Genomic DNA, 110,939 nt, shown 5'->3' on the forward strand with positions numbered 1-110,939 from the left:
CCGGTGCTGGTCTACGCCACGGCCGAGGGCTTCTACGGCGACGCCCGCTTCGACGTCACGGTCGAGTATGGCCGCATCGTCTTCCCCTACATCTTCTTCATCTCGCTGGCCGCCCTCCTGTCGGGCGTGCTCAACGCCACCGGCCGCTTCGCGGCGGCGGCGGCGGCGCCGGTCGTGCTGAACGTGCTGCTGGTCACGGCCATGACCGTGGCCTGGATCATGGGCGGGCCGGTGGCCCAGGCCCTGATCTGGACCATTCCCTTCGCCGGCATCGCCCAGCTTGCCCTCGTCTGGGCCGCGGCCGACCGGGCGGGCATCCGCGTCCGGCCCGTGCGGCCCCGCTGGACGCCCGAGATGAAGCACCTCGTCAGCGTCGCGGTGCCCGCCGCGCTCGCGGGCGGCGTCGTTCAGATCAACCTGCTGGTGGGCCAGCTCGTCGCCTCGAACTACGAAAAGGCCGTCAGCTGGCTCTACTCCGCCGACCGGCTCTACCAACTCCCCCTCGGCGTGGTCGGCATCGCGGTGGGTATCGTGCTGCTCCCCGACCTCTCCCGCCGCCTCAAGGCGGGCGACGACACCGGCGCCCGCAATGCGCTTTCCCGCGCGGGCGAGCTGTCTCTCGCACTCACCATCCCCTGTGCCATCGCGCTGATGATCATCCCCCTGCCGCTCGTCTCGGTGCTCTTCGAACGCGGCGCCTTCGGCCCCGACGACACCGCCGCCACGGCGCTGGCCGTCGCCATCTACGGCCTCGGCCTGCCCGCCTTCGTCCTGCAGAAAATCCTGCAACCGGTCTTCTTCGCCCGCGAAGACACCAAGAGCCCCTTCCGCTTCGCCCTCGTCGCCATGGTGGTGAACGCCGTCCTCGCGGTCGGCCTCTCCTTCGCCATCGGCTGGCTCGCGGCCGCCATCGCCACCACGGCGGCGGCCTGGGTCATGGTCTGGCAACTCGCCCGCGGCGGCCGCGCCTTCGGCAAGGTCGCCCGGTTCGACGACCGCTTCCGCCGCCGCATCTGGCGCATCATCGCCGCCTCGGTGCTGATGGGGGTCGTGCTCTGGGCGGTCTCGGCCCTGCTCACCCCGCTTTTCGGGCTGGGCGGCTGGCGCTGGCTGGCGCTGCTGGCCCTGCTCGCCGCCGGCACCGTGGCCTATGCCCTCTCGGGCCAGCTCCTCGGCGCCTTCCGCCTGTCGGAGTTCAAGGAGGCCATGCGCCGCTGAGCCTCACGAATGCCTGAGCTTCTCGCGCAGCCGCCGCAACCCGCCGGGCACCAGCAGGAAGGTCAGGAAGAAGCCCACCACGAACCCCGCCACCTCGGCAATCCACATCGGCCCGCCCCCGAACAGCACGCCGAAGACAAGCTGCAACCCCAGCAGGATACCGATCAGCGTGAAGGCCCGCCATTGCTGCGCCCCCACCTGCCCCAGCTGCAACCACAGCAGACAGGTGAACCCGCCAATCAGCCCGTACACCCCCGGGAAGGCCCCGATCAGCCCCGGCCCGTCGGGCATCACCAGCCCGAACACCACCGCCCCCAGCGCCGAGGACAGCAGGAACAGCACCAGCACCGACCACTGGCTGATCCGCTCGCCCACGAACTTGCCCAGCGCCAGCACCATCACGGCGGCAAACAGCATATGGGTGAAACTGCCATGCACGAAGGGGTACGTGACGACCCCCAGCGCATAGTCGGGCCGAACGATCCCGTTCTCCAGCATCCACGCGAAAGCCCGGTTCGAAAACCCGAAATCCTGGATCGCCTGCGCCCGCCAGCCCACGGCCTGCGCCCCGCCGATGATCCCCCGCGACCCAAGCGAAAACGCCGCCTCAACCAGCGCCATGATCAGCACCAGCAGCATCACCATGGGCGGCAAGGGGTTCACGGGGCTCTGGGGGTCGGTGTGGCGCATGTCTGCTCTCCTTGACGCGATGCGCGCCCAGAAGTAAGCGAGGCGGACACGGAATTCCAGACGGAGCCATCCCATGACCGAGCCCACGACCGAGGTGCTCCACACACCGCGCGTATTCTCGGGCATCCAGCCCACCGGCAACCTGCATCTTGGCAACTACCTCGGCGCCCTCAAGCGCTTCGTGGACAGCCAGGAGGAAGGGATCAGCTCGATCTTCTGCATGGTCGACCTCCACGCCATCACCGTCTGGCAGGAGCCCGAAGACCTGCGCCACGCCACCCGCGAGCTGGCGGCGGGCTTCATCGCGTCGGGCATCGACCCGACGAAGTCGATCCTCTTCAACCAGAGCCAGGTGCCCGAGCACACCCAGATGGCCTGGGTCTTCAACTGCGTCGCCCGCATGGGCTGGATGAAGCGGATGACCCAGTTCAAGGACAAGGCCGGCAAGAACGCCGAGAACGCCTCACTCGGCCTCTTCGGCTACCCGGCGCTGATGGCGGCCGACATCCTCGTCTACCACGCCACCCACGTGCCGGTGGGCGAAGACCAGAAACAGCACCTCGAGCTGACCCAGGAAATCGCCCGCAAGTTCAACCACGACTACGCGACCGAGTTCTTCCCCGTCACCAAGCCGGTCATCGAAGGCGCGGCCACCCGGGTGATGAGCCTGCGCGACGGGTCGAAGAAAATGTCGAAATCCGACCCCTCCGACATGTCCCGCATCAACCTCACCGACGATGCCGACACCATCGCCAGGAAGATCCGCAAGGCCAAGACCGACCCCGAGCCGCTGCCCTCCGAGAAAGGCCCGCTCGACGACCGGCCCGAGGCCCGCAACCTCGTCAACATCTACGCGGCGCTGGCCGACATGAGCATCGACCAGGTGCTCGCCGATCACGGCGGCAAACCCTTCTCCGAGTTCAAGCCGGCGCTGGCCGACCTCGCCGTCGACCGCCTCGCGCCCATCTCGACCGAGATGTCGCGCCTGATGGAAGACGTCTCCGAGATCGACCGCATCCTCGCCGACGGCGCCGCCCGCGCCCGCCAGATCGCCGCGCCGATCCTGCAGAAGACCTACCAGATCATCGGGATGGTCGGGGCCTGAAGGGCCCCGACCGGGGTCCGTTTTCCGCACAGAAAACGGGATAGAAAATGCGCATTTTCTATCCCGGAATTTTCGAAAATTCCGGATCCGCCCCACCCGACCCGGCATGAAAATCCTGACCGTCACCCACGCCCCTTGCTGGCCATGAAACCGGTTGCCGGTCAGGCACGGCCTGACAGCCGCCGGACGGCTCCGACAGCCACGTCATCCTTCAACTTGCCAATCACGGCGGCAAACCGTTCTCCAAGTTCAAGCCGGCGCTCGCAGACCTCACCGTCGACCGGGATGTCCCGCGCGATGGAAGACGTCACCGAAATCGACCACATCCTCGCCAATGGCGCCGCCCGCGCCCGTCAGCTCGCCTCGCCGATCCTCCAGAAGACGTAATCCAGCAGATGGTCGGGGCCTGACCAGGCCCCGACCGGGGTCCGTTTTCCGCGCGGAAAACGGAATAGAAAATGCGCATTTTCTATCCCGGAATTTTCGAAAATTCCGGGCACCTCCCCTCAGCTGGTCGATGCGGAAGACGACCGGGACAAGGCGCTGGGCCTCGCCCGAATTCACCCCGGGATCGACGGTCAGGCCCATGGCGGCTGGGGCCGCGGCCCCTTTGCCAGGTCCATCTCGGAGACATACGCGTCATGCCCGATGGCGATCCGGTCCGGCGGGCCCCGCTTGCCGCGGTGTCGTCCCTCGCACCCATGGCATCGATCCAGACCGCCCCGACACAGGCTCACCGCCATCGCCAGGGCCGCCTCGGGTCCGGTCACTCATCGCCCAGATCCAAGCGCCGCGCTCCCTACTCCTGTCCGGTCTCGGCGCCCGGGTCCGCCTCATCTTCCAACGCCGCAATCGCCAGCGCATAAATCTTCCACGCCCCTTCGGCATATTGAAAATACAGCTCGAAAGAGATCCCCTCCGGCCGCCCCGGAAAACGGCCTTTCACCTCGTAGAGCCCGGTCTCCGTCAGCCCTGGCTCCTCCGAATACACCGGGTTCGACAGCACCACCCTTGCGAGCCCCAGATCCCTTGCCCGGATCGAGGCAAAGACCACGGCCAGCTTCGCCGGGTCATTCGCACTCCGGAAATCCGGCGCGCCCAGATCCCGAAGCACCGCGTAATTGCCCGTCCGGTTCGCATGGTCCACCGCGATCAGCGTCGACCACACCAACCTGGCCGTCTCTGCCCGGCCCGGCGGCGACGGCGCCTCCTCCTGCGCCACCGCCACCTGCGCCAGCAGGAACGCCACCAGCGCCACCAACCACGGCGCCCGCGCTCTCCGGCGCATCTCCGTCACCAGCTGAACGTCATGCCAAGCCGCCCGCCCACGGTGTCCCTGTCGAACCCGTAGGCCAGCCCGGCATCGAACTGCGCGCTCGGGCTGATCCTGAAAGCGCCCGACAGTGCAAAGGCCGACGACCCGTCGAAGAAGCCCAAGCCCCCGCCCAGCGCAAAGGTCTCCGACGGCGGCACGTAAGGCACGTCGAGCGCCATCGCCATCGCCACGCCCTCGCGGTTCCGGTCCACGTCCCGCCGCAGACCCGGTAACGCCGCGGCGGCCGAGAACAACGCGCCCCCGTCGGTGGCAAGGTTGCCCGCCGCGTCGCTCGTCACCACCTGCACCGGGCCCGTCTGTGCCGCGGCACTGGCGGCCGAGGTGATCCCGGGCGCGGTATAGGTATGCGCCGCCGTCCCGAACATCACCTGGTTGTCCCGCGTGGTCGCGGCATCGGCACCGAGGGCGACAGAGTTGGCATGACCCGCCACCGCCTGCCGCCCGATCGCCACCGAGTCCGTCGCCGAGGCCGAGGCGCTCGACCCGACCGCCACCGAATCCTCGCCGATGGCCAGCGCGCCGATGCCGCTGCCCGGGGCAGTGCCGCCAATCGCGATGGCCCCGGCCGCGCCGGCATTGGCAACGCCGCCCACCGCGACGGACCGGGGCGAATTGGCCGCCGCGTCGCCGCCGATCGCCACGGCATAATCGGCAGCAGCCCGCGTGCCAAACCCGTTACCGTTGGGATCCCCGCCGATGGCGACCGACGCCACCCCGTTCGCTTCCACGTTGTTGCCGATGGCCACGGCGTCATTGCTCGTGGCAAAGGCCTCCGCGCCCACGGCCACCGCGCCCGGCCCCGATGTCAGGCTGTCCGCACCAATCGCCACCGACCGCGCCCCGCCGGCCCGCGCGCCAAGGCCGTTGCCGTCCACGTCGCTGCCCATGGCCACCGCGCCTGTGGCCACGGCCTCTGCCTCGAAGCCGACGGCAACGGTCTGCCCCGCGGCCGCCTGCGCTTCGCTGCCGACCGCCACGGCATAATCGCTCAGGGCCTGGGCCCCGATCGTATTGCCATCGGGATCGCCCCCGACGGCCACAGAGCCCAAACCGCGCGCCTCCGACCGGTTGCCGACCGCCACCGCCTCCGAAGCCCCGGTGAACGCCCGCGGGCCACAGGCCGTCGCCGTGACCAGGCCGCTGTCATTGGCCAACCCCGTCGTGTCGACGCCCGTGTCAGCCAGGTTGTTGTTGTTCGTGTCCAACAGGCATTCCAGCGCATCCGCCGGCCCGCCCGACACGCCCAGCGCCAGCACCGCCAGCGCCGTAAACCCCATACCACCGCCTTTACCGAAACCCCGAACCCATCCGATCATGGTCCATTCCCTCCCTGAACCCGATATCCGACAACCCGCCCGGCCCAAGGGGCGCCGGTACGCCCCCGCAACACCGGCCCCCGCAACCACGGGTTGATAGACTCACGTTAGCGTGGTCCCGGCTTTACCCTACGAAAACTTCTCCGTCCCGAACCAACCGGCAAGACTTTGCCGGCGCCGGCCCGTCCCGCCTGCGTGCCGCCCCGACGGGAGCGCTTGAACCCCCGACGGTCCCGGCGGATACTTCCCCGAAACACCTTTCCCGCCAGCGCGGCCCCGCACGAACAGGAGCATCGACAGTGCGCGCCTACATCCTCTGCGGCACGCCCCGCACCGGCAGCACCCTTCTCTGCGGCCTGCTCACCGATCACGGGCTCGGCGCGCCGCACTCCTTCTACCGCCGCCAGAACATCACCGAATGGGCCGAAGATTGGGGCCTGCCCCCGCGCGACACGATGGGCGAAACCGCTTTCCAGCGCGCCTATCTCGCCGCCGCCATCGCCGAGGGAAAAGGCGGCACCCCCATCTTCGGCTTCCGCCTGATGAAGGAAAACCTGTCCGAACTCTCGGCCATCCTCGACACGCTCTACCCCGGCCTGCCGTCAGACCGGGCCCGCCTCGAACACGCCTTCGGCCCGGTCCTCTACCTGCACGTCTCGCGGGATGACAAGCTGGCCCAGGCCATCTCCCTCGTCCGCGCCCGGCAATCCGGCCTCTGGCACCGCGCCCCCGACGGCACCGAGATCGAACGCCTCGCCCCGCCCCGGCCGCCCGTCTACGATTTCGACCGTCTCTCCGCCACGCTGGCCGAGCTCGAAGCGCATGACGCCGACTGGCACCGCTGGTTCGCCGCGGAAGGGATCGACCCCCTGTCACTCACCTACGAAACCCTCGTGGAGAACCCCGCCGCCGCCCTCGCCCGCATCTGCGACGCGCTCGGCCAGCCCGCACCCGACCCGGCCACCGTTATACCGGCCACCGCCCGCCTCTCCGATGCCGTGAACGAAAGCTGGGCAGCCCGGTTCAGACAGGACGTCGCAGAACGCTAGGATGGTCAGTCAATTTCCCCGCGCGGAACCAAGGGCTTCAGCCCGGCGCGCATCGCAGGGCCGCCCCGCCGATCCGGCGATTTGGCAAGTGGCCGCCACGCTCGCTGGTGTCATCCTGACGTGGCCGCCATAAAGCGCCAGGCCAATTCCGTCGGATCGCCGCACCACGGCCCAGCGATGCGCGGCGCCTCACCCCTTCCGCAGCCACCAGACATGCTCCGCCGGGAAATCCCGCGACCACTCCGCCGGTATCCCGAACTCCTCGCCCGACGCCCCTTCGGGCGCATAGACCTCCCGCAAGCCCTCGACGACAAACCCGATCTCCAGGAACAGCGTGATCCAGTCCGAAAAACTCAGGGAATACTCGATCCCGCCCGGGTCGATCTCCACCTGCGTCCAGTCCACCCGCCCCATGCCGCGATACGGCCGATGCAGCACCCGCTCGCACGCCGCCCCGTTCAACGGCGTCGTCAGGTAGACGAAGGGATGATGCCCCAGGAACACCAACTGCCCCCCGGGGCGCAGCACCCGCCACGCCTCGCGCAGCCACACCTGCGGATCGCACCAGATCGCGGCGCCATATTCCGAAATGGCAAAATCGAACGCCCCGTCGGCAAAGGGCAGCGCCTCGGCGTTGCCCTCCTCGAAGCGGATATCGACGCCATGCTCCCCCGCCAGCCGCCGTGCCGTGGCCAGTTGCCCCGCCGACACGTCGATCGCCGAAACCCTTGCTCCGCGCCGCGCCATCCAGGCCGAGACATAGCCCGTCCCACAGCCCAGCTCGACGGCCTCCATGCCCGCCATATCCCCGGGCAGCATTCCAAGCTCGCGCTCGGGCACGCCCCAGATCCCCCAGTAGGGCGCATCGCTGGCCCAGGCCTCTTCGCCCATCGTGACCCACTCGTCCGCCATGGCGTTCCAGTGGTCGCGGTTGAGTTCCACATGCTTTTCCATGGCCCGAACCCTACCCCCGCCGCGCCCCTTGGCAAGCGCAATCGCCAGCCACCTTCGCACCCGCGCACCATCCCCCCTTGACCGGCGCAGACACCCACCCCTTGCCGCACAGCCCACAGGCGCCATACTTGACCCCAAGCCACAGGAGGAGCCAGCCATGCACAAACTTCAGGTCCAGGGCGTACACCACATCACGCTCACCGGCGCCGATCGCCAGACATCCATCGACTTCTGGGAAGGCGTGCTCGGCATGCCCTTCATCTTCGATCAGCCCAACCTCGACGACCCCGACGAAGGCCATCTCTATTTCGACCCGGGCGACGGGCGGCTCATCACCGTCTTCACCAACGAGAAACGCAAGCCCGTCCACAAGCGCACCCCCACCGATCCTGGCTGCGTCCACCACCTCGCCCTCAATGTCAGCCACGCGACCTTCTCGCAGGTGGCCGAGCGGCTCGACGCCCGCGGCATCCCCCATTCCGGGCCAAAGGACCGCGGCTTCATGGATTCGATCTATTTCAAGGATCCGCTCGGCTTCCTGATCGAACTCGCCTGCTACCGGTTCGAACCGCCCCGCGGCTGCTCCCATGCCGACGTGATGATCGAAGCCCACCGCGACCGCGTCGCCCTTGGCGATTACAACATCCAGGAAAAACACCTCGCCCACGCCATCGAGCGGCTTGTCCACCGCACGCAAGCCAGCCTCTCAGGCGACCGCGAACCGAAGAACCCGTACTGAGCGTGAAGGCCGGAATTTTCGAAAATTCCGGCCAATCTTCTTCACAGAAGATTGGAGGCACTCCGCCCCCAACCCCGTGCCACCCGGAATCTTCCAAGATTCCGGGTAATTTTCTTCGAAGAAAATTACGCGCCCAGCATGACCCGGGTGACAAGTCCTTCGCCCGGCGCGATGGGCTTACTCGTAGGGTGGGTGCCAACCCACCACACCCCACGCAAAGATCACCCCATCTGGTACCCCGGCGTCGACTTGGAAATCGCCTCTTCCTCCTCGCTCATATCCTCCGGGATATCCTCGAACAAAGGCGTCGTCATGTACCGCTCCCCGGTATCCGGCAGCATCGCCAAAATCACCGTCCCGGGCTCGGCCGTCTCGGCCAGCTTCATGGCAATCGCAAAGGTCGACCCGCCGGACACGCCGGTAAAGATCCCCTCCTTCGCCGCCAGCTTCTTCGCCCAGGCAATCCCTTCCGGCCCCGGCACCGGGATCAGGTCGTCGTAAAGACCGTTGTCGATCGCCTCCTGCAACACCAGCGGGATGAAATCCGGCGTCCAGCCCTGGATGGGGTGCGGCTCGAATGCCGGGTGGCTCACCGCCGGCTGGCCCTTGTCGTCGCGCTCCTGCGCCGTCCCGCTGCCCACAAGCGCGGCATTCGCCGGCTCCGACAGCACGATCTTCGTCTCCGGCCGTTCTTTTTTCAGCACCCGGCCCAGGCCCGTCACCGTGCCGCCCGTGCCATAGCCCGTCACCACGTAATCCAGCCGGTGCCCGTCGAAATCCGCCATGATCTCGCGCGCCGTGGTCATCTCGTGGATGTCGGCATTGGCCTCGGTCTCGAACTGGTGCGCCAGGAACCAGCCATTCGCCTCGGCCAGCTCCACCGCCTTCTGGTACATGCCAAAGCCCTTCTGCGCCCGCGGCGTCAGAACCACCTTCGCGCCCAGCATCCGCATCAGCCGCCGCCGCTCGATCGAGAAACTGTCGGCCATCGTCACCACCAGCGGATAGCCCTTCGCGGCACAGACCATCGCCAGCCCGATGCCGGTGTTCCCGCTCGTGGCCTCGACCACGGTCTGCCCGGGCTTGAGCGATCCGTCCCGCTCCGCCGCCTCGATGATGCTCACCGCCAGCCGGTCCTTGACCGACGCGGCCGGGTTGAACGCCTCGGCCTTCACGTAAACCTCCACCCCCTCGGGCGCGAGGTTGTTCACCCGGATCACCGGCGTATCGCCGATCGTCTCGATCACGCTGTCGTAAAGCTTGCCACGCCCTTGCGTGCTGCGGGTTCCGTCCTTGGCCATGAATCCTCTCCCTTGAAATCTCCTGACACTGTCCGCCACAGCCTAGCACGGCCCACCCCATCCATGCTGCCTTTTCTCGTCGCCGGACACGGAACACCGTTCCGTGCAACGGCGCACAGCGGTGGATCGTATTCCGGCAATTGCGCGGGCCGGCCCCCCGCGCCTATCTTCCCTGCCAACAGATCACCGAAAGGCCCGACGCCATGACAGCCCCCGTCCACCCCGCCGCCCGCATCGGCCACGTTCACCTCAAGGTCGCCGACCTCGACCGTGCCATCGCCTTCTATTCCGGCGTCCTCGGCTTCGAGCTGCAACAGCGCTACGGCCGCGGCGCCGCCTTCCTGTCGGCCGGCGGCTACCACCACCATATCGGCCTCAACACCTGGGAATCGCTGGGCGCCACACCCCCACCACCGGGCCATACCGGCCTCTACCACACCGCCTTCCTCTACCCCGACCGCGCCCAGCTGGCCGATGCGCTCCGCCGCGTGGTCGATGCCGGCATTCCGCTTGACGGTGCCGCCGATCACGGCGTGAGCGAGGCGCTCTACCTCACCGATCCCGACGGCAACGGCGTCGAGCTCTACCGCGACCGGCCCGAGGCGGAATGGCCCCGCGACGCAGACGGCACCCTCGCCATGACAAACGCCCCGCTCGACCTCGACGCGCTCCTGGCCGAGGCGCCCTGATCCCCGGCGCCCGGCCCGGGTCATTGCCCCAAGGCCCCGCCGTCCCTATCTCAGGGGGTATGAGCGACACAGCCCCAGACGACACAGCCTCGGGCACGGCGGCAGATCAGCCCCGGCCCGACCTGACCGTACCGCCGAAAGCAGACCGCACGGCCCGGATTGCCGAAGCCGTCTCTGCCGCCGGGGATGCCACCCATTTCGTGCCCGCCGAAACCGGCTATCTCGAGGTGCCGGTGATCGAGCTCGACCACGGCAACCTCGTCTACCGGGCCGACAACGGCCGCGTGCTGTCCGAGCTGACCAATGCCGCCCTGGCACAGAACGTCTCCCTCGACGACCTCAAGGCCCGCGCCGAAAACGCCGAGGTGCAGCACCTCCTGCACGATCTGCTGATCGACAAGGCCCGCGACCCCAAGGGCCCGATATACGAGGAACTGGAACGCTACGGCCGCCAGACCGACCCGCTGCTGATCCGCGAAGACGGCGTCGTGCTCAACGGCAACCGGCGGCTGGCCTCCATGCGCCAACTGCAGGCGGCCAACCCCGACGGCTACGCCCGCTTTGCCCATGTCCGCGCCGCGGTCCTGCCCGAGGGCCTCACCGAACAGGAGGTCGAATTCATCGAGGCCGCGCTGCAGATGGCCCCCGACCTCAAGCTCGATTACGGCTGGATCAACCGCCGCCTGAAGCTCCGCCAGCACGTCGCCGACATGGGCGCCGACCGCGTGCTCGAGGCCTACCGTTTCTCCGACCCCGCCGAGATCGACCGCGAACTGGCCGAGCTGGCCCTGGCCGAAGATTACCTCGACTGGGCCGGCCAGCCCGGCCATTTCCAGCTTGTCGACGATCACGAAGACGCCTTCACCGCGCTTCAGGCCCAGATGGAGACGTTCAAGCCGCCCCACCTCGCCCTCCTGTGGCATCGCGTCGGCTTTTCCATGATCCGCGCCCGCGACGCGCTCGACCGCAAGATCCTGCACTACTTCCCCTTCACCGACCCGCTCCCGCCGGTCACCCGCAACTGGGTGCCCCGCTCGCTGGCCGAGGATCACGGCATCGTCGAACGCCAGAACGAGGGCGAGAACCGCCCGCTCGACAAATCCGGCGCCGACCGCCTCCTGCCGCTGGTCAGCGACCCGGCCCAGGCAGCCGCCACGGCCAAGGCCGCCATGGCGCTTATGGACACGCTCAAGGGCAACCAGGATCGCCTGCTGGGCTTCGCCCGCCTCATGTCCCTCCTGCGCAACGCCGGCAAGACCTTCGAGGAGATGAAGGTCGAGGACCTGACCGAGGAGCAGATGCGGTCGATCCGGGCCCAGCTCGCGGCGCTCCAGCAATATACCGGCCCTGTCACCCCCGCCGACGCGGCACATGACCACGAGGCCGGCGACGGCGTCCGCTCGACCGTGCGCAGGACATGGAACAAGGCCAGACGCCTGATCGACTAGCACCGCCCCCCGGGGGCCATGGCCAAGCCCGCGAAGCCCGGCTACTCTTCGGCCCGAAAGGCCAGAGGACGACCCGGATGACCACCCGACAAACCCCGCGCGCCGCGGGCTTCACCATGCCCGCCGAATGGGCGCCCCACGCCCGCACCTGGATGATGTGGCCCTGCCGCGCCGAGGTGTGGGAGGACATGGACGCCACCCGCCGCAACTATGCCGACGTGGCCCATGCCATCCGCGAGTTCGAACCCGTCACCATGCTCGTCCGGCCGCAGGACGAACCGGGCGCCCGCGCCCTCCTCGGGTCCGACATCGACCTCCTGCCGCACCCCATCGACGACAGCTGGGCCCGCGACGCCGGCCCCTGCTTCCTCACCGATGCGACAGGAAACCGCGCCGGCACCAGCTTCCGCTTTAACGCCTGGGGCGGCAAGTATACGCCTTACGACGGCGACGACAGCGCCGCCGACGCCATCCTCTCCGCCGCCGGCGTCCGCGCCTTCGCCTCAAACCTCATCGCCGAAGGCGGCGGCATCACCACAGACGGCGAAGGCACGATCATCACCACGCGCAGTTGCTTCCCCAACGCCAACCGCAACCCCGGCTGGACGCTCGACCAGATCGAAACCGAACTGAAGGACATGCTGGGCGCCGAAAAGGTCATCTGGCTCCCCGGCAACGTGGAAGAAACCGAAACCGACGGCCATGTCGACGGCATCGCCATGTTCCTCGCGCCCGGCCTCCTGATGGTGCAGGGCAATGACCGGCCCGACCACCCCTGGCGCCACATCCACGCCGCCAACCTCGCCGCCCTCGCCGGCCAGACCGACGCGCGCGGCCGCCCCCTCAAACTCGTCCACTGCCCAGACGCGTTCGACTACGTTACCGACAGCGACAATTTCTGCGATTCCTACGTCAACGCCTATATCTGCAATGGCGCCGTCATCGTCCCGCGATACAACCTCCCCGAAGACGGGCGCGTTCGCGAACTCTTCGAGGAACACCTGCCAAACCACCACGTCCGCATGGTCGACATCACCACGCTCGCCACCGGCGGCGGCGGCATCCACTGCATCACCCAGCAGGAACCGGCCTGAGCCTCACACCACGATCTCGCCCACGGGCCGCCTCAACGACATCGGCAACGCCGCCGCCCGCCCGAACCTGACAACCAGGTCCGGCCGCTGGCCCGGTATCCCCAGCCACCCGGCAAACTCCTCCCGAACGGAAGGCACCTCCACCGGCTGATTGACATGCGCCGTCTTCAGCCCCAGCGCCGTCGCCTGCAACGCAAACCGCTGAAACGCCCGCCCGACCCTGATCCAATGCGCCGGGTCGGCCTTGTCGCCGACGAACACCGCCACCCCCGAAGACGTGCGCACATGGCCGCGGTACTTGTCGTTCTCGCTCCCCTTCCGGAAGACCAGCCCGAACATCGCCCGCGTCAGCCACCCCGGCATCACCGGGTTGCCCGACGCGGCGGTGAACAGCCCGTCGCCCCGCGCCAGCGCCTCATCGGGCGAAAACCGGATCCACTCCTTCAGCTCCTCGACAAAGGCCGGGTCATCCATCTGGGCGGAATTTCCCTCCACGACCGCTTCGAGGATCGTCTCGAGATCCACCACGTCGGTGAAGATCAGAAGCTCGACGCCCTCTTCCCGCGCGGCCTCCTGCAAACGGCGGATATCCTCCGCCGACACCGGCGCCCCGTCATAATCCGACCGCGTCGACTGCCGATAGGGGATCGCCTCGTAAAGCGGGCTCTCCGCCGCCGCCCCCTGCTCCAGCGCAATCCCGACCCCGTCCTTCCCGGCGGCGCTCACCGCGGCCCTCCGCCCCGACGCCCCGGCAGCAATCACCAGGTTCTCCGCCGCACAGCCAAGGCTCACGTAAAGATGGTGATCATCCGGGTCGACAACCTCCGTCCGCCGGTCGAAATCCGGCAGGATATCCACCGCCCCCTCGCTCACCCGAAACCGCCAGGGCTGCGTGTTATGCCCGTTCGCCGCCAGCGACGCCATCCTGACCAGCTCGCCAAGCTCCGGCTCGGCCGCCAGCAACTGCCGCTGCCGCGCCGCCTCCTCGGCATAGGCCCCCATCCTCGGCCACGTCCCATAGCCCACCGCGGCCAGCGCGGTGACAGACAGACCAGATACCAACAGGGCACGACGGGACAGCATGGCGCATCCTTTCCTTGTCCTTCCCACTCCCCGGGAAAAACCTACACCAGCACCGCATTTTCCGAATTGATCCGCGTCAAGGGAAAGGCCCGCCTACCCCGGCAGGGTCAAGACCCGCGGGCAGGCCCGCCGCTCACCCGTAGCGCTTCCACGTCTCCATCTCGACGGCCTTGCGCATTTCCAGCTCCGAAATCTCCGCCTGGATCTTCCGCTTCGCCTCGGGGTCCGTCGCCCCGGCAAGCCTTTGCTTCGCCGCCTCGATCTTCCGCTGCATCTCTCCCAGCGGCGTCATCGTCCCGCTCTCGGCATAGACATGCGCGAACGGGTCGCTTGTCAGGCTGCTCTCGGCAATCGGCTTCCCGGCCCCCGGCAGGTTGTCGAGGTCGCCATTCTCCTGCGCCTGCCTGAAGGCATTCTCGATCAGTGAACTGAACATCTCGTCCAACCTTCCGTTCTGCCGGGTTCCGCCAAAAGATGGGGTGCCCGCCCGCCCCGCTCAAGCCCCTGCGGCAATCCCCCGCCTAGCCGCGCGGACCCAGCCGGAAATCCACCCAGACCGGGTAATGATCCGACGGCCATACCCCCCCGATCTTCGCCGTCGCCATCCCCGCCCGGCCCACGGGCACGGCGCCCTCGTCATGCAGCAGGTGATCGATCGCCCCGAACAAATGCATCCCGGTGTTGAAATGAAACGTCGCCCCCCTCTGCGCCGCCCGCGCAAATCCCCCCTCGTAGAAGATCCGCAACGCCCGCGAATTCCGTCGCGCGTTGAAATCTCCCGCCACCAGCACCCGATCCCCCCGCGCCTGCGCCGCCTCCGCCAGCTCCACCACCCGCCGCGCCGACCGCAGCCGCTGCGTCGTGTCGATGAAATGCAGATGCACGTTGAACACGCTCACCACCTCGCCGCTCTCCCGGTGCTCCAGCCGCGCCCATGTCACGGCATCCGGATACCCGGCAATCGCCCGGATCGACCGGAAATTCGCATCCGGCCGGGTGAAGAAGACAAACCCGTCATCCAGCAGCCGGAACGCCCCCGGCCGATAGAAAATCGGCTGCCCCACCGACACGCCCCGCCCGAACCCCGACGCGGCCGAGCGATACTCCGGCAAGGCATCCAGCAGCCATCGCTCCCACACATCCGCACCACCGCCCTGCCCGCGCGTCTCCAGCTCCTGGAAGGCCACGATATCCGCCCCCATCCGCCTGACCTGCGCCACCACCGGCCCGCGCCGCGCCTGCCAGGCCGGCAGACCCCACTCATCCTCCGCCCCGGCGGCAAGGTCGAGGTAATGTACGTTATAGGTCGCCATCCGGAAATCCGCCGTCGCGGCCTGCCCGCGGCTATGGGTCTCCGGCGGCGGCTCGGCACAGCCCGCCAGCCACGTCGCGACAAGCGCAAGAACCCACCGTCCGGGCCAAGCCCGGCCACTCTCTGCCAATCCCATGAAACAACCCGTCGCGCGCCCGGCCACGTGCCGGTGCCGCACCCTAGCGCGACACCGCCACCCTGTCACCCATCGCCGCAGCCCGCATTTCCCGGCCCCCGGCCTCTGGACGCCACCGCGCGCCCGGCCTAACCTGCGCCCGAATTGACGAGGGGAGGGCGACCCATGCCGACCGGAACGAACATCAAGACCTATTTCAACGGAACCTGGCACGACGCCGACATCGCCGTGATGAACGCGGCCGATCATGGCATGTGGCTCGGCTCCAACGTGTTCGACGGCGCCCGCCTCGCCCACGGCCTCACCCCCGATCTCGACAAGCACTGCGCCCGCGTCAACGCCTCGGCCGAGGCCCTGATGGTCACCCCCACCGTCACGGCCTCCGAAATGGTCGAGATCGTCCACGAGGGGCTGAAAATGTACCCCAAGGATGCGGCCATCTACATCCGCCCGATGTACTGGGCCATCGACGGCGGCATGTCCGCCATCGTCCCGAAAGACGACAGCCGCACCGGCTTCGCCATCTCGCTCGAGGAAATCCCCATGGCCGCCCCCGACGCCTCCGCCACCCTCACCCGCACCCGCTTCCGCCGCCCGGTGCTGGAAGACGCCGTGGTGAACGCCAAGGCCGCCTGCCTCTACCCCAACAACGCCCGCATGCTGGCCGAGGCCCGCGACAAGGGCTTCACCAACGCGCTCGTCGCCGACGCCCTCGGCAACGTCGCCGAGGCCGCCACCGCCAATGTCTTCGCCGTCAAGGATGGCGAGGTCTTCACCCCCGTCCCCAACGGCACGTTCCTCTCCGGCATCACCCGTGCGCGGCACATCACCAACCTCCGTGCCGATGGCGTCACCGTCCACGAAACCGTCATGTCCTTCGAAGACTTCCACGATGCCGACGAGATCTTCCTCTCCGGCAACATGATGAAGGTCACCCCCATCACGGCCTTCGACGACACCAGCTACCAGGTCGGCCCGGTCACGCGCCGCGTCCGCGACATGTACTGGGACTGGGCCGCCTCGGCCTGACATCCATGAGCACCGATCCCCTCCTCCAGCCCTACACGCTCAAACACCTGACGCTGAAGAACCGGTTGATGGTCTCCAGCCACGAGCCCGCCTATACCGAGGACGGGATGCCCAAGGACCGCTACCGCGCCTACCACGTGGAACGGGCGAAAGGCGGGCTGGCCCTCACCATGACGGCCGGCTCGGCGGTGGTCTCCCCCGACAGCCCCCCGGCCTTCGGCAACATCCTCGCCTATGACGACGCGGTCGTCGGCTGGATGCGGAAACTCACCGACGAATGTCACGACCACGGCTGCGCGGTGATGATCCAGCTCACCCATCTCGGCCGCCGCGCCCGGTGGGACACCGGCGACTGGCTTCCCACAATCGGCGCCGGCCCCTCCCGCGAACCGGCCCACCGCGCCTTTCCCAAGGTGGCCGAAGACTGGGATATCGCCCGCATCGTAGACGACTACGCCGACGCCACCGAACGGATGAAGGCCGCCGGGCTGGATGGCGTCGAATACGAATGCTACGGCCACCTGCCCGACCAGTTCCTCAGCCCGCTGACCAACGCCCTCTCCGGCCCCTATGGCGGCGAGTTCGACAACCGCCTGCGCTTCGCCACCGAAATGCTCACCGCCTGCCGCAAGCGCGTGGGCGACGATTTCATCCTCGGCATCCGCTACGTCGCCGACGAAAGCGAACCCGGCGGCATCCCGGTCGAGGAAGGCGTCACCTTCGCCCGCCGCCTAAAGGACGCGGGCCTCATCGACTTCATCAACATCATCAAGGGCCGCATCCACACCGACGCGGCCTTGGCCGACGTCATCCCCGTGCAGGGCATGCGCTCCGCCCCGCATCTCGATTTCGCCGGCCGCATCCGGCACGACGTGGGCCTGCCCGCCTTCCACGCCGCCAAGATCGCCGATGTCGCCACCGCCCGCCACGCCGTCGCCACCGGCCAGCTCGACATGGTCGGCATGACCCGCGCCCACATGGCCGACCCGCATATCGTCCGCAAGATCACCGAGAACCGCGAAGACGACATCCGCCCCTGCGTCGGCGCCACCTACTGCCTCGGCCGCGCCTATTACGGCGAGGCGGCGCTCTGCGTCCACAACCCGTCCACGGGCCGCGAAACCTTCCTCCCGCACGAGATCGCCAAGACCGACACGCCCAAGACCATCGCCATCGTCGGCGCCGGCCCCGGCGGGCTGGAAGCCGCCCGCGTCGCCGCCGAACGCGGCCACCGCGTCACCGTCTTCGAGGCCGCCGATCAGCCCGGCGGACAGGTCCGCCTCACCGCCCAGACCAAAAGCCGCGCCGACATGATCGGCCTGATCGACTGGCGCGTCGCCCAGTGCGAGAAACTGGGCGTCACCTTCCGCTACAACACCTATGCCGAGGCTGACGACATCCTCGCCCTCTCTCCCGATATCGTCGTCCTCGCCACCGGCGGCCTCGCCAACACCGATATCGTCAAGCACGGCCAGGATCTCGCGGTCACCACATGGGATATCCTCTCGGGCGACGCCAAACCGGGCGAGACCGTCCTGATCTACGACGAGGTCGGCGACTACGCCGCGCTGCAAGCCGCCGAAAAACTCGCCGATGCCGGTGCGACAGTCGAGGTCGTCAGCCCCTACCAGGGCGCCTCTGTCGACGTCTCCGGCATCACCTTCGTCCCGTTCATCCGCAAGCTGCAGCACAAGGACGTGACCTTCACCGTCACCTGGCGCCTTACCGGTATCGACCGCGACGGCAACCGCCTGAAGGCCACGCTCGGCTCCGACTATTCCGACGCGACGCGTGAACGCTCCGTCGATCAGGTCGTCGTCAACCATGGCATCACGCCCATGGACGAGCTCTATTTCGAACTGAAGCCGCTCTCCGAAAACTTCGGCGCCGTCGATTACGACGCACTCGTCGCGGGCAAACCCCAAACCCTCACCGGCGGGCCTTCAGGCTTCCAGCTCTTCCGCATCGGCGACGCCGTCGCCTCCCGCAACACCCACGCGGCAATCTACGACGCCCTCCGACTGATGAAGGACGCCTGATCCCCCGCGAGGCAGCCCGCAAGGGCTGACGAGCACCGCCGCCCGTTAACCTTTTCCCGCACCGACGCAATACCGACAAAATACCGACGTTATACCGACGTCGCATTCGGCCTCTTTCCCCCCAATCTTTAACGCAGCGTTCCGGGGTGACATTCCGCCCGCCCCGCGCCATGTTGCTTCCAATGACGGGAGGCCGCACATGACCCAATATCCCCACCTTCTCGCCCCGCTCGACCTCGGGCACGTGACCTTGAAAAACAGGGTCCTGATGGGCTCGATGCACACCGGGCTGGAAGAGACGAAAGACTGGAACCGCGTCGCCGAATTCTACGCCACCCGCGCCCGCGGCGAGGTCGGCCTGATGGTCACCGGCGGCATGGCCCCCAACCGCGAAGGCGGGGTTTTCCCAGGCGCCGCAGGGCTTTACACCGAAGACGACATCACCAACCACCGCATCGTCACCGACCGGGTGCATGACGCCGGCGGTCTCATCGCCATGCAGATCCTGCACGCCGGCCGCTACGCCTATGGCAAGGAATGCGTGGCCCCCTCGCCGGTCAAATCCCCCATCTCCCCTTTCCCCCCGAACGAGCTCGACGAAGAGGGGATCGAGAAGCAGATCGCCGACATCGCCACCGCCGCCATCCGCGCCCGGCAGGCCGGTTACGACGGGGTCGAGATCATGGGCTCCGAGGGCTACCTCATCAACCAGTTCCTCGTCCGCCACACCAACAAACGCGAAGACCGCTGGGGCGGCTCCTACGAGAACCGCATGCGCCTCGCGCTCGAGGTCGTCCGCCGCGTCCGCGAGGCTGTCGGCCCCGATTTCATCCTTATTTATCGGCTGTCCATGATCGACCTCGTCCCCGACGGCTCGACCTTCGACGAGGTGATACAACTGGCGCAGGAGGTCGAGAAAGCCGGCGCCTCGATCATCAATACCGGCATCGGCTGGCACGAGGCGCGCATCCCCACCATCGCCACCTCCGTCCCCCGCGCGGCCTTCACCTGGGTCACGAAAAAGCTGATGGGCAAGGTCGGCATCCCGGTCATCACCTCCAACCGCATCAATACGCCGCAAGTGGCCGAAGACGTCCTCTCCGGCGGCGCCGCCGACATGGTCAGCATGGCCCGCCCCTTCCTCGCCGACCCGGATTTCGTGAAAAAGGCCATGGAAAACAAGGCCGCCACCATCGCCCCCTGCATCGCCTGCAACCAGGCCTGCCTCGACCACACGTTCAGCGGCAAGATCTCCACCTGCCTCGTCAACCCCCGCGCCTGCTACGAGACCGAGCTGCCCATCGAACCGGCCAGCCGGCCCAAGTCCATCGCCGTCGTCGGCGCCGGCCCCGCGGGCCTCTCGGCGGCCATGACCGCCGCCCAGCGCGGCCACGCCGTCACCCTCTTCGACCGCGACGACCGCCTCGGCGGCCAGCTCAACATGGCCCGCGAAATCCCCGGCAAGGAGGAATTCCACGGCTTCGTTTCATGGTTCGAAACGATGGTCGAAGAGCTTGGAATCACGGTCAAACTCGGCACCGACGTCACCGCCGATACGCTCGACGGCTTCGACGAAACCATCATCGCGACCGGCGTCATTCCCCGCGACCCCGAGATCCCAGGACAGGATGGCGACAACGTCCTGAACTACATCGACGTCCTGCGCGGCAAGGCCAAGGTGGGCAAGCGCGTCGCCATCGTCGGCGCCGGCGGGATCGGCTTCGACGTGGCCGAATTCCTCGTCCATGACGGCGAGAGCCCCACCGAGAACCTGTCCGAGTGGAAAGAGGAATGGGGCGTCGGCGACCCGGCAGACTACCGCGGCGGCCTCGCCCCGGAAGGCCCCCAACCCGACCCCGCCGCGCGCAAGGTCACGCTCCTGCAGCGCAAATCCGAACGCCCCGGCAAGCGCCTCGGCAAGACCACCGGCTGGATCCACCGCGCGACGCTACGGATGAAGGGCGTCGAGATGGTCGCGGGCGTCAACTACGAACGCATCGACGCCGACGGCCTGCATATCAGTTTCGGCGAGGCCCGCGAGAAGCCCACCCTGATCGAGGCCGACACCATCGTCCTCTGCGCCGGCCAGCTCAGCCAACGCAGTCTGGCCGACGCGCTGGAGGAAAAGGGCCGCACCGTCCACGTGATCGGCGGCGCCGATGTCGCCGCCGAGCTTGATGCCAAACGCGCCATAGATCAGGGCACGCGGCTGGCCGCCACGCTCTGATCCGGCGTTATTCCACCGTGATGGTGATCTGCTCCGAGGTCACTGGCGGATCATGCGGCACGTGGTTCTGGTCTCCCAGCACCAGTTGCAGCGTGTGCTCACCCGGCTCGAGCTCGAGCGACACCTCGGTCTGACCGCCGCCGAAATGGCGGTGGTTGTCATCCGAGAAAAGCCCGCTCTCCGACATCTCCTCGTCCTCCGGCCCCTCGCCGAAGGGCGGCCGGTCGACAAGTACGTGGTGGTGACCGGTATTCTCCTTCTCGGTTCCGGCCGGCGCCACCCCCATGCCGCTCAACCCGAAGATCACCGTGACCGGTGAGGTCACCGTCGCCCCGTCCTCGATATTCACGAAGTAAACCGCGGCGCCCTCCGGTGCCGGCGTGTCCCCCGCAAGGGCCGGGCCCGCCGCCAAACCGATAGTCATCGCAACGCTCAAGAGCAGAGTTCTCATCGTTTCCTCCATAATTGCCCCGACGTCATCATAGCGCGACCGCGATTCATTTCCACAGATAGGAAACGGCTGTTTCCCTGTTTCCCTGTCACGAACGATGCAAAGGAAAACCTAGATATTGTCGGCCACGCGCCGCAGTTGTGCCCGATTTTGAAAAGATAAGGCTTCAAGGAAAAACGCATAGAGGTACCGAGTATGGATCGCCTTACCGAAATGGAGGCTTTCGCGACCGTGGTGGACCAAGGGGGGTTCACCGACGCAGCGCGCAAGATGGGGATTTCGAAATCCGCCGTATCGAAACATGTCTCGTCGCTCGAGGCACGGCTGGGCGCCCGCCTTCTGAACCGGACAACCCGCCGCGTCAGCCCGACCGAGATCGGTCTCGCCTATTACGACCGCGCCCTGCGCGTGCTGAACGACGCCGGAGAGGCCGACGCCCTGGTCAGCTCGATGCAATCCGACCCGTCGGGCCTGCTGCGCATCTCGGTCGCCACCGATTTCGGGGTCAATCATCTGAGCCCGGTGCTCGGCCAGTTCCTCGAGGAATTCCCCGATATCACCGTCAACATGGTGCTGAACAACCGTTACGTCGAGCTGATCTCCGAGGGCTTCGACATGGCCATCCGCATCGGCGAGCTGGAAGACAGCACGCTGCGGGCGCGCAAGCTGACGGAAACCACCAAGCGCATGATCGCCAGCCCCGGCTATCTCGACAAGTACGGCCGACCCACCAAGATCGACGACCTGAACGAGCACAAGCTGCTGCACTATTCCAGCCAGGCCAACGGCTCTGTCTGGAAGCTGACCGCACCGTCGGGCGAAAAGCGCCAGGTGCGCACCGCCGGCGGGCTGTCGGTCAATGACGGCCAGTCGCTTCTGAACGCCGCGATCTCGGGCCTCGGCATCGCCTACCTGCCCAGCTTCCTCTACGCCAACGCCATGAAGGCCGGCCAGGTGGTCGACGTGATCCCCGACCTGCCCTACGAAACCCAAGGCATCTACGCGGTCTATCCGCCGGGCCGGTTCACCCAGCCCAAGGTGCGCGCCTTCATCGACTTCCTGGTCAACGCCTTTGCCGACAAGGGCCCGACCGACTGGTAAGCCGCGTCCAAGTTTCCAACCTGACAAACTTTTCCGCCCCCGGTGCAGCCTGCATCCGGGGGTCCTTTTATCGTGGCCGCCACCATCCTTGCCGCGCCCTCACACACAGGCTGTGCACCGCCGCCGGTTGCCTTTGCGGCACCTCGTGACAGATAAGCGAGGAACGGGACATTGACCAAGGGGAACAACACGCATGACCGACCTCAAGCTTCTCACCATTTCCGGCTCACTCCGGAAAGGCTCCTACAACCGCAAGCTTCTGGCCGAGGCCGTGCGCGCCTTCGGCCAGGCCGAAGTGATCGAGGCCGACCTGAACCTGCCGCTTTATGACGGCGACCTCGAAGACGCGGAAGGCATTCCCGAAAGCGTTCAGACACTGGTCGATCAGATCAAGGCGGCCGATGCCGTGGTGATCTCCTCGCCCGAATACAACAAGGGCATCAGCGGCGTCCTGAAGAACGCCCTCGACTGGATCAGCCGCGTGCCGGGCAGCGCCTTCAAGAACAAGCCCACGGTGGTGATGTCGGCCAATGCCGGGCGCACCGGCGGCGAGACGGGGCAATACATGGTCATCCACTGCCTCGTGCCGCATCAGGCCGAAATGCTGCCCGGGCCCACGCTCTGCGTGGCCACCGCCGGCGACGAATTCGACGAGAACGACCGGCTGCTCAACGAACGCTACCTCAAGGTGCTGAACACCCGGATGACCGCCCTGCGCGACCGGGTCTCCTAAACCTCCTGCATCAGCACAGGCTCCCGCCGGCGCCCCCAGCGGCCCGGCGGCCCTTCGATCACCCCCGGAAACACCGTGCCGCAGGCCGTGCAGTGGCCGGTGTCATCCAGCCGCCATTCCGACAGCTCGTGCCAGTCCCGGCCAATCACCTTCTCGCCGCAACCGCTGCAATAGCTCGACTGTGCAGGCTCATGGTGCACGTTGCCGATATAGACATGCCGCAGCCCGGCCGCCTGTGCGACCTGCCGCGCCCGTAGCAACGTTTCCAACGGCGTGCGCTGGTGGCTGAGCATCCGGTGATCGGGGTGGAAGGCGGTGAAATGCACCGGCACATCCGGCCCGCAGCGGTCGACCACCCACTGAGACATCTCCTCCAGTTCGCCTTGGCTGTCATTCTCGCCGGGGATCAGCAACGTCGTCAGTTCCACCCAGCAATCGGTTTCGTTCACCGCGTATTCGATCGCCTCCAGCACCGGCCCGATCTGAGCGCCGGTCAGCTTGCGATAGAAGCCTTCCGAAAACCCCTTCAGGTCGATATTCGCGGCATCCATCGCCGGGAAGAACTCCGCCCGCGGTTCCTTGCAGATGTACCCGGCGGTAACCGCCACGCTGCGCACCCCCGCCTCGCGACAGGCGGCAGCCGTATCTAGCGCGTATTCGTGAAAGATAACCGGATCGTTGTAGGTGAACGCAACCGAGGCACAGCCCTTCTCCCGCGCCACCCGGGCAATCGCCTCGGGGCTGGCACTATGGGCCAGGCTGTCGACCTCGCGACTCTTCGAAATCTCGTGGTTCTGGCAGAACTTACAGGCCAGGTTGCACCCCGCCGTCCCGAAAGACAGCACCGGCGATCCCGGCAGGAAATGGTTCAGCGGCTTCTTCTCGATCGGGTCGATGCAGAACCCGGTCGACCGCCCATAGGTGTCCAGCACCATCCGGTCGCCCTCGCGCATCCGCACGAAGCACATGCCCCTTTGCCCCTCCCGCAAGGTGCAAAACCGCGGGCAGAGCGTGCATTTCAGCCGGCCATCGTCTTCTTCGGTCCAGTGCCGTGCGGGGTGCATGGGGCGTGGTCTTTCCTTCCTTGGGTTTGGTTCATATGTATGTATCAAAGGGCCAAGATGAACAGGCAGACACAGATATCGACGCGACATTCGGCCGTGGCCGGTCGCTTTTTCCCGGGCGAGGCGGAAGACCTGGCCCGAACCGTCGCAGACTGCCTGGACAACGGCACAGCCGCTCTGTCCCCGCCCAAGGCCATCATTTCCCCGCACGCGGGCTACCCCTTCTCCGGCCATCTCGCCGGCATGGCGTGGCGCGCCACCGAAACCGCCCGACCGGCCCGTATCGCCATCCTCTCCCCCTCGCACCAGCACGCCTTCAACGGCATCGCCCTGCCCTCGCAAGACAGCTACGCTCTGCCCGGCTTCGACCTGCCCATCGACACCGAGGCGCGCGACATGCTGGTCGACCAGACCCTCGCCCATATCGAAGACGCCGCCCATGACCGCGAGCATGGCGTCGAAACGCAACTGCCCTTCCAGCACCAGATGCACCCCGGCACGCTCGTCGTACCACTGGTCATTGGCCGCGCGCCCGATGATCAGGTGGGCAAGGTCATCGACACGCTGGCGGCGATGGGCGACACGCTCTTCGTCCTGTCCAGCGACCTCAGTCACTTCCTCACCCTCGACGAAGCGCAAAAACACGACGCCGAAACCGCCAAACTGATCGAGACAGCCAAACCGGAGGGCATCACCGGCGCCCACGCCTGCGGCGCCGCCGCCATCCGTGGCTTCATGATGTCCGGCTACGGACAGGGCAACCGCATCCAGCGCCTCGGCATGGCCAACAGCGCCGCCGTGACGAAAGACACCTCCCGCACGGTGGGCTACGGCGCCTGGGCCCTCTTCGACGTCACAGACGAGACATTCCTGCCCGACCACCGCACCGCCCTCCTCAAGGCCGCGCGGCAAACGCTCGTCTCGCGCGTCACCAAGGGCAAACCCCCGCAGGTCAATGTCGACAGCTTCGCCCCACCCCTGCGCGGCTACGGCGCCGCCTTTGTCACGCTCCAGAAAGACGGGCAGCTTCGCGGCTGCATCGGCTCTCTCACCGCGCACCAGCCGCTGATCACCGACGTGGTCGAGAACACCGTGAAATCCGCCTTCGACGACCCGCGGTTCGACCCTGTCACCGAGGACGAGCTTGACCGGATCACCATAAAGATCGCCGTCCTCTCCCCTTCCGCCCCGATGTCGTTCGGCAGCGAAGCCGCGCTCCTGGCCCAACTGAAACCCGGCCGCGACGGGCTGATCCTGTCCGACAAGGGGCGCCGCGGCGTCTTCCTTCCCATGGTCTGGGACAGCCTGCCCAAGCCGCAAGACTTCCTGTCAGCCCTCAAGCAAAAGGCCGGCCTGCCCCGCGATCACTGGAGCGAAACACTCCAGGTCCGCCGCTTCTGCGCCGAAGGCTTTGCCGAGGGCGACTACCCGTCCTGAAGGTTCGATATCTCGATCAGGTTCCCGTCTGGATCACGGATGTAAACCGACAAAAGCGACCCGGTCGCCCCTGTGCGCCTGACCGGCCCCTCGATCACCTCCACGCCGCAACCCTCCAGATGCGCCCCCCAGTCGGCCACCGGCGTCTCGCTCAGAAAGCACAGATCGGCACTGCCCGGCTGCGGCACATCCGCCTTCGGCTCGAACTCCGCCCCGGCCTTGTGCAGGTTGATCTTCTGACAGCCAAACTGCAGGGCAAACCGTTCCGAGCCATCCGCCGGCTTGAAGGTCGAAACCTCCATTCCCAGCACCTCACGGTAAAAATCGCAGGTGCGGGACATGTCGCGCACCGTCAGGACGAGATGATCGAGAGAGGTAAGGCTGGGCATGGTCTTTGGGATTGAGGCTATTCCGTTTCGCGCCTAGCTTGCCCGCATGAGCGACCCAGTGCAAACCCTGACCGACGTCATCGACCCGGCCCGCGCCCGGGCGATGCAGGCCACCCTCGGCCACGACCCGCAAATCGAAAAGGGCGACCCCCTGCCGCCCTTCTTCCACCAGCTCTATTTCTGGGATCCGCAGGCCCCGGCCAAGCTTGGCCGCGACGGGCACCCCAAGGTGGGCCGCGTGATCCCCGACATGGGCCTGCCCCGGCGCATGTGGGCCGGCGGGCAGCTCGAATTCGAGGCACCAGTGCTGGCAGGCCTCCCGGCCAAACGCATCAGTTACGTTGAAAAGACGGCCCACAAGGAAGGCCGCTCCGGCCCGCTGGGCTTCGTCACCATGCGGCACGAAACCTGGCAGGACGGCAAGCGCTGCATCGCCGAATGGCAGGATCTCGTCTATCGCGAAGATCCCAGGCCCGGCGCGAAACCCGCCCCGCCCGAGGCACCGACCGACGAAGACGTGGCCGAGCCTGTCAGCTTCGACACCACCATGCTCTTCCGCTACTCGGCGCTTACCTTCAACGGCCACCGCATCCACTACGACCTTCCCTATGCGCAACAGGTCGAGGGCTATGACGGGCTGGTCGTCCACGGCCCCCTGCTGGCGCAATACGCCATGCTCCTCGCCGAACGCCAGCTTGGTAGACTGACCCGCTTCGCCTTCCGCGCGACGGCACCCCTGATGCATTTCGAAACGGCCGAGGTCTGCTGGAAATCCGATGGCACGATCTGGCTGCGCGGGCCCGACGGGCGCCAATGCCTGACGGGAACGGCCGCCTAGTTGCAGCGCCCCGGGCGATAGGACGGCGTCGCCTGCCCGGTCGAGCGGTAATTGTCCGACCCGGCCACATGCTGCCCGAACTGCCGCTTGCCCGACGCCCCGTCACAGGTGCTGTAGGGCGAGCCCGCGTCGCAGGCAAACGCCTGTGACTGGGCGATGAACCGGCCGGCGGCCTGTCCGGGGTCGCACTCTCCGGCATAAGGATCTCCCGCCGCGTACCCGGGCCGCGTGTCGCGGGCCAGCACATCCGTCTGCTCGGGCACCGGCGCCTCGCCCGTGCCCGAGCAATAGCCGCTCCGGATCAGCCCCGTGGCGATATCGTTGCCTTCCTTGCTGCAACTGGCCCGCCCATCCTCGACACGACAGGCGATATACCCGCCCCGCAGGAAGGTGTTGAGCAGCGCCTTCGCCGCCCGCCCGTCTTCGGTATCCGGCTCGGGGCAGGTCACCCCGCTCAGCCGATAGGTTTCACCATCCAGCATCACCTCGTCGCCCGACACCGCCGACCACACGCGCGCCGTGTTGTCATCGGCGGGCGCAGTATTGGCCTGCGCCACGCCCGCACCGGGCAGGGCCAGACAACAAAGCAGCAGACAGGAACGAAGGCAGGACATGCGCGGCTCACTCACAAGGACGCTTGCGGACGAAACCCCTCCGGGATCTCGTCCCTTCCCTCCAATATAAGCGCCGCCATCACCTCTGCCACCTTTGGTGCCATGCCGAAGCCGATCTTGAAGCCCCCGTTGGCGATGAAATCCCCCGGCTTCAGCGGATGCTCGCCCAGCATCGGCGCCCGCGATTTCGCCCGTGGCCGAAGCCCGGCCCACCGCTCGACCACCCGCGCCCCGTGCAGCACCGGCACCGCCCGCATCGCCCGGTCGATCACTTCGTCGAGCTTTTCGTCGGTGGAGCCAGGATCGGCATACTCCCGTTCCGAGGTCGACCCGATCGCCGTGGTCCCGTCCTCGTGCGGCACCACGTGAATTCCGTCCGCGAACAACTGCGGCGCATGCGGCGCGGCGAAATGCAAAAGCGCCCCCTGCCCCTTCACCCCGTTGCCCACGGCGCGGCCCGTCTCGCGCGACAGCTCCTCGAGCCCGGCTACGCCCGTGGCATGCACCACCTTGCCGGCGGGCGTGCCCTCCTTCACCAGCCACGCCCCCTTTGCTTGAAGCGCGACAGCCAGCGACTGGCTGGCCCGCCGCGGATGCATCCGCGCCGACAGCGTATCGCGGATCACGTATCCGGTCGGCGAATAGGGTGCCCAGCTATCGTCGGGCGGCGCGATCACCTCCCAGACGGCCGCATCGCCCCATAATTCCTGCGCCGTTTCCACCCGCGCCTTAGCCAGCTCCAGCCCACGCTCATCCGCAACCGGCTGGATCCGCCCCAGCCGCCCGTAGCCCGGCGAGATCCCCGACGCCTCCGCGACATCGGCCCAGAACGCCTCCGCCATCAACAGGCTCTCCAGCTGAAACGCCTTCTTGTCGTTCCAGTTCTCGGGCACGTGCGGCGCCAATGCGCCCACCACGCCCCCCGACGCCCCCGCCCCCGGCCCGTGCGGGTCGATCACCTGCACCGTCGCCCCGGCCTTCACGCAGGCCCACGCGATCGACAATCCGAAGATGCCCGCCCCCATCACCGTGACGTCCGGACTTGCCATTTCCTCCGCTCCTTTGCAGTGTCGCGCGGGTTATCGCATGGGCGAAGCGCACTGTATATCCGCCTCGCCACGAAAGGACGCGCGTGAAACCGGTATCCGAAAACTCCACACCGCTCGACTGGCGCGACGACGTGCCGGTCTCTACGCGCTTCGACGACCCGTATTTCAGCCTCGAAAACGGGCTGGAGGAAACCCGCCACGTCTTCCTGTCGGGCAACGACCTGCCCGACCGGTTCCGCTTCGGGTTCCACGTGGCCGAGCTGGGCTTCGGCACCGGCCTCAACCTGCTCGCCGCCCTTCAGGCATGGCGCGACAGCGGCCAGGAGGGCAACCTGCGCTACACCAGCTTCGAGGCCTTCCCGATCACCCCTGACGAGATGCGCCGCGCCCAGGGGGCCTTTCCCGCCCTCTCCGGCCTCGCCGCCGACCTGGCCCCGCACTGGGGCGCCGAGTACATCACCCTGCCCGGCCTCGAGTTCCACCTCGTCACCGGCGACGCGCGCACCACCCTGCCGGGCTGGGACGGCCGCGCAGACGCATGGTTCCTCGACGGCTTCTCCCCGGCCCGGAACCCCGAGCTCTGGGAAGAGCCGCTGATGGAACAGGTCTTCGCCCACACCACGCCCGGCGGCACGGCCGCCACCTACACCGCCGCCGGCTTCGTCCGCCGCGGGCTGCAATCCGCAGGGTTTGAAGTCACCCGCATTCCCGGCTATGGCCGGAAGAGGCACATGACCCGTGCCGTGAAACCCGCATCCTGAAAGCCCCCTCATGAGCGAACAGAACACCCGCGCCGGCATCCTGTTCATGGTCGTCACGACCTTCATCTTCGCCGCTCAGGACGGGCTCTCGCGCCACCTCGCATCGGAATACAACGTCTACATGGTGGTGATGATCCGCTACTGGTTCTTCGCGGCCTTCGTCATCTCGGTGGCCAGCCGCAAGGCCGGCGGCATGCGGGCGGCAGCGGCCACCTCGGTGCCGTGGGTGCAGGCGTTCCGGGCGCTGCTGCTCGTGGCGGAAATCTGCGTCATGGTCTTCGGCTTCACCCTGCTGGGGCTGGTCGAGAGCCACGCGGTCTTCGCCTGCTACCCGCTGCTCATCGCGGCGCTCTCCGGCCCGGTGCTGGGCGAACGCGTCGGCTGGCGACGCTGGGTCGCCATCGGCGTCGGCTTCTTCGGCATCCTCATCATCCTCGAACCCGGCGCCGGCGTCTTCCAGCCCGAAGCGGTCGTGCCCCTCATCGCGGCGCTGATGTTCGCGCTCTACGGGCTCCTGACCCGCTATGTCGGCCTGCGCGACAGCGCCGCCACCAGCTTCTTCTGGACGGGCACCGTCGGCATGGTCGCGATGACAGCCATCGGTGCCTGGTTCTGGGAGCCGATGTCGGGCCCCGACTGGGCCTGGATGATCCTGCTCTGCATCACCGGGGCGCTGGGGCATTACACGCTCATCAAGTGCTACGAGATGGCCGAGGCCAGCGCGGTTCAGCCCTTCGCCTATCTCCAGCTCGTCTTCGCCAGCATCCTCGGCATCCTCGTCTTCAACGAGACGATCCGCATGAACGTCGCCCTCGGCACGGTGCTGATCGTGGCGGCGGGGCTCTTCACCCTCTGGCGGGAACGCCGGTCGAAAGCCTGACCGCCCCGCTCACGCGAAGCGGCCCTGGCAGAACCAGCCGGAACTCAGCGCGGCGCCGTGGGCATAGAACAGCCACAGCCGCTCGCCCGCTTCGGTGATCACCTGCCAGTAATCGCGCACCCCGCTGCGCCAGTCGGGGTCGTCCAGCCACCATTCCGGCGCGATCCGCTCGGGCCCCCGCGCCTCGGCCAGCCGGTGGGTGCGCCCGCGCCAGCGGAACTCTCCGGCCAGGCGCGGGGCGTCGGGCGCCATCACCGGCTCGGGCCGCCACAGCAAAAGCGGGCGCGGCGCGGCCGGCGCGGGCCACGGCCCGGCCGGCTCCGACCATGCGGCGGCCAGCACCTGCGCGGTCTTCTCGGGCACATGGCTGCCAACCGGGTGACGGCGGGTGATCGTCTCCATCCCCAGCCGCCCGCCGATCCGGCCGATCAGGTCGTCCATCTGCGCCCCGCCATCCAACCGGGCGCGGTTGGCGGCGGCGGCCTCCATGTGGCCGGTCATGGTGCGGGGGTGCAGGGCCTCGGTCTGCACCGCCTCGAGCCGCAGCATCTCGATGCCGAACCCCGCGTCGATCTCTTCGATCCGGTGCGCCAGCAGCGGGCGGATGCGGTCGGGCTCGTCCGCGGCGCGGGCCAGCCCGGCGTCAAGCCACTGCATCGTGTCATCCACCCGCCACGCCTGCAACCTCACCCGCCGCGCGCCCTGCCCCTTGTCGCGCAGCAACTCGCAGAGCCGCGGCACCAGCCGGTCGAGCGCGGCCAGCATGTCATCCGCCAGCCCGATCGGTTCGGGCAGGGTCAGCCGCGTGGCGAACCGCGGCACCTCCCCGGCGGGCGACACCGGCTCGGGCGCCGCCCCCACCGCCTGATCGAGCCGCAGCACCAGCCCCCGCCCGAACCGCCGCGCCAGCGGCGCGCGCGGCTGGCCCAGCAGGTCGCCCACCCGGCGCAGCCCGACCCGCGCCAGCGCCTCGGCCTGACCGGGCTCCAGCCGCAAGGCCGCCACCGGCAACGGCGCCAGCAGCGTATAGGCCTTCCCCGGCGGGGCGATGCCGGGCAGATCGGTGCCCGCGCCCCCCGGCAACGGCGCCGCGCCGCCCCGTTCCCAATGCCGCTTCTTCGCCGCCCGCGAGCGGGTGGCGCGCGCCTCCTGGTCGATGGCATCGCCCGACCGTTCATGCCCCGGCGCCACACCCGCATACCTTGCCAGCGCCCAGGCCGCGCCGACCGTATCGGCCAGCCCGCAGCGCGCGCTCAGCCCCAGCGCCTCGGCCTCACCCACCATGCGGGCCACCATCGCCGCCTCCCCGCTGAACAGATGCGTGCAGCCGGTGATATCCATCATCAACCCATCCCGTCCGTCCACCGCCACCCAGGGGGAAAACCGCCCCGCCCACCGGCTCAGCGCCTGCAGGAAATCGGCCTCGGCCTGCGGATTCTGCAACCGGGTCGCCAATTGCCCGCAGATCGCATGGGCATCCCGCAGCGGCTGCCCCACGCGCACCCCCGCCGCCTCGGCCGTCGCCGACAGAGACGAGACGACCTGCATCTGCCCGGTATCGCGCACCACGGCAAACGGCACATCCTCCACCGGGCCCATGCGCCGCAAAAGGCGCTCGGCCCCGAGCCGGGGAAACCAGACGGAAAGAATACGGCGAACAGACATGGCGGCAGCGGGCGAACATTTTTGTTCATGTTTTGTTCTAACCTAGATCGCACCCCGCCCCGAGTCGAGTCCTCCCCTCACGGCATCGCGCGAGGAGAGCGACGCGCAGTGAGTATTTTTGGAACAATGAAAGCCGGGCACGCGCCCACTTTCACTGTTCCCCAAGTACTCACTGTACCACGCCAGACAATCGTTCAGCCGCAGTAAATCCGCGTGATCACGCCGGCATCATCCGTTTCCACGTTCAGCCGATCTGACCGGTAATCCATCGTCACAGCCGTGCCCGGCGGGATGATCCGGGCGCCCTCGGCGAAATCGTGCTCTGCGGCCGGCGTCCCGACCAGCGGCTGCAGCGCCTCCGCGCCACAGGACGGCGCGCCATCCTCCTGACCGTCAGCGGGCACACAGGCCCCCAGTGCCGCAAGTGCCACGGCGAGTGTCGCGAAGCGCATGGTGTCATCCTTCCATTTCTGTGCAAAAGGAAGGTCGTGACGGGGAAACCCGCTTTCAAGTCCGCCAAGGCCTTGTATTGAAAACCGCGCGGCTTTCCACCAAAGTCGCGGCAAATCAATTTGGGAGACCGACAATGCGCACCACCGCCGCCGTGGCCCTCGAAGCGGGCAAGCCGATGGAAATCATGGAAGTGAATCTCGACGGCCCGAAAGCCGGCGAGGTTCTGGTCGAGATCAAGGCGACGGGCCTGTGCCACACCGACGATTTCACCCTCTCGGGCGCCGACCCCGAAGGCGCCTTCCCGGCGATCCTCGGGCACGAGGGCGCGGGCGTGGTGGTCGAGGTCGGCCCCGGCGTCACCTCGCTCGAACCCGGCGATCACGTGATCCCGCTCTACACGCCCGAATGCCGCGAATGCGACTACTGCCTCAACCCGAAAACCAACCTCTGCCAGGCCGTCCGCGCGACGCAAGGCCAGGGCGTCATGCCCGACGGCACCAGCCGGTTTTCCATGCTCGATGGCACGCCGATCCTGCACTACATGGGCTGCTCGACCTTCTCGAACCACACCGTGCTGCCGGAAATCGCCCTCGCCAAGGTCCGCAAGGACGCGCCGTTCGACAAGATCTGCTACATCGGCTGCGGCGTGACCACCGGCATCGGCGCGGTCATCAACACCGCCAAGGTCGAACTGGGCTCGCGCTGCGTGGTCTTCGGCCTCGGCGGCATCGGCCTCAACGTCATCCAGGGCCTGCGCATGGCGGGCGCCGACCAGATCGTCGGCGTCGACCTCAACCCCTCGAAGGTCGAGATGGCCACCCGCTTCGGCATGACAGATTTCGTCAATCCCAACGACGTTGACGGCGACCTTGTCGGCCACCTGGTCGAGCTCACCGGCGGCGGCGCCGACTATTCCTTCGACGCCACCGGCAACGTGAAAGTGATGCGTGACGCGCTGGAATGCGCCCACAAGGGCTGGGGCGAGAGCATCATCATCGGCGTGGCCCCGGCCGGCGCCGAAATCTCGACCCGTCCCTTCCAGCTGGTCACCGGCCGCGTCTGGAAAGGCACCGCCTTCGGCGGCGCCCGCGGCCGCACCGACGTGCCCAAGATCGTCGACTGGTACATGCAGGGCAAGATCGAGATCGACCCGATGATCACCCACACCCTGAAGCTCGACGAGATCAACAAGGGCTTCGAGATGATGCATGCCGGCGAGTCGATCCGCAGCGTCGTGGTCTACTGAGACCGCGCCAGGACACGACGACAAACGGGCGCGCCAGGCAGTGGCGCGCCCGTTTACCGTTCACGACCTCCGGTCAGTGACCGTCAGTGACGGTGACCCGAGTAGTTGTTGTCGAGCACGCCGCGGATGTCATAGCCCGGGCGGTACAGCCCGCGCGTTTCCATCCTGTAGGGGTTGTGCTGCAGATGGCGCCGACGGTGCTCGTCCCAGTCATCATCGTAATACCGGTCATGGGAATGACGGCTCCGGCGGTTGTAGCCCCGGCGCCAGTCGTTCCGGTCGAGGGCATGATCTATGATGCGGCCGACGATGTTGCCGATATTCGGATCGGCTTTCGCAGGGGTCGCGCCCGGGCCGACAGACCCGATCGCCGCCACGGCGGCCGCGGCCAGAAAGCTGTTTCTCAAAGTGAGTTTCATGGTTGATCTCCCGTGCTGGGATGTCGCGGGGCTCACCCCGCGTAAAGCAGTATATGGGGTCAAATCGACAGCAGCCAAGGCCGGAAAGGGAATCGATGGCCTTTGGGCAGAATGCTGCGGGGCCGGCAATGCCGGCCCCGGTGCAATCGTATGTTACCGGTCGTAGTGACGTTGGTCGCCACGGGTGTGGGTGTGGTTGTACCCGCCATGGTACCCGCGATTATGGCCACGATACCCGTTGTAACGGTTGTACCGGTTGTGGTTCCGCTGATAGCGGCCACGGGTCGAATAGCGCGGGTTGTCGTAATACCGGTCATCGTTCGAGTCCGCGATCGCGGCCCCGATGATGGCCACCGCGGCGGCGCCGGCGATGTACTTGGCGGTATCGTTGTCTGCCACGGCCGGCGTGGCGGCAAGACCGGCGACACCGACGGCCGATGCGGTGACACCGGCCAACATGTATTTGCGAAGCTTGATAATCATGAAAATCTCCAATCTCCGGGAAGCGGGGGTTTTCTGCCCGGAGCCCCGAGATGGCGACCCGCCCCCCTTGTTTGAAGGGGTTTGACGCGCTCGTGTCCGATTGTAGTTATCGCGTGATCGGCGGGAACCGGCCGAGCTCGAGATCGGTTGGGAGAGGTGAAAATCGCACAATGCACGGCTTCTTGTGCGCACCTGCACCTTGCATCGCAACGTCATCTGGTTACCTCTGGGAAAACCCACACTCCGAAGGAGCGAGAGATGAGCGACGACACATACACCCCGCCCAAGGTCTGGACTTGGGACAAGGAAAGCGGCGGTCAGTTCGCCTCGACCAACCGCCCCATCGCCGGCCCCACGCATGACAAGGAATTGCCGGTCGGCAAGCATCCCTTCCAGCTGTACTCCCTCGGCACGCCCAACGGTGTGAAGGCCACGATCATGCTCGAAGAGCTGCTCGCCGCCGGCCACGATGCCGAGTATGACGCCTGGCTCATCAATATCGGCGATGGCGACCAGTTCGGCAGCGGCTTCACCGAGATCAACCCCAACTCCAAGATACCGGCAATGGTCGACCACACCGGCGACAAACCCCTGCGCGTCTTCGAAAGCGGTTCGATCCTGATGCACCTGGCCGAGAAATTCGGGGCGTTCCTGCCCGCCAGCGGCCCGCAGCGCACCGAGGTCATCAACTGGCTGATGTGGCAGATGGGCAGCGCGCCCTTCCTCGGCGGCGGCTTCGGGCATTTCTACGCCTACGCGCCCGAGAAATACGAATACCCCATCAACCGCTACGCCATGGAAACCAAGCGCCAGCTCGACGTGCTCGACCGCGAGCTCGCCGACAAGCCCTATATCGCCGGCGACGACTACTCGATCGCCGACATGGCGATCTGGCCCTGGTACGGTAACCTCGCCCTCGGCCGGGCCTATGGCGACGCGGCCACGTTCCTCAGCGTGCATGAGTACGAAAACCTGATGGCCTGGGCCAAGAAGCTCGACAAGCGCCCGGGCGTGTCCCGCGGCCGCATGGTCAACAAGACCTCCGGAGAACCGAGCGAACAGCTGCACGAACGCCACGACGCCAGCGACTTCGACACCAAGACTCAGGACAAGATCGGCGAAAAGGCCTGACCCTGTCCTGAGAGCACCGCCGCACCGGCCACCGCACCTCCCGGCGGTGGCCGGTTGCGTTTCACGCCCCGGAACACCGCCCGGTTCAAGGTTTCCGGTTTCCGCCGCCGCCGCATTCAGGCATGGTCCCCGGGAAAAGGAGGCCCCCATGCCCGAGAAATCCCAGCTCCTCGCAGTGCTGATCGACGCCGACAACGTGCCCTCGAAATATGCCGAGGCGATCCTGCGGGAGGTGACCTCCTACGGCGAGCCCGGCCTGCGCCGGGTCTATGGCGACTGGTCGAACCAGCAGCTCTCCGGCTGGACCAAGACCGCCCAGAAGCTCGGCCTCGTCCAGCACCAGCAGACCGCCAACACCAAGGGCAAGAACGCCTCGGATATCGGGCTGGTGATCGACGCGATGGATATCCTGCACGCCGGCCATTTCGACGGCTTCGTGCTGGTCTCCTCCGACAGCGATTTCACCCGCCTGGCCAGCCGCATCCGCGAACAGGGCCTGACCGTCATCGGCATCGGCGAGGCCAAGGCGCCCGACGCGCTCAAGAACGCCTGCAACCGCTTCGTCGCGATCGAGAACATCTCTGACGAAAGCGACACCGCCGAGACCAAGAAGCAGGGGCTCGACACCCGCCGCGTGGGCGAGGCCCGCAAACTCATCACCGACGCGATGGAAAAGATCGACCAGGACGACGACTGGTTCCCCCTGGGTCGCATCGGCCAGCAGATCCAGGCCGACAAGCCCGACTTCGACACCCGCAGCTACGGCAAGAAGAAGCTCAGCGACCTCGTCAAGGAACTGAAGGTCTTCGAAACGAAGACCGGGCCGGGCAACCAGCTCCTGGTCCGTCGGGTCGACTAGGGCGCAACGGGCCACCGCATCGCACATACCGTCCCGGGCCTGACCCGGGACGTTCCTCGCCCGCCACCGCCCGCGTCGCGCTTGCGCTTCCGGGCCCGCCTTCGTAGCCTGACACCCCGGAACCCAAGGCTTGGACGGCGCCCCATGATCGGACCCCTGATTGACCGCTGGCAGGCGCGGTTCGCCGACCGGCTTCTCGAACAGGCAAAACGCGAGGTCGATCATTCCCGCCCGCGCATGACCGGCCGCCTCGCGCTGGGCTGGGCCCTGTCCTTCCTGCTGCTGGCGACCCCATATCTCTGCGTCGCGGGCGGCGTGGCGCTGATCATCGTCGCCTATCCCGATATCGGCCCCATCATAGTCGGCCTGATCCTGATCGGGTTCGGCCTCACCCTTCTGCCCCCTCGCCACAGGAACCAGTCGAAAACCTACCGGCGCGATGACCTGCCCAGGCTGTTTGCCCTGCTCGACAGGATAGCCGCCAAGCTTCACACCACGGCCCCTGACGGCATCCACCTCGATGAGGACTTCAACGCCTACATCACGCAGTACCGCGCCCGCTTTTCCCGGCGGCAGGAATGGGTGCTCGGCATCGGCCTGCCGCTCTGGGCCGCACTCGACCCCGAGGAGCGCATCGCCGTTCTGGCGCATGAAATGGCGCATAAGGTGAACGAGGATCCGATGCGCTCCGGCGTCTTCGCAAGCGCGTACTCGGTCCTGTCGAACTGGTACGACACGTTCGAACTGGATGCCTATTACTATTACAACGAGGGTCACCTGACCCAGATTGTCGCCGCCATGATGATCGGCACCTACCAGCGCGCCCTCTCCCGCTTCGCCTTCTTCGAGTCGCAGCGTGCGGAATACCGCGCCGACGCCCACGCCATGCGCGTCGCCGGGGCCGAACCGGTCATCTCCATGCTCGAGGCCTTCACCCGCGCCGATCTTTCAGAACGCAGCATCGTCGACCTCTACCCCTATACCGGGGATCAGGGCGCGCGGATCTTCGATCACATGGGCCGCGCCGTCTCCGATGCCGACCCCGAAACCGCCGCGCGCTACCTTACCGAGGCCGCCCGTGAGAAAAAGCGCGTCGACAATTCCCACCCGCCCACGGCCCTGCGGATCGAGTTCATCGACTCCCTGCCCGCCGCCCTGTCACAGAACCGGCTATCCGCCGAAGCGGTCGACTTCCCCGCCATCGACGCCGAGCTTCAGCCCCTGCGCGACGAGCTTGGCAAGACGATGATGGAAGAGCTCTACGAGATCGAAGTCAATCGATAGCCCGCAGGGTGGGTGAAACCCACCCCACGCCACGCTCGCGATACGGAAAGCGGTGGGTTCGCACCCACCCTACGGCCTCAGTTCATCAGCCCCGCGTGCCGCATGCCGTCCTCGACCAGCGCCTTGGTCTCGTCGCTCAGCCCCGTCAAAGGCGAGCGCACCTCGTCACTGCAAAGCCCCACAAGCGACATCGCGTATTTCACACCCACCAGCCCCGGCTCCGTGAAGATCGCCTTGTGCAGCGGCATCAGCCGATCCTGCGTCTCCAGCGCCTTCTGGTAGTCGCCGGCAAGACAGGCCTCCTGCACATCCGCCACCATCCGCGGCGCGACGTTGGCCGTGACCGAGATCACGCCCACGCCGCCCTGCGCATTGAACCCGTGCGCCGTGGCGTCCTCGCCCGAGATCTGCACGAACTCCTTGCCGCAGGTGATCCGCTGGTCGCTCACGCGGGCCAGGTCGCCGGTGGCGTCCTTCACCCCGATGATCCGCGGCAGTTTCGCCAGCTCGCCCATCGTCGCCGGCGTCATGTCGACGACCGAGCGGCCGGGAATGTTGTAGATGATGATCGGCAGCTCGCAGCAATCGTGCAACGCGGTGAAATGCGCGATCAGCCCGCGCTGGGTGGGCTTGTTGTAATAGGGCGTTACCACCAGCGCCGCATTGGCGCCGACCTTCTCGGCATGCTGCATGAAGCGGATCGCCTCGACCGTGTTGTTCGATCCGGCCCCGGCAATCACCGGAACCCGGCCCGCCGCCGCGCGCACCACTTCCTCGACCACGGTTTCGTGCTCGGTATGGGTCAGCGTCGGGCTTTCACCGGTCGTGCCCACGGGCACAAGGCCGTGGCTGCCTTCGGCGATATGCCATTCCACGAGTTTCTTGAGCGTCTCAAGATCCAGCTCGCCGTTCTTGAACGGCGTGACCAGGGCAGGAAAAGATCCTTTGAACATGACACGCTCCATTGATTTGCGTTACAGTTGGGCCAGGGCCCGGTGAAACGCGCGCGACACTAGCGGCAAGCCGCCCATCTGCCAAGCTTGTGAGTGGACTTGTCCCTCGCCGCGCGCTTAGGCTGGGCGTGTCTATCCTTTGCATGGGCCGGAAATGCAAGCCATGATGCGTTGCCTCGCTGCCTTGTTGATGTTTTTGAGCCTGTCCGCCGCGGCGCCGGCACAGGAGGAAGACGTGCGAATCGCGCCACGTCCCCTGCAAAGCGCCTTCGACGCAATCCGGAACGGCCGCTGGGACACCGCCAGCCGCATCGCCGAGCGGGACGGCCCCGCCGCCGTGTCCATCATCGAGTGGATTCGTCTGCGCGAAGGGCGCGGAACACCCGAAGAGGTTCTGGCCTTCGTCGAAGAGCATCCCGACTGGCCCGGCATCTCCTACCTGCGCAAGCGCAGCGAAGAGGTGATGACCCACGCCGATTTCGACGACGTTCTGGCCTTCTACAGCGATTACCGCCCCCAGACCGGCGAAGGCGTTCTGAACTACGCCCGCGCCCTGACCGCCCGCGGCCAGGAAGGCGAGGCCGCCGCCACGGTCGTTCTGGCATGGCGCACGATGGACCTTTCGACCGCCGAGCATAACGCCTTCCTCGACGCCCATGCCGATCTCCTGAAACCGCATCACGAGTCGCGGATGCAGATGGCGGTCTGGCGCGGCCTGCGCGACGTGCAGCAGATGCTGCCGCTGGTCAGCAAGGAAACCCGCGCGCTGGTCGAGGCCCGTCAGAAGATCGAGCGCGGCACAGCCCTGAAGGACAGCGACCTGCCCGAGGGCGGCGCCACCGATGCCGGCATCGCCTACGAGCGTTTCAACCAGCATATCAAGAAGGGCCGCAGCGACGACGCGATTGCCCTGATGATCAAGCAGAGCAAGATCGAAGACGGGCTTGGCGAGCCCGACCGCTGGGCCGGATGGCGGCGCTACCTCGCCCGCTCGAAGATGCGCGAGGGCGATATCGACACCGCCTATCAGCTCGCCGCGATTCACCAGCTGGTCGACGGGTCCAACTACGCCGATCTCGAATGGCTGTCGGGCTACCTGGCGCTCACCTATCTCGAGGCGCCCGAACTGGCCCTCGACCATTTCCAGCGGTTCCGCGCGGCGGTCGAAACGCCCATCTCGCTGGGCCGCGCCGGGTACTGGATCGGCCGCGCCCAGGATGCCCTCGGCGACACCGAAGCGGCCCAGCTCTCCTACGCCTTCGGCGGCGAATACCAGACCAGCTTCTACGGCCTTCTGGCCGCCGAACGCGCCGGCATGCCCCCCGACCCGGCCCTGGCCGGCGCGGCCCCCGATCCCGATTGGCGCAACGCCCCCTTCGCCCAGTCTCCGCTCTTCAAGGCGGGCGTTCTGCTGCTCAGCACCGACCGCATCTCTCTGGCCGAACAGTTCTTCGTGGCCCTGACCGACACGCTGGAAGAAGACGAGATCAACCGCCTCGGCCATGCCCTCGACACCCTTGACGAGCCCCATCTCGAGGTCATGGTCGGCAAGGCCGCCGCCCAGCGCGGCCTCGTCGTGCCCGGGCCCTATTACGCCCTCCACCCGATGCGGCAGATGGACCTGCCCGTTCCCGTCGAACTGGCCCTCGCCATCGCCCGCCGGGAAAGCGAATTCGACCACCGCGTCCAAAGCGGCGCAGGCGCGCAAGGCCTCATGCAGCTCATGCCGGGCACCGCCTCCGACATGGCCCGGTCCCTTGGCATCCAGCACACCCGCTCTCGCGTGCTGTCCGACTGGCGCTACAATGCGACGCTCGGCTCGGCCTACCTGGCCCAGCTGGTCAACCGGTTCGACGGGAATATCGTCATGGTCTCGGCAGGCTACAACGCCGGGCCGGGCCGCCCGCTGCGCTGGATGAAGGAATACGGCGACCCCCGGCAGGGCGAGCGCGACATCATCGACTGGATCGAGCACATCCCCTTCCGCGAAACCCAGAACTACGTGATGCGCGTCGCCGAAAGCCTGCCGATCTACCGCGCCCGGCTTGGGAAGAACCCGCTGCCGGTGCCATTCTCGGAAGAACTCTCCGGCGGAACCCTACGCCAGCTGGCGCTGGATTAGGCCCGTATCGCGGAATAGAGGTTGAGCGTCGCCGGCACGCGCACACCGTCTGGCGTGGCAAAGGCCTGCATCTTCTCGCTCAGCGCCTCGACGATCACCTTCGCATCCTCGGCCGTGCCCTCCTTCTCCTTCAGGATGCGCGAGGCCGGGCCCACATGCGCGGCAAACTTCGCCACCTCCTCGACCGAACCCAAGGGCGTGAGGTCGACGGAAACCTCTTGCGAGGAAACCTCCGCCAACCCGGCCTGTTCCAGGATACCGGTCACATAGTCCCGCTCGGCAAAGGCCATCGGCCCCGGCGCGCGCGGGTCGGCAGGCTCCGGCGCGCCCAGCCGGTCGACCGCCACCTGCCGGGGCAGGGAAAACCACGGGTTTTCCTGCAAGCCGCTCCAGCAGACGAAATGCATCCGCCCGCCGGGCCGCATCGCCTTGGCCATGTTCGCAAACGCTGCCACGGAATCGGCAAAGAACATCACGCCGAAACGAGAGATCATCGCATCGAACGCCCCCGGCTCGAACCCATGCGTCTGCGCATCGGCAACAACGAAATCGACCGTCGCGCACCCGGCCTCGTCCGCCCGTTTCCGCGCCCCCTCCAGCATCACCGGCGAGATATCCGCGCCCGTCACCCGGCCATCCGGCCCAACCGCCGCGGCCGCCGCCAGCGTGCTCGCCCCGGTGCCACAGCCGATATCGAGCACCCGCTCGCCCGGCTGCAACGCCGCAGCCTCGAGAACGCAATCCAAAGCCGGCGCCATCGCCGCATCGAGGACGGCCGCGTTCTCGACCCACTTGTTGCCCGACTCCGACGACCAGAACTCCGCCTGATCCCTGTTCGGCCCCTCGCTCATGCGCCGGCGCCCTTCATCTGGCCGGCCATCACGCAAAGCAGCTCGAACATGATCGACACCCCAAGGAACGCCGTGCCCCCCGACGGGTCGAAGGGCGGCGACACCTCGACCATGTCGGCGCCCACGATATTCAGCCCCTCCAGCTCCCGCACCACCTGCAACGCCTGGTAGGAATTCGGCCCCCCCACCTCGGGCGTGCCGGTGCCGGGCGCAAAGGTCGGGTCGACGAAATCGATGTCATAGCTCACATAGGTCGGCCCGCTCCCGGCAATCTCGCGCGCCTCGGCCATCACGTCGGCCACGCCCCGCTCGTGGAACTCTTCCACAAGGATCAGGCGGATGCCGTTCGCCTTGGCGAAATCCCGGTCCTCGGTGTCGTACATCGTGCCGCGCAGGCCGATCTGAACCACCTTCTTCGGGTCGAGCAAACCCTCCTCCACCGCGCGGCGGAAGGGGGTGCCATGGGTGTACATCGTCCCCCCGAAATAGGAATGAAACAGGTCGGTATGGCTGTCGAAATGCACCATCCCCACCGGGCCCTCCTTTGCCACCGACCGCAGAACCGGCAACGATGTCAGGTGATCGCCCCCGCCCGTCAACGGCACGATCCCGGCCCCCATCACCTTGTCGTAGAAGGCGGTGATCCGCTCCATGCTGTCGGGAATATCCGCCGGGTTCGGCCCCACGTCGCCCAGATCGGCACAATTCACGGTCTCGAACGGGCGCATCCCGCTCGTCGGGTGCTGCGCCCGGATCATGGTCGAGGCATCGCGCAACTGCCGCGGCCCGTGGCGCGGGCCGGGGCGGTTCGTCGTGCCGCTGTCCCACGGCACACCGATCAGGCCGACCTCGACATCGCCGAACCGCGCATGCTCCGGCGGCACGTAGGGCAGCCGCATGAAGGTCGGCACCCCAGCAAACCGCGGCAGGTCGAACCCCGAAACGGGGTGAAAGAACGGATCGCTCATCAAAACTCTCCCAGTCTCTTGCGCGAGGTCACCGGGCCATCGCCCTGCGCCTCGATCCGGTTCACGGCCGCTTCCAGCGGCTCGAAACTCGTGGCCATGCTGTTGGCATTGGCATGCAACAGCGTGTCCCTGTTCGCCACCCACGCGACATGGGTTTTCCAGAACAACAGGTCACCCCTCTGCAACGGGGCATCCTCGGGCAACGCCTGCCCCAGCTCGGCCTCCTGCATGTCGCTGTCGCCGGGGCACTCGATACCGCACGCTAGGCACGCCATCTGCACAAGGCCGGAACAATCTATCCCATAGCTCGTGTTCCCGCCCCAGAGATACGGCGTGCCCAGGAATACCTCGGCCACGTCGACCGGGTCCTGGCCCATCTCCTCGACCGGCGACAGGTGCACCGACGGCACGAACCCCTGCGACGTGGCCGCGAAACGGCCCTCCTGCCCGGTGACCGTCAGCAAGGCGCCGTGGCTCAGCGCCGCCAGCTCCCGCGTCTTGAAATCCGGCGACCGGTACAAATGCGTGGCCCGCGCGGTCACCCGATGCGTCGGCGCCGGCACATCCGATAGCTGGTCGGCCCGAACGTAGCCCGTGTACCCATCCTTCTCCGCCTCGGCAAAGGCCCAGCCCTCTCGCTCTTCGTAGATGGCAACGGCGTCGCCCAGAAGAAGCTGCCGGTCCCGGGCACCGCCCGGCTCGCGCAGAAGGTCGGCCACGGGCACCACGACCCGCCGGGTCGTGCCTTCAACGAACGTGGCGGCCTCGACCTTGCCCTGCAGACGCAAGGCGGCGACGCGGCCATTGGCGGGGTGTCGGCGCGGATCGGTCATGGTGCCTCAGGGGCGCTGCCCCTCTTGGCCTGCGGCCAATTCACCCCGGAGTATTTCTGGCAAGATGAAGACATGACGCGGCTCACAGGCTCAGAACTCCCGGCAGGGCATCGAGCAGGGCACGCGCCCCCATGCCGACACCGCCCTTGGGCCGGGCCGGGCCGTTGCCGGTGCTCCAGCCATAGATGTCGAAATGCGCGTAACGGGTTTCCCCGGCAAAGCGCCGCAGGAACAGCGCGGCCGTGATCGCCCCGCCGAACCCGCCCTTGGGCGCGTTGTCGAGATCGGCAATGCCCGGCTCGATCATCGTCTCGTAAGGCGCATGGAAGGGTAGCCGCCAGACCGGGTCGGCCACGGTTTCACCCGCCTTGTCCAGCGCGCTGGCAAGCGCGCCGTCATCGGTGAAATAGGGCGCCAGATCCGGCCCGACCGCCACCCGCGCCGCGCCGGTCAGCGTCGCCATCGAGACCATCAGGTCCGGGCTCTCCTCGGCGCCGAAGCTCAGAGCATCCGCCAGAACCAGCCGCCCCTCGGCATCGGTGTTGTTGATCTCGACCGTCAGCCCGTTGCGCGCCGTCAGAATGTCACCGGGCCGGAAGGCATTGGCCGAGACCGAGTTCTCCACCGCCGGCACCAGCACGCGCAGCTTCACCGGCACCTCCAGCGCCATGATCATCCGCGCCAGCCCCAGCACGGTCGCCGCGCCGCCCATGTCCTTCTTCATCAGGCCCATGCTCGCGCCGGGCTTGAGGTTCAGCCCGCCGGTATCGAAACACACGCCCTTGCCGACCAGCGTCAGCGCCGGCCCTTTGTCGCCCCAGCGCATGTCGATCAGCCGCGGCTCCTGCGCCGCGGCCCGGCCCACGGCGTGGATCATCGGGAAGTTCTTTTCCAGCAGCGCCTCGCCCCGAACCACGTCGATCTCGGCGCCGAACTCCTTCGCAAGACCCGCACAGGCGGCCTCGAGATCGGACGGCCCCATATCGGCCGCCGGCGTATTGATCAGGTCGCGCGTCAGCCACTCGCCGGCGGCGATCGCCACAAGCCGCCCGGCATCCAGCCCCTCGGGCGCCACCAGCCGGGCCTTGGCCGCGGATTGATCGCGATACCGGTCGAACGCATAGGAGGCCAGCAACCACCCCAGCGCTTCCTCCGCCGCCCGCTCTTCCGGCAATCCCTCGAGGCGGTAATCCCCGTCAGGCAATGCCGCCGCAACGCCGGCCAGGTGAAACCGCCCGCGAGCCCGCCCCTGCGGCGTGCCATACCCCGCCAGCGCCATCTCGATCCGCCCGTCCTCGCCCGGCACCAGAAGGGTCGCCCCAAGCGCACCGGTGAACCCCGCCGCGCGCACCCATGTGGCGATACGCTCGGGCTGGCCGGCGGCCCAGGCCTCGGCCCCGTCCTGCGCGATCACGTGAAGCGGGATTGCAGGCGCATCGGCCGGGGCGAATTCTAAAGGCATGAGGCAGGACTTTCCGGAATGTGACGTCTTCCGCCACAGCCTAGCTGCCCGTGCCGCGCCTGCAAGCCCTTCCGTCAGCCGTCAGCGACCCGCCCGCATCAATATGCCGGCTCGTCCCAGATCTCGGTCAGCGACACCTCGCCCACCCGCAACAGCCGCGCCAGCGTCGCGGCAAGTGCCACGGCATCGCCGGCATCCGAACAGCCGCTCACGTCTCGCGCCACCCGCGCCAGCGCCTCCATCCCCAGCTGATCGGCAATCGCGCCAAGACTGCGGGCGCATTTGCGCATGTCCCGCATCTTGCCCTGCCGGTAGAACCGCTCGACATGCGTCAGCCGCGCGGCCAGTTCCTCCAGCGCGCGGCACACCACGTCTTCGGCGGCCTGGTGGCCCAGCTGCAGGAAAAGTTCATCCAGACGGTCCGGATCAAGCCGCACCGTCTCACTCTGTCTCAGAAGCGTCACATGCTCCACGGTCTCACCCCGTATTCCAAAGCCCCCCAAGGCCCAAGCGACACTTTCGCCGATTGCGGTTCCCAAATGGTTGCGACGCTGGCCATTTCTCGCTCGAATATTATGTGAATCCAGACTATCACCGCGGATTGAGAACAGTTGCGAATGAGGGACATCATGGAAAACGCGCGGCCGCTGCCCAGTTATCTCGTTGAACGCTACCACGGCTGGAAAGCCACCAAGTACAAGGACAACGCCTCCTGGTACCGCCACCTGGCACAAGAGGGGCAACACCCCCGCGCCATGGTGATCAGTTGCTGCGACAGCCGCGTGCACGTCACCTCGATCTTCGGCGCCGACCAGGGCGAGTTCTTCCTGCACCGCAACATCGCCAACCTGGTGCCGCCCTACGTCACCGACGGCGCCCAGCACGGCACCTCGGCGGCGGTCGAATACGCGGTGACCGCGCTCAAGGTGGCGCATGTCATCGTGCTGGGCCACTCCAACTGCGGCGGCGTCAAGGGCTGCGAGGAGATGTGCTCCGGCAACGCCCCGGCGCTGGAGGAAAAGACAAGCTTCGTCGGCCGCTGGATGGATATCCTGCGCCCCGGCTACGAGCGGGTGAAGAAGATCAAGGACCAGACCGAGCGCACCAAGGCGCTCGAGAAACAGGCGATCCTCGTCTCGCTGGAAAACCTGATGACCTTCCCCTTCGTGAAAGAGGCGGTGGACAAGGGCAACCTCACCCTCCACGGCCTCTGGCACGATATCGGCGAAGGCGGGGTGGAACAGTTCAACGCCCACAAGAAGGCCTTCGAGTCGATCTGAGGCTTACATCGCCGCGCCGCCAATAGGCGGCGCCGGCAGATCGACGGCACTCGACGCGCCACCCGTACCGGCCTCCGCAAGCCGGTCGCACAGCGCATCGGGCACCGCGTCATGCACGGCGCTATCGGCCACCTGCCGCCACTGGTCCCAGTCGGACATCACCTGCCCCAAAAGGCAATGCAGGTCCCGTAGCAGGTTGACCTTCAGAAACCACGCCCCGCACGCGTCGCCGTGCCCGAAATCCGTCGCCATAGCCGTACCGCGCCGCACGGCCCTCCACGCCTCGCACCCCGTCAGGAAAGCCCCGTCCGGAAGGTCGGTGGGGTCGAAACCGATATTCAGATGCGCGATGTGCGCCGCGTCGAGCTGGGGGTCGGCCTGCGCCCATCGCCCTCCGCCCGCCGCGCGGTATTCGCATATCCAGTGATCCTCGAACCCCGGCGGATCGAGATAATCCGCAAAGCCGCATCGCACCTGCGCCTCCATGCCGTGACGTCGCGCCATGGCACAGAACATCACCGCGAAATCCCGGCAGGTGCCTACGGTTCGGCGCTCGGGCGGGCGCGGTTGAAACCCCTCGCCATACTCGTCGATCCGGGCCAACCGCGCCGCCGCCGGCAGGGTCTCTCGCGAGGCCGTTGCGAAATCCGGCGGCACCGCCGGATAACAGATGGCACCGAAATGGTCGTGGATCAGTACGCCATGCAGCGCAGCGCAAAAGGCGCCGGGAGAGGGCTCCAGCCCGTCCAGCAGGCCACCCCGCTCCCCCGGATCGAAGACATCGGCTGCCATTACTGCAGCATCATTCCCTCGGGCCATTTCAGCGTGTGGGTCAGCTTGATCTCCTGCGTGTCGCCCGGCGCGATGTCGAACTCCCACGCCAGCACGCCGCGCTTGCCGTCGACGTCCATCTCCGAGGCATGCGGCGCGGCGTTCCAGTTGATCTCGAGATCTTCCTGCTCCGAATAGGGCACCCGGTCGAGCACCCGCATCTCCCAGGTCTCCCCGGTCAGGTTCTCCACGTCGATCCGGACCTCCTCGGTCAGCTCGGTCGAGCGCGACAGAACCCCGCGGTCGCCCTCGTTCCGGCCCAGCACCGTGCGTTCCAGCTGCAGCCCCTCGATCGGCCCGAAGGACAGCTCCGCCTCACCACCGGCCGGGATCAGGTCGAGCGGCCGCTTCCCGACGAAGCGGCCGTCGAGGTAGAAGCTCGCCTCGTGCGTCGGCAGGATCACCTCCTCCGCCTCGTTGGTGAACTCGGCCATGAGATAGGCGCTCGTGTCGGTCAGCGGCACCGCCTGCGCCACCATCTCGGCCTCGGCTTCCAGCGTGCCCAGCGTGATCCGCAGGTTATCGGCGCCCGAGGCCACGGCCACGGGGTCCGGATAGCTGTAGGTCACCGACAGCCCGTCGAACTGGGCCGTCGCCTGGATCGGTTCGGGCATGACCATCGCCTCTTCCATGGCTGCATCCGCGGCATAGCCCGCCTCGGGTTGCGCCCGCACCAGCGGCTTTGGCATCGGTGCCTCGGGGTCGATGATCCGCCGCAGCCACGGCCAGACCTCGCCGGGCTCCGTCTGTTCCGTCGGCCGCGCGGTCGAGAGGGTCAGCGCCACGTCGGCCCAGTTCTCGCCCGTGTCCTGGTAGATGAGCGCGCCGCGCTCGATATCCAGCGCGCCGGTGTCGCGGGCGAGACGCAAGTCGTAGACCGGCTGCCACCCCGCCTGGTAGATATTGTAGGTCACCGTCAGCATCCCCTCGGCCGGCGCGTCGGACCGCACCGAAACCGCCAGCATCGCCCGATCTTCCCGCTCCGGCACCAGCGCCGCCAGCGCCTGCCTTGCCCGCTTCAGCTCGTCCTGCAGATCCGTCAGATCGCGCGCTGCCGCCTCGGCCCGCCGCTTGGCGGCATGCGCCGCCTGCAGGGCCGACAGGGTTTCGCTGCCGATCATCGCCGAGAGCGACTGCAGCTTCTCCACGTCAAGCGCCGCCACACCGTCGCCCTTGCCCAGCGCATCGAGGAAATCCACCCGCGCCTGCGCCGCCTTCGCCTCCAGACGGATCGCCTCGATCGCCGCCTGCCGATCGCGCAGTTCCTCTTCCAGCCGCTCCACCTCTGCCTCCGCGGCCTCGAAGGCGGCGGTGGTTTCCTCCGTCCGGGGCGGCACGAAATCGTTGCGCGTGCTGACGCTGCCCATCTGCGCGCCCTCCACGGCAACCCTTACCGATGCCAGCGGCGTGCTTTGCGGAAGATCGGTCAGAACCAGTTGATGCGCACCGGCCGGGGCGGTGAAGGGCACCTCGCGGGTGACCGTGGCGCCATCCGGATACAGCGTGACACCGGTGACGTCACTCACCAGCGGGATATCCTCGGCCAGCACGGCCGTGGGCAGAAGGGCGAAGGCGAAAGCAAGACGGTGCATGGGGAAGCTCCTTGGTGGTCTGATGGGACTATCTCCCTTGGACGTGCCGAAAGACAAGATTCTTGGCAGGCCTTTGCAGATTTACGCCTTTTTTACCACGATGGGGTTCGATCGAAGGATGAGCGAAACCCGGATAGAGATTCTCCTGCACGATGACCTGCACCATGCCGCCAGGGCGCTCGCCGCCCGGCGCGACATTTCCATGGGCCAGCTCGTCCGCGACCTGCTGGCCAGGGAAATCACCCGCGCCCGCAACGCGAAGCCGCCCGTAAGGGCGGATGAGCGGCTCCTCGCGCCCTTGCGCGCGCGCCTCGCAGATGACCTCGCCCATGCGCAAGACTGGTCCGACCTCGACCGCCGACTGAACGCCAGGGGCTACGCCCTCCGCGCCGCCGGCGGCGGCCTCGCGCTGCATGATCACCCCGGCGGCCGCCGCCTCTGCAAGGCCTCCGAACTGGGCTTCAGCTACGCCCGCCTCATGCGCCGCTTCGGCGCCCCCTTCCCCGGCCACAGCCACACCTGGCTGGCCCAGCGCATGCTCGCCCCCGCCCCGCCCGACGACGACTGCGAGGTGATCGAACCCTTCTGACCCACGAAAAAGGGCGCCCCCCAAGGGACGCCCTCCAATCCTCGATCACGCCAGCCCTCAGGCCTTCTTCAGAACCCGGTTGCCCAGCGTCTCGGCAATCTGCACCGCGTTCAGCGCCGCGCCCTTGCGCAGGTTGTCACTGACGCACCACAGGTTCAGACCGTTGTCGATCGTCGGGTCCTGCCGGATCCGGCTGATGAAGGTCGCATAGTCGCCCACGCATTCGATCGGCGTCACGTACCCGCCATCCTCGCGCTTGTCGACGACCATGATCCCCGGGCTCTCCCGCAGGATATCGCGCGCCTCGTCCTCGTCGAGAAACTCTTCCGTCTCGATATTGACCGACTCGGCATGCCCCACCAGAACCGGCACCCGCACGCAGGTCGCGTTCACCTTGATCGACGGGTCGATGATCTTCTTGGTCTCGACGACCATCTTCCACTCTTCCTTGGTCGAGCCGTCTTCCATGAACACGTCGATATGCGGGATCACGTTGAACGCGATCTGCTTCTGGAATTTCTTCGGCTCGATCTCGCGGGTCGGGTTGTAGATGTCCTTGGTCTGATCCCAAAGCTCGTCCATCCCCTCTTTCCCGGCGCCCGAGACAGACTGGTAGGTGCTCACCACCACGCGCTTGATCTTCGCGCGGTCATGGATCGGCTTCAGCGCCACCACCATCTGCGCGGTCGAGCAGTTGGGGTTGGCGATGATGTTCTTCTTCGCATAGCCCTCGACGGCCTCGGGGTTGCACTCCGGCACCACCAGCGGAACGTCCGGGTCGTAGCGGTAGAGCGACGAGTTGTCGATCACCACGCAGCCCGCCTTGGCGGCCTTGGGCGCATAGACCTTCGTCGCGTCAGAGCCGATGGCGAACAGCGCCATGTCCCAGCCGGTGAAATCGAACGCGTCGAGATCCTGGGTCTTGAGGGTCTTGTCGCCAAAGCTCACTTCGGTGCCCAGAGAGCGGCGCGACGCAAGCGCGGCGATCTCGTCCACCGGAAACTGGCGCTCGGCCAGGATGTTCAGCATTTCGCGGCCCACGTTCCCCGTGGCACCAACGACGACGACCTTGTATCCCATAGTTCAGACTCCTGATCTGGTTGGATCAACGGCGGCTTCCATACAGTGTCCGCCGCCCGAGTGAAAGCGGTTATCTCACTCCATCGAATCCCGGCTGAAGAGATAGATCGCCACGCCCAGAAGCAAAGCCCCGCCGAAAACCGCGAAAAGCGTGGCATAGGCCACGGCCGGCCCGGCGGCCTCCGCCACCGCCCCGTGCAACCGGCCCGAGCCGAACTGAACCAGCCCGGCGCCCCCGATCCCGAACATGTTCATCAGCGTCACGCCCCGCCCCGCCAGGTGCGGCGGAAAGAACGCCCGCCCATGCGCGATGATCATCGGGTAGGAGGCCCCGAAGAACCCCACCGCCGCGCAAAGCCCCACGGCCATCGCCACGCTGCCCCCGACCTGCAACGCCAGCCCGAAAAGCGCCGCCGTCGCCAGAACGCTCCCGGTCAGGATCACCCACTTCCGGCTCCCGAACACCCGGTCGAGCGGCCCATAAGCCAGCGTTCCGGCGATCATCGCCAGCCCCATCATCAGCGTCGCCTGCCCCACCTGCGCGGTATCCAGCCCGTGAATGTCGGCCAGGTAGGGCCCCATCCAGAGCCCCCGGATATTCGCGGCCGGGGCATAGGCGATGAACATCAGCGGCAGGATCGCCCACAGCACCGGCATCTTCAGCAGGTCCAGCACGCTGCCCTTCATGTCGCCGGTCACAAGCTCGGGGTCGCGCACCGTCGCGGCAATCCCCGCCGCCACCGCCACCGTCACCACCGCCAGCCCGGCCAGCGAGGCGCGCCAGCCCACCAGCTCCGCCGCCAGCGCCATCGGGTAGGACGCGACGAGGTTGCCGACCGACCCCACCCCCAGCATCACGGCCGCCAGCGTGGCAAAGCGGGCCGGCGGAAACTGCCGTGCGAATATGTAGTAGGACGCCATCAGCACCGGCGAACACCCGATCCCGATCAGCACCATCGCCAGGTCGATATGCCAGCCCTGCGTCGCCAGCGCGAACAGCACAGCGCCCCCGCCGCCACAGAAACCCAGAAGCACGGAGGCCGTCCGCCGCGGCCCGATCCGGTCAAGCGCCCAGCCCACCGGCAACTGCATCAGTGCGAAGGTCACGAACCATAGACCGGAGGCGAAAGACAGATCCTCCGCCGTCACCCCGACATCGCGGGCGAGCGGCTCGCTCAGAACGGCAAGGAAGGCACGGAAGAACTGGCTGAGCACGTAGGCCAGACAAAGAACCGCAAGGCGCACGCGCATCGTCTACTCCGGAAGAACCTTGCATGCTGCTGGCACGAAACCGTGACAGGTGCAAGGGACCACGCCCTAGGGCAGCGACACCTCCCGCACGTAGACCGGCACCACCAGCACCGCCGTCAGCACCTCGCGTCCGTCGAAGACACTGTCCAGCCCGGGCACGGAGGACGAAAACGAGATTTCCCCGTCCAGCGCCTTGCCAAGCGCCGTGCTCATCGCCAGATCGGCCAGCTGATCGTAACGGTAGATCCGGTGAAACTCCGGCTTCGCGGCGGAATAGGGCCTTGCCTCGTCATGGCCCCAGTGGGGCCGTCCGGCCGCATAGCTCAGCTCCAACCGGATCTCGCCACCGGTCTCGGGTGCCACCACCCACATGTCCCGCTGCACGCGTGCCCCGTCGGCCGGGCCCGACAATGCCGTCTCTCGCGAAATCGCGGCCGCCGCGCCGTTGCCATAGCTGTCCGCCACCGGCGGCGTCTCGTACACGCGCGTCACGAACATGCGCGGCCCCTCCACTTCGGGGCTCACCCCGAATGCCACCAGCGCCAGTGACCGGCTGGCATGGGGCACCAGCGGTTTGCCCTCAGGGTCCAGCGCGAGGTGCCGGTCGATGAAAGCCACCAGCATGTTGGCCCCTGCCATCGGCCCCTTCGGAAGGGTCACGGCCCGCCAGCCCTCGGGCAGCATCGCGCTCGCGCCCTCTTCCTTCACATTGAAGGCAAGGATGACGCGGCTGTCGACATTCTTTCCAATCACCGTCTCGGCCATTGCCGTGGCGGCAGTCATCGCCAACGCCAGCGCCAGTATCCAGACTTGCATGAAACGTGTCATTTCGACACCTCCTCGTGCCGCGAAACCGGCCATACCGGTTCGGGATCAGTCTTCCACCGGGTGGGAAAACCCGCATTGCCCGGGATCAATCGACACGCATTATCTCTCGTCGCGTCGGTCGGCGTCGGGTGGGTGCCAACCCACCGCGCCCCCTTTTCCGAACCAACGCTCACCTTTCAAGATCCGCCACCAGATCGACGGCCCGCAACGTATCGCAAAACGCCACACGGCACCCCGGCAAGCCGGCCACGCTCTCCGCCAGCGCCTCCGCCGTCGACCACCGCGCCCGAACATCCCGCCGGCGGCGGCAGCATTCCTGATCCAGTCGCAGCCCACCGGCCTCGGTCCCGCGCACCGACGTAATACCGACAAAATACCGACGTTATACCGACGTTGCAGTCCCGGCCAAAACGGACCGTCTCCACCCCCCCTTGGGGTTGGTGCCAACGCACCTCTCACCCCGGCCCGAACCATGGCCCTACCCGACCAGATCCGCCGCCCGGTCCACGTCCCGCAACCTGTCGCAGAACCCCACGCGACACCCCGGAAGGCTCGCCACGCTGTCCGCCAGCGCGTCCTCCGTCGACCACCGCACGCCCCGGAAAAGCCCCGCCGGCGGCCGTACCACCCGCTTCATGCCGACCAGCCAGAACCCGCCATCCTCCGCCGGGCCGAACACCGCGTCATGATCTCCCAACACCTTGAAAGCCTTGACCAAATGGCCCTTCCGCACCCCCGGAATATCGCCGCCGATGATACAGACTGGCCCGGGCGGCATCCCCCGCAACAGTCGCCCCATCCGGTCCCCCAGGTCACCCCCGCCCTGCGCCACTCTCGGCAAATGCGCGGGCCACACCCGGCTCTCCAGCCCGGCCCGGTCCGGCGCCACGGCCAGCACCAACCGCCAGCGCGGGTCCTCTATCCTACGAAGCAACCGCTCGGTCTGATGCCGAAACCACCACGCGGCCTCGACCATCCCGATCTCCCGCCCCAGCCGCGTCTTCACCCGCCCCACCCGCGGCTCCTTCAGCATCACCACAACCTGCCGCCGCGCCCTCACAACGCCCGGCCCATCATCCGGTGCGGCTGGCCTCCGGCATCGGAAAACTCCGGCCCGTAAGCCGCAAACCCCTGTTTTTCATATAGTCCGATCGCATAGATCTGTGCGCCCAGTTCAGCCCGCTCCACCCCCGGAAGATCTCGCAGCACGTCCAGGCAGGCGCCGACCAGCGCCAGCCCGATCCCGTGCCCGCGATGCTCCCGCAACACGCAAACCCGTCCGATCTTGCCGGTCGCCCCCTCTACCAGAATACGCCCGCAGCCCACCGGCACGCCATCGAGCATGGCCAGAACGTGATGTGCAGCGCCATCGCGCCCGTCCTGCTCGACATCTTCGGGCACGCCCTGCTCCTCGATGAACACCGCCCGCCTCAGCCTGACGCAGGCGACGATATCCCCGGTCGGCCCGACATGCAGCGTCACCCGAAATAATCCTTCAGAATCCGTGCATAAACCGCCTTCAGCTGGTGGATCTGCTCGACCTCGACCCGCTCGTCGACCTGGTGCATCGTGCGGCCGACAAGACCGAATTCCACCACCGGGCAATGCTCCTTCACGAACCTTGCATCAGACGTGCCGCCCGTGGTCGACAACACCGGCGCGACCCCGGTCTCTGCCTCGACGGCCTTTGCCACCAACTCCGACAACGGGCCCGGCGGGGTGATGAAGCTTTCGCCCGACACCTTCACCACCATCTCGCCCGTCACGCCGAACTCACTGGCGACCTTGTCCATCTCGTACTGCATCCAGTCGATCAGCGACTGACTCTCATGGGCATCGTTGAACCGGATATTCACCGTCGCCCGGCACTGCGCCGGGATCACGTTGGTCGCGGGGTTGCCGGTGTCGATCGTCACCACCGCCAGCGTCGAGGGGTCGAAATGCTCGGTCCCCTCGTCCAGCGTCTCGCTCGCCAGCCGGTCCATCAGCCGCGCCATCGCGGGCAGCGGGTTCTTCGCCCGGTGGGGATAGGCGGAATGACCCTGCACCCCGGTGATCGTGAACCACGCCGACAACGACCCGCGCCGCCCGATCTTGATCATCTCGCCCATCCGGTCGGGGCAGGTCGGCTCGCCCACAAGGCAGACATCCATCCGCTCGCCTTCCTTGTCCATCCAGTCAAGCAGCGCCGCCGTCCCGTCGACGGCATCGCCCTCCTCGTCGCCGGTGATGGCCAGGATGACAGCCCCCTCCGGCGGCGTCTCCGTCACGTAGTCGATCGCGGCGGCGGCAAAGGCCGCGACGCCCGATTTCATGTCGGTCGCCCCCCGGCCCCACAGGAACCCGTCCTTCTCCTCCGCGCCGAACGGAGGCACCGTCCATGCCGCCTCGTCGCCTACCGGCACCACATCGGTATGCCCGTTGAAGCCGAAACTCTTCTCCGCCCCCTTCTCGCCCCAGCGGGCAAACAGGTTCGCGACACCGTTGCGATCGGCCCGCGCACAGGTGAACCCGGCCGCGCCGAGCCGGGCTTCCAGCAACGCCAGGGCGCCCCCCTCCTCCGGTGTCACGGACGGGCAGCGGATCAGATCGGCGGTCAATGCGGCGGGATCGGTGGGCTGGCGGGTCATCGCGCTCTCCTTTCGGGCATGGGTAGGGCACCGGCAACAGGGTCTATCCGTTTTATTCACTCCTGTGAATAACGCTTAACAATCAAGGACAAACCTGTTAGGCAAGCCTCAATAACAAACCCGAGGCAGGGCAAGACCATAACGGCCGAAAATGGCCGCAAACCGGGCGGGCATCGCAATTGTCCGATGAGATGTCGGCGCATATTTTGCGTCCGGCGGCCTGTATGGTTCCAGCCTCGACAACAAGGGGCGGCCCTGGCATGACATGGATCGGCGTTAGCGATCACAATGACGGCTGGTTCTCACTCAAGGGCGCGGCCGGCGCCCAAGACACGGATGAAAACATCCGCCCCGACAGCCTCTTGCCGCGTGGCACATTGCTGGTCGAAACGCGCCTCTCGCCGGAAAACAGGCCACAGACCCTGCTGGCCTTCCGACGCTCGCACCCGTGGGCCGGCACCTTCTCGCTTCAGGCGCTGCCCGATGGGGGCATCGTCCTGATCGAGGCACAGGGCAACGACACGCGCACGGCCGTGCTCCCCTGCCCGTACAACGACCGAACCGATATCGTGCGGCTCACCTACAGCTGGGATGCGCCCGGCCGCACCGGCCGGCTCAGCATCGAACGGCCGCAACCCAACAGCACGCATTCCGTGATGTTGCCGAATTCACGCCCCATGGTTCTCGACGATCTCAGTGAGATCATGCTGGGCCGCGGCCACCGCGAAATGGACCGCGAAGTGACCTTTGCCGCCGTCTCGGACAAGATCGAACCGGTCGGCCCGATGCCCGGCCTGACCGCGCACACGAGCCTCCTCACCAGTCTCGGGGAAAAACCTGTCCACCGTATTCGCCGGGGCGACCTTGTCATCACCGACCGGGGCGAGCAGGTGCCGGTGCTTCACGTCGTGCGCCGCACCGTGCCCGCACGGGGCAGCTTCCACCCGATCCGGCTGCGGGCCGGCTACTTCGGCCTGACCCGCGACATCGCGGTGTCCCCCAACCAGAAGCTCGTCTTGCGCGGTTCGGATGTCGAATACATGTTCGGTCGCGAAGCCGTGCTTGTTCCCGCGCGCCACCTGCTCAACAACATCTCGGCCTTCTGGGCCAAGGGGCCGGAAATGGTCACCTACTACCAGGTGCTGCTGCCCGGCCACGACGCGGTGATGGCATCGGGCTGCGCCCTCTCGAGCCTGCTGATCGGGCGTATCCGCCGCAAACCCGAGGCGCTGGCCGCCAGCGTCCTTGCCGGGCTCGATCGCGCAAGGCTGCCGGAACACGCCCAGCCCGCATGGCCTATCCTCAAGCCCTTCGAAGCGATCACGCTGGCCAGCAGCCGCGCCGCCTGACGGCAGGAACCAAGCACCGCCTATTCGCGTTGGCGTGATATGGTGCAAGAGACACAGAACCGCGTATTGCTTTCACTGCCGCAGGCGTCGCGCGACGCGGTGCTCGAGCGTTGCGAGTTGCTTGATTGTGACAACCGCACCGTTCTCCACCAGATGGGCGAGACGACGAACGCGGTGTACTTTCCGGAAACCGCGGTCATCTCCGCGCTGGCGACCTATGGCGACGGATCGATGATCGAGATGGCCAATATCGGGCGCGAGGCCTGTACGGGCATCAACCTGACGCTGGGGCGCGACACCCAGCTGACCGCCAACGAAATTCAGGTCTCGGGTACGCTTCTCAAACTGCCCGCGTCGCATTTCCAGGCGCTGCTCGCCGAAGACCCGGCCTTCAAGAAGGCCCTGTTCTCGACCATCCAGGCGGTGCTGTTCCAGGTGATGGTCTCGGGGGCGTGCAACGGGGCGCATGACGCGCGGCAACGATTGTCGCGCTGGCTTCTCACCATGCATGACCGTGCCGACGGCCAGCATATGAAGCTCACCCACGAGTTCCTGTCACAAATGCTGGGCGTGCGCCGCGCGACCGTGTCCAAGGTGGCCTCCGAACTGCGCGACGAAGGGCACATCACCTATTCCCACGGGCGGATGACCGTGACCAATCACCGTGGCCTGCGCGCGGCAAGCTGCGAGTGCTACGACAGGGTACGCACCGCCTACGAGACGCTTCTTCCCGCCGCATGAAGCTGGACAGGTTTAATATCGGTTTGGTACGCTTACGTACAGATCGAAACCATACTGCATTGTAGCATTACTAGGCCGGAGACCCATTTTCACATTCGCAGGTATCCGGCCATTAATAAGGGGCAGCGAATGGACCAGGTACGACAAGCCGACGGAGAGCAGGCGGTAACGACGGCGATCCGCCGGTCGCCGTTATCAATGGTACTCACCAACCCCCGGCTCGACGACAATCCCATCACCTACGTGAACGGCGCTTTTGAATCCCTCACGCTCTACAGCCGCGAGTTCGCCATCGGGCGGAACTGCCGCTTCCTGCAGGGCCCCCAAACCGACCCTGCCGATCTCGAAAAAATCCGCGAAGGGCTGCGCACGGAAAAGGAATTCGAGGTCACCCTGACCAATCACAAGGCCGACGGCACGGCTTTCCGCAACCAGCTACTCGTCGCCCCGATCCATGGGGCCGACGGAGAATTGAACGCCTTCTTCGGCCTGCAGCGCCGGATCGAGGACGAGGACCCGTCCCAGCTTCCTGTCTCTGATGATTCTTCGCTCGAGCTGCTGCGTGAGCTGCAGCACCGGGTGAAGAACCACCTCGCGATGATCGTCAGCATGATCCGAATACAGGCCAAGCGCGAGGTCACGGCGGAATCGCTCAAGGCCATCGGCCGCAGGATCGAAGCGCTCTCTGTGCTCTATGATGAGCTTCTCAACAGCAGCGCCAGTGGCACCCCCGACACCGACATGGCGGCCGGCGCCTACCTGAGCCGCATCGCCTCGGTCATCGCCAGCCTTGAACCGCGCGGCGCGATCCGGCTCAACGTCGACTGCGACGACATCTCTCTGCCCGTCGACCAGGCCGCCCGCCTTGGCCTCCTGCTGTCGGAATTCGTGACCAACGCGTTTGAGCACGCGTTCGAGGGGCGAACTTCCGGCTCGGTCGAGGTACGTTTCTTTCGCCCCGAGGGAGGTGGCGTGCGCCTCACGGTGCAGGATGACGGCAACGGCATCCCGGAGGGGTACAACTGGCCCTTCGGCGCCCCCACGATCGAAGCCCAGCACACCCGCGCGGAAGTGCACAGAAACGGCCCGCTCGACACCACCGGCCATGATCACGAGCCCGGCGTCGGCGGCAGCATCGTCGCGGCATTGACCGACTCGCTCGGGGCCACGCTTTCGGTCACCAACCTGAGCCAAGGCACCTTGCTGACGGTCGACCTGACCTAGCCGTCATCGACTATTTCGGATCGTCGTAGAACGGTGTCACCTGGGCCACGATCACCGCGTTCTCGTCGAGCGCCCGCTGCATGAGCTCGCGTTCCTCGTCGCTGATGTCATGCCCCTCGGTCTCGCGCTCTTCCAGCGTGCCGTACCCAGACACATCCAGCGGCGCGGTATCCGCCTGCTTTAGGATCGCCACGGTCTCGCGCACCGCCTCGGCCTCGTCCACGCCGCTGGCATAGATCATCAGCGCCGCGCCCGTGGCCTTGTCGGGCAGCCCGTCGCCCGCTTTCCGGCCAATCTCGACCAACAGGGTATAGACCTGTTGCTGGCGCGGCGGCTTCTTGCTGTTTCCCGACATGTGACACCCTCTCTCGTTCCGCCCTGCCCTGCGTCACCCGGCGCGCCAAGTCAAGCACGCCGCTTGCAATCGCGACGCCAGCCAATACGCTTGCCGCAAAGGAAGAGGAGCACACACATGAAACGCGTCAAGGACATGGTGGCAGAGGCGAACGACTTGGTCGCCCACGCCCCGGCCGCCGACTATCTGGAGCAGCACGGCACCGAAGGCGTCACCTTCGTCGATCTTCGTGACCCGCGCGAGCTGGAACGCGAAGGCATGATCCCCGGCGCATTTCACTGCCCACGCGGCATGCTGGAATTCTGGATCGACCCCGAGTCGCCCTATGCCAAGGAGAAATTCCAGTCCGGCGACAGCTTCGTCTTCTACTGCGCGTCGGGCTGGCGCTCTGCCCTCTCGGCCCGTATCGCACAGGAGATGGGGCTGGAAAACGTGAGTCACATCGACGACGGTTTCTCGGGCTGGAAAAAGGCCGGCGGCCCGGTCGGCGAAAAGCCATCGAAGCACAAGTAGCCGTTTTCTTCAGAAGAAAACGGTCCGAAATCTATTTTAGATTTCGGTCGATGTCGCGCCCGTCTCAACGTCAACCGGTTGCCGACCCCTTGTCTTTTGCGTCCGGAACATCACGTCCCGCCTCAACGCAAGCAAAAGACGGGAATGACAGATGACGAAAACCCTCTTCATCACCGGCGCCTCCACCGGCATCGGCGCGGCCACCGCGCGCGCCGCCGTCGCGGCAGGCTGGAACGTGGGCCTGATGGCCCGCTCCGCCGACAAGCTCGACACCCTCACCAAGGAACTGGGCGACAACGCGATGGCCCTCTCCGGCGACGCCACCGACCTCGCCGCACAGGAAGACGCCGTGCGCCGCACGGTCGAGCGGTTCGGAACGCTCGACGCGGCCTTCGCCAACGCCGGCACCGGCCTCGACAAGCCCGGCACAGAGGGCGGCGACCCGGACGAATGGCGCAAGCTCGTGGATCTCAACGTCATGGGCGTGCTCTATACTGCCCGCGCCACCCTGCCCGAACTGCGCAAGACGCGCGGGCACCTCCTGCTCACCGGCTCGGCCGCCGGCCGCAACCACATCAAGGGCTCGATCTACTCGGCCAGCAAGTGGTTCGTGCACGGCTATGCCGGCAACATGTCCGAGGAAATGCGCGAATGGGGCGGGCGCTGCACGCTGATCTCGCCCGGCATGGTCGACACGCCGTTCTTCGACGAGGCCAAGCCCGACAAGCTCAAGCCAGAAGACATCGCCGGCGCCGTGATGTTCGCCATCTCGCAGGACCCCCGTGCCGAGGTGCGTGAAGTCCACGTGATGCCCACCGGCTAGGACAGGTCCGGTGCATCGATCACGAATGTCCCGACCGGGCGCACATCGGGTTCCCAGTCGGGCAGGCTTTCGTAAACATGTCGCACGCCGTTCATGATGGCGCAGCGCTCCCCTCCGGGCAGCGCTCGCCACTCCGCCGCCTGCCGCTGCCAGCGAAACTCGATATCGCCGTGGATGTCACCGTTGCAAATAGACGTCACCAGAAGAACCGCCAGCGCCGGAACGTGGCCCTGCTCGCCCGGACAGTGCGATTTGAGTTGCACGGTCTCGAGCGGAAACCAATTGTCCCGTTTTGCGATAACACAGGCCTGCGCGTCGATCACGTCGTTCAACCGTGACAGATGCTGTTCCCAGTCATTGCCGTAATCCGCCATCGCCACGGCCTTGCGATCTTCGGGACCAGCGGCGCGGGCCAGGGCGCACAACTTCGCACAAACCTCCTCACGCGGTTGCGACACGCACTCCGCCTCCGAAACCGGTTGGTCTGCCGGCACGAGCCCCTCAGCAGCTTCCCGCATGCCGTTGAAAAACGCGGCACGAACCGGACGCGACTGAAGGGCAACCTCAGCCCAAACCGTAGACCAAAGCTCTGCCAATCCCACCTCGTCCCGCCAAGCAGCAAGCGACGCGGCAAGGTTCATCGCAAACACGGAAAGGTCAGGTGCGCCCTCTGTCCCGCCATCCCGCAAGACGCGCGCCGGGATGGCAGTGACCTCGTCGAAAGGTTCACCCCCGAACGGATCGCGGGCCATCCCCTCGAACCAGTCGCGCAGCTGTATCGCAGACATACCGTCCACTTCGGACGTCACCACCGCCAGCGGCCCGTCAACCGGATGAAGCAGTGCAGTCAGATCGGCCACCGCCTGCCCACGGCGATAGATGCGCGTCATGTCGGTATGGGTTTCAATCCCGCAGCAGCTCGTTGATCCCGGTTTTCGAGCGCGTCTGCTCGTCCACCCGTTTCACGATCACGGCGCAGTAGAGGTTGAGGTTGTTCTTCGTCGGCATCGAGCCCGACACCACCACGGAATAGGGCGGCACCTCGCCCATGAAGACCTCGCCGGTCTCCCGGTCGACGATCTTCGTGGACTTGCCGATATAGACCCCCATGCCGAGCACCGAACCCTCGCGCACGATACAGCCTTCCACGACCTCCGACCGCGCCCCGATAAAGCAGTTATCCTCGATGATCGTCGGGCCCGCCTGCATCGGCTCAAGCACGCCGCCGATGCCCACACCGCCCGACAGGTGAACCCCCTTGCCGATCTGCGCGCAGGAGCCGACCGTAGCCCAGGTATCCACCATCGTCCCCTCGTCGACATAGGCGCCGAGGTTCACGAAGGACGGCATCAGCACCACGCCGGGCGCGATATAGGCCGACTTGCGGACGACACAGTTCGGCACGGCCCGGAACCCGGCCGCCTTCCACTGGTTGTCACCCCAGCCCTTGAACTTGCTGTCGACCTTGTCCCACCAGCCGCCGCCTTGCGGGCCGTTGTCGTGCTGTTCCATGTCCTTGATGCGGAAGCCCAGCAGAACCGCCTTCTTGGCCCACTGGTTGACATGCCATTCCCCGTCGTCCTGGCGCTCGGCCACGCGCAACTGGCCGCTGTCCAGCGCCTCGAGCGTGTCCTCGATGGCCTCGCGCGTTTCACCGCCGGTCGAGGGGGTGATACTGTCCCGCGCATCCCACGCGGCTTCGATGGCTTGTTCAAGTTGGGCATTCGACATCGGGCGTCTCCGTGACAGGTCTCGTTCTTGCTGCCATGCCCTATACGGCCCGGCGGGGCAGATCGCAATGCGACGCCGCACCGGCCTTTCGCGGCACGCCCGGCCCGCGCTCCAAAAAAAACCGGCGGGCGCCGCTCAGGCTCCCGCCGGTATACATCACCGAATGCGGCGAAGGTTACCGCACGATGTGCACCACGCGCCGTTCCGCCGGGTCGACGACGACAGGCACGCCGTTCACATAGGCATAGCGATAGTCCGACTCCGGAACGGTGTTCAGCACCACGGCCTCGGGCAGCTGCACCCCGGTCACGACTTCACCTTCGAGATAGACGGGCTCGACCGGGTTCTCGCGCACATAGACGATGGTCTCGTCGCTCGCGTCCGTCGCACCGCCCACGGCACCGCCGATGGCGGCTCCGGCCGCGGCGCCCACCGGGCCGCCCGCGATCGCGCCGACGATACCGCCGGCCACACCGCCCGAGGCGATACCGTCGGCGTTGCCGTCGTCATAGGTCACGGTATTGACCTCGATCTGGTCTCGGTTCGGCGCGATCATCAACTGCTCGCCTTCGAGCGATGCCGACAGGTAATCCCCATAAGCCCAGCCTTCGGTGCCTTCGAAGCTGACCTTGCACCACGCGGTCTCGGCCAGGCAACCGTGAACGTTCACGTTGGCGTTGACCGGGATGACCCCGACGATGCTCTGCTGCGGCCCGGGACCTGCGCGCAGGTTCAGGTCGGTCGCCGCCGTCGCGCTGGTATCGGCAAGCGCGGCGCCCGCGCCCATGGTTCCGATCAGGGTCATGCTCAACAGTTGGGTCTTCATGGCTAGATTCCTCTTTGCTGCTACGTCGCGCCGGGAAAAGCCTTGGCCCGCCGGCGCGCTGAGGACACAACGCAACCCTCCACCCCACGTTCCCGCCGGGCCGTCTTAACCCACGGGTAATGGGCGTTATTTTGCCGAAAGCGGGTCCGGCGCGATGTTCCCGCCGCAGACCAGAACCGCCACGCGCTCGCCCGGCTCCGGCACGTAGGCCCCCGACATGAGCGCCGCCAGCGCCGTTGCCCCGGCGGGCTCCACCAGCTGTCGCATCTCCTGCCACAACGCCACCTGCGCCTGCGTGATCGCCTCGTCACCCACCAGCACGCTTTCGATCCCCTGCGCCTCGGCCAGCCCGTAACAGATGTCCCCGATCCGCCGTGCCCCCAGCGCATTCGCCGCCACGCCCGACACCTCGACATCGACCGGCCCGCCGGCCTGCAGCGCGGCATGCAAGGCACAGGATGTCTCCGGCTCGACGGCCACGACCTTCCTGCGCCCCTGAAGCCAGGCCACCGCCCCGCCGATCAGCCCGCCGCCGCCCACGGCAATCAGCACCGTGTCCGCCTCGAGCCCCTGGTCTTCCCACTCGGCCATGCAGGTGCCCTGCCCGGCCACCGTGGCAGGCGCGTCATAGGCATGGATCTGCATCGCCCCGGTCTCCGCCTCGTACTCCCGCGCCGCCTCCAGCGCATTGGCATAGGCGCCCGGCACCACCTTCAAATCGGCGCCCAACCGCTCGATCAGACCGATCTTTGCGGGCCCCGCCATTTCCGGCACGTAAATCCGCGCCCGGTGCCCCAGCCTCGCCCCGGCATAGGCCACCGCCGCGCCGTGATTGCCGCCCGACGCCGCCACCAGCCCGGCCTCGGGCACCTCCATCGACAGAAGCGTGTTGAATGCACCCCGCGCCTTGAAGCTGCCGGTATGCTGCATCTGCTCCAGCTTGAGCGCCACGGGAAAGCCCAGCCCGAACCCGTCAGCCTCCACCACAGGTGTCCGCCGCACATGCGGCTTGACCCGCGCCCATGCCGTCTCGATCTCGGCTTTCCAGTCCATCGCCCGTCCCTCCCGCTGGTCAAATCCGGGCGAACCCTATACGGCTATAAGGCCAGACCCAAGCAGGGAAGACACGCTTCATGCAAGACGAACGCCACAGCCAGTTTCGTGACGCCAGCGCCGACCGCAACACCGCCGAACAGGTGCCCGACACGCCCCAGACCCGGGCCCCCGCCTATCGCCTGGCCTTCGCCGATGACGATTTCCTCTGCCGGGACGAGTTGCGCCCCGTCAGGCTTCAGCTCGAGCTGCTGAAACCCGAGATGATCCTGAACGAACGCGGCATCGAGAGCACCGTCGTCCTCTTCGGCGGCGCCCGCATTCCCGAGCCGTCGAAGAAAGACACCGCCCGCACCGAAACGCTGGCCGGCCTGTCGCGCTTCTACGACGAGGCCCGCGAATTCGCGCGGCTGGTGACGATGAAATCCATGGGCACCTACGGCAAGGAGTTCGTGGTCGCCACCGGTGGCGGCCCCGGCGTCATGGAGGCCGGCAACCGCGGCGCCGCCGACGCAGGCGGCTCCTCCATCGGGCTCAACATCGTCCTGCCGCACGAACAGGCACCGAACGAGTATGTCACGCCCGGCCTCTGCTTCAATTTCCACTATTTCGCCATCCGCAAGATGCACTTCCTCATGCGCGCTCGTGCCATCTGCTGCTTCCCCGGCGGGTTCGGCACGCTCGACGAGATGTTCGAGGCGCTGACGCTTATTCAGACCGACCGGATGAAACGGGTGCCCTTCCTGCTGTTCGGCGAGGAGTTCTGGCGCTCCATCATCAATTGGGAGGCGCTTTCCGAGGCCGGCACGATCTCTGCCGAAGACCTGGAGCTTTTCCGCTTCGTCGAGACGGCGGAACAGGCCATGGAGATCATCGAAAGCTGGGGCGAGGTCATTCCCGAACCCTGACGGCCCGGAATAAGTATGCGCCCCGTTTCAGGAGGGGGGAAACGGGGCGCTGGCTCGATCCATTGGAAAGGCCCGCAAGCAAGGCCGAACAAGGTCGGCTTCCCCTTGGCTACCGGACCAAAGTTAATCGCTGGTTTACGCTGCTGGCAAAGCTCGCCCGAAAAAGCTCAGAGCCCCTCGAACGCGCACAGCGCGTGCACGTCCATCCCCAGCTTCTCAAGCCGTGCCCGACCGCCCAGCTCGGGCAGGTCGATGATGAACGCACAGCTCAATATCTCGCCCCCCAGCCGCTCGATCAGCCGGATCCCCGCCTCGGCGGTGCCGCCCGTGGCCAACAGGTCATCCACCAGCAATACCTTTTCCCCCGCCGAGATCGCGTCGTCATGCACCTCGACGACCGCTTCGCCGTATTCCAGCTGGTAATCCTCGGAAATCACTTTCCCCGGAAGCTTGCCCTTCTTCCGGATCGGCACGAACCCCACCGACAGCTGATGCGCCACCGCGCCGCCGAGGATGAACCCCCGCGCCTCGAGCCCCACCACCTTGTCGATCCGCATCCCCGCATAGGGGTGCAGCATCTGGTCGACCGCCATGCGAAACCCGCGCGGATCGGCAAAGAGCGTCGTCACGTCGCGGAACATGATCCCCTCGTGCGGGAAATCCGCGATCGTTCGGATATAGTCCTTTACCGTGGTGGATTTTGGCATGTCCGGTCTCCGGGCTGAGTTTGGTCCCGAGGTCCGGTGTCGCCGATCCCGGCCCCGTTCGCAAGGGCCGGGTCGGATGCGCCTGCCGGGCGCGCGGTGTCAGTACGCGTTCCGCGTTCTCACGATCAGCGTGTAAAGCGCATTGGGTACCCAACGCAGGTGCGGGCGCTTCCAATCCATCCGCTCGCGCACGAGATAGTACTTTGCTGTATCCAGTGTCATTTTTTCAGTTCCTTTCTCATCGTTTGGCCGTTATGTTGGCCACGACTGCATATGCAATGTATATACATTGTATTGGCAGAAAGTCAAGACGGCAGGGGCGAGAGCGTGACCAAGAAAGACGACAAGAAGGAAAAGAAGAAATCTGGCAAAAAAGACAGCCAGCTGATCCTTCGCCTCGACAAGGAAGAGCGGGATGAATTCATCAAGCTCTGCAAGGAAATGGACACGAGCGCCGCGCGCGAAATCCGCGCGTTCATCCGTGGCTTCGTCGAAAAGAACGGCTGACCGGAGCCGCTACCAAAGCGGCGGCTTTGCGATCATCAACCAGAACACGCCCACTAGGGCCACGAAGGCCGGCCACCCCAGCACGAACCAGATGCGATAGGCTCGCCGCGCCGCCTCTGGCAGCCCGTCTCCGTTCTGCAGCGCCACCCCGGCCATGTCGCGTATCCTGATCTGCAACTGAACCACCGGCACCCACGCAGCCAGCGCCAGCAGGTAGAGCCCATAGGTCACCAGAAGCCAGGGCTCAGCCACTCCATACCCGGCCAGGTGCACCAGCCAAAGCCCGGTAAGCGGCTGCACGATCCCGGCGGGCAGGGTAAACAGCCAGTCCGCCACCACCACGCCCGACGCCACCGAGTAGATCGTCTCGATCCGCCCGGTCCGCATCGCCCAGACCATCTGGAACGCCGTGCCGATCCCTGTTCCGAACAGCACGGTGGAACTCAGGATGTGCAGCCATTTCGCCAAAAGGTACGGATCGACGCTCACCGCTCATCCTCGAGAATGTAAAGCAGCGCGATCAGCGCCAGGACAGGCAGGTTTTTCAAGAGCCCGCCCAGTGGCAATAACCACAAGACGGGCGCCAGCACGCTGAACGCCACCGTGTAGCCCAGCACCATCGCCGCCTGCACGACCGCCATCGACCTCGGCCGCCAGCCGCGCAACAAGGCGCCGGCGATCAGCAGGTCCGCGACGCCGCCCAGCCGGGCAAATGCAATCGCCAGCCAATCCGGCACGCCGGACCCGGCGATCAGCGGCAGGAACTCCGCCGTGGGAAGAAACAGCCCGATCAGGCCGGACACACTCCACAGAACGGCCAGAACGAGGCGCAGCACCGGCCGCATCAGGTACAACCGTGCATGCCAGAGATCCTGCGTGCCCGCCGGGCGCGCGTTGATGAAGTCGGAAAACCCTCTTGGCCGCTCCGGCAGGGCGCGCACGGCCTCCGACGGCTCCGCCAGCACCCCCGCCTCAAGCTGCGTCACCGCCGTCACCGAAATCGGCCCCAGCCGCATCGCGTCGCCGACCCGCCCCATCGCCCGGCAAAGCCATACCGGCAGGCGCAGCACCGGCACCGGCCCAAGCCCGAGCCACCGGCGCAACCCCGTCAGCATCTCGGTTTGCGTCACCACCTCCGGCCCGCCAATCTCCTGCACGCCCTCCGCCGGATGGGTCAGGAAATGCGCGACGGTTTTCGTCAGGTCCGCCGCATGTACCGGGTTGAACGGTTGTTCCCCCGCCCCCACCACCGGCATCACGAAAGGCAGCGCCGCCAAGGCCCGCGCCAGAGAAGAGCCGCCATACGACGTCTCGCCCAACACCAACCCCGCCCTCAGCGGCATGATCCCGTGCGCCAGCGCCACCGCTTCGCCCTCGCGCCGATGGCGGGCGAACCCCGTCTCGCTGTCATCAATTCCCACGGCGGAAATCAGAACGCCCCGCCCAGTTTCACGCTGCCCAGTCTTCCCCAGGGCCTCATAAACGGCTGCCGGTGCCTGCACATGCACCGCCCCCGACACCCGCTCGGATGCGGTCAGAACACCGGCCGCATTCACCACGTGGCTCACGCCCTCAAGCCGCCCTTGCCAGAACGCCACCGTCGCCGCCTCCGGCGACGCCAGATCGGCCTCGAGCGTCTCGAACCCCATCCGGTCCAGCCGCGCGCAGCGCCGCGCCGACGCCACCACCTCCAAGCCCACCGCCCGCAGCCCGAACGCCAGGTGCCGCCCGATAAACCCATCGGCCCCGAGGATCAGTACCTTGCCCTGTGCCTCGGTCATGTGCTCCGTCGCAGGGTGGCGGTCAGCAAACCCATCCCGATCAGCGCCACGCCACCCCCGCGCGTCAGCCACGTGATCACGCCGGGCCTGCCGATCGTCTGACGCAGCTTGTCCGCCAGCAACGCATAGGCCAGCGCATTGATCGCCGCGAGCCCGACGAAGGTGGCGATCAGGATGGCGAATTGCGGCGCCAGCGGCTCGCCGACGCTTACGAACTGCGGCACGAAGGCAATGAAGAAGGCAATCGACTTGGGGTTCAGCGCCGTCACCGCCGCCGCGTGCCAGAACACGCCCTTGCCGGCAACCTCACCCCCCCTGAGCGCCTCCAGCCCGCTTGCCGGCGCACTCCGCAACAGCTTGATGCCCAGCCAGATAAGGTACACCGCACCAACCCATTTCAGCACGGTGAACAGCGTCGCCGACGCCAGCACCAGCGCCCCCAGCCCCATCAGTGACGCGGTCATCGCCACGAAATCCCCCAACGCCACGCCGGTCGCGCTGGCCACGGCCACCCGCCGCCCCTGGCTCAGCGCATAGCTCAGCACCAGAAGAACGGTCGGCCCCGGGATCAGCAGAAGCGCGGTCGAGGCGGCGGCAAAGGCCAGCCAGAGATCGAATGACATGGGCAGAACTCCTCACGTAGGCCGGGCTTCAGCCCGGCACTTGTCAGGTTATACCCAACCCCGAAGCTTCCTCGCCGTCAATGCGTAGAAAACTCGCGCCCGGAGCAACCAAGCCCCTTACGACAATACCCTGCCCGCGACCGCGTCCAGCTTCGCCACCAGCGCCGCATCCCTCGCCTCTGGCGCCGTCAGGATCGCGAATTCCAAAGCCCGGTCGCACCCGTGCGGGCAGGCCTCCCGTTCCGTTCCCAACAAGGCGGGCAGCCCCTTCACCATCGCCCGGCCCTTGTCGGCATTGCCCTGAAGCGTGGCGATGATCGCTGTGATGTCCACCTCGCCGTGATGCGGGTGCCAGCTGTCGTAATCGGTCACCATCGCGACCGAGGCGTAGCAAAGCTCGGCCTCCCGAGCGAGCTTGGCCTCCGGCATGTTGGTCATCCCGATCACGTCACAGCCCCAGATCTCGCGATACATCTTCGATTCCGCCAGCGTGGAAAACTGCGGCCCCTCCATCGCCAGGTAGGTGCCGCCCCGATGCACCGTGATCCCGGCGGACTTCGCCGCACTCTCACAGGCATCGCTCAGCCGCGGGCAGGTCGGATGCGCCAGGCTCACATGCCCGACACAGCCGGTGCCGAAGAAGCTCTTCTCTCGCGCAAAGGTCCGGTCGATGAACTGGTCGACGATCACGAAATCCCCCGGCGCCATCTCCTCGCGAAACGATCCGCAGGCGGAAACCGAGATCACGTCGGTCACCCCCAGCCTTTTCAGCGCGTCGATATTGGCCCGGTACGGCACCGTGCTCGGCGAATGCACATGCCCCCGGCCATGCCGCGGCAGGAACGCCATCTTCACGCCACCGACCTCGCCGCAGAATATCTCGTCCGATGGCGCGCCCCAGGGGCTGTCCACCTTGACCCACTCGGCCCCGTCCAGCCCGTCGATCTGGTAAAGCCCCGAGCCGCCGATCACTCCGATCATCGTATCCGTCATGCGTGTCTCCCTGCCTGTGTTTCCCGCACTCTGCCCCGCGACAGCGCGAATGGAAAGCCGCCGGGTGTACCTTTGCGGCCACCACATGGCACCTTTCACCTGGCGGGGGTGGCGAAAAATGCTGCAGTGCAGTATCAGCCCCGGCAACGCGAATGACAAATCCGAAAGAGACCCGCACCGTGACACGCGACCTCAAGGCCGCCGTAGCCAGCCGTCTTGCCATGCCCGACCTGCGCCTGATGCCGCAGGAATCGCTGACCCCCTCCCGCCTGCGCATCGAGCTCCTCTCGGGGCTCACCGTCGCATTGGCGCTGGTGCCCGAGGCGGTGGCCTTTGCCTTCGTGGCGGGCGTGCACCCGCTGGTGGGGCTCTACGCGGCTTTCCTCGTCGGCCTGATCACGGCGCTGATCGGCGGCCGGCCCGGCATGATCTCGGGCGCAACCGGCGCGCTTGCCGTGGTCATGGTGGCCCTGGTCGCCCAGCATGGCGTCGAATACCTCTTTGCCACCGTCGTTCTCATGGGCATCCTGCAGATCACCGCAGGCGTACTCAAATGGGGCAAGTTCATCCGTCTCGTACCGCACCCGGTGATGCTGGGCTTCGTCAACGGGCTTGCCATCGTGATTTTCCTTGCCCAGCTCGGCCAGTTCAAGGTGCCCGGCACCATGGTCCAGACCGATCACGGCATGTCAGGCGGCGAATGGCTCTCGGGCACGGCGCTCTACACCATGCTGGGGCTCGTCGCGCTCACCATGGCGCTGATCTGGGTCATGCCCCGCATCACCCGCCTGATCCCCGCGCCTCTCGCCGGCATTGCCATCGTCGCGGGTCTCGTCATCGCCTTGGGTCTTGACGTGCCGCGCGTCGGCGACCTCGCCTCGATCCAGGGCGGCCTGCCGTCGCTGCACATTCCGATGGTGCCGCTCACCCTCGAAACGCTGGAAATCATCCTGCCCTACGCGGTGATCCTCGCCGCCATCGGCCTGATCGAAAGCCTTCTCACCCTCAACCTCGTGGGCGAGATGACCGGCAAGCGCGGCGGCGCCAGCCAGGAATGCATCGCGCAGGGGGTGGCCAACACCGTTACCGGCTTCTTCGGCGGCATGGGCGGCTGTGCCATGATCGGCCAGTCGATGATCAACGTGAAATCAGGCGGCCGCACCCGCATCGCCGCCACGGCGGCGGCACTCTTCCTGCTGATCTTCATCCTCTTCGCCGCCCCGCTGATCGAGCAGATCCCCCTCGCGGCATTGGTCGGCGTCATGTTCATGGTGGTGATCGGCACCTTCGCGTGGAACTCGTTCACGATCCTGCGCAAGGTCCCCCTGACCGACGCGCTTGTCATCGTGCTGGTTACCGTGGTGACGGTGCAATACGACCTCGCCATCGCGGTGGTCGTGGGCGTCATCGTCTCGGCGCTGGCCTACGCGTGGAACAACGCCACCCGCATCCACGCCCATACGCGGGACTCCGTCACCGAAACCGGCGCGAAAGTCTATGAAATCCAGGGCCCGCTGTTCTTCGGCTCAGCGGCCGGCTTTACCGAGCTCTTCGATATCGAGAACGACCCCGATGCCGTGATCGCCGATTTCGCGCGCAGCCGCGTCGTCGATCAATCGGCCCTGCAGGCGATCGAAGCGGTCGCCTCGAAATACGAAGCTGCCGGCAAGAGCATCAAGCTGCGCCACCTCAGCCCGGATTGCCATCGCCTTCTGAAGAAGGCCGGCCACCTCGTCGTCGACAGTGACGACGACCCGGATTACCAGCTTGCCGTCGATTACGGCGTGCGCACTGGCGTACTTGGCGGCGCGGAAGGCTAGATCAGGCCGCCACGCCCAGCGCGCAAAGGTCGCTGCCACGGACCAGCGAGGTCACCACGCGCCCTTCGGCGGTGTCACGGATGCCATAGCCATACCCGCGCAGGCGGTGCTGCCATTCGCGTTCCGAAACGGCCATTGCGCGCTCGCGCATCACAAGGTCGCGGATCTTGTTGGGGTTCATCGGTTCCATGTCTGTTTCCTTCCCTCGGACAGTAATGTGTCTGGAACCGGGATAGTTTGGGTCTGTGGCAACAATTGTGCCGAATTGGGGCAGGCCGCGGGTATCTTCACGGCGGGCCGGCACTCTCACATCACGTCATCGACCCGCTGAAGCTGTGCCACCGATTGCCGCCGCGCGGCCGCCGCAGCCACGAGCGCCTTGAAAAGCCGCCTCTGGCGTCTCGCATAGAACAGGTGTTCTGGGTGCCACTGCACGCCCAGCGCAAACGGGTCACGCACCCGTTCCACCGCCTGGATCATGCCGCCCGGATCCCGCGCCGCCACCCGCATCCCGCGGCCCAGCTCGTTCACGGCCTGGCTGTGCAGGGCATTGACCCGCATCGCATGCTCACCGGCGATCGCCGCCAGTCGCGTGTGCCGCTCGACCTGGACATTCTTGCGTGGCAGCACCGTCCAATGCTTGCGGCTTTCCTGGTACACCTCATAGGCATCCTGGTGAAGCGTCCCGCCCAGCGCCACGTTCAGCATCTGGCTCCCCCGGCAAATGCCCAGAACCGGTTTCTGCGCTTCGAAACACGCCTCGACGATCCCGCGCTCCATCGCGTCCCGCTCGGGGTCGAGCCGCGCCGATGTCACGATCTGCCCGCCGTAAAGATCGGGCGAGATGTCGTCGCCCCCGCCGATGATGACACCGTCCACCCCCGGCACGTCGACCTCCCGCGCCTCGTCCCAGCGCACCGACTTGCCCCCGGCAATCCAGACGTTCAGCGCCACAAGCGGAAAGATCCGCCAGCCCGACCGGCGCGAGGTGGTGACCGCAATGACCGGGCGACTCATGCCGGGCCTCCCCCGGCGTCGGCCAGCCCCCGCTCCGTCAGGATCGCGCCACAGCGCTCGGCCCAGAAGGCCCGCGGCAACGGTACACCGACATGCGCGGCCTCCCAGCCCTGCGACAGCTCTGTCACCACGTCCCGGCTTGCCGCGACGCGCTCGACCGTCCGCCAGCGACGCCACTCGCTGTCCAGCGTCCATGACGGGTCATCGATCCGGCAATCGGGCAGCCGGAAATGAAAGGTCGGCCGGGCCGATGTGGCGCTGGTCAGAACCGCGCTCATCCGCGCCGCATCCAGCCACGCGAAGATAGGCAGCATATCCAGGCCGAAATTCCGCGACGGCGCCTCCTGCGCATAGGCATCCATCACATGCGTCAGCTTCGCCCCCCGGCCCAGGGCGATCAGCCGCCGCACCAGCCGCCTGTGATAGGGGGCCGCAAAGGGCAGCACCCGGCGCGTGTGATCAATCGGGTTCGCGGTGCGCAGCCAGTCCTCGATCAGCGCATAGGCCAGAAGCGGCGGCACGATGCTCTCGGCTCGGTCCGACGCGATCTGTACGTTGAGATGCACGCCGAACCCGAAAAACACACCTCCGCCGCTACCCACGGCCCCATCCTGTCGCAACTGCTCGCGCAGTTCATCGAGCGCGATCAGCCCGTCGCGGTCGAGCGGGTCAGTCACGATCTCAACCGGGATCACCTCGCGCCCCACCGTCAGCGCGGCATCGCGCAGCGCGGTCTTGTCGGCATGCCGCAACGCCGTATCCAGGTACACCTTCAAATCGCCGATCCGGCTGTCCTCGACCTGCCAGATCGCCTCGTCCACCTGCCGCGTCCTGCCCCCCAGATGCCGCGCGCACAACGCGGCACAGCGCGCTTCGTCCAGCCCGCCCAGTTCGATCTCCACGCCGGTCAGCCGTGGCTTACCCTCGGCGGTCTCGGGCTGCGGCAGGGGCGCAAAAGGGGTGTCGGGCGAAGTCATGAGGTCAATCTAGGGGTTGCCCTGCCAGACGCAAACGCAAAGCGACCGGATGGCAGAATTCACCGGCTGTCATGACGCTCTATCGTAAATCCTTCGTCGGGAGAAGGCGGGGCATAATGCCTCGAGATCCGGTGGAACTGTTCCTCGGTTACAGCGAACGGGTGCTCGCCCGCCGTGTTCCGTTCTTTCAGCCGCGCCAGGAGGACCGCGTCGGACAACTCCAGCACATGCAAAACATGCGCCGCGCCGGTTTCGTCCAGAATGCCCCGCATCCAACGCCGCATGTCCACCGTATTCGCCGGGAAATCCAGAAACACCGAAACACCGCCATTCAGCAGGTCGGCCACATGACGCCCCATCATCCCCCGAAGCTTTGCTGAACAGCGCACGTAATCCGGGATGGTCGCCATCTGGTCGGCGAACAACGCCTTCAGCCAGTCATCCTCGGCGATCAGGATCGCACTCTCCGCCACGGCCAGATCGCGCGCCAGCGTCGACTTCCCCGAGGCGATCTTGCCGCAAAACATATGCAGTGTCGGTTTTTCGGTCATGCCGCCATCATTCCGTTGCAGGGGCCACCGGCGCACCCGCCCGGGTTCCTCCGTTTACATCAGGAGAGCAACCACTCTACCGCCCCGGACAGATCGTCCGCCACATGGCTTGGCGCCGGGTCGCCCCGACCCTCATCGCCGGTCCGATACTTGCCCGTCCGAACCAGCACCGCCCGGCCAACCCCGGCCCGCAACGCACCCGCCACGTCCGCCTCGACATCATCGCCCACCATCGCCGCGTCCTCGGGGGCGACCCCCATATCGTCAAGTGCCACAAGAAAGAAGGCCTTCGCCGGCTTGCCCAGTACCTCGGCCCTCTGCTCGCTCGCGTATTCCAGCGCAGCGACAAAGGCGCCGACATCTATGCTCAGGGCCCCGTCGGCATCAAAGAAATTCCGGTTCGAGGCAAGCGCATAGAATTCCGCGCCTTCGGCGAGCAAGCGAAAGGCCGAGTTAAGCGCATCGTAAGTGAAATATTCCCCGGCATCGCCCACCACCACGGCGCCGGGCGCCTCCGCATCTCCATGGCCTTCGAAATCTTCGGCAAGGTCCGGATGGATCAGCAGATGCGCCGCCAGCCCTTTCCCCGCCAGCAGGTCACAGGTCGCACGTGCAGGGGTAAACAACTCCTCGTCCGCCAACTCGAACCCCATCCCGCGCAACTTCTCCAGAAGCTTGCGACGTGGCGACCGGGTCGAGTTGGTCACGAAACGAACCGGCAGGCCCGCCTCCCGCAGCCGGGCCACGGCCGTCGCCGCGCCGGCAACGGGCCGGTTGCCTTCATAGAGCACCCCGGAGAGATCGAGCAGAACGCCTTTCACCATGGCTCAAGCATGGCAAGCCCGCCCGCGGCGGTCAAACCCTCTCAGGCCGCCCGCCCCTCGCCGGCAAAGGCATGGCGGCGCACTTCACAAGGCATCTGGCCATATTTGCGGTGAAACCACTTCTTCATCAGCGTCACGTTCGAGAACCCGCAGGCGACCGACACCTCGCCCACCGGCAAGGACGTCTGCGCCAGCAGACTATGCGCCCGCTCAAGCCGCAGATCGCGATACACCTTCAACGGCGTCTGCCCCAGGTACTCGCTGAACCCGCGTTCCAGCTTTCGGGGCGACACGTCGATGATATCCGCAATCTGCCCAACGGTCAGGGTATCTTCCAGATGGTCGCGCATGATCTGCAGGGCTTCACAGATCACCTCGTCGCCCTGCGCCATCCGCTTGTAGCGCCAATGCTCGCCCGACCCGCTTTCGGCCTGCGGCTCGCTGAGGCCAAGATCACGGGCCAGCGCCACTCGGGTAAATTCCCCGTCACGCACCCCCACAAGCTCCACCATCATCCGGATCGCCGAGACATGGCCCGTGGCACTGCTCAGCGCCTTGTGGTGACAGGTGTTGCCCTCGACAATCTCGGGGCCCTGCACGCCCTCCTCGACACCGGGTCGGAAATTCGGGTGCACCGCCAGACGCTTCGTGGCCAGCACGCCCGCCGCCAGCGGCACGAACACGGCCGAGCCCACCACGCAGACCCTCGCCGCATTGCGGATCGCCGCCCGCAGCGCCACCAGCCCCTCGGCTGAGGGCTGCCAGGGCGCATCCGTTCCGCCAATCAGCACCAGCGTCTGATCCGGCCCGCAAAGCGGCCCGTCCAGATCGGCCAGACCCGCCTCGCCCCGGACATGCGACCAGTCATAGGCCGGCTGCCCGGTCAGCCGGTTGGCACTGCGCAACACGTCGATGCAGGCTTCCGCCAGGAAGCCGACGCTGTCGTCCTGGCTGATGAACACGAACTCACCAGACAGGCTGCGCCGCCCGGAAACAGGTGTGGCCACCGCGGTACGGGCACGGTCGAAGTTCTCGAGATACATGTGCTATCTTCCTTTCCCTTCGTGGCGCGGAGCCCTGAAATCCGCGTTGTGAATTCCTTCAGCTGACGTTCCTGATCGAGGTTTCCACGGCATGCAGGAACGACCCGGCCGAGGAACTGGCAGAGAGAAGCAGGAACGTGTCCTGCTCGGTGCGGAGGATGATGGTGCCAAGATGCTCCATCACCGTGCGCGCGGCGTCGCCAACGGCAAAGGCGTCGGCGTGAATGTCGATCGGGCAGATCCGCTCCAGCGCAATGCGGGCGCGGGGGCCTGACACCTCCAGCCCGCACCACACGTCGGTCTGGTCGGTCAGATAGGCGGTATCGCCGATGCGCCCGGCGACGACGGATTCGGCATCCGGCTCGGCCCGATGAAACAGGATGAACGCCTGATCCGGCGCCAACCGCAGAAGCGTCGCGCCGTCTTCCTTAGCCGAAACCGATTTGCCGGGCGCGGGCAGGTCGGCGCCATACCCCTTGCGAATGGCCGTGAGCGCGGCATCCTCGCCGCCAAGCCGGAGGGCGACGGCAACAATCGCCAGATCCTTCGGCGCGCGCAGGTGGATACCGTCGAATTTCTCGTCCACACCGGCCAGCGGCGGGGCGGCGGTCAAACTAAACTCAGCCACGGAGACGCTCTCCTTCCGGGTCGATGAAATGGGCCGACACGATCTCGACCTCCATCTCTGTGCCATGCACCGGGCTCACGGCGCGAATGATCTCGCCCTTCCGCTCGTGCCCGTTCTTGACGAAGCCCAGGCCAATGGAATGACCGAGGTTCGGAGAATAGGCGACAGAGGTCATCCACCCCTGATCGTTCTCCATCACCGCGTCCTCACCCTTGTTGATGAAATGCGAGCCGGTGATCAGCTTCTGCGACCGATCGACGGGCCGGAAGCCCATCATCCGGATCGCATCGTCGCGAACCATCTCGGGCCGCTGCGACAGCACGTTGCCGATGCATTCCTTCTTCTGGCTGACCATCTTGCCCAGCCCGATATTGTGCGCGGTCGTCTGGCCGTTCAGCTCGTTGCCCACAGCGTGGCCCTTCTCGATCCGCATGACGCTGAGCGCCTCGGTGCCGTAGGGGACAGCGCCAAACTCAGCGCCAGCCTCGTTCAGCACCGCCATCATCGAATTGCCATAGCGTGCCGGCACGGCAATTTCATAGGCCAGCTCGCCCGAGAACGAGATCCGGAACAGCCGCGCGGGCGTCCCGCCGCAAACCGTGATCTCGGCGCAGGACATGAAGGGAAACGCCTCGTTCGACAGGTCGACATCCTTGTCCACCACCTTGCGCAGCAAATCGCGCGATTTCGGCCCGGCGACGGCGAACTGCGCCCAGCCGTCGGTGGTGGAAATCAGGTGCACGTCCATGTTCGGCCAAAGGCACTGTCGCGCAAACTCCATCCGGCGGAAGACCAGCACGGCGTTCGCCGTTGTCGTGGTCATCACGTAATGGTCCTCGCTCAAGCGAGCGGTGGTGCCATCGTCGTAACAGATGCCATCCTCGCGCAGCATCAGGCCATAGCGGACCTTGCCGACCTTCAGGGTCGAGAACGTGTTGGCGTAAACCTTGTCGAGAAACGCCCCGGCATCCTTGCCCTTGATGTCGATCTTACCCAGCGTGGTGACATCGCAGATACCGACCTTTTCGCGGGCCGTCCTCGCCTCGCGGTCGACAGAGTCGCGCCAACCCTTCTCGTCGCCCTGCACATACCACTCCGCCCGCAGCCAGTTGCCGACGGTGACAAAGCTCGCCCCGTTCTCCTCGGCCCACTTGTGCGAGGGCGTCAGGCGGTAGGGCCGGAAATCCTTGCCCCTCGCCCGACCCGCCAGCGCACCCATCGGCACGGGCGTAAAGGGCGGGCGGAAGATCGTCGTGCCGGTCTCGGGAATGGTCCTGCCGGTAATCTCCGACATGATCGCAAGCGCCGGAATATTCGCCGTCTTGCCCTGATCCGTCGCCATCCCCAGCGTGGTGTAACGCTTCAGATGCTCGACCGAGCGGAAGCCCTCCTGATGCGACAGTTTCACATCCTTGACGGTAACGTCGTTCTGCTGGTCCAGCCACGCTCGGTGCTTGCTATCCGGCACATACCAGAAGGCGGCATTCTCGCGCGGCTCGTCCTCGGCCTCGACCGCTTCGGCCTTCACCGGGCTGAACCCGAGGTCGGTAATCTGCGCCTCCGCCTGTGCCCGCCCCTCGGCCAGCGCGGCAGCCAGCGTCACCGAGCCATTGGCGGCGCCCGCCACGACCATGCCCGCAGGCATCACCCCACCGGGCACGAAGGCCTTGATATCATCGCGCCACTCGGGCTTGCCCAGCTGGTGACAGGTCAGGTGCACATTGGGGTTCCACCCGCCCGACACGGCAAGGCAATCGACCGGCAACACCTGCCCGTCCGTCAGCGTGATCGATTTCAGCCCCTTGCGGCCCACCGTGTTCACCACGCTCGCCCCGCGAATGTGCCGCACATCGGGCAGGTCGATCGGCGCCGCCCGGTCGCGGCAATCGATCACCGCCCGCACATGCACGCCCTTCGATGTCAGATCGGCCGCCGTGCGCCACCCGTCATCGTTATTGGTGAAAACTGCGACCTCCTTGCCCGGCGCCACGCCGAACCGGTTCACATAGGTCCGCACGGCACCCGCCAGCATGACACCGGGGCGGTCGTTGTTGCCAAAGGCGATCGGCCGCTCGGTACTGCCCGCCGCCAGCACGGCCCGCTTGGAATAGATCCGCCACAGTATCTGCCGCGGCTTCTCGCCACTCTCGGCAAGGTGATCCGTGCACCGCTCCAGCGCGCCGTAAATCCCGTGGTCATATGCACCATAAACCGTGGTCCGCGTCATGATCCGCACGTTGTCCATCGACGCCAGCTCGGCCAGCGCCTGTGCCGCCCACTCGTGGCCCGCCGTACCGCCCAGCTCCAGCGTCTCGGAGTTGAGCCGCCCGCCGGCAAGAAAATCCTCATCCGCCAGGATCACCCGCGCCCCGGCTCTCGCCGCCGCCAGCGCCGCCGACAGGCCGGCCGGCCCCGACCCGATCACCAGCAGGTCGCAATGCAGGAACCCCTTGTCATACTGATCAGGGTCTTCCTTCATCGACAGCCGCCCAAGCCCCGCCGAGGCCCGGATCGCCGGCTCGTAAACCTTCTCCCAGAAGGCCTTCGGCCACATGAACGTCTTGTAATAGAACCCCGCCGACAGGAAGGGCGACAGGAAATCCGTCACCGCCATCATGTCATATTCAAGCGACCCGCGATGGTTCTGGCTGGTCGCCCTAAGCCCGTCGTAAAGCTCGGCCATCGTCGCCCGCGTATTGGGCTCTGTATGGGCGCCCGTCCGCAGATGCACCAGCGCGTTGGGCTCTTCCGACCCGGCGGTGAACACCCCCCGCGGCCGGTGATACTTGAACGACCGACCCACCAGCCGCTTGCCATTCGCCAGCAGCGCCGAGGCCAGCGTATCGCCCTCGAACCCCTTCAGATGGGTGTCGTTGAACCGGAACTTCAGCTCCTTCGAACGGTCGATCAGGCCGCCGCCAATGCGGTTCGGTTGGCTCATTTGTCCCGCCCCCTTGCCCGCGCCACGTCGCGGGCCATTTCGACATTGGTGATCTCGTGCGTCAGCGTATCCCGCGTGACCACCAGCCAAGACCGGTCGCCCTGTTCGTGATACCAAAGCTCCTGATGCTCGCCCGCCGGGTTGTCGCGCAGGTAGCCGTAATCGTGAAACTGCTCCATCGCGTCTTCGGCCTGCCAGTCGGGCCTGTCGATCAGGCTGGCATCGCCGAGATAGACGAACTCGGCGGCATCGCGCGGGCCGAGAAGGGGGTGATTGATGATCATGCGTTGCCCCCCGTGGCCGGCGTTGCGCAGTGAGTATTTCTGGAACAATGAAAGGTCATGAGCGCGCTCGTCAGTGAAGGTTGGGCTGATTGCCCACGCCTTTTTCGTCGATGATATTGCCGCTGCGGAACCGGTCGAGCCGCATCTGCGTCGCCGTCGGGTGCGGTTCGTCCTTGGCCAGCAGGTGCGCATAGCAATACCCGCTCGCCGGCGTCGCCTTGAACCCGCCGTAACACCAGCCGCCGTTGAAATAGAGCCCGTCGATATGGGTCTTGTCGATGAAGGGCGAGCCGTCCATCGACATGTCCATCACCCCGCCCCAGCTGCGCAGCAGCCGGGCGCGCCCGATCATCGGCATGATCGCCATGCCGCCTTCGGCCACGTCCTCGACGACCGGCAGGTTGCCGCGCTGCGCATAGGTGTTGTACCCGTCGATATCGCCCCCGAAGACCAGCCCGCCCTTGTCGGACTGGCTGACATAGAAATGGCCGGCACCGAAGGTGATGACGCCCGGGAGAACTGGCTTCAGACCTTCGGTGACGAAAGCCTGCAGCACGTGGCTTTCGATCGGCAGGCGCATGCCCGCCGTGGCCATGACGCGGCTTGACGACCCGGCGACGCAGACCGCCACCTTCTTCGCCTTGATCGCGCCGCGGTTGGTCTCGACCCCCAGGCACTTGCCATTCTGGATGTCGAACCCGGTAACCTCGCAATTCTGGATGATGTCGACGCCCCGGCTGTCGGCTCCGCGGGCATAGCCCCAGGCCACCGCATCGTGCCGCGCGGTCCCGCCGCGGCGCTGGAAGAGGCCGCCCTTGATCGGGAAGCGGGCATTGTCGAAATCGAGGAACGGCAGCTCGCGGCGCAGCGCGGCGGCGTCGGCCAGCTCGGCATCCGCTCCGGCAAGAAACATCGCGTTGGCGCGCCGCACGAAGGCGTCGCGCTGGCCGTCGGTGTGGAAGAGGTTCAGGATCGAACGCTGCGACACCATCGAGTTGTAGTTGGTGTCCTGCTCCAGGTTCTCCCACAGCTTCATCGACATCTCGTAGAACGGCTCGTTCCCCGGCAGCAGGTAGTTCGAGCGGATGATCGTGGTGTTCCGCCCGATATTGCCCGACCCGAGCCAGCCCTTCTCGAGCACGGCGACATTCCGGTGCCCGAATTCCTTGGCCAGGTAATAGGCCGTAGCCAGCCCATGCCCGCCGCCGCCGATGATGACGATATCGTATTCCGGCTTCGGCTCCGGCTCGCGCCAGACGGCCTTCCATCCCTTGTTGCCGGTCAGCCCTTCCTTGAAGATCCTGAATGCCGAATAGCGCATCGGGCGGAAATCCTTATCCTTGAGTCACCCCCAGCATGACGCGTTCCGATCGTCTCGACTTTTCCCAAACGGTCGGATACGTGTCATTTATGGACAATATTGGTACAAAATCCGTGACCAAGCGCCGAATCGGCATCCTGCCGATCGATGGCTTCGCGGTGATGTCCTACGCCGCGCTGACCGAGCCGATGCGGGCCGCCAACGTGCTGGCCCGGCGCACGCTCTACGAGATGATCAACATCTCGGCCTCGGGCCACCCGATCGCCAGTTCGGGCGCAACGATGGTCATGCCGCAGGCGAAGGTGGGCGACGATCTGAACCTCGACTATCTCTTCGTCGTCGCCGGCGGCGACCCGACCACCTATGATGATCGCGCCGTGATGAACTGGCTCGCGCGGATCGCCCGGGCCGGCGTGCCGATGGGCGGCGTGTCGGGCGGGCCGATCATCCTGGCGCGCGCCGGGCTGATGGCGGGGCGGCGGATGACGGTGCACTGGGAACATGCCGCGGCCCTGGCCGAAATCTCGCCGCACCTGCTGATCGAACGCTCGCTCTACGTGATCGACCGCGACAGGGTCACCTGTGCCGGCGGCTCCGCCCCGATGGACCTGATGCACGCGCTGATCACCCAGCACCACGGAAAACCCTTCGCCCGCCTGGTCAGCGACTGGTTCATGCATACCGAAGTGCGCCCATCGGCGGGGCCGCAACGCGGCGGGCTGGTCGAACGCGTGGGGGTGAACAACGCCGCCATCCTCGACGCGGTCGAAGTGATGGAGGCGAACGTGGCCGAGCCGGTCAGCCTGCCGCACCTCGCCACGACCGCCGGGCTGTCGGAACGCCAGCTGAACCGGCTCTTCACCGAAAAGCTCGGCCGCCCCACGATGCGCTATTACCGCGAGCTGCGGCTGGAAAAGGCCCAGAGCCTCCTGCGCAACTCGCCCCTCACCCTGACCGAGATCGCTCTGGCCACCGGATTCGCCAGTTCCTCGCATTTCTCCCGCGCCTACGCGGCACAGTTCGGCCAGCCCCCTTCGGCCTACCGGTGACGGCCCCGGAAATTTCGAAATTTCCGGGATAGAAAATGCGCATTTTCTATCCCGTTTTCCGCGCGGAAAACGGGCGCGCCCGCGGCGCCGGCCGCGTGATTGCGTCACCGGGCCCGCGGTTTGCGGTCGCCGCTTGTCATTTCGCGGCCCCGCGCCATAGTCTCGGGCGCAAGAGAACGGAGGCCCCATGCATATTCTCGTCCTGCAGCACGAACGTGTCGAACATCCCGGCGTCTTCCGCCACTTTCTCAAGGAAGACGGCCACACCTGGGAAGCCATCGAGCTTGACGAGGGCGAGGCCCTGCCCGACAACACCGAAGGTTTCGACGCGCTCTGGGTCATGGGCGGGCCTATGGACACGTGGCAGGAAGATATCCACCCTTGGCTGAAGGACGAAAAGGCCTTCATCCGCAAGGCCGTGGCCGAGGAAGGCATTCCCTATCTCGGCGTCTGTCTCGGCCATCAGCTTCTGGCCGAAGCGCTCGGCGGCACGGTGGGCCCGGCGAAGACGCCCGAGGTCGGCGTGCTCGACGTGCACCTCACGGAGGCCGGCGCCAGCGGCGTCTTCTTCGACGGGCTGCCCGAAAAATTCGACTGCCTGCAATGGCACTCGGCCGAGGTCACCGCCCTGCCCGAGGGTGCACAGGTGCTGGCCACCTCGCCGGACTGCGCCGTGCAGGCCATGAAATGGGAGACCCGCGCCTATTCCGTGCAGTTCCATGTCGAGATCGAATCCGACACCGTGCAGAACTGGAACAACATCCCCGAATACGCAGGCGCTCTCGACAAGGTGATCGGCCCCGATGCGGCGCGCGAGGTCGAGGCGACCTGCGCGGCACGGATGGAGGCCTTCAACGAGGTTGCCGAACGCATCTACATCAACTGGCTGCAGGCGACATCGCGGGCCGGCTGACGGTGTTGAGGGGGCTCTGCCCCCAACGTTGAAATCCCAAGGGATTTCAACGCCTCCCCCGGGATATTTTGACCAAGAAGAAGCCCCGGGCGGAATCAGTCTCCGCCCCAGCCTTCCGACTGCATCTCGCGCAACCGGCTGGCGGTGCGTTCGAACTCGAAGCTGCCCTCGCCCTCGACGTAAAGATATTCCGGCTCGGCCGCGGCAGAGCAGATCAGTTGCGTGCCCGCCTCGTAGAGCGCGTCGACCAGCGTCACGAAGCGCTTGGCCTCGTTGAAGTTCGAGCGTGACAGCTGGGGGATGTTTTCCAGCACCAGCACGCGCGCCGCCTCGGCGATGGCCAGGTAATCGGCCGGGCCCAGCGGCTTGGCGCAGAGGTCGTAGAAACTCGCCCGCGCCACCCCGTTGCGAAAGGCCGGGATCGTGACCTCGCGCTTGTTGACGACAAGAGTGTGGGGCGCACTGTCGCCATCCGTCAGGTCGTTCCAGACCGCCTTGATATTCTCCCGCGCCTCGGCGTTGATCGGGGTGAAATAGGTCTGTTCCCCCGCCAGCCGATCCTGCCGGTAATCGGTGGGGCCGGCCATTTCCTGCACGACCATGCGCTCCTTCACCAGGTCGATGAAAGGCAGGAAAAGCTGTCGGTTGAGCCCGTCCTTGTAAAGGTCGTCAGGCACGCGGTTCGACGTGGTCACCACCACGACGCCGGCGTCGAACAGGAACTCGAAGAGGCGCCCGACGATCATCGCATCGGTAATATCGGTGATCTGCATCTCGTCGAAGGCCAGCAGGCGGACGCTCTCGGTCACCTCCTTGGCCACGGGCGAGAGCGCATCTTCCCTGCCCTCCTTGCGGGCCGCATGCATGCCGGAATGGATCTCCTGCATGAAGGCGTGGAAATGCACCCGGCGGTTGGGCACTTCGAGCGTATCGACGAACATGTCCATCAGCATCGACTTGCCGCGCCCGACCCCGCCCCAGAGGTAAAGCCCCTTCGGCGGCTCGGGTGCCTTGCGGAACAGACCCTTCTTCCGCGGCTTGGCCAACTCGGCGCGGATGCGCTCGAACTCGGGCAGCGCCGCTTCCTGCGCCGCATCGCGGGTCAGCTTGCCCTCGTCGACAAGGCGCTCGTATCTTTCCGGCAGCGTTTCCATCCGACCCGCATAGCGCGACCGCGCGGTCATGAAAAGCACCTCCGCCACACTTCCATCACGAACCGTGATTGTGACCCGAACAATCGTTCGATTGACGCTCCCGGAGACATGGCTAGATTGCACGGGCCGCGACAGGAGCCATCATGCAGAAATCGACCCCTCTCTTCACACCCGTGCTGATTGCCGGCTGTATCATCGTGCTGATCTCCTTCGCGGTCCGGGCGTCCTTCGGCCTGTTCCAGATCCCCATCGCCGAAGAGTTCGGCTGGCTCCGGGTCGAATTCTCGATGGCGATCGCCATCCAGAACCTCGCCTGGGGCATCGGCCAGCCGATCTTCGGCGCGCTGGCCGAACGTATCGGCGACCGCAAGGCCATCACGTTGGGGGCGCTGGTCTACGCGGCGGGGCTGGTGCTTTCCTCCTTCGCCGTCACGCCCGGGGCGCTTCAGGCCTACGAGGTGCTGGTGGGCTTCGGCATCGCCGGCACCGGCTTCGGCGTGATCCTGGCCGTTGTGGGCCGGGCCAGCTCGGACGAGAACCGCTCGATGAGCCTCGCCATCGCCACCGCCGCCGGATCGGCCGGCCAGGTCGTGGGCCCGCCGGTGGCCGAGGCGCTGCTCGGCGTGATGAGCTGGCAGATGGTCTTCGTGATCTTCGCCGTCACCATGCTGTCGGTGCTCCTGATGCTGCCGCTGATGCGCGCGCCGGAGCCCGCCTCCAAGGCCGAACTGCAGGAGAGCATGGGCGCGATCCTCGGCAAGGCCTTCCGCGACCCCTCCTATACGCTGATCTTCCTGGGCTTCTTCTCCTGCGGCTACCAGCTTGGCTTCGTCACCGCCCATTTCCCTGCCTTCGTGACCGAGATGTGCGGCCCGATCGCGGCGGGCGGCGTGCTGCACGGCCTGGGCATCACCACCACCTCGGCGCTTGGCGCGATCGCGATCGCGGTGATCGGGCTGGCCAATATCGCCGGCACGCTGACAGCCGGCTGGCTGGGCAAGCGCCATTCCAAGAAGCTGCTTCTGGCCGGGGTCTATGCCGCACGAACGGTCATTGCCGCCTGGTTCATCATGGTGCCGATGACCCCAACGACCGTGCTGCTCTTCTCGGCCGGGATGGGCTCTCTGTGGCTGGCCACCGTGCCGCTGACCTCGGGCCTCATCGCGCATCTCTATGGCCTGCGCTACATGGGCACGCTCTACGGCATCGTCTTCTTCAGCCACCAGCTTGGCAGCTTCCTTGGCGTCTGGCTGGGCGGGCGGCTCTACGATGTCTACGGCGACTACACGATGGTGTGGTGGGTCGGCGTGGGCGTGGGCGCCTTCTCGGCGCTGGTCCATCTCGCGGTCAAGGAAGAGCGTATGCAGCCGGCGCTGGCCTGACACCGCCGCGTCAGAGCACCGTCTTCATCGCCGCCATCACCGCGTCGGGCTCGGTATAGGTCAGCGTATGCCCGGCACCGGGCACCACCTCCTGCCGGGCCTGCGGGTTCCACTCGGCCAGCGTGTCCTTGCAGGTGAGCGGAATGATATCGTCCACCTCGCCCCAGATCGCCAGCACCGGCGTGCCCGCCTCGGCGATCGCCCGGTGCGCCGGTTCGAGGTCCTCATCCAGGATGCCCCTGAGCGAAGACAGCACCGCCGGCGCAAACCCCTTCATCCGCGTTTCGGCAATCTGCAGGTCGACCATCCGGCTGATGGGGCTCGGCATCCCCCGCTCGGCCTCGGTCGCCCGGCGCAGCGACTTGGCGTAGAAGCCCCGCATCATCCAGCGCCCGAAGAAATCGTATTTCACCGCCATGTCCGCCACCGGCCCCAGGTCGTGACCCAGGCCTGCCGGCGCAAGCAGCACGAGCTGCCGCACACGGCCCGCCTGCTCTGCGCAGAACGCCGCCACGATGGCCCCGCCCATGGAATAGCCGATCAGGGTGATCTCGCCCGTCACCCCCTGGTCTTCCAGCAGATCGTCCAACTGCCGGATGAAGAACGCGCTGTCCTGCTCGCCTTTCGCCCGGTCGGAAAAACCCCGCCCGTAAAGGTCATAGGTCAGCACGCGATAGCCCATCTCCGCCAGCTCCTCGGCCACCGGCCCCCAGACGAACGAGGGTGTCGTCAACCCATGGACGCAAACCGCTATCGGTCCGCCCTCAGGCCCGAGCCACCGGTAATGCGTCATCCCCTGCGACAGCGTGGTGAACTGCCCCGGCGCAAGCTCCCGCCGGGCGCGGGTCATGCGGGGCCGCATCGCCTCGACGGCAAAGGGCCAGACCACCACCGCCGCAATCGCCGCAAGGATGACCCACCAGGTCATTGCGCGGCGGCCCAGGCGTCGAGAATGTACCGGCTCGTCATCAGGTCGAGATGCGCGCCGCCACCATTCTTGAACAGCGTGATCTCGTCGTCGCTCTGCCGCTTGTACTGCTCCGGCTCGTAGTAATCGGCCACGAGGTCTTCCTTCGAAATCACCCCCGCCTCGAGCGGGATCTTGATCTCGCCGATATGGCCCACCGTCGTGTCATAGCTGTCGACGAATACCCTCGCCCGCTTGAGCGCCGCGTCATCCACCTCGCGCATGTCGGGCCGGTAGGCGCCAATCAGGTCGATATGCTGACCGGGCTTGAACCACTCGCCCTTCAGCACCGGCTCGGTCGACATGGTGGCCGACGTCACGATATCCGCCTCACCAACAGCCGCTTCCAGATCATCCGCCACCTGCAACCCGGGGCATTCCTCGGCCATCGCCTCTGCATTCTTGCGGGTCCGGTTCCACACCGTGAACCGCGCCTTCGGAAAGGCCGCCGAAAACGCCTGGAACAGCGACCGCCCCACCGTGCCCGCGCCGACGATCAGGATCTTCTCGCTGTCCGGCCGTGCCAGCTTCGTCGCGGCAAACAGGCTGTCCCCGGCCGTCTTCCACTTGGTCACGAGGTGAAAGTCGACCACAGCCTCCAGGTGCCCATCCCCATCGCCGAACACGCAGACCGACCCGTTGATCATCGGCTTCCCTGCCTTCGGATTGCCCGGAAAGATCGTCGCCGACTTCACCGCCAGCCCGAGCCCGTCGATCCACGCCGACCGCGACAGAAGCGTATCGGGATCGCGGTACAGGAACGTATCCCCGATCTCGGCCTTGGGCAGCTTGTGCCCGGCCTCGAACGCCGCGCAAAGCTTCATCCAGTCGAGGTGCTTTTCCCCCTCTTCGAACGGGATCATGGTGACACTCATGCGATATCCTCCTGGGTCAGCAGCCCCTCTTCGACCAGCCGCCGGGCCAGCCCTTCGGGCGTTTCGAAACGATGTGTCTGCCAGCCACGCGCGGCGGCGGCGGCAATGTTGTCTTCCCGGTCATCGGTGAAGAACAACGTCTTCGGGTCAAGCCCGCAATCGGCCTCGACGGCCTCGTAAATCTCCGCATCGGGCTTGATCATCTTCATCTCGCCAGAGATGTAGCGGCGGTCGAACTCGGTCAGAAAGGGATACTGCGCCTCGCTCAGCGGAAAGTTCTCCTTCCCGAAATTGCTCAGTGCAAACACCGGCATGCCCTTCGCCTTCAGCGCCCGCAAAAGCTTCACCGACTCAGGTATCTCCGGCTGCGCGATCTCGGTCCATTTCCACCGGAACTTCAGCACCTCCTGCCGCCATTTCGAATGCGCCCAGGCCGTATCCTCGACCACGTCGGCAAAGACATTGCCCTGGTCGATCCGCACCATCATCCCGTGAATGTCGACCTCGTCGAACATTTCCCGGCGCTTGGCCTTGCCCAGCACCCGGTCGAAATACTTCTCCGGCTGCCACTCGATCAGCACGTTGCCGATATCGAAAATCACCGCGTTGATCATGCTCCGCTCCTATCTCCTGACCGGTCCGTCGGTCACGTGCTGGCCCTTCCGCGATTCGCGCCACACAAGGTAAAGCCCCGACCCCAGGATCAGCGTGATCCCCGCCCAGGCCACGCCATCGGGCCACGTGCCGAACACCGTCACCCCCCACATGATCGCCATCGGCATCGAGACATATTCGAACGACGCCGCAAAGGCCGCCTCGCTCAGCCGGTAGGCCTGGCTGATGAACAGCACCCCCGCGAGCCCGCTGACCCCCAGCAGGATGAACACCGGAATATCCGCCGGATCAATCGGCGCCCACGCCCGCAGCAGAAAGTTCAGATCCTCGGGCGCCGCATCGGCAAACCGGCCGTCGCCGATGCTCAGACCGATGGTCACGCTCAGGATGACGAAACTCGTCTGCGAAAAGATCGCCATGGTCGCCGCACTCTCGGTATCACCGATCCGCCGCGCAATGATGTGCATCCCGGCGTAAAGCGTCGCCGCGATCATCGGAAAGACCGAGGCCAGCTGAAACGCCGACGTCCCCGGCCGCACGATCAGCAACACCCCCACAAAGCCCACCGCGATCGCGCCCCAGCGCCGCGCGCCCACCTTCTCGCGCAGAAAGATGATCGAAAACACCGTGATCACCAGCGGCGAGACGAAGAAGATCGCCACCGCATCGGCAATCGGCAGCGCCGCCAGCCCCATGAACAAAAACGAATTGGCACAGACCACGCACAGGCCCCGCGCCACATGCGCCAGCGGCCGCCGCGTGCGAAACACCCTTAGCCCGCCAAAGAAAGGCATGACGAACACCAGGAAGACCGGAATGGCCACCATGGCCCGGAAAAACACCACCTGGTGCAGGGCATAGCCATCCGACACGAACTTGATCGCCACGTCGTTGAACGAAAAACACAACGCCGCCGTGAACGCACAAAGTGCGCCCATCAGGTTCGACCGTTCTATGGAAACCTGTGTCATCAAATCCCGTTCGCTATCCCCGGCAACAAACGGGAGCAGGCAGGGATTGTAAAGGACTAGCGCGGCGCAGGTCTCGCCGCCTGCCGCAACACCCGTTCCAGCGCATCCAGAAAGCGCGACCGGTCCGCCTTGGTGAACCCCTTGCCGCCTCCCTGCCGGAACGGATCGGCCGCCCGCAGGTCGCTCATCAGGTCGCGCGTGGCCAGCGCCGAGCCCACGTTGCGCTCGGTCAGCGCCTCGCCATTGGGCTTCAGCACCAGCGCGCCACCCTCGACACACCGTGCCGCCAGCGGAATATCCCCCGTGATCACCACGTCTCCCGCCCCGGCCCTTTCGGCAATCCACTTGTCGGCCTCGTCCGGCCCCTCGGGAACGATCACCGTCTCGACGGCCAGGTTCGCCGACGGCCTGATACCACCATTCGACACCATCTTCACGCCAACCCCGTGCCGCGTCGCGACCCGCTCCACCTCGGCCTTCACCGGGCAGGCATCGGCATCCACGTAAATCACGCCTTCTTCGCCTTCTTCTCCGGCTCGCGCTTCACCTTGTATTCCTCGGGGATAGGCATCCGGTTGAAGGCATCCAGCCCGGCGATCTTGTAGGCCTCGGCCAGCGTCGGATAGTTGAACGTGTTCTGAACGAAGTAATCCACCGTCCCCTTCAGGTTCAGCACCGCCTGCGCGATATGGATCAGCTCGGTCGCCCCCTCGCCCACGATCTGCACGCCCAGAACTCGGCGGGTCTTGAGGCTGAACAGCATCTTCAGCATCCCGTGCTCCAGCCCCATGATATGCCCCCGGCTGGTCTCGCGGAACCGGGCCACGCCAACCTCGTAGGGAATGCCCCGCTCCTGCATCTCCTCCTCCGACATCCCGCAGGTGGAAATTTCCGGCACCGAGTAGATGCCATAGGGAAACCACGGGCTTTCCGGCAGCGTCGGTGTATCCAGCGCATGGCACGCCGCGATCCGCCCCTGCTGGATCGAAGTCGACGCCAGGCTCGGATGCCCGATCACGTCACCGGCCGCATAGATATGCCCAACCGACGTCTGGTAACTCTTCCGGTCCACCTCGATCCGCCCGCGATGATCGGTCCCGATCCCCACGGCGTCGAGGTTCAGCTTCTCCGTCGCCCCCATCCGCCCGGCAGCAAAGAGCAGCATCTCGGCGCGCACATGCCGGCCATTGGCCATGCTCACCTCGACATGCTTGCCCGCATCGTCGATCTGCTCGATCGCCGAGCCCAGCCGCAGGTCGACGCCATTATCCCGGATCTGGTGGGTAAACTCCTGGATGATCCGCTTGTCGATGAAATCGAGGAACGTGTCGCGCGGCTCGATCAGCGTCACCCGCACATCCAGCGCCGAGAACATCGTCGCATATTCCACCCCGATCACCCCCGCGCCCACCACCACAAGGCTCCTTGGAATCTGCGCCAGCTCCAGGAACTCGTCACTGTCCACCACGGTCGTCCCGTTGAACGGCACGTAATCCGGCCGATAGGTCTTGGTCCCGGTCGAAATCAGGAACTTGTCACCCGTCAGCCGCGTCACCTCGCCGGCCTCCGTCGCGACCTCAACCTCGTTCGGCCCGATGAACTTCGCCATCCCGTTCAGCGTGTCGACATGGTTCCGGTTGAACTGGTGCTCCAGCACGTCGACCTCGTAGTCGAGCGTCTTGTGCAGCCGCGATTTCAGGTCCTGCGCCCCGATATCCTCCTTCACCCGGTAGGACCGGCCATAGAAGCTCCGCTCCCGCCAGCCGGAGAGGTTCAGCACCGTCTCCCGCAACGTCTTCGACGGGATCGTCCCGGTATGCACCGACACGCCGCCCAAGCGGTCGCGCCGGTCGATCACCAGCACCCGCCGCTTCAGCTTCCCCGCCTGGATCGCAGCCGACCGGCCGGCGGGGCCGGAACCGATGATGATAAGGTCGTAATGGCTCATGCAATGTCCTTCCCAAAATCGGCTGTGAATGCCTCGGGCACCCGGCCTCGAAGCCGCGCATCGACGGGCCGCGGTGCGGCGAACCAACCGATATGGCTTAGCGGTTTATACCAGCCAAGCACCTCTTCCCTCACGAGGTCATGCTCCGCCAGCAAAATCGCCGGACCGTCGGGGCGGCCCGGCGATGCGCGGCGGGCTGAAGCCCTTGATTCCGCGCAGGTCTCGCCAACCGCGACCATCCTACCCCGCATAAAGCGCCTCGGCATGGAAGCTCACGTGATCCTCCATGAAGGTCGAGACGAAGAAATAGCTGTGGTCATACCCCGGCTGCAGCCGCAAATTCGCCTGCTGCCCCCGCTCGCCAACCGCATGGGCAAAGTCATGCGTGTTCAGCAGCTTGTAGAACTGGTCCTTCGTCCCGGTATCCGTCAGGATCGGCCCGTCGAACCCGCTCTCCCGCATCAGCAGCGTCGCGTCATGCGCGGCCCAGACAGCCTCGTCATCCCCAAGATAGCCACCCAGTTGCTTCCGGCCCCAATCGCTCGCCGTCGGGTGACAGATCGGCGCAAAGGCCGAGACCGAGCGATAGCGCCCCGGCAGCCCCATCGCCAGCGTCAGCGCACCATGCCCGCCCATCGAATGCCCGGTGATCCCCTGCCGACTCGCATCGACGGCAAACTCCTTCGCCACCAGCGCCGGCAGCTCCTCACCTACGTAATCCCACATCCGGAAATGCTTCGCCCACGGGTCCTGCGTGGCGTTCACGTAGAACCCGGCGCCCTGCCCCATGTCGAACGCATCGTCATCGGCCACCCCTTCGCCACGCGGCGAAGTATCGGGAAACACCAGCGCAATGCCTTGCTCGGCAGCCCAGCCCTGCGCCCCCGCCTTGGTCATCGCGTTCTCATGCGTGCAGGTCAGCCCCGACAGGTACCAAAGCACCGGCACCGGGCCATCCTTCGCCTCTTCCGGCAGGAACAGGCCAAAGGTCATGTCGCAGTTGCAGGCGTCCGAGGCGTGCTTGTACACCCCCTGCACCCCGCCAAAACAGGCGTTCTCGGAAACGGTTTCCATGGTTCAATCCTTCCTTTCCGCGTCGCCGCGATGGACGCTCATGATCTCTTCAATTGGTTTCTTGATGGTTGCCGCCCTTGGCACCGTAGCATCCGGGGCCGCGTGGCCCACGGTCAAAATCATCACCGGCTTTTCATTTTCCGGCCGATTGAGCAAGCCGTTGAGAAATTTCATCGGGTTCGGCGTATGCGTCAGCATCGACAGCCCCGCCGCGTGCAGCGCCGCAATCAGGAACCCCGTCGCAATCCCCACGCTCTCCGGCACATAGTAGTGCTTCCGCCGGCTGCCATCCGGGTTCACGCCATAGCGCTGCGCAAACACCACGATCAGCCAGGGCGCGTCCGTCAGGTGCGGCTTGCTGGCATCCGTCCCGATCGGCTCCAGCGCCGCCAGCCACGCGTCGCCCGCCCCGCCCGCGTAGAACTGCCGCTCCTCTTCCTCGGCCGCCGCCCGGATCTTCGCCTTCATTGCCGGGTCGGCGACGGCCGCGAAATGCCAGGGCTGCTGGTTCGCCCCGCTCGGCGCGCGCCCCGCCGTCTCGATCGCTGCGGCGATCACCTCTTCCGGCACCGCTCTTGTCTCGTAATCCCGCACCGAGTGCCGCCGCCGCATCAGGGTGCGAAACGCCTCCACCGCCGCCAGCGCCTCGGCATCCCCCAGCTCCCGCCGGTGCGGCAGGGGAAGCGGCTCATATCCGGACGGTTCCTCGCTCATGCGACCGATCCTTTCAGTAAAGCTGGCCCACCCAGCCGATCACCAGCGACACCGTGACAACCGCCAGCGCCGTCGAGATCAGGATCGAGGCCGAAACCCTCTGCGGCGCGATCCGGTAATGCTCGGCCAGGATATACACGTTCCCCGCCACCGGCAGCGCCGCGGCGGCGATCATCACGGCGGCCCCGTAAGGCTCCACCGGAAACAGGATCAGCGCCGAAAACGCCACCGCCCCGGGGTGCAGCACCAGCTTGCTGAAGCTCAGCCACCCGGCGATCAGCGGCCGCTCCGCCTTCTTCGTGGCCAGCGACGCGCCAATGGCGAACAGCGCGCCGGGCGTCGCCGCGCCCCCCAGAAGCGACAGGAAATCGTTCATCACGCCGGGGATCGGCAGCTTCAGCGCCGACCAGCCCAGCCCGAGCACGATCGACACGATCATCGGGTTCTTCAACAGCCCGAGCCCCACCGTGCGGAAGGCGCCAAGCCCCACCGCCCCGTCACGCGACCCGGTCACAAGGATCACCACCAGAGAGCCGAAGACGATCAGGTCGATCGACAGCACCAGCATCACCGACCCGATCGCCGCCTCGCCCATCAGCAGCGTCAGCATCGGCACGCCCAGGAACCCGACGTTCCCGATCACCCCGCATTGCGATTCGAACGCCGCCTCCTCGATCGAGGCGCCCCGCAGGAACGCCGCCATCATCACCACCCCATAGACGAAGGCCGTGGCCCACAGGTAGGCGGCAATGAAGCGGATGTTGAACACCTCGCCGAACGACAGGTTGGCCGAGAACCGGAACAGCATGGCCGACAGCGCGAAGTAGAAGACGAACTTGGTCAGCCACGCCGTCGCCTCTTCGGTGAAGAAGCCCGTGCGCCCGGCCCCGAAGCCAAGACCGATCACGCAGAAGAACGGCAGGGTCTGTAAGAAAATTTCCAGCATCGCCGGTTTGTTAGCACGCCCCGCGGGCGGCGCAAATGGGAATGACACGGCAGCGGCGCCTTCCCCTCCCGCCACAGGCTCCCCCGGTGCAAAAAGGGGGCAGCGCATGGCCCTGCCCCCCTTACCCGGCGCCGTCGGGATGTCGCGCCGGGCCTTTCCTGCCACGGCCGCGGGCACCCCTGCCTCGGCCGCACAGGTCACTTTCACCCGAGATGGTTAACAAATCGTTGCCACCTGCCCCGCGCCCGGCCTCCCGGGGAAAAATCGCTCCGTTCGACCCGCAAAACCGCTATAGCTTGCCACAGCCGGGCAGGTGGCCCGGTGCTGAAAGGCAGACGCAATGACCGACAAGATCAAGGGCCCCGCCTCCTACTTTCCCTCCATCGAGGCCAAGTACGGGCGCCCCATCGCCGAATGGAAAGACCTGATCCGCAACCAACCCGGCAAAAAGCACATGGAACTGGTGACATGGCTGAAACAGGAGCACGGCATGGGCCACGGCCACGCCAATGCCCTCGTCGCCGACACCCTGCACGAGGATGCCGGCTGAATGGCGCGCCGCGACTACGACCCCGCCACCGCCCCGCCCGACGACCGGCCCGCCGCGAAGGCAAAAGCCTTCGACACCACGGGCCCGCGCGCATGGCGCGGCTCATTGGCCGGCGAGGCCATCGGCTCGGCCAACACCATCCTCGCCTACGCCACCGACACGGTCGGCGAAGGCCCGCGCCTGCACGTCCATCCCTATGACGAAAGCTTCGTCGTCATCATGGGCCACGCCCGCTTCTTCGTCGGCGACGAGGTGATCGAGGCCGCCGCCGGCGACGTCCTGCTCGCCCCGGCCGGACAGCCCCACAGGTTCGAGAATGCCGGCCCCGGCCGCCTCCAGACCATCGACATCCACCATTCCCCCCGCTGGATCCAGACCGACCTCGACTAGCCACCGCCGCCCAGGCTTCTTCTGGCCCGAAATATCCTCGGGGGTGAATTGCCCGGGCCCCGCCCGGGCAAGAGGGGGCAGACAGCCCCCTACCCGCTCCCGATCAGCACCCCGGCCGCGAACACCAGCGCCCCTCCCAGCACCACCTGGAATGCCGCCCGGAAGAACGGCGTCTCCATGTACCGGTTCTGGATCCACGCAATCGCCCACAGCTCCACGAACACCACGATGAAAGCGATGATCGTCGCCGTCCAGAATTCCGGGATCAGGTAGGGCAGCGCATGCCCCAGCCCGCCCACCGTGGTCATCACCCCGCTGGCGATCCCGCGCTTCAGCGGGCTGCCGCGCCCCGACAGCTCGCCATCGTCGCTGGCGGCCTCGGTGAACCCCATGGAAATCCCCGCGCCCACGCTGGCCGCCAGCCCCACAAGGAAGGTCGTCCACGTATCCTGCGTCGCAAAGGCCGTGGCAAAGATCGGCGCCAGCGTCGACACCGACCCGTCCATCAGCCCCGCCAGCCCGGGCTGCACCCATGTCAGCAGGAATTGCCGCTGCGCCGTGCGCGCCTCCGAATCCCGCGCATCGGCGTCCAGGTGCTCCTTCTCCAGCTCCCCGGCGCGGTCGTGGTGCCCCGCCTCCGCCGCCGCCAGGTCGCCCAGCAGTTTCCGCGTATCCGCATCCCGCGTATTGGCCGCCGCCTTCAGATAGAAGGCCTCCGCATCCCGCTCCATCGCCTCCGCTTCGTCGCGGATCCGATCGATCCCGAGGTTTTCCACCAGCCACACCGGCCGCCGCGCGTAATACCCCGCCACGTGCTCCCGCCGGATCAGCGGAATCACCTCGCCGAACCGCTTGCGGTGCAGGTCGATCAGCGCCTTGCGGTGCCCGTCCTCTTCCTCGGCCATCCCGTCGAACACCTTGGCGGTATCCGGGTAATCCTCCCGCAGCATCTCGGCATAAGACCGGTAGATGCGCCCGTCATCCTCTTCCGAGGAGATCGCAAGCGCGAGGATTTCCTGTTCGTTCAGGTCCGAAAAACGGCGTCGGGCAGACATACCGGGAATCATGGGCAGCCCCTCTCTTTAGAATAGTTCTAAACTATACCCCCGCCCCGCAGGATCAAGCCCCAAACCCACCGCGTTGACTTTTCCCAAAGCCTCGACAACGCTCTCCCCGAAAACCAAAAGGGGTTGAGGGCAGATGGGGCAGGAACGGTCCGGGCTGGTGGCAGGCGTTGACGTGGGCGGCACCTTCACCGACTTGCTTCAGCTCGATCAGACAACCGGCGCCGTGCGCATCGCCAAGGTGCCCAGCACCCCCGAAAACCAGGCCTTCGGCGTGATGAACGCGCTCACCGAAGCTGACTGCGAGCTCGCCGCGCTCGACCTCATCGTTCACGGCACCACGACCACCACCAACGCCGTCCTCGAGCGCAAGCTCAGCCGCACCGGGCTGATCACCACCCAGGGTTTCCGCGACGTGCTCGAGCTTGGCCGCCGCACCCGGCCCCAGGCCTACGGCATGACGGGCCAGTTCACCCCCCTCATCCCACGAGATCTCCGCCTCGAAGTGCCCGAGCGCACCGATGCCGCCGGCCAAATCGTCACCCCCCTTGACGAAGACGCCCTGCGCACGGCCGCGCAAACCCTGCTCGACGCCGGCTGCGAGGCCGTGGTCGTCCATTTCCTCCACGCCTACGCCAACCCCGCCCACGAACAGCGCGCCGGCGCCGTGCTGGCCGAGATCTGGCCGAACAGCCACATCACCCTCGGCCACGCCATCCTGCAGGAATCCCGCGAATTCGAGCGTGGCGTCACCGCCGCCGTCAACGCCAGCGTCCAGCCCATCCTCGACCGCTACCTCCGCCGCCTCACCGAAAGCCTCGCCAAGGGCGGCTACGACCGCGACGTGCTGGTGATGAACGGCAATGGCGGCATGGTCTCCTCCCGTTTCGTGGCGCAGGAAGCGGCGAAAACCGTCATGTCCGGCCCCGCCTCGGGCGTGATGGCTGCCGCCTATACCGGCCGCATCGCCGGGATGCCCGACCTGCTGACCTACGACATGGGCGGCACCTCGACCGACGTGGCGCTGGTGCGCAATGCCGAACCCGCCGTCTCGAACGAGATCGAGATCGAATACGCCATGCCCATCCACGTACCCATGGTCGACGTGCGCACCGTCGGCGCGGGCGGCGGCTCCATCGCCCGCGTGAACGCCGCCGGCCTCCTCGAAGTCGGCCCCCAAAGCGCGGGCGCCGACCCCGGCCCCATCTGCTACGGCCGCGGCGGCACAGAGCCCACCATCTCCGACGCCAATCTCCTCCTCGGCCGCCTCGACCCCGGCCGCCTCGCGGTCAAGGGCGGCGTCACCCTCCAAACCGTCGAAGAGATCTTCGCCGAACGCCTGGGCCGTCCGCTGGGCCTCACCGCCCACGAAGCCGCGCAAGCCGTCGTCCAACTCGCCAACACCACCATGGCCGGCGCCATCCGCATGGTCTCCCTCTCCCTCGGCGCCGACCCGCGCGACTTCGCCCTCTTCGCCTTTGGCGGCGCCGGCCCCCTCCATGCCGCATCGCTCGCCCGCGAACTCGGCGTCCCCCGCGTCCTCGTGCCCAGCCGCCCCGGCATCACCAACGCCATCGGCTGCGTCGTGGCCGACCTCCGCCACGATTTCGTGCAAACCATCAACACTCCCGTTGATGCCCTCGCCGACACCCAGCTCGCCGACATCTTCGCCGCCCAGAAAGCCGAGGGCGAACGCCTCATCGCCAAGGAACGGGTCGAGATCCGGGGCCTCCGCCACCTCTACAGCGTCGACATGCAATTCGTGGGCCAGACCCACCTCCTCCGCGTAGACCTCGAAACGCCGGAGATCGACAACGCCAGCCTCCGCGAGCTCTTCGAGATCGCCTATTTCCGCCGCTTCCGCGTCGAACTCTCGGAAATCCGCGCCAACGTGGTTAACGCCAACTGCTCTGTCATCGGCGCCCGCGTGCCTCTCGACCTCTCCACCCTGATCGACCCGTCGGGCCGCAAACCCACCCTTTCCGACGCGCAAACCGGCACCCGCAAAGTCCGCTTCGGCAGCGACATCCACGACACCCCCATCTACTGGCGCGACCACCTCCCCCTCGACGTCGCCCTCGACGGCCCGGCCATCATCCAGCAGATGGACACCACCCTGCTCATCGAACCCGGCGACACTGCCAAGGGCGACGAGCACGGCAACATCATCCTCCACGTGGGGGCCCCCGCATGAGCCTTGATCCCATCACCCTCTCCGTCATCCAGGCCGGCCTGCAACAGGTCTGCGACGAGATGGATCTCAGCTTCTCCCGCGCCGCCTTCTCTCCCGTCATCGCCGAGGCCAACGACCGCTCCGACGGCATCTACGACGCCACCGATGGCGCGCTCATTGCCCAAGGCGCGGGCGGGCTGCCGGTCTTCGTCGGCACCATGCAATACTCCACCCGCACCCTCATCCAGATGATCCACGAGGGCCGCGCCGGCGCCCCCGAACCGGGCGATATCTACATCGTCAACGACCCCTATCTCGGCGGCACCCACCTGATGGATGTGCGCTTCGCCCGGCCCTATTACCGCGACGGCCAGCTCTGGTGCTGGCTTTCCAACACCGGCCACTGGCCCGACACCGGCGGCGCGGTGCCCGGCGGCTTCTCCGCCTCCGCCACGGCGGTGGAACAGGAAGGCCTGCGCCTCCCGCCCGTCAAGCTCTTCAAGAAGGGCCAGATGGACGCCGAGATCTACGCCATCATCTGCTCCAACATCCGCGTCGCCGACCAGCGCATCGGCGACGTCAAGGCCCAGGCCGCCGCCCTCGACCTCGGCGCCGCCCGGCTCGACGCGCTGCTCGACCGCTACGGCGACGCCACCGTCTCGCAAGCCATCGCCGAACTCCGCAAACGCGCCGCCGCCCAGATGTGCAGCTTCATCGCCGATATCCCCGAGGGCACGCACCAATCCACCGCCTGGGTCGACAGCGACGGCGTGGTCAACGAGCCCCTCGCCATCCGCCTTGCCGTCACCCGCCAGGACAACCAGCTCACCTTCGACTTCACCGGCTCCAGCGCCCCCTGCGCCGGGCCCATGAACTCCGTCCGCGCCACGACCCTCTCCTCCGTCTACCTCGCCATGCGCCACATCTTCCCCGAGGTCCCGATCAGCGCCGGCGCCTTCGAGCCCTTCACCATCACCGGCATCGAGGGCACCTTCCTCGACGCCCAGTACCCCCGCCCCGTCTCGGGCTGTGCCGCCGAAGTCTCCCAACGCATCGCTGAAGCCGTGTTCGCCGCCCTCGTCGACGCCCTCCCCGACCGTGTCACCGCCGCCCCCGCCGGCACGTCGGGCAACTTCGCCCTCGGCGGCCACGACCCCGCCAAGGGCCGCGATTTCGTCATGTACCAGCTTTCGGGCGGCGGCTATGGCGGCTATGCGGGCGGCGACGGCATCACCAACGGCTGCTCCACCATCGGTATCTCCAAGGCCCCACCGGTGGAAATCATGGAACAGGCCTTCCCCGTCCTCTACCACCGCTACGCCCTGCGCGAAGGCTCCGGCGGGGCGGGGCAGATGCGCGGCGGCTTCGGCCTCGATTACGAGCTCGAACTCCGCCGCGGCCATGCCAAGGCCAGCTTCGTCATGGATCACGGCCGCTTCGGCCCCCAAGGCGTGCTCGGCGGCGCCGACGGCGCCCCCAACGAGGTCACCGTCTGGCGCGACGGCACGGCTTACGTCCCCGAACACCTCTCCAAGGAACAGGACATCCCCCTCGCCCCCGGCGACCGCGTCCGCGTGAAAACCCCCGGCGGCGGCGGATACGGCGATCCGCTCACCCGAGACCCCGCCCTCGTGGCAACGGACGTTGCGCTCGGCCGCTACACACCCAGCGAAGCCGAAACCCTCTTCGGCGTCATCCTCACCGACACCGGCGAGGTCGATACCGCCGCAACCACCTCGAAACGCAGCACATAATCCGCGCAACGCACGGTGCCCTCAACCTCCGTTAATGCACCGCACCCTAGACCCACGGCGACCTAACCCAAGGGAGCCGACCCCCATGTCCGACATCACCGCGCGCCTCGATCTGCCGATGATCCAGCCGTCACAGGCGCAGAAACACGTCACCCATAACGAGGCGCTCCAGGTGCTCGACGGCCTCGTCCAGGCGGCGCTGGAAGAGAGCGGCGCCACCACCCCGCCCTTCGAGCCCGTCACCGGCGCGCTCTACGCCACGGGCGCTAACCCCACCGACGACTGGGCCGGCCAGCCCAACAAGCTGGCCCTTCGCATCACCGAGGCCTGGCTCTTCATTGACCCGCAAGAGGGCTGGCGCGCCTGGGACAAGGCGACCGGGCAATTCAAGGTCTTCGACGGCAGCGGCTGGGCCGAAATCCTCCCCGACCTGAACAACCTCGACGGCATCGGCATCGGCACCACCTCGGATGCCACCAACCGCCTCACGGTCGCCTCGGCCGCCAGCCTCTTCACCCATGACGGCGCAGGCCATCAGCTCAAGGTCAACAAGGCCGCCCCCGCCGATACCGCCTCGCTGCTCTTCCAGTCGGGCTTCACCGGCCACGCCGAAATGGGCCTCGCCGGCGACACCGCCTTTTCCATCAAGCTCAGCGACGACGGCACCACCTGGCACGACGCCCTGCGCGCCGACCCGGCAACGCAACAGCTCGCCACCGACTTCCAGCTCACAGGTAACGCGGTCCAGCAATCGCCCACCGACACCACCACCGGCCGCCTGATGCGCGCCGATTACGGCTATGGTCCCGGCAACCTGCTCGGCACCGTCACCCAATCCGGCGGCATCCCCACAGGCGGCGCCATTGAAACCGGCGAAAACGCCAGTGGGAGTTACGTGAAGTTTGCCAACGGTCTGATGATGCAATGGGGGGTGGCCGCCTCGCCATCCTCATATGTCCCCGACGGCAGTATCTACCGTGGCGGCGCCACCACCTTCGACTACCCCGAGGATTTCGCGGCGGGCACGATCCCCGCCCTTTCCGTCAGCGTCAACTCGACCGACACCGTATGGGCCCAGGCGCGATCGTTGGTGAACACTGGCGGGTCGGCCCGTCTCATGGCAGCAACTGAACCCACCCAGAGCTACGACGTCGGCTGGCTGGCCATCGGCTACTGGTTCACCTGAGCAAAGGCAGAGAAACATCATGAAACTCCTCTTCGTACCGAAAAGCCGCCGGGCACCGATGACCTTGGCCCGCACCGGCGACAGTCTGACGATCGACGGCGAGGCCTTCGATTTCTCGGGCCTTCCCGATGGCGGGACCCTCCCGCGCGAGGCCATCGACTGCGCCCGCATCGCCGGCGACGTAAGCCGCGATGCCGCCGGCGTGCTGACCGTGCCGCTCTACCTGCCGCACGGGCCGGGCGCGCCGCGGCACACCCGCTTTCCAGACCCCATGACCCTGACCGAAGACGGCCCCGTCGCCCTGCCACCCTATGACACCGAACCGAACAGGGGCGCATGAGCCGCATCCACCTCTCGCAAATCGCAAAGGCCAGGATAGCGCAGCACGCACAGCGTGCGGCCCGCAACTGACCCCATGCTTAACAAATCCTGAATAGCTGACCCGTCGAATTAATTTCGACGGGTTTTCCACGGTCTCGCCGCATTCCCATCCCGCTCTTGCGCCACCTCTCCGCGCATTTCCCCCGGCGGTGGAACAAGGGGTGAGCAGGATGAGGCTGCAAGTAAGGGGCACGATCACGTCGGGCCAGGGCACGCTGGACACGGCAATCAGCGATCTCGAATATGCCAGCGGGCCGAATGGCCCGGTGCTGGTCTCCGTCTCGGGGCCCGAAGGCGGGCTTGCGACCTACCAGCTTCGCGAAGACAGGCTGCCCGCGCGCGGCGACCAGGTCTTCTACACCGCCGGCCAGATCAGCGGCGCGGGGCACGAGATCATCGTCTCCGAAAGCGGCGGCACGACTCACGTCTTCGCCACCGGATTCAGCCATAACGGCATCCTCCGCTACACGCTCGGCACGGGCGGCGACCTTGGCGGCCGGACGGTCCTGCGCGGCGCCGATATCGGCGCCGCCCCGGCCGTTGCGGCCGCCACCGCCGATGGCGAGCTTCTCCTCGCCGATCCCGGCCAGTCGGGCTTTTCGGTATACGGCATCGGCGGGTCGGGTCTCACCGGCGGCTACACCGTCGCCGACACCGCCTCGACCCATGCCGACGCCATCGGCGCGGCCGCCGCCACACGCATCGGCAGCACCGACATCGTCATCGTCGGCAGCCAGTCCGAACACGGCGTCACCGCCTATACCATCGGCGGCACCTCGGCCCGCGCCGGCGGCAGCGTCGGCCCCTCCCAGGGGCTCGGCATCATGGTCCCCACCGATATCGCCATCGCCACGACGGCCGGGGGCACCTACGTGATCGTCGCCTCCGAACCCTCGAACGGCGAGTCCGGCGCGCTCAGCGTCATGCGCCTCGACGCGCAAGCCCGCCTCACGCCCACCGACCACGTGCTCGACACACGCGACTCGCGCTTCGGCAACGTCCAGAAGGTGGCCACGCTCACCCATGACGGCCACACCTACGTGGTGGCGGCCGGCGGCGATGGCGGCGTCACCCTGCTGGAACTCATGCCCAACGGCCGGCTTGTCCATATCGACAGCATCGAGGGCACGGCACAGGCCCCGCTCGGCGACGTCACGGCCCTCAAACTCGCCGTTGTCGGCGACGAGCTTCAGGTCTTCGCCGCCACCGAGGAAGACATCGGCATCACCGTCCTGCGGGCCGATCTCTCGTCACAGGGCAGCCCCCTTGTCGCCGGCAACGGCGGCACCACCCTCACCGGCACCGGCCGCAACGACATCCTGCTCGACGGCAACGGCGCCGACCGGCTCGAGGGGCGCGGCGGGGCCGACCGCTACGTGCTCACCGCCGACGGCCAGACCGACACGATCATCGGCTTCAACCCGGCGGTCGACATCCTCGACCTCTCCGGCCTGCCCTTCCTCTACGATGTGGCCCGGCTCGAGATCGTCAGCCTCTCGAACGGGGCCCGCATCACCTATCGCGGCGAAACCGTCATCCTGCGCAGCGCCAACGGCCAGCCGCTCGACCCCGAGGCGGTGCGCGCCGCCATCGAGGTGAACATCAACCGCAGCTTCTCGGCGCCGTCCCGCAACCTCGAAGGCGGTGGCGGGGCCGACATGCTCCGTGGCGACTGGGGCCCCGACACGCTCAAGGGCAATGACGGCAACGACACGCTCGAAGGGCGCGACGGCGGCGACCTGCTCATCGGCGGGCGTGGCAACGACCGCATTCTCGGCATGGATGGCGGCGACATGCTTCAGGGCGGCCGCGGCTACGACACGCTGATGGGCGGCGACGGCAGCGACACGATGCAGGGTGGCAGCGGCAATGACAGCCTCTTCGGCGAGGCGGGCGACGACCAGATCTTCGGCCAGGGCGACAACGACACCGTCGAAGGCGGCGGCGGCCGCGACACGATCCACGGCGACCTCGGCAACGACCTGCTGCGCGGCGGCGGCGAAGATGACAGGCTTTACGGCGACGACGGCAACGACACGGTGAACGGGCAGGATGGCAACGACGTCGTCTCGGGCGGCGGCGGCAACGATGTCGTCGGCGGCGGCAACGGCAACGACACCCTCTCGGGCGGCGACGGCGCCGACAGGCTCTACGGCGACAACGGCAACGATACCCTCAACGGCGATGGCGGCAACGACGCGCTTTACGGCCGCAACGGCCATGACAGCCTGCGGGGCGGCTCCGGGGCCGACACGCTTTCGGGCGACGATGGCAACGACACCCTGCTCGGCGACGCGGGCAACGACGTTCTGCACGGCCACGACGGCAATGACAGCGCGCTCGGCGGCGACGGGGCCGATACGATCTCGGGCGACGCCGGGGCCGATACGCTCTTCGGCGACGGCGGCAACGACGTCCTGCACGGCGACGCCCACAATGACAGGCTCGGTGGCGGCGCCGGGGCCGACACGCTCTACGGCGACGACGGCAACGACACGATCAGCGGCGACGGAGACAACGACCTGCTCCACGGCGGCAACGGCGCCGACAGCCTTCTCGGGCAATCCGGCCACGATACGCTCCTCGGCCATGCCGGCGCCGACACCCTGCGCGGCGGGTCCGGCAACGACGCCATCACCGGCCACGACGCCAACGACCGGCTCTTCGGCGATGCGGGCAACGACCTGCTCAAGGGCGACGACGGCAACGACACCCTCTGGGGCGGCGCCGATCACGACGCTCTCTACGGGGGCGCGGGGTTCGACGTCATCTATGGCGACGGCGGCAATGACAGCATCAAGGGCGGCGCCAACGAAGACACGATCTACGGCGGCGACGGCAACGACTACATCCACGGCCAGAACGGTGTCGATGTCATCTATGGCGGCAATGACAGCGACACGATCACCGGCAACAACGGCGAAGACACGATCCACGGCGATGCCGGGGCCGACAGCATCAAGGGCGGCTTCAACTGGGACAGCGTCTCGGGCGGCGACGGCAACGACACCGTGCTCGGCCAGAACGGCAACGACCGGGTCGACGGCGGAAACCACAATGACAGCGTGATGGGCAACAACGGCAACGACACCGTGATGGGCGGCAACGGCGACGACGTGGTCAATGGCGGTTACGGCAACGACCGGGTCAATGGCGACAACGGCCACGACACGCTGATCGGCAGCGGCGGCAACGACACCCTCGCCGGCGGCGCAGGCCACGACATCCTCACCGGCGGCAACGGCCGCGACGTCTTCCTCTTCAACTCCAACACCAACACCGGCAACGACACGATCACCGATTTCCAGAACGGCACCGACCGCATCCGCATCGACGGCGCGGCGGATTACGACGACCTGACCATCCGCCGCACCGGCGGCGACACGGTCGTCAGCTGGGACAACGGCTCAGTCACGCTGGAAGACGTCACAGGCCGCATCGACGCCGACGATTTCATCTTCGGGTAGGGAAAGGGGGGTCGGCAGCCGAACCCGCCCCCCGTCAACTCGCCGCCTGCACCGCGTCCACCACGCTGTTCAGCACATCGTCCAGCAGCGCCGGCTCCACCGCCTCGGCCATCACCCGGATCAGCGGCTCGGTCCCCGACTTGCGGATCAGCAGCCGCCCGTCATGGCCCAGCCGCGTCTCGGCCTTGGCGATCGCCTCCTGCACGGCCTCCGCCGACAGCGGCTGCGCCCCCTGCTTGTAACGCACGTTCACCAGCTTCTGCGGCACCGGCTCGAACACCCGGGCCAGCTCGCTCGCGGGCTTGCCGGTCTCGACCATGCAGCCCAGGAACTGCAACGCCCCGATCAGCCCGTCGCCGGTCGTGGCATAATCCGTCATCACGATATGCCCCGACTGCTCGCCGCCCAGCGAATAGCCCCCGGCGCGCATCTCCTCGACCACGTAACGGTCGCCCACCGCCGTCCGCTTCAGGTCGATGCCCTTCGCGTTCAGGTGCCGTTCCAGCCCGAGGTTCGACATCACCGTCGCCACCAGCGTGTTGCCCGCCAGCCGGCCATCCTCGGCCCAGCGCGTCGCGATCAGCGCCATGATCTGGTCGCCATCCGCCACGTGGCCGGTTTCGTCCACCAGAACCACCCGGTCGGCATCGCCATCCAGGCAGATCCCGATATCCGCCCGCGTCTCCAGCACCTTCTGCGCCGCCGCCTCCGGATGGGTCGAGCCACAGCCATCGTTGATGTTGTACCCGTTGGGCTCCACCCCGATCGGGATCACCTCGGCCCCAAGCTCCCACAGCACGCTCGGCGCGGTGCGATAGGCCGCGCCATTGGCGCAATCCACCACCACCCGCAGCCCGTCCAGCCGCTTGCGATAGGGAAAGGTCGTCTTGGCATATTCCACGTAACGCCCGCGCGCGTCCTCGAACCGCTTGGCCCGGCCGATATTGCCCGGCGCCGACAGCGGCACGCCATCCTGCATCAGCGCCTCGATCCCCGCCTCGGCCTCGTCCGACAGCTTGAACCCGTCCGGCCCGAACAGCTTGATCCCGTTATCGTCGGCCGGGTTGTGGCTGGCCGAGATCATCACACCCACATCGGCCCTTAGACCGTGCGTCAGGTACCCGATCGCCGGCGTCGGCACCGGCCCCAGAAGGAACACGTCCATCCCCGTCGAGGTGAACCCCGCCGTCAGCGCATACTCGATCATGTAGCCCGACCGCCGCGTATCCTTGCCGATCACCACCCGGTGCTCGTTCTGGTCCCGCCGGAAAAACCGCCCCGCGGCCGCCCCCAGCTTCAGCGCCATTTCGGCCGTCATCGGCCAGCTGTTGGCCTTGCCCCGCACGCCATCGGTTCCGAACAGCTTTTCCGACATGTCTCGCGTCCTCGTCCCTCGTCCGGCCTTGCGCCGGCTCGTCCTTTTTTTCCTCCATATCCCGTGTGTCCAAGCCTGTCCAATCACTGTCGGCTACAATCCTGTGGCATTCCGCCCATTCCGACAGGCAATCCACCGGTCCCCGCCTTTCCTCCGGCCGTCCCATGCCCTATATTGCATCCTTCCGGCATCAGCTCGAGACGCCCAGAGGAACACCGATGGCCAAACCGAAGGACAATCCGAACTACAAGGTGGTCGCCGAGAACCGGCGGGCCCGGTTCGACTATGCCATCGAGGAAGACCTGGAATGCGGCATCATGCTCGAAGGCTCCGAGGTGAAATCGCTGCGGCAGGGCTCGTCGAACATCGCCGAAAGCTACGCCATGGTCGAGGATGGCGAACTGTGGCTGGTGAACGCCTACATCGCACCCTACGAACAGGCCAAGACCTTCCAGCATGACGAGCGCCGCAAGCGCAAGCTGCTGGCCTCGAAAAAGGAGCTGGCCCGCCTCTGGAACGAGACCCAGCGCAAGGGCATGACCCTCGTTCCGCTGGTGATGTATTTCAACCACCGCGGCATCGCCAAGATCAAGATCGGCATCGCCAAGGGCAAGAAGAACCACGACAAGCGCGAGACCGCCGCCAAGCGCGACTGGAACCGCCAGAAACAGCGCCTCCTGAAGGAACACAGCTGAGGCCAGCGCCCGATTTCTTCAAAAGAAATCGGACAGAAATCTTTTCAAGATTTCGCCCCCTGCCCGCCGCGCAAGCCCTGCCATCTCCGCCGCCCGCCACGGCGCGCGGCCCGTTGCACGCAACATTCTCCCACCGCACGATGCGTTAACCCGGCCGCCCGCATGGTCCGGCGGTAAAAAATACCGACGTAATACCGACGTAATACCGACGCGATACCGATACGGGAATTATCACGAAATCAGTGCGTTAACCCTGATTCGCCCGCAATCCGCCGTTTGACGCCCCCCACGCCGCCCGACCTTGCCCTTCGCGCCCCTTGGCTGTAGTCAGAATGGCATCCAACCCGGGGGGCGACATGGCACAAGACGATCCGAAAACCCTTGTTTCCACAGACTGGCTGGCGGCCCACATGAAGGACCCCGACCTGCGGATCCTGGACGGCACCTATTTCCTCCCCGGCATCGACCGCGACCCCAGGGCGGAATACGCCGAAACCCACATCCCCGGCGCGCGTTTCTTCGATATCGACGAGATTTCCGACCAGCGCTCCGAGCTGCCCCACATGGCCCCGCCGGTCGAGAAATTCATGTCCCGCATGCGCGCAATGGGCGTCGGCGACGGGCACCAGGTGGTGGTCTACGACACCCACGGCCTGTTCTCCGCGGCCCGCGTCTGGTGGCTCTTCAAGCTGATGGGCCAGAACGACGTCGCCGTGCTCGACGGGGGCCTGCCAAAGTGGGTCTCCGAAGGCCGCGAAACCGAGGATATGGAGCCCATCATCCGCGACCGTCACATGACCGTCCGCCGCCAGGCCCACATGGTCAAGGACGTCACCCAGGTCTCCGCCGCCTCCAAGCTCGGCGACTACGAGATCCTCGACGCCCGCTCCCCCGCCCGCTTCCGTGGCGAGGAACCCGAGCCCCGCGAGGGCCTGCGCAGCGGCCACATTCCGGGCTCGAAAAACGTGCATTATCGGGAGCTTATGAACGAGGACGGCACGATGAAAGACCCCGACGGCCTGCGCGCCGTGCTCGACGCCGCCGGCGTCGACACGGCCCGCCCCGTCATCACCACCTGCGGTTCCGGCGTGACCGCCGCCATCATCAACCTTGCGCTGGAACGCATCGGCAAGACCGACCACGCGCTTTATGACGGGTCCTGGACCGAATGGGGCGCCTTCGGCACCGTACCCGTCGCGACCGGAGACGAATAGATGTTCGAACAGCTCAAGGAACCGTCCGCAGACAAGATCCTCATGCTGATGCAGCTGTATCGCGAGGACCCGCGCGAGCAGAAGATCGACCTTGGCGTGGGCGTCTACAAGAACCCCGAAGGCGTCACCCCCATCATGCGCGCCATCAAGGCCGCCGAACAGAAATGGTGGGGCGAGGAAACGACCAAGGCCTATACCGGCCTCGCCGGCGATCCGGCCTTTTCCGACGCGATGATCGGCCTCGTGCTGGGCGATGCGGTGCCCCGTGAAAACGTCGCCGCCGTGGCCACCCCGGGCGGCACCGGTGCCGTGCGTCAGGCCTTCGAGCTGGTCAGGATGGCCACCCCCAAGGCCCGCGTCCACGTGTCGAACCCGACCTGGCCCAACCACCTGAGCATTCTCAAACACCTTGGAATCGAGGCCGTCCCCTACCGCTATTTCGACGAAACCACCTGTGGCGTCGACTTTGCCGGCATGATGGAAGACCTTGAAAAGGTTGAAGAAGGCGACGTCGTCCTGCTGCACGGCTGCTGCCACAACCCCACCGGCGCCAACCTCAACCTGACCGAGTTCAAGGCGGTGATCGAACTGATGATCGCCAAGGGCGCCCTGCCCATGATCGACATCGCCTACCAGGGCTTCGGCGACGGTCTCGACGTCGACGCGCTCGCCACGCGAGAGGTCGCCTCGGCCTGCCCCGAAACCCTCATCGCCGCCAGCTGCTCGAAGAATTTCGGCATCTACCGCGAGCGCACGGGCCTTCTCATGGCCATCTCGCAGGACAGCTCGAAACAGAAGGTCGCACAGGGCAACCTCGCCTATCTCAACCGCCAGAACTATTCCTTCCCGCCCGACCACGGCGCACGGCTGGTGACGCTGGTTCTGAACGACGACAAGCTCCGCGCCGACTGGCAATCAGAGCTGGAAGACGTCCGCCTGAACATGCTCAGCCTGCGCGAACAGCTGGCCTCGGAAATGCAGCGCCTCACCAAGTCCGACCGCTATGGCTTCATCGCCCAGCACCGCGGCATGTTCTCGCGTCTCGGCCTGTCGACCGAGATCGTCGAGGCCCTCCGCAAGGATCACGGCATCTACATGGTGGGCGACTCGCGGATCAACATCGCCGGACTCAACAAGGAAACCGTGCCGGTTCTGGCCAAGGCCATCGTCGAAGCCGGGGGCTGACAGCCCCGCCGTCAGACGCGGTACCGCGCCAGGAACATCTCGACCGCGCCGTTCACGACGCGCTCGATATCCGCCTCGTGAAAATCGTTGCAGACCCCGCAAAGGTTCCGCACGAACAGGTCGGCCTTGCACAGCTCGCCGAACTGGTTCGCGGCCAAATCCATGTCGTCGATCTTCAGGATTCCCTGCTCGACATAGGGGGTCAGAACCTTGGTCATCCGCTCGCGCACCAGCTGCGGACCGGATTCGTAGAACCGCCGGCCCAGCTCGGGAAAGCGGTAGGATTCCGACACGCAGATACGAAACACCTGCCGCCCGAACTCTGACAGGAAAAACCGCACGATCCGGTTCGCCGCCTCGTGCAGCACAACCTCGATCGGCGCGCCCGTGCCGATGACGTCGAGCGCCTCTTCGGCCTGCCGGTTGCATTCGATCCGGGCGACTTCCGAAAACAGCAGGCGCTTGTCGGGGAAATAGCTGTAAAGCGTGGCCTTCGAGACCCCGGCCGCGCGGGCGATCTCGTCGACACTGGCGCCTTCAAAGCCGTCGCGCAGGAAGATTTCCCGCGCCCCGTCGAGCACCTGGTCGAATTTCCGGCCTTTCTTGATTTCAGCGGCCATCGCCGTCATGCGCATCCTCCGCGAAGTCGCTTGCCTACCCTAGACGTGGGGGCGCCGGTCCCGCAAGCAAATCCGCGTCGGCCGCGGGCGGCCGCCACCACCCGCGGTGGGGGGCACATCTTACCGGTTCACGTCGGTCTGGGTCCGCGTCACCGGCGCCGGCTTGGGCGTCGGATAGGTCAGCGTGGGGAACAGGCTGCCGACATCGACGCTTTGCGCCTGAACGGGCGTGGCGAGCGGCAGAAGGGCAATGGCGAGGGCGGCAAAGACGGGTTTCATGGGGTTTCTCCTAACTGAACCGTTTCGTTCACTTATGGATATCTAAACCGATCAGTTCAGATATTCAAGAGAAAACTGAACGGAACGGTTCAGCTTTCTCAGCGGCCAGACAAGCCCCTGTTTTTCCTATATTTCCGGACTTTCTGAGACGCACTCTCAGCACATTAAGCGGCGTTCAGCCAAGCAATCCAAGCGTGTCCTGGCACCGTCTTCCGCCATAGAACGCGCCGAGAATCTGCCCGAACACATCACCGCCGCCCGCGGCCTCGAACAAGGTCGCGCAGGAGCGCAGCTTGAGCGCGTCCACCGGCCCGAGAATCGTTTCGGGCGCCAGATCGTCATGGGACAGCATCGCCTCGGAAATCTCGGTCAACCGCCGCCCGAGCACCGGGTGGGCCAGATAGGCCTCCGCCTCGGCCCGGTCGGCGATACCGTAGTGAAGGGCCGTGGCCGAGCGACCCAGCCCCTTCAGCTGCGGAAAGACGAACCACATCCAGTGGCTGTCCTTCCGCCCCCGTTGGATTTCCTCCAGCGGTACGGGCCAGACCCGCTCTTGTGCTTCGATGAACCGGTCCAGGCTCATGCCGCCTCCACAGGGTACGCTACAGCGCATCCTGCCCGGGGCCGCGCATCACTTCAAGATGCCAGGCAGGGTAAGCCCATGTTCACGTGCGCAATCGATGGCGATGTCATAGCCCGCATCGGCATGGCGCATCACGCCGGTCGCCGGATCGTTCCACAGCACGCGCTCGAGCCGACGGTCGGCATCTTCCGACCCGTCACAGCAGATCACCATGCCGGAATGCTGCGAAAAGCCCATGCCGACGCCGCCACCGTGATGCAGGCTGACCCAGGTCGCGCCGCTTGCGGTGTTCAGGAGGGCATTGAGCAACGGCCAGTCGGACACCGCGTCCGAGCCATCCTTCATCGCCTCCGTCTCGCGGTTGGGCGATGCCACCGAGCCGCTGTCGAGGTGGTCACGCCCGATCACCACGGGCGCCTTCAGCTCGCCGTTCCGAACCATCTCGTTGAACGCGAGCCCGGCCTTGTGCCGCTCGCCCAGCCCGATCCAGCAAATCCGCGCCGGCAGGCCCTGGAACGATATCCGCTCCTGCGCCATGTCGAGCCAGCGATGCAGATCGGCATGGTCGGGGAACAGCTCCTTCATCTTGGCGTCGGTCTTGTAGATATCCTCCGGATCGCCCGACAGGGCGCACCAGCGGAACGGGCCGATGCCTTTGCAGAACAACGGGCGGATATAAGCGGGCACGAAGCCGGGGAAGGCGAAGGCATCTTCCAGCCCCTCTTCCAGCGCGACCTGCCGGATGTTGTTGCCATAGTCGAGCGTCGGAACCCCGGCGTTCCAGAAATCGACCATCGCCTGCACATGCACCTTCATCGAGGCGCGCGCGGCCTTCTCCACCGCCTTGGGGTCGCTCTCCTGCCTGGCGCGCCATTCGCCCACGGTCCAGCCCTGGGGCAGGTAGCCATGCACCGGGTCATGTGCGCTGGTCTGGTCGGTGACGATATCGGGCTTCACGCCGCGCTTCACCAGCTCCGGGAACA

112 protein-coding genes (2 of these 112 only partly in view) are annotated in these 110,939 nt (G+C 66.5%); 44 read left to right on the forward strand and 68 right to left on the reverse strand.

Features of this window, described 5'->3' with window-relative positions:
* A protein-coding gene (murJ, locus tag RIdsm_RS22785) for a murein biosynthesis integral membrane protein MurJ (protein ID WP_057813202.1) crosses the window boundary here: on the forward strand, positions 1–1,218 show its 3' portion. It extends 321 nt beyond the left edge of the window; only the last 1,218 of its 1,539 coding nucleotides appear in the window; the start codon falls outside the window, past its left edge; its stop codon occupies positions 1,216–1,218.
* Positions 1,219–1,221: 3 nt separating this feature from the next.
* Here murJ and RIdsm_RS22790 read toward each other — a convergent pair whose 3' ends face one another.
* Complete coding sequence (locus RIdsm_RS22790; RefSeq protein ID WP_057813200.1) at positions 1,222–1,908, reverse strand: rhomboid family intramembrane serine protease; 687 nt, start codon at positions 1,906–1,908, stop codon at positions 1,222–1,224.
* Between the two features lie 73 nt (positions 1,909–1,981).
* Here RIdsm_RS22790 and trpS point away from each other — a divergent pair, with 73 nt between their 5' ends.
* Positions 1,982–3,013, forward strand: a complete 1,032-nt coding sequence (gene trpS / locus RIdsm_RS22795) for a tryptophan--tRNA ligase (protein ID WP_057813198.1) — start codon at positions 1,982–1,984, stop codon at positions 3,011–3,013.
* Between the two features lie 799 nt (positions 3,014–3,812).
* Here the strand turns inward: trpS and RIdsm_RS22805 are convergent.
* Positions 3,813–4,301, reverse strand: a complete 489-nt coding sequence (locus RIdsm_RS22805) for a hypothetical protein (protein WP_143100392.1) — start codon at positions 4,299–4,301, stop codon at positions 3,813–3,815.
* 5 nt (positions 4,302–4,306) lie between these two features.
* Entirely contained in the window at positions 4,307–5,665 is a 1,359-nt protein-coding gene (locus RIdsm_RS22810; protein WP_143100391.1) for a YadA-like family protein, read from the reverse strand.
* Positions 5,666–5,964: 299 nt separating this feature from the next.
* Between RIdsm_RS22810 and RIdsm_RS22815 the strand changes: the two genes are divergently transcribed.
* Complete coding sequence (locus tag RIdsm_RS22815) at positions 5,965–6,714, forward strand: Stf0 family sulfotransferase (protein WP_057813192.1); 750 nt, start codon at positions 5,965–5,967, stop codon at positions 6,712–6,714.
* A 189-nt stretch (positions 6,715–6,903) separates the two neighbouring features.
* Here RIdsm_RS22815 and RIdsm_RS22820 read toward each other — a convergent pair whose 3' ends face one another.
* Positions 6,904–7,668 (reverse strand): class I SAM-dependent methyltransferase, encoded by a 765-nt coding sequence (locus tag RIdsm_RS22820; protein WP_057813190.1) that lies wholly within the window; start codon positions 7,666–7,668, stop codon positions 6,904–6,906.
* 157 nt (positions 7,669–7,825) lie between these two features.
* Between RIdsm_RS22820 and RIdsm_RS22825 the strand changes: the two genes are divergently transcribed.
* Positions 7,826–8,407 (forward strand): VOC family protein, encoded by a 582-nt coding sequence (locus RIdsm_RS22825; RefSeq protein WP_057813188.1) that lies wholly within the window; start codon positions 7,826–7,828, stop codon positions 8,405–8,407.
* Between the two features lie 221 nt (positions 8,408–8,628).
* Here the strand turns inward: RIdsm_RS22825 and RIdsm_RS22830 are convergent, their stop codons facing one another.
* Positions 8,629–9,708 carry a PLP-dependent cysteine synthase family protein gene (locus RIdsm_RS22830; RefSeq protein WP_057813186.1) on the reverse strand — a complete coding sequence of 360 codons (1,080 nt, stop codon included), beginning with the start codon at positions 9,706–9,708 and terminating at the stop codon, positions 8,629–8,631.
* Between the two features lie 203 nt (positions 9,709–9,911).
* Here RIdsm_RS22830 and RIdsm_RS22835 point away from each other — a divergent pair, with 203 nt between their 5' ends.
* The 3 genes from RIdsm_RS22835 to RIdsm_RS22845 all read left to right on the forward strand — a co-directional run bounded on the left by RIdsm_RS22835 (position 9,912) and on the right by RIdsm_RS22845 (position 12,939).
* Positions 9,912–10,397, forward strand: a complete 486-nt coding sequence (locus tag RIdsm_RS22835; RefSeq protein WP_057813325.1) for a VOC family protein — start codon at positions 9,912–9,914, stop codon at positions 10,395–10,397.
* Positions 10,398–10,456: 59 nt separating this feature from the next.
* Positions 10,457–11,845 (forward strand): hypothetical protein, encoded by a 1,389-nt coding sequence (locus RIdsm_RS22840; protein WP_057813184.1) that lies wholly within the window; start codon positions 10,457–10,459, stop codon positions 11,843–11,845.
* Positions 11,846–11,922: 77 nt separating this feature from the next.
* Positions 11,923–12,939: an agmatine deiminase family protein gene (locus tag RIdsm_RS22845; RefSeq protein WP_074939971.1), complete on the forward strand. Its 1,017-nt coding sequence runs from the start codon at positions 11,923–11,925 to the stop codon at positions 12,937–12,939.
* 3 nt (positions 12,940–12,942) lie between these two features.
* On the opposite strand, the gene RIdsm_RS22850 is transcribed toward RIdsm_RS22845, so the two are convergent.
* From RIdsm_RS22850 to RIdsm_RS22860, 3 genes are all read right to left on the reverse strand, one after another.
* Positions 12,943–14,022 carry an Acg family FMN-binding oxidoreductase gene (locus RIdsm_RS22850; RefSeq protein ID WP_201455550.1) on the reverse strand — a complete coding sequence of 360 codons (1,080 nt, stop codon included), beginning with the start codon at positions 14,020–14,022 and terminating at the stop codon, positions 12,943–12,945.
* A gap of 133 nt (positions 14,023–14,155) precedes the next feature.
* Entirely contained in the window at positions 14,156–14,458 is a 303-nt protein-coding gene (locus RIdsm_RS22855) for a DnaJ family domain-containing protein (protein ID WP_057813182.1), read from the reverse strand.
* 85 nt (positions 14,459–14,543) lie between these two features.
* On the reverse strand, positions 14,544–15,470 hold the full coding sequence (locus tag RIdsm_RS22860) for an endonuclease/exonuclease/phosphatase family protein (RefSeq protein ID WP_143100390.1): 927 nt from the start codon (positions 15,468–15,470) through the stop codon (positions 14,544–14,546).
* 165 nt (positions 15,471–15,635) lie between these two features.
* Between RIdsm_RS22860 and RIdsm_RS22865 the strand changes: the two genes are divergently transcribed.
* The 3 genes from RIdsm_RS22865 (at position 15,636) to RIdsm_RS22875 (ending at position 20,765) form a co-directional block, all read left to right on the forward strand.
* A complete protein-coding gene (locus RIdsm_RS22865; protein WP_057813179.1) occupies positions 15,636–16,499 on the forward strand; it encodes a branched-chain amino acid aminotransferase in 864 nt (287 codons plus the stop codon).
* 5 nt (positions 16,500–16,504) lie between these two features.
* Positions 16,505–18,538 carry an oxidoreductase gene (locus RIdsm_RS22870; RefSeq protein WP_057813177.1) on the forward strand — a complete coding sequence of 678 codons (2,034 nt, stop codon included), beginning with the start codon at positions 16,505–16,507 and terminating at the stop codon, positions 18,536–18,538.
* A gap of 199 nt (positions 18,539–18,737) precedes the next feature.
* On the forward strand, positions 18,738–20,765 hold the full coding sequence (locus RIdsm_RS22875; protein WP_057813175.1) for an NADPH-dependent 2,4-dienoyl-CoA reductase: 2,028 nt from the start codon (positions 18,738–18,740) through the stop codon (positions 20,763–20,765).
* A gap of 7 nt (positions 20,766–20,772) precedes the next feature.
* Here the strand turns inward: RIdsm_RS22875 and RIdsm_RS22880 are convergent, their stop codons facing one another.
* Positions 20,773–21,216, reverse strand: coding sequence for a DUF4399 domain-containing protein (locus tag RIdsm_RS22880; RefSeq protein WP_057813173.1), 444 nt, complete (start codon positions 21,214–21,216; stop codon positions 20,773–20,775).
* A gap of 195 nt (positions 21,217–21,411) precedes the next feature.
* On the opposite strand from RIdsm_RS22880, the gene RIdsm_RS22885 reads away from it, so the two are divergent.
* Together RIdsm_RS22885 and RIdsm_RS22890 are read left to right on the forward strand one after the other, a co-directional pair.
* Entirely contained in the window at positions 21,412–22,317 is a 906-nt protein-coding gene (locus RIdsm_RS22885) for a LysR family transcriptional regulator (RefSeq protein WP_057813170.1), read from the forward strand.
* A gap of 193 nt (positions 22,318–22,510) precedes the next feature.
* Positions 22,511–23,050, forward strand: coding sequence for an NADPH-dependent FMN reductase (locus RIdsm_RS22890; protein ID WP_057813168.1), 540 nt, complete (start codon positions 22,511–22,513; stop codon positions 23,048–23,050).
* On the opposite strand, the gene amrS is transcribed toward RIdsm_RS22890, so the two are convergent.
* Positions 23,047–24,114, reverse strand: coding sequence for an AmmeMemoRadiSam system radical SAM enzyme (gene amrS, locus RIdsm_RS22895; RefSeq protein ID WP_057813167.1), 1,068 nt, complete (start codon positions 24,112–24,114; stop codon positions 23,047–23,049). The two genes, RIdsm_RS22890 and amrS, sit on opposite strands and share 4 nt — an antisense overlap.
* A gap of 57 nt (positions 24,115–24,171) precedes the next feature.
* Here amrS and amrA point away from each other — a divergent pair, with 57 nt between their 5' ends.
* Positions 24,172–25,551: an AmmeMemoRadiSam system protein A gene (gene amrA, locus RIdsm_RS22900; RefSeq protein ID WP_057813165.1), complete on the forward strand. Its 1,380-nt coding sequence runs from the start codon at positions 24,172–24,174 to the stop codon at positions 25,549–25,551.
* Here the strand turns inward: amrA and RIdsm_RS22905 are convergent.
* Positions 25,539–25,940 (reverse strand): VOC family protein, encoded by a 402-nt coding sequence (locus RIdsm_RS22905; protein ID WP_057813163.1) that lies wholly within the window; start codon positions 25,938–25,940, stop codon positions 25,539–25,541. The genes amrA and RIdsm_RS22905 overlap by 13 nt on opposite strands.
* Before the next feature lie 46 nt (positions 25,941–25,986).
* Here RIdsm_RS22905 and RIdsm_RS22910 point away from each other — a divergent pair, with 46 nt between their 5' ends.
* Positions 25,987–26,778, forward strand: a complete 792-nt coding sequence (locus RIdsm_RS22910; RefSeq protein ID WP_057813161.1) for an HTD2 family dehydratase — start codon at positions 25,987–25,989, stop codon at positions 26,776–26,778.
* On the opposite strand, the gene RIdsm_RS22915 is transcribed toward RIdsm_RS22910, so the two are convergent.
* Both RIdsm_RS22915 and RIdsm_RS22920 read right to left on the reverse strand, forming a co-directional pair.
* Positions 26,775–27,392: a thermonuclease family protein gene (locus RIdsm_RS22915; RefSeq protein ID WP_057813159.1), complete on the reverse strand. Its 618-nt coding sequence runs from the start codon at positions 27,390–27,392 to the stop codon at positions 26,775–26,777. The two genes, RIdsm_RS22910 and RIdsm_RS22915, sit on opposite strands and share 4 nt — an antisense overlap.
* A gap of 11 nt (positions 27,393–27,403) precedes the next feature.
* Entirely contained in the window at positions 27,404–28,441 is a 1,038-nt protein-coding gene (locus RIdsm_RS22920) for an NAD(P)/FAD-dependent oxidoreductase (RefSeq protein ID WP_057813157.1), read from the reverse strand.
* Between the two features lie 83 nt (positions 28,442–28,524).
* Between RIdsm_RS22920 and mnmC2 the strand changes: the two genes are divergently transcribed.
* A complete protein-coding gene (gene mnmC2 / locus RIdsm_RS22925; protein ID WP_057813156.1) occupies positions 28,525–29,202 on the forward strand; it encodes a tRNA (5-methylaminomethyl-2-thiouridine)(34)-methyltransferase MnmC2 in 678 nt (225 codons plus the stop codon).
* 10 nt (positions 29,203–29,212) lie between these two features.
* Positions 29,213–30,082, forward strand: a complete 870-nt coding sequence (locus RIdsm_RS22930) for a DMT family transporter (RefSeq protein WP_057813154.1) — start codon at positions 29,213–29,215, stop codon at positions 30,080–30,082.
* A gap of 9 nt (positions 30,083–30,091) precedes the next feature.
* Here RIdsm_RS22930 and RIdsm_RS22935 read toward each other — a convergent pair whose 3' ends face one another.
* Positions 30,092–31,747 (reverse strand): Y-family DNA polymerase, encoded by a 1,656-nt coding sequence (locus tag RIdsm_RS22935; protein WP_057813152.1) that lies wholly within the window; start codon positions 31,745–31,747, stop codon positions 30,092–30,094.
* A 194-nt stretch (positions 31,748–31,941) separates the two neighbouring features.
* On the reverse strand, positions 31,942–32,199 hold the full coding sequence (locus RIdsm_RS22940) for an I78 family peptidase inhibitor (protein ID WP_057813150.1): 258 nt from the start codon (positions 32,197–32,199) through the stop codon (positions 31,942–31,944).
* 134 nt (positions 32,200–32,333) lie between these two features.
* On the opposite strand from RIdsm_RS22940, the gene RIdsm_RS22945 reads away from it, so the two are divergent.
* Positions 32,334–33,446 (forward strand): S-(hydroxymethyl)glutathione dehydrogenase/class III alcohol dehydrogenase, encoded by a 1,113-nt coding sequence (locus RIdsm_RS22945; protein WP_057813148.1) that lies wholly within the window; start codon positions 32,334–32,336, stop codon positions 33,444–33,446.
* 83 nt (positions 33,447–33,529) lie between these two features.
* On the opposite strand, the gene RIdsm_RS22950 is transcribed toward RIdsm_RS22945, so the two are convergent.
* A complete protein-coding gene (locus RIdsm_RS22950; RefSeq protein ID WP_057813146.1) occupies positions 33,530–33,865 on the reverse strand; it encodes a hypothetical protein in 336 nt (111 codons plus the stop codon).
* A gap of 153 nt (positions 33,866–34,018) precedes the next feature.
* Positions 34,019–34,348, reverse strand: coding sequence for a hypothetical protein (locus RIdsm_RS22955; protein ID WP_236553171.1), 330 nt, complete (start codon positions 34,346–34,348; stop codon positions 34,019–34,021).
* A 258-nt stretch (positions 34,349–34,606) separates the two neighbouring features.
* On the opposite strand from RIdsm_RS22955, the gene yghU reads away from it, so the two are divergent.
* The 3 genes from yghU (at position 34,607) to RIdsm_RS22970 (ending at position 37,622) form a co-directional block, all read left to right on the forward strand.
* Positions 34,607–35,479, forward strand: coding sequence for a glutathione-dependent disulfide-bond oxidoreductase (yghU, locus tag RIdsm_RS22960; RefSeq protein WP_057813142.1), 873 nt, complete (start codon positions 34,607–34,609; stop codon positions 35,477–35,479).
* Positions 35,480–35,627: 148 nt separating this feature from the next.
* Positions 35,628–36,338 (forward strand): NYN domain-containing protein, encoded by a 711-nt coding sequence (locus RIdsm_RS22965; RefSeq protein WP_057813140.1) that lies wholly within the window; start codon positions 35,628–35,630, stop codon positions 36,336–36,338.
* A 144-nt stretch (positions 36,339–36,482) separates the two neighbouring features.
* Positions 36,483–37,622, forward strand: coding sequence for a M48 family metallopeptidase (locus tag RIdsm_RS22970; protein WP_057813138.1), 1,140 nt, complete (start codon positions 36,483–36,485; stop codon positions 37,620–37,622).
* A 77-nt stretch (positions 37,623–37,699) separates the two neighbouring features.
* On the opposite strand, the gene dapA is transcribed toward RIdsm_RS22970, so the two are convergent.
* The gene (gene dapA, locus RIdsm_RS22975) at positions 37,700–38,575 is read right to left on the reverse strand and encodes a 4-hydroxy-tetrahydrodipicolinate synthase (RefSeq protein ID WP_057813136.1); all 876 of its coding nucleotides are present in this window, start codon (positions 38,573–38,575) and stop codon (positions 37,700–37,702) included.
* Between the two features lie 190 nt (positions 38,576–38,765).
* Between dapA and RIdsm_RS22980 the strand changes: the two genes are divergently transcribed.
* A complete protein-coding gene (locus tag RIdsm_RS22980; protein WP_338049624.1) occupies positions 38,766–40,697 on the forward strand; it encodes a lytic transglycosylase domain-containing protein in 1,932 nt (643 codons plus the stop codon).
* On the opposite strand, the gene RIdsm_RS22985 is transcribed toward RIdsm_RS22980, so the two are convergent.
* The 5 genes from RIdsm_RS22985 to RIdsm_RS23005 form a co-directional block, all read right to left on the reverse strand.
* Entirely contained in the window at positions 40,694–41,548 is an 855-nt protein-coding gene (locus tag RIdsm_RS22985) for a class I SAM-dependent methyltransferase (RefSeq protein WP_057813132.1), read from the reverse strand. The two genes, RIdsm_RS22980 and RIdsm_RS22985, sit on opposite strands and share 4 nt — an antisense overlap.
* A complete protein-coding gene (gene speB, locus RIdsm_RS22990) occupies positions 41,545–42,516 on the reverse strand; it encodes an agmatinase (protein WP_057813129.1) in 972 nt (323 codons plus the stop codon). Before speB ends, RIdsm_RS22985 begins: the two co-directional genes overlap by 4 nt.
* Positions 42,516–43,349: a C40 family peptidase gene (locus tag RIdsm_RS22995; protein WP_057813127.1), complete on the reverse strand. Its 834-nt coding sequence runs from the start codon at positions 43,347–43,349 to the stop codon at positions 42,516–42,518. The genes speB and RIdsm_RS22995 overlap by 1 nt, the downstream gene beginning before the upstream one ends.
* Positions 43,350–43,431: 82 nt before the next feature.
* On the reverse strand, positions 43,432–44,811 hold the full coding sequence (locus RIdsm_RS23000) for a leucyl aminopeptidase family protein (protein ID WP_057813126.1): 1,380 nt from the start codon (positions 44,809–44,811) through the stop codon (positions 43,432–43,434).
* A 98-nt stretch (positions 44,812–44,909) separates the two neighbouring features.
* Positions 44,910–45,284: a hypothetical protein gene (locus RIdsm_RS23005; RefSeq protein WP_057813124.1), complete on the reverse strand. Its 375-nt coding sequence runs from the start codon at positions 45,282–45,284 to the stop codon at positions 44,910–44,912.
* A gap of 156 nt (positions 45,285–45,440) precedes the next feature.
* Between RIdsm_RS23005 and RIdsm_RS23010 the strand changes: the two genes are divergently transcribed.
* Entirely contained in the window at positions 45,441–46,091 is a 651-nt protein-coding gene (locus RIdsm_RS23010; RefSeq protein ID WP_057813319.1) for a carbonic anhydrase, read from the forward strand.
* Positions 46,092–46,094: 3 nt separating this feature from the next.
* Here RIdsm_RS23010 and RIdsm_RS23015 read toward each other — a convergent pair whose 3' ends face one another.
* Both RIdsm_RS23015 and RIdsm_RS23020 read right to left on the reverse strand, forming a co-directional pair.
* A complete protein-coding gene (locus tag RIdsm_RS23015; protein ID WP_057813122.1) occupies positions 46,095–46,883 on the reverse strand; it encodes a transglutaminase domain-containing protein in 789 nt (262 codons plus the stop codon).
* Entirely contained in the window at positions 46,883–48,514 is a 1,632-nt protein-coding gene (locus RIdsm_RS23020; protein ID WP_057813120.1) for a DUF4139 domain-containing protein, read from the reverse strand. The genes RIdsm_RS23015 and RIdsm_RS23020 overlap by 1 nt, the downstream gene beginning before the upstream one ends.
* 118 nt (positions 48,515–48,632) lie before the next feature.
* Here RIdsm_RS23020 and RIdsm_RS23025 point away from each other — a divergent pair, with 118 nt between their 5' ends.
* Positions 48,633–49,103 (forward strand): relaxase family protein, encoded by a 471-nt coding sequence (locus RIdsm_RS23025; protein WP_057813317.1) that lies wholly within the window; start codon positions 48,633–48,635, stop codon positions 49,101–49,103.
* A gap of 57 nt (positions 49,104–49,160) precedes the next feature.
* On the opposite strand, the gene RIdsm_RS23030 is transcribed toward RIdsm_RS23025, so the two are convergent.
* The 6 genes from RIdsm_RS23030 to dapE all read right to left on the reverse strand — a co-directional run bounded on the left by RIdsm_RS23030 (position 49,161) and on the right by dapE (position 54,892).
* Positions 49,161–50,183: an aspartate-semialdehyde dehydrogenase gene (locus tag RIdsm_RS23030; RefSeq protein ID WP_057813118.1), complete on the reverse strand. Its 1,023-nt coding sequence runs from the start codon at positions 50,181–50,183 to the stop codon at positions 49,161–49,163.
* 75 nt (positions 50,184–50,258) lie between these two features.
* Positions 50,259–51,434 (reverse strand): MFS transporter, encoded by a 1,176-nt coding sequence (locus RIdsm_RS23035; protein WP_057813116.1) that lies wholly within the window; start codon positions 51,432–51,434, stop codon positions 50,259–50,261.
* A gap of 66 nt (positions 51,435–51,500) precedes the next feature.
* Positions 51,501–52,262: a hypothetical protein gene (locus RIdsm_RS23040; RefSeq protein WP_057813114.1), complete on the reverse strand. Its 762-nt coding sequence runs from the start codon at positions 52,260–52,262 to the stop codon at positions 51,501–51,503.
* A 478-nt stretch (positions 52,263–52,740) separates the two neighbouring features.
* The gene (locus RIdsm_RS23045; RefSeq protein WP_057813112.1) at positions 52,741–53,295 is read right to left on the reverse strand and encodes a TIGR04282 family arsenosugar biosynthesis glycosyltransferase; all 555 of its coding nucleotides are present in this window, start codon (positions 53,293–53,295) and stop codon (positions 52,741–52,743) included.
* A gap of 23 nt (positions 53,296–53,318) precedes the next feature.
* A complete protein-coding gene (locus tag RIdsm_RS23050; RefSeq protein ID WP_057813110.1) occupies positions 53,319–53,744 on the reverse strand; it encodes a GNAT family N-acetyltransferase in 426 nt (141 codons plus the stop codon).
* Positions 53,741–54,892, reverse strand: coding sequence for a succinyl-diaminopimelate desuccinylase (gene dapE / locus RIdsm_RS23055; protein WP_057813108.1), 1,152 nt, complete (start codon positions 54,890–54,892; stop codon positions 53,741–53,743). Before dapE ends, RIdsm_RS23050 begins: the two co-directional genes overlap by 4 nt.
* 260 nt (positions 54,893–55,152) lie before the next feature.
* Here dapE and RIdsm_RS23060 point away from each other — a divergent pair, with 260 nt between their 5' ends.
* The 3 genes from RIdsm_RS23060 (at position 55,153) to RIdsm_RS23070 (ending at position 58,206) form a co-directional block, all read left to right on the forward strand.
* A complete protein-coding gene (locus RIdsm_RS23060) occupies positions 55,153–56,241 on the forward strand; it encodes a Hint domain-containing protein (protein WP_057813106.1) in 1,089 nt (362 codons plus the stop codon).
* A gap of 39 nt (positions 56,242–56,280) precedes the next feature.
* On the forward strand, positions 56,281–56,982 hold the full coding sequence (locus RIdsm_RS23065; protein ID WP_057813104.1) for a Crp/Fnr family transcriptional regulator: 702 nt from the start codon (positions 56,281–56,283) through the stop codon (positions 56,980–56,982).
* A gap of 129 nt (positions 56,983–57,111) precedes the next feature.
* Positions 57,112–58,206, forward strand: a complete 1,095-nt coding sequence (locus tag RIdsm_RS23070) for a PAS domain-containing protein (RefSeq protein ID WP_057813102.1) — start codon at positions 57,112–57,114, stop codon at positions 58,204–58,206.
* Between the two features lie 10 nt (positions 58,207–58,216).
* Here RIdsm_RS23070 and RIdsm_RS23075 read toward each other — a convergent pair whose 3' ends face one another.
* The gene (locus RIdsm_RS23075; RefSeq protein ID WP_057813100.1) at positions 58,217–58,561 is read right to left on the reverse strand and encodes a hypothetical protein; all 345 of its coding nucleotides are present in this window, start codon (positions 58,559–58,561) and stop codon (positions 58,217–58,219) included.
* Positions 58,562–58,678: 117 nt separating this feature from the next.
* Here RIdsm_RS23075 and RIdsm_RS23080 point away from each other — a divergent pair, with 117 nt between their 5' ends.
* Positions 58,679–59,074: a rhodanese-like domain-containing protein gene (locus tag RIdsm_RS23080; protein ID WP_057813098.1), complete on the forward strand. Its 396-nt coding sequence runs from the start codon at positions 58,679–58,681 to the stop codon at positions 59,072–59,074.
* 151 nt (positions 59,075–59,225) lie between these two features.
* Positions 59,226–59,897 carry an SDR family oxidoreductase gene (locus RIdsm_RS23085; protein WP_057813095.1) on the forward strand — a complete coding sequence of 224 codons (672 nt, stop codon included), beginning with the start codon at positions 59,226–59,228 and terminating at the stop codon, positions 59,895–59,897.
* On the opposite strand, the gene RIdsm_RS23090 is transcribed toward RIdsm_RS23085, so the two are convergent.
* The 4 genes from RIdsm_RS23090 to RIdsm_RS23105 all read right to left on the reverse strand — a co-directional run bounded on the left by RIdsm_RS23090 (position 59,894) and on the right by RIdsm_RS23105 (position 63,507).
* Complete coding sequence (locus RIdsm_RS23090; protein WP_057813094.1) at positions 59,894–60,787, reverse strand: hypothetical protein; 894 nt, start codon at positions 60,785–60,787, stop codon at positions 59,894–59,896. The genes RIdsm_RS23085 and RIdsm_RS23090 overlap by 4 nt on opposite strands.
* 13 nt (positions 60,788–60,800) lie before the next feature.
* On the reverse strand, positions 60,801–61,628 hold the full coding sequence (dapD, locus tag RIdsm_RS23095) for a 2,3,4,5-tetrahydropyridine-2,6-dicarboxylate N-succinyltransferase (protein WP_057813092.1): 828 nt from the start codon (positions 61,626–61,628) through the stop codon (positions 60,801–60,803).
* Positions 61,629–61,803: 175 nt separating this feature from the next.
* Complete coding sequence (locus RIdsm_RS23100; protein WP_057813090.1) at positions 61,804–62,454, reverse strand: DUF1236 domain-containing protein; 651 nt, start codon at positions 62,452–62,454, stop codon at positions 61,804–61,806.
* 126 nt (positions 62,455–62,580) lie between these two features.
* Complete coding sequence (locus tag RIdsm_RS23105; RefSeq protein ID WP_057813088.1) at positions 62,581–63,507, reverse strand: threonine/serine dehydratase; 927 nt, start codon at positions 63,505–63,507, stop codon at positions 62,581–62,583.
* Between the two features lie 80 nt (positions 63,508–63,587).
* On the opposite strand from RIdsm_RS23105, the gene RIdsm_RS23110 reads away from it, so the two are divergent.
* Complete coding sequence (locus RIdsm_RS23110; protein WP_057813086.1) at positions 63,588–64,415, forward strand: LOG family protein; 828 nt, start codon at positions 63,588–63,590, stop codon at positions 64,413–64,415.
* Between the two features lie 167 nt (positions 64,416–64,582).
* On the opposite strand, the gene RIdsm_RS23115 is transcribed toward RIdsm_RS23110, so the two are convergent.
* Both RIdsm_RS23115 and RIdsm_RS30800 read right to left on the reverse strand, forming a co-directional pair.
* Positions 64,583–65,122 carry an adenine phosphoribosyltransferase gene (locus tag RIdsm_RS23115; protein ID WP_057813084.1) on the reverse strand — a complete coding sequence of 180 codons (540 nt, stop codon included), beginning with the start codon at positions 65,120–65,122 and terminating at the stop codon, positions 64,583–64,585.
* A 99-nt stretch (positions 65,123–65,221) separates the two neighbouring features.
* Positions 65,222–65,344, reverse strand: a complete 123-nt coding sequence (locus tag RIdsm_RS30800) for a hypothetical protein (RefSeq protein ID WP_276509273.1) — start codon at positions 65,342–65,344, stop codon at positions 65,222–65,224.
* A 105-nt stretch (positions 65,345–65,449) separates the two neighbouring features.
* Here RIdsm_RS30800 and RIdsm_RS23120 point away from each other — a divergent pair, with 105 nt between their 5' ends.
* The gene (locus RIdsm_RS23120) at positions 65,450–65,629 is read left to right on the forward strand and encodes a hypothetical protein (protein ID WP_057813082.1); all 180 of its coding nucleotides are present in this window, start codon (positions 65,450–65,452) and stop codon (positions 65,627–65,629) included.
* 9 nt (positions 65,630–65,638) lie between these two features.
* On the opposite strand, the gene RIdsm_RS23125 is transcribed toward RIdsm_RS23120, so the two are convergent.
* From RIdsm_RS23125 to RIdsm_RS23140, 4 genes are all read right to left on the reverse strand, one after another.
* Complete coding sequence (locus RIdsm_RS23125; protein WP_057813080.1) at positions 65,639–66,118, reverse strand: DUF2269 family protein; 480 nt, start codon at positions 66,116–66,118, stop codon at positions 65,639–65,641.
* Complete coding sequence (locus tag RIdsm_RS23130; RefSeq protein WP_057813078.1) at positions 66,115–67,410, reverse strand: DoxX-like family protein; 1,296 nt, start codon at positions 67,408–67,410, stop codon at positions 66,115–66,117. Before RIdsm_RS23130 ends, RIdsm_RS23125 begins: the two co-directional genes overlap by 4 nt.
* Positions 67,407–68,033 (reverse strand): LysE family translocator, encoded by a 627-nt coding sequence (locus RIdsm_RS23135; RefSeq protein ID WP_057813076.1) that lies wholly within the window; start codon positions 68,031–68,033, stop codon positions 67,407–67,409. Before RIdsm_RS23135 ends, RIdsm_RS23130 begins: the two co-directional genes overlap by 4 nt.
* Before the next feature lie 117 nt (positions 68,034–68,150).
* Entirely contained in the window at positions 68,151–69,026 is an 876-nt protein-coding gene (locus RIdsm_RS23140; RefSeq protein ID WP_057813074.1) for an S-methyl-5'-thioadenosine phosphorylase, read from the reverse strand.
* Positions 69,027–69,247: 221 nt separating this feature from the next.
* Between RIdsm_RS23140 and RIdsm_RS23145 the strand changes: the two genes are divergently transcribed.
* Positions 69,248–70,846, forward strand: a complete 1,599-nt coding sequence (locus tag RIdsm_RS23145; RefSeq protein WP_057813315.1) for a SulP family inorganic anion transporter — start codon at positions 69,248–69,250, stop codon at positions 70,844–70,846.
* Position 70,847: 1 nt separating this feature from the next.
* Here RIdsm_RS23145 and RIdsm_RS23150 read toward each other — a convergent pair whose 3' ends face one another.
* From RIdsm_RS23150 to RIdsm_RS23195, 10 genes are all read right to left on the reverse strand, one after another.
* Complete coding sequence (locus tag RIdsm_RS23150) at positions 70,848–71,036, reverse strand: hypothetical protein (RefSeq protein ID WP_143100388.1); 189 nt, start codon at positions 71,034–71,036, stop codon at positions 70,848–70,850.
* 116 nt (positions 71,037–71,152) lie between these two features.
* Positions 71,153–71,863 (reverse strand): gamma-glutamyl-gamma-aminobutyrate hydrolase family protein, encoded by a 711-nt coding sequence (locus tag RIdsm_RS23155; RefSeq protein WP_057813072.1) that lies wholly within the window; start codon positions 71,861–71,863, stop codon positions 71,153–71,155.
* The gene (locus RIdsm_RS23160; RefSeq protein ID WP_057813070.1) at positions 71,860–72,840 is read right to left on the reverse strand and encodes an amidoligase family protein; all 981 of its coding nucleotides are present in this window, start codon (positions 72,838–72,840) and stop codon (positions 71,860–71,862) included. Before RIdsm_RS23160 ends, RIdsm_RS23155 begins: the two co-directional genes overlap by 4 nt.
* A 59-nt stretch (positions 72,841–72,899) precedes the next feature.
* Complete coding sequence (locus RIdsm_RS23165) at positions 72,900–73,391, reverse strand: P-loop nucleotide/nucleoside kinase family protein (RefSeq protein ID WP_057813311.1); 492 nt, start codon at positions 73,389–73,391, stop codon at positions 72,900–72,902.
* 59 nt (positions 73,392–73,450) lie between these two features.
* A complete protein-coding gene (locus RIdsm_RS23170; RefSeq protein ID WP_057813068.1) occupies positions 73,451–74,215 on the reverse strand; it encodes a TIGR01458 family HAD-type hydrolase in 765 nt (254 codons plus the stop codon).
* Positions 74,216–74,256: 41 nt separating this feature from the next.
* Positions 74,257–75,258: a GlxA family transcriptional regulator gene (locus RIdsm_RS23175; protein ID WP_057813066.1), complete on the reverse strand. Its 1,002-nt coding sequence runs from the start codon at positions 75,256–75,258 to the stop codon at positions 74,257–74,259.
* A gap of 58 nt (positions 75,259–75,316) precedes the next feature.
* The gene (locus RIdsm_RS23180) at positions 75,317–75,886 is read right to left on the reverse strand and encodes a sarcosine oxidase subunit gamma (RefSeq protein ID WP_057813064.1); all 570 of its coding nucleotides are present in this window, start codon (positions 75,884–75,886) and stop codon (positions 75,317–75,319) included.
* A complete protein-coding gene (locus RIdsm_RS23185; protein ID WP_057813062.1) occupies positions 75,879–78,827 on the reverse strand; it encodes a sarcosine oxidase subunit alpha family protein in 2,949 nt (982 codons plus the stop codon). Before RIdsm_RS23185 ends, RIdsm_RS23180 begins: the two co-directional genes overlap by 8 nt.
* On the reverse strand, positions 78,824–79,111 hold the full coding sequence (locus RIdsm_RS23190) for a sarcosine oxidase subunit delta (protein ID WP_057813061.1): 288 nt from the start codon (positions 79,109–79,111) through the stop codon (positions 78,824–78,826). The genes RIdsm_RS23185 and RIdsm_RS23190 overlap by 4 nt, the downstream gene beginning before the upstream one ends.
* Positions 79,112–79,181: 70 nt before the next feature.
* Positions 79,182–80,432, reverse strand: coding sequence for a sarcosine oxidase subunit beta family protein (locus RIdsm_RS23195; RefSeq protein WP_057813059.1), 1,251 nt, complete (start codon positions 80,430–80,432; stop codon positions 79,182–79,184).
* 113 nt (positions 80,433–80,545) lie between these two features.
* On the opposite strand from RIdsm_RS23195, the gene RIdsm_RS23200 reads away from it, so the two are divergent.
* Together RIdsm_RS23200 and RIdsm_RS23205 are read left to right on the forward strand one after the other, a co-directional pair.
* On the forward strand, positions 80,546–81,481 hold the full coding sequence (locus RIdsm_RS23200; protein ID WP_236553169.1) for a GlxA family transcriptional regulator: 936 nt from the start codon (positions 80,546–80,548) through the stop codon (positions 81,479–81,481).
* 187 nt (positions 81,482–81,668) lie between these two features.
* Positions 81,669–82,394, forward strand: coding sequence for a type 1 glutamine amidotransferase (locus tag RIdsm_RS23205; RefSeq protein WP_057813055.1), 726 nt, complete (start codon positions 81,669–81,671; stop codon positions 82,392–82,394).
* A gap of 95 nt (positions 82,395–82,489) precedes the next feature.
* Here the strand turns inward: RIdsm_RS23205 and zapE are convergent, their stop codons facing one another.
* Entirely contained in the window at positions 82,490–83,548 is a 1,059-nt protein-coding gene (gene zapE / locus RIdsm_RS23210) for a cell division protein ZapE (protein ID WP_057813309.1), read from the reverse strand.
* Positions 83,549–83,691: 143 nt separating this feature from the next.
* Between zapE and RIdsm_RS23215 the strand changes: the two genes are divergently transcribed.
* On the forward strand, positions 83,692–84,930 hold the full coding sequence (locus RIdsm_RS23215; RefSeq protein ID WP_057813053.1) for an MFS transporter: 1,239 nt from the start codon (positions 83,692–83,694) through the stop codon (positions 84,928–84,930).
* 10 nt (positions 84,931–84,940) lie between these two features.
* Here RIdsm_RS23215 and RIdsm_RS23220 read toward each other — a convergent pair whose 3' ends face one another.
* The 9 genes from RIdsm_RS23220 to RIdsm_RS23260 form a co-directional block, all read right to left on the reverse strand.
* A complete protein-coding gene (locus tag RIdsm_RS23220; protein ID WP_057813051.1) occupies positions 84,941–85,858 on the reverse strand; it encodes an alpha/beta fold hydrolase in 918 nt (305 codons plus the stop codon).
* A complete protein-coding gene (locus tag RIdsm_RS23225) occupies positions 85,855–86,772 on the reverse strand; it encodes an ornithine cyclodeaminase family protein (RefSeq protein WP_057813049.1) in 918 nt (305 codons plus the stop codon). The genes RIdsm_RS23220 and RIdsm_RS23225 overlap by 4 nt, the downstream gene beginning before the upstream one ends.
* Complete coding sequence (locus RIdsm_RS23230; RefSeq protein ID WP_057813047.1) at positions 86,769–87,386, reverse strand: HAD family hydrolase; 618 nt, start codon at positions 87,384–87,386, stop codon at positions 86,769–86,771. The genes RIdsm_RS23225 and RIdsm_RS23230 overlap by 4 nt, the downstream gene beginning before the upstream one ends.
* Positions 87,387–87,395: 9 nt before the next feature.
* Positions 87,396–88,358, reverse strand: a complete 963-nt coding sequence (locus RIdsm_RS23235) for a DMT family transporter (RefSeq protein ID WP_177228391.1) — start codon at positions 88,356–88,358, stop codon at positions 87,396–87,398.
* A 56-nt stretch (positions 88,359–88,414) separates the two neighbouring features.
* Positions 88,415–88,870: a YaiI/YqxD family protein gene (locus tag RIdsm_RS23240; protein ID WP_057813043.1), complete on the reverse strand. Its 456-nt coding sequence runs from the start codon at positions 88,868–88,870 to the stop codon at positions 88,415–88,417.
* Positions 88,867–90,306, reverse strand: coding sequence for a Si-specific NAD(P)(+) transhydrogenase (gene sthA / locus RIdsm_RS23245; RefSeq protein WP_057813041.1), 1,440 nt, complete (start codon positions 90,304–90,306; stop codon positions 88,867–88,869). The genes RIdsm_RS23240 and sthA overlap by 4 nt, the downstream gene beginning before the upstream one ends.
* 240 nt (positions 90,307–90,546) lie before the next feature.
* The gene (fghA, locus tag RIdsm_RS23250) at positions 90,547–91,380 is read right to left on the reverse strand and encodes an S-formylglutathione hydrolase (RefSeq protein WP_057813037.1); all 834 of its coding nucleotides are present in this window, start codon (positions 91,378–91,380) and stop codon (positions 90,547–90,549) included.
* A gap of 3 nt (positions 91,381–91,383) precedes the next feature.
* A complete protein-coding gene (locus RIdsm_RS23255; RefSeq protein ID WP_057813035.1) occupies positions 91,384–92,094 on the reverse strand; it encodes a nitroreductase family protein in 711 nt (236 codons plus the stop codon).
* A 13-nt stretch (positions 92,095–92,107) separates the two neighbouring features.
* Positions 92,108–93,040, reverse strand: a complete 933-nt coding sequence (locus tag RIdsm_RS23260; protein WP_057813033.1) for an AEC family transporter — start codon at positions 93,038–93,040, stop codon at positions 92,108–92,110.
* A 340-nt stretch (positions 93,041–93,380) separates the two neighbouring features.
* Here RIdsm_RS23260 and RIdsm_RS23265 point away from each other — a divergent pair, with 340 nt between their 5' ends.
* A complete protein-coding gene (locus RIdsm_RS23265) occupies positions 93,381–93,590 on the forward strand; it encodes a DUF4287 domain-containing protein (protein WP_057813031.1) in 210 nt (69 codons plus the stop codon).
* Entirely contained in the window at positions 93,591–93,980 is a 390-nt protein-coding gene (locus tag RIdsm_RS23270; protein WP_057813029.1) for a cupin domain-containing protein, read from the forward strand. It begins immediately after the preceding gene.
* An 89-nt stretch (positions 93,981–94,069) separates the two neighbouring features.
* On the opposite strand, the gene mbfA is transcribed toward RIdsm_RS23270, so the two are convergent.
* Positions 94,070–95,047, reverse strand: coding sequence for an iron exporter MbfA (gene mbfA / locus RIdsm_RS23275; RefSeq protein ID WP_057813027.1), 978 nt, complete (start codon positions 95,045–95,047; stop codon positions 94,070–94,072).
* Between the two features lie 133 nt (positions 95,048–95,180).
* On the opposite strand from mbfA, the gene RIdsm_RS23280 reads away from it, so the two are divergent.
* The 5 genes from RIdsm_RS23280 (at position 95,181) to RIdsm_RS23300 (ending at position 104,005) form a co-directional block, all read left to right on the forward strand.
* A complete protein-coding gene (locus RIdsm_RS23280; RefSeq protein WP_057813025.1) occupies positions 95,181–97,238 on the forward strand; it encodes a hydantoinase/oxoprolinase family protein in 2,058 nt (685 codons plus the stop codon).
* The gene (locus tag RIdsm_RS23285) at positions 97,235–98,971 is read left to right on the forward strand and encodes a hydantoinase B/oxoprolinase family protein (protein ID WP_057813023.1); all 1,737 of its coding nucleotides are present in this window, start codon (positions 97,235–97,237) and stop codon (positions 98,969–98,971) included. Before RIdsm_RS23280 ends, RIdsm_RS23285 begins: the two co-directional genes overlap by 4 nt.
* Positions 98,972–99,056: 85 nt before the next feature.
* Positions 99,057–100,157 carry a DUF2793 domain-containing protein gene (locus tag RIdsm_RS23290; protein WP_057813021.1) on the forward strand — a complete coding sequence of 367 codons (1,101 nt, stop codon included), beginning with the start codon at positions 99,057–99,059 and terminating at the stop codon, positions 100,155–100,157.
* 19 nt (positions 100,158–100,176) lie between these two features.
* Positions 100,177–100,497 (forward strand): hypothetical protein, encoded by a 321-nt coding sequence (locus RIdsm_RS23295; RefSeq protein WP_057813019.1) that lies wholly within the window; start codon positions 100,177–100,179, stop codon positions 100,495–100,497.
* Between the two features lie 211 nt (positions 100,498–100,708).
* Positions 100,709–104,005, forward strand: a complete 3,297-nt coding sequence (locus tag RIdsm_RS23300; RefSeq protein ID WP_057813017.1) for a calcium-binding protein — start codon at positions 100,709–100,711, stop codon at positions 104,003–104,005.
* 34 nt (positions 104,006–104,039) lie between these two features.
* Here the strand turns inward: RIdsm_RS23300 and glmM are convergent, their stop codons facing one another.
* A complete protein-coding gene (glmM, locus tag RIdsm_RS23305; protein ID WP_057813015.1) occupies positions 104,040–105,380 on the reverse strand; it encodes a phosphoglucosamine mutase in 1,341 nt (446 codons plus the stop codon).
* 218 nt (positions 105,381–105,598) lie between these two features.
* On the opposite strand from glmM, the gene smpB reads away from it, so the two are divergent.
* The 3 genes from smpB (at position 105,599) to RIdsm_RS23320 (ending at position 108,474) form a co-directional block, all read left to right on the forward strand.
* Positions 105,599–106,075, forward strand: coding sequence for an SsrA-binding protein SmpB (gene smpB / locus RIdsm_RS23310; RefSeq protein ID WP_057813013.1), 477 nt, complete (start codon positions 105,599–105,601; stop codon positions 106,073–106,075).
* A gap of 356 nt (positions 106,076–106,431) precedes the next feature.
* Entirely contained in the window at positions 106,432–107,289 is an 858-nt protein-coding gene (gene sseA / locus RIdsm_RS23315) for a 3-mercaptopyruvate sulfurtransferase (protein ID WP_057813011.1), read from the forward strand.
* Positions 107,290–108,474, forward strand: coding sequence for an amino acid aminotransferase (locus RIdsm_RS23320; protein ID WP_057813009.1), 1,185 nt, complete (start codon positions 107,290–107,292; stop codon positions 108,472–108,474).
* Positions 108,475–108,485: 11 nt separating this feature from the next.
* Here the strand turns inward: RIdsm_RS23320 and RIdsm_RS23325 are convergent, their stop codons facing one another.
* From RIdsm_RS23325 to hutU, 4 genes are all read right to left on the reverse strand, one after another.
* Entirely contained in the window at positions 108,486–109,103 is a 618-nt protein-coding gene (locus RIdsm_RS23325; protein ID WP_057813008.1) for a TetR/AcrR family transcriptional regulator, read from the reverse strand.
* A gap of 111 nt (positions 109,104–109,214) precedes the next feature.
* Complete coding sequence (locus RIdsm_RS30260; protein WP_177228390.1) at positions 109,215–109,373, reverse strand: hypothetical protein; 159 nt, start codon at positions 109,371–109,373, stop codon at positions 109,215–109,217.
* Between the two features lie 175 nt (positions 109,374–109,548).
* Entirely contained in the window at positions 109,549–109,956 is a 408-nt protein-coding gene (locus RIdsm_RS23330; RefSeq protein ID WP_057813006.1) for a DUF1810 domain-containing protein, read from the reverse strand.
* Positions 109,957–110,004: 48 nt separating this feature from the next.
* Positions 110,005–110,939: the 3' portion of a urocanate hydratase gene (hutU, locus tag RIdsm_RS23335; RefSeq protein WP_057813004.1), read on the reverse strand. The gene runs 736 nt beyond the window's last position; 935 of the gene's 1,671 nt are visible here — the last part of the coding sequence; the start codon falls outside the window, past its right edge; its stop codon occupies positions 110,005–110,007.

Origin of the sequence: Roseovarius indicus (assembly GCF_008728195.1) — a bacterium.
Taxonomy (GTDB): Bacteria; Pseudomonadota; Alphaproteobacteria; order Rhodobacterales; family Rhodobacteraceae; genus Roseovarius; species Roseovarius indicus.

What these genes read in the sequence shown, in the direction of transcription:
- RIdsm_RS22790 (WP_057813200.1), bottom strand. Translation starts at nt 1,908, where the DNA reads ATGCGCCACACCGACCCCCAGAGCCCCGTGAACCCCTTGCCGCCCATG.
- trpS (WP_057813198.1), top strand. Translation starts at nt 1,982, where the DNA reads ATGACCGAGCCCACGACCGAGGTGCTCCACACACCGCGCGTATTCTCG.
- RIdsm_RS22805 (WP_143100392.1), bottom strand. Translation starts at nt 4,301, where the DNA reads ATGCGCCGGAGAGCGCGGGCGCCGTGGTTGGTGGCGCTGGTGGCGTTC.
- RIdsm_RS22810 (WP_143100391.1), bottom strand. Translation starts at nt 5,665, where the DNA reads ATGATCGGATGGGTTCGGGGTTTCGGTAAAGGCGGTGGTATGGGGTTT.
- RIdsm_RS22820 (WP_057813190.1), bottom strand. Translation starts at nt 7,668, where the DNA reads ATGGAAAAGCATGTGGAACTCAACCGCGACCACTGGAACGCCATGGCG.
- RIdsm_RS22825 (WP_057813188.1), top strand. Translation starts at nt 7,826, where the DNA reads ATGCACAAACTTCAGGTCCAGGGCGTACACCACATCACGCTCACCGGC.
- RIdsm_RS22830 (WP_057813186.1), bottom strand. Translation starts at nt 9,708, where the DNA reads ATGGCCAAGGACGGAACCCGCAGCACGCAAGGGCGTGGCAAGCTTTAC.
- RIdsm_RS22835 (WP_057813325.1), top strand. Translation starts at nt 9,912, where the DNA reads ATGACAGCCCCCGTCCACCCCGCCGCCCGCATCGGCCACGTTCACCTC.
- RIdsm_RS22840 (WP_057813184.1), top strand. Translation starts at nt 10,457, where the DNA reads ATGAGCGACACAGCCCCAGACGACACAGCCTCGGGCACGGCGGCAGAT.
- RIdsm_RS22845 (WP_074939971.1), top strand. Translation starts at nt 11,923, where the DNA reads ATGACCACCCGACAAACCCCGCGCGCCGCGGGCTTCACCATGCCCGCC.
- RIdsm_RS22850 (WP_201455550.1), bottom strand. Translation starts at nt 14,022, where the DNA reads ATGCTGTCCCGTCGTGCCCTGTTGGTATCTGGTCTGTCTGTCACCGCG.
- RIdsm_RS22855 (WP_057813182.1), bottom strand. Translation starts at nt 14,458, where the DNA reads ATGTTCAGTTCACTGATCGAGAATGCCTTCAGGCAGGCGCAGGAGAAT.
- RIdsm_RS22860 (WP_143100390.1), bottom strand. Translation starts at nt 15,470, where the DNA reads ATGGGATTGGCAGAGAGTGGCCGGGCTTGGCCCGGACGGTGGGTTCTT.
- RIdsm_RS22865 (WP_057813179.1), top strand. Translation starts at nt 15,636, where the DNA reads ATGCCGACCGGAACGAACATCAAGACCTATTTCAACGGAACCTGGCAC.
- RIdsm_RS22870 (WP_057813177.1), top strand. Translation starts at nt 16,505, where the DNA reads ATGAGCACCGATCCCCTCCTCCAGCCCTACACGCTCAAACACCTGACG.
- RIdsm_RS22875 (WP_057813175.1), top strand. Translation starts at nt 18,738, where the DNA reads ATGACCCAATATCCCCACCTTCTCGCCCCGCTCGACCTCGGGCACGTG.
- RIdsm_RS22880 (WP_057813173.1), bottom strand. Translation starts at nt 21,216, where the DNA reads ATGAGAACTCTGCTCTTGAGCGTTGCGATGACTATCGGTTTGGCGGCG.
- RIdsm_RS22885 (WP_057813170.1), top strand. Translation starts at nt 21,412, where the DNA reads ATGGATCGCCTTACCGAAATGGAGGCTTTCGCGACCGTGGTGGACCAA.
- RIdsm_RS22890 (WP_057813168.1), top strand. Translation starts at nt 22,511, where the DNA reads ATGACCGACCTCAAGCTTCTCACCATTTCCGGCTCACTCCGGAAAGGC.
- amrS (WP_057813167.1), bottom strand. Translation starts at nt 24,114, where the DNA reads ATGCACCCCGCACGGCACTGGACCGAAGAAGACGATGGCCGGCTGAAA.
- amrA (WP_057813165.1), top strand. Translation starts at nt 24,172, where the DNA reads ATGAACAGGCAGACACAGATATCGACGCGACATTCGGCCGTGGCCGGT.
- RIdsm_RS22905 (WP_057813163.1), bottom strand. Translation starts at nt 25,940, where the DNA reads ATGCCCAGCCTTACCTCTCTCGATCATCTCGTCCTGACGGTGCGCGAC.
- RIdsm_RS22910 (WP_057813161.1), top strand. Translation starts at nt 25,987, where the DNA reads ATGAGCGACCCAGTGCAAACCCTGACCGACGTCATCGACCCGGCCCGC.
- RIdsm_RS22915 (WP_057813159.1), bottom strand. Translation starts at nt 27,392, where the DNA reads ATGTCCTGCCTTCGTTCCTGTCTGCTGCTTTGTTGTCTGGCCCTGCCC.
- RIdsm_RS22920 (WP_057813157.1), bottom strand. Translation starts at nt 28,441, where the DNA reads ATGGCAAGTCCGGACGTCACGGTGATGGGGGCGGGCATCTTCGGATTG.
- RIdsm_RS22930 (WP_057813154.1), top strand. Translation starts at nt 29,213, where the DNA reads ATGAGCGAACAGAACACCCGCGCCGGCATCCTGTTCATGGTCGTCACG.
- RIdsm_RS22935 (WP_057813152.1), bottom strand. Translation starts at nt 31,747, where the DNA reads ATGTCTGTTCGCCGTATTCTTTCCGTCTGGTTTCCCCGGCTCGGGGCC.
- RIdsm_RS22940 (WP_057813150.1), bottom strand. Translation starts at nt 32,199, where the DNA reads ATGCGCTTCGCGACACTCGCCGTGGCACTTGCGGCACTGGGGGCCTGT.
- RIdsm_RS22945 (WP_057813148.1), top strand. Translation starts at nt 32,334, where the DNA reads ATGCGCACCACCGCCGCCGTGGCCCTCGAAGCGGGCAAGCCGATGGAA.
- RIdsm_RS22950 (WP_057813146.1), bottom strand. Translation starts at nt 33,865, where the DNA reads ATGAAACTCACTTTGAGAAACAGCTTTCTGGCCGCGGCCGCCGTGGCG.
- RIdsm_RS22955 (WP_236553171.1), bottom strand. Translation starts at nt 34,348, where the DNA reads ATGATTATCAAGCTTCGCAAATACATGTTGGCCGGTGTCACCGCATCG.
- yghU (WP_057813142.1), top strand. Translation starts at nt 34,607, where the DNA reads ATGAGCGACGACACATACACCCCGCCCAAGGTCTGGACTTGGGACAAG.
- RIdsm_RS22965 (WP_057813140.1), top strand. Translation starts at nt 35,628, where the DNA reads ATGCCCGAGAAATCCCAGCTCCTCGCAGTGCTGATCGACGCCGACAAC.
- RIdsm_RS22970 (WP_057813138.1), top strand. Translation starts at nt 36,483, where the DNA reads ATGATCGGACCCCTGATTGACCGCTGGCAGGCGCGGTTCGCCGACCGG.
- dapA (WP_057813136.1), bottom strand. Translation starts at nt 38,575, where the DNA reads ATGTTCAAAGGATCTTTTCCTGCCCTGGTCACGCCGTTCAAGAACGGC.
- RIdsm_RS22980 (WP_338049624.1), top strand. Translation starts at nt 38,766, where the DNA reads ATGTTTTTGAGCCTGTCCGCCGCGGCGCCGGCACAGGAGGAAGACGTG.
- RIdsm_RS22985 (WP_057813132.1), bottom strand. Translation starts at nt 41,548, where the DNA reads ATGAGCGAGGGGCCGAACAGGGATCAGGCGGAGTTCTGGTCGTCGGAG.
- speB (WP_057813129.1), bottom strand. Translation starts at nt 42,516, where the DNA reads ATGAGCGATCCGTTCTTTCACCCCGTTTCGGGGTTCGACCTGCCGCGG.
- RIdsm_RS22995 (WP_057813127.1), bottom strand. Translation starts at nt 43,349, where the DNA reads ATGACCGATCCGCGCCGACACCCCGCCAATGGCCGCGTCGCCGCCTTG.
- RIdsm_RS23000 (WP_057813126.1), bottom strand. Translation starts at nt 44,811, where the DNA reads ATGCCTTTAGAATTCGCCCCGGCCGATGCGCCTGCAATCCCGCTTCAC.
- RIdsm_RS23010 (WP_057813319.1), top strand. Translation starts at nt 45,441, where the DNA reads ATGGAAAACGCGCGGCCGCTGCCCAGTTATCTCGTTGAACGCTACCAC.
- RIdsm_RS23015 (WP_057813122.1), bottom strand. Translation starts at nt 46,883, where the DNA reads ATGGCAGCCGATGTCTTCGATCCGGGGGAGCGGGGTGGCCTGCTGGAC.
- RIdsm_RS23020 (WP_057813120.1), bottom strand. Translation starts at nt 48,514, where the DNA reads ATGCACCGTCTTGCTTTCGCCTTCGCCCTTCTGCCCACGGCCGTGCTG.
- RIdsm_RS23025 (WP_057813317.1), top strand. Translation starts at nt 48,633, where the DNA reads ATGAGCGAAACCCGGATAGAGATTCTCCTGCACGATGACCTGCACCAT.
- RIdsm_RS23030 (WP_057813118.1), bottom strand. Translation starts at nt 50,183, where the DNA reads ATGGGATACAAGGTCGTCGTCGTTGGTGCCACGGGGAACGTGGGCCGC.
- RIdsm_RS23035 (WP_057813116.1), bottom strand. Translation starts at nt 51,434, where the DNA reads ATGCGCGTGCGCCTTGCGGTTCTTTGTCTGGCCTACGTGCTCAGCCAG.
- RIdsm_RS23040 (WP_057813114.1), bottom strand. Translation starts at nt 52,262, where the DNA reads ATGACACGTTTCATGCAAGTCTGGATACTGGCGCTGGCGTTGGCGATG.
- RIdsm_RS23045 (WP_057813112.1), bottom strand. Translation starts at nt 53,295, where the DNA reads ATGCTGAAGGAGCCGCGGGTGGGGCGGGTGAAGACGCGGCTGGGGCGG.
- dapE (WP_057813108.1), bottom strand. Translation starts at nt 54,892, where the DNA reads ATGACCCGCCAGCCCACCGATCCCGCCGCATTGACCGCCGATCTGATC.
- RIdsm_RS23060 (WP_057813106.1), top strand. Translation starts at nt 55,153, where the DNA reads ATGACATGGATCGGCGTTAGCGATCACAATGACGGCTGGTTCTCACTC.
- RIdsm_RS23065 (WP_057813104.1), top strand. Translation starts at nt 56,281, where the DNA reads ATGGTGCAAGAGACACAGAACCGCGTATTGCTTTCACTGCCGCAGGCG.
- RIdsm_RS23070 (WP_057813102.1), top strand. Translation starts at nt 57,112, where the DNA reads ATGGACCAGGTACGACAAGCCGACGGAGAGCAGGCGGTAACGACGGCG.
- RIdsm_RS23075 (WP_057813100.1), bottom strand. Translation starts at nt 58,561, where the DNA reads ATGTCGGGAAACAGCAAGAAGCCGCCGCGCCAGCAACAGGTCTATACC.
- RIdsm_RS23080 (WP_057813098.1), top strand. Translation starts at nt 58,679, where the DNA reads ATGAAACGCGTCAAGGACATGGTGGCAGAGGCGAACGACTTGGTCGCC.
- RIdsm_RS23085 (WP_057813095.1), top strand. Translation starts at nt 59,226, where the DNA reads ATGACGAAAACCCTCTTCATCACCGGCGCCTCCACCGGCATCGGCGCG.
- RIdsm_RS23090 (WP_057813094.1), bottom strand. Translation starts at nt 60,787, where the DNA reads ATGACGCGCATCTATCGCCGTGGGCAGGCGGTGGCCGATCTGACTGCA.
- dapD (WP_057813092.1), bottom strand. Translation starts at nt 61,628, where the DNA reads ATGTCGAATGCCCAACTTGAACAAGCCATCGAAGCCGCGTGGGATGCG.
- RIdsm_RS23100 (WP_057813090.1), bottom strand. Translation starts at nt 62,454, where the DNA reads ATGAAGACCCAACTGTTGAGCATGACCCTGATCGGAACCATGGGCGCG.
- RIdsm_RS23105 (WP_057813088.1), bottom strand. Translation starts at nt 63,507, where the DNA reads ATGGACTGGAAAGCCGAGATCGAGACGGCATGGGCGCGGGTCAAGCCG.
- RIdsm_RS23110 (WP_057813086.1), top strand. Translation starts at nt 63,588, where the DNA reads ATGCAAGACGAACGCCACAGCCAGTTTCGTGACGCCAGCGCCGACCGC.
- RIdsm_RS23115 (WP_057813084.1), bottom strand. Translation starts at nt 65,122, where the DNA reads ATGCCAAAATCCACCACGGTAAAGGACTATATCCGAACGATCGCGGAT.
- RIdsm_RS30800 (WP_276509273.1), bottom strand. Translation starts at nt 65,344, where the DNA reads ATGACACTGGATACAGCAAAGTACTATCTCGTGCGCGAGCGGATGGAT.
- RIdsm_RS23130 (WP_057813078.1), bottom strand. Translation starts at nt 67,410, where the DNA reads ATGACCGAGGCACAGGGCAAGGTACTGATCCTCGGGGCCGATGGGTTT.
- RIdsm_RS23135 (WP_057813076.1), bottom strand. Translation starts at nt 68,033, where the DNA reads ATGTCATTCGATCTCTGGCTGGCCTTTGCCGCCGCCTCGACCGCGCTT.
- RIdsm_RS23140 (WP_057813074.1), bottom strand. Translation starts at nt 69,026, where the DNA reads ATGACGGATACGATGATCGGAGTGATCGGCGGCTCGGGGCTTTACCAG.
- RIdsm_RS23145 (WP_057813315.1), top strand. Translation starts at nt 69,248, where the DNA reads ATGCCCGACCTGCGCCTGATGCCGCAGGAATCGCTGACCCCCTCCCGC.
- RIdsm_RS23150 (WP_143100388.1), bottom strand. Translation starts at nt 71,036, where the DNA reads ATGGAACCGATGAACCCCAACAAGATCCGCGACCTTGTGATGCGCGAG.
- RIdsm_RS23155 (WP_057813072.1), bottom strand. Translation starts at nt 71,863, where the DNA reads ATGAGTCGCCCGGTCATTGCGGTCACCACCTCGCGCCGGTCGGGCTGG.
- RIdsm_RS23160 (WP_057813070.1), bottom strand. Translation starts at nt 72,840, where the DNA reads ATGACTTCGCCCGACACCCCTTTTGCGCCCCTGCCGCAGCCCGAGACC.
- RIdsm_RS23165 (WP_057813311.1), bottom strand. Translation starts at nt 73,391, where the DNA reads ATGACCGAAAAACCGACACTGCATATGTTTTGCGGCAAGATCGCCTCG.
- RIdsm_RS23170 (WP_057813068.1), bottom strand. Translation starts at nt 74,215, where the DNA reads ATGGTGAAAGGCGTTCTGCTCGATCTCTCCGGGGTGCTCTATGAAGGC.
- RIdsm_RS23175 (WP_057813066.1), bottom strand. Translation starts at nt 75,258, where the DNA reads ATGTATCTCGAGAACTTCGACCGTGCCCGTACCGCGGTGGCCACACCT.
- RIdsm_RS23185 (WP_057813062.1), bottom strand. Translation starts at nt 78,827, where the DNA reads ATGAGCCAACCGAACCGCATTGGCGGCGGCCTGATCGACCGTTCGAAG.
- RIdsm_RS23190 (WP_057813061.1), bottom strand. Translation starts at nt 79,111, where the DNA reads ATGATCATCAATCACCCCCTTCTCGGCCCGCGCGATGCCGCCGAGTTC.
- RIdsm_RS23195 (WP_057813059.1), bottom strand. Translation starts at nt 80,432, where the DNA reads ATGCGCTATTCGGCATTCAGGATCTTCAAGGAAGGGCTGACCGGCAAC.
- RIdsm_RS23205 (WP_057813055.1), top strand. Translation starts at nt 81,669, where the DNA reads ATGCATATTCTCGTCCTGCAGCACGAACGTGTCGAACATCCCGGCGTC.
- zapE (WP_057813309.1), bottom strand. Translation starts at nt 83,548, where the DNA reads ATGGAAACGCTGCCGGAAAGATACGAGCGCCTTGTCGACGAGGGCAAG.
- RIdsm_RS23215 (WP_057813053.1), top strand. Translation starts at nt 83,692, where the DNA reads ATGCAGAAATCGACCCCTCTCTTCACACCCGTGCTGATTGCCGGCTGT.
- RIdsm_RS23220 (WP_057813051.1), bottom strand. Translation starts at nt 85,858, where the DNA reads ATGACCTGGTGGGTCATCCTTGCGGCGATTGCGGCGGTGGTGGTCTGG.
- RIdsm_RS23225 (WP_057813049.1), bottom strand. Translation starts at nt 86,772, where the DNA reads ATGAGTGTCACCATGATCCCGTTCGAAGAGGGGGAAAAGCACCTCGAC.
- RIdsm_RS23230 (WP_057813047.1), bottom strand. Translation starts at nt 87,386, where the DNA reads ATGATCAACGCGGTGATTTTCGATATCGGCAACGTGCTGATCGAGTGG.
- RIdsm_RS23235 (WP_177228391.1), bottom strand. Translation starts at nt 88,358, where the DNA reads ATGACACAGGTTTCCATAGAACGGTCGAACCTGATGGGCGCACTTTGT.
- sthA (WP_057813041.1), bottom strand. Translation starts at nt 90,306, where the DNA reads ATGAGCCATTACGACCTTATCATCATCGGTTCCGGCCCCGCCGGCCGG.
- fghA (WP_057813037.1), bottom strand. Translation starts at nt 91,380, where the DNA reads ATGGAAACCGTTTCCGAGAACGCCTGTTTTGGCGGGGTGCAGGGGGTG.
- RIdsm_RS23255 (WP_057813035.1), bottom strand. Translation starts at nt 92,094, where the DNA reads ATGAGCGAGGAACCGTCCGGATATGAGCCGCTTCCCCTGCCGCACCGG.
- RIdsm_RS23260 (WP_057813033.1), bottom strand. Translation starts at nt 93,040, where the DNA reads ATGCTGGAAATTTTCTTACAGACCCTGCCGTTCTTCTGCGTGATCGGT.
- RIdsm_RS23265 (WP_057813031.1), top strand. Translation starts at nt 93,381, where the DNA reads ATGACCGACAAGATCAAGGGCCCCGCCTCCTACTTTCCCTCCATCGAG.
- RIdsm_RS23270 (WP_057813029.1), top strand. Translation starts at nt 93,591, where the DNA reads ATGGCGCGCCGCGACTACGACCCCGCCACCGCCCCGCCCGACGACCGG.
- mbfA (WP_057813027.1), bottom strand. Translation starts at nt 95,047, where the DNA reads ATGATTCCCGGTATGTCTGCCCGACGCCGTTTTTCGGACCTGAACGAA.
- RIdsm_RS23280 (WP_057813025.1), top strand. Translation starts at nt 95,181, where the DNA reads ATGGGGCAGGAACGGTCCGGGCTGGTGGCAGGCGTTGACGTGGGCGGC.
- RIdsm_RS23285 (WP_057813023.1), top strand. Translation starts at nt 97,235, where the DNA reads ATGAGCCTTGATCCCATCACCCTCTCCGTCATCCAGGCCGGCCTGCAA.
- RIdsm_RS23290 (WP_057813021.1), top strand. Translation starts at nt 99,057, where the DNA reads ATGTCCGACATCACCGCGCGCCTCGATCTGCCGATGATCCAGCCGTCA.
- RIdsm_RS23295 (WP_057813019.1), top strand. Translation starts at nt 100,177, where the DNA reads ATGAAACTCCTCTTCGTACCGAAAAGCCGCCGGGCACCGATGACCTTG.
- RIdsm_RS23300 (WP_057813017.1), top strand. Translation starts at nt 100,709, where the DNA reads ATGAGGCTGCAAGTAAGGGGCACGATCACGTCGGGCCAGGGCACGCTG.
- glmM (WP_057813015.1), bottom strand. Translation starts at nt 105,380, where the DNA reads ATGTCGGAAAAGCTGTTCGGAACCGATGGCGTGCGGGGCAAGGCCAAC.
- smpB (WP_057813013.1), top strand. Translation starts at nt 105,599, where the DNA reads ATGGCCAAACCGAAGGACAATCCGAACTACAAGGTGGTCGCCGAGAAC.
- sseA (WP_057813011.1), top strand. Translation starts at nt 106,432, where the DNA reads ATGGCACAAGACGATCCGAAAACCCTTGTTTCCACAGACTGGCTGGCG.
- RIdsm_RS23320 (WP_057813009.1), top strand. Translation starts at nt 107,290, where the DNA reads ATGTTCGAACAGCTCAAGGAACCGTCCGCAGACAAGATCCTCATGCTG.
- RIdsm_RS23325 (WP_057813008.1), bottom strand. Translation starts at nt 109,103, where the DNA reads ATGACGGCGATGGCCGCTGAAATCAAGAAAGGCCGGAAATTCGACCAG.
- RIdsm_RS30260 (WP_177228390.1), bottom strand. Translation starts at nt 109,373, where the DNA reads ATGAAACCCGTCTTTGCCGCCCTCGCCATTGCCCTTCTGCCGCTCGCC.
- RIdsm_RS23330 (WP_057813006.1), bottom strand. Translation starts at nt 109,956, where the DNA reads ATGAGCCTGGACCGGTTCATCGAAGCACAAGAGCGGGTCTGGCCCGTA.